104 protein-coding genes, 1 pseudogene and 1 other annotated feature (2 of these 106 running past the window's edge) are annotated in these 115,343 nt (G+C 46.6%); of the genes and pseudogenes, 68 read left to right on the plus strand and 37 right to left on the minus strand.

Translation table 11 applies throughout. From position 1 onward, the window contains the following. A protein-coding gene (locus ABIC15_RS06265; protein WP_214848327.1) for an ABC transporter permease crosses the window boundary here: on the minus strand, nt 1–991 show its 5' portion. 29 nt of this gene lie to the left of the window's left edge; only the first 991 of its 1,020 coding nucleotides appear in the window; it begins with the start codon at nt 989–991; its stop codon lies off the left edge, out of view. Then, complete coding sequence (locus ABIC15_RS06270) at nt 992–1,987, minus strand: siderophore ABC transporter substrate-binding protein (protein ID WP_214765296.1); 996 nt, start codon at nt 1,985–1,987, stop codon at nt 992–994. 144 nt (nt 1,988–2,131) lie between these two features. On the opposite strand from ABIC15_RS06270, the gene ABIC15_RS06275 reads away from it, so the two are divergent. The 15 genes from ABIC15_RS06275 (at nt 2,132) to nrdG (ending at nt 19,735) form a co-directional block, all read left to right on the plus strand. Beyond that, a complete protein-coding gene (locus ABIC15_RS06275; RefSeq protein WP_354020079.1) occupies nt 2,132–2,464 on the plus strand; it encodes a hypothetical protein in 333 nt (110 codons plus the stop codon). A gap of 62 nt (nt 2,465–2,526) precedes the next feature. Then, nucleotides 2,527–4,149 (plus strand): DUF3153 domain-containing protein, encoded by a 1,623-nt coding sequence (locus ABIC15_RS06280; RefSeq protein ID WP_354020081.1) that lies wholly within the window; start codon nt 2,527–2,529, stop codon nt 4,147–4,149. Then, nucleotides 4,146–5,603: a phytoene desaturase family protein gene (locus ABIC15_RS06285; RefSeq protein ID WP_354020082.1), complete on the plus strand. Its 1,458-nt coding sequence runs from the start codon at nt 4,146–4,148 to the stop codon at nt 5,601–5,603. The genes ABIC15_RS06280 and ABIC15_RS06285 overlap by 4 nt, the downstream gene beginning before the upstream one ends. A 129-nt stretch (nt 5,604–5,732) precedes the next feature. Beyond that, a complete protein-coding gene (locus ABIC15_RS06290; RefSeq protein ID WP_012369943.1) occupies nt 5,733–6,020 on the plus strand; it encodes a hypothetical protein in 288 nt (95 codons plus the stop codon). 117 nt (nt 6,021–6,137) lie between these two features. Continuing rightward, on the plus strand, nt 6,138–7,406 hold the full coding sequence (locus tag ABIC15_RS06295) for a DUF445 domain-containing protein (RefSeq protein ID WP_354020084.1): 1,269 nt from the start codon (nt 6,138–6,140) through the stop codon (nt 7,404–7,406). A gap of 12 nt (nt 7,407–7,418) precedes the next feature. Beyond that, nucleotides 7,419–8,240, plus strand: a complete 822-nt coding sequence (locus ABIC15_RS06300) for a DNA-3-methyladenine glycosylase family protein (RefSeq protein WP_354020086.1) — start codon at nt 7,419–7,421, stop codon at nt 8,238–8,240. Nucleotides 8,241–8,355: 115 nt separating this feature from the next. Beyond that, on the plus strand, nt 8,356–8,793 hold the full coding sequence (locus ABIC15_RS06305) for a YlbF/YmcA family competence regulator (protein WP_012369946.1): 438 nt from the start codon (nt 8,356–8,358) through the stop codon (nt 8,791–8,793). Nucleotides 8,794–8,859: 66 nt separating this feature from the next. Then, nucleotides 8,860–11,391: a DNA mismatch repair protein MutS gene (gene mutS / locus ABIC15_RS06310; protein ID WP_354020088.1), complete on the plus strand. Its 2,532-nt coding sequence runs from the start codon at nt 8,860–8,862 to the stop codon at nt 11,389–11,391. A gap of 14 nt (nt 11,392–11,405) precedes the next feature. Next, a complete protein-coding gene (gene mutL, locus ABIC15_RS06315; protein WP_354020090.1) occupies nt 11,406–13,229 on the plus strand; it encodes a DNA mismatch repair endonuclease MutL in 1,824 nt (607 codons plus the stop codon). 177 nt (nt 13,230–13,406) lie between these two features. Next, on the plus strand, nt 13,407–13,796 hold the full coding sequence (locus ABIC15_RS06320) for a CidA/LrgA family protein (protein ID WP_012369949.1): 390 nt from the start codon (nt 13,407–13,409) through the stop codon (nt 13,794–13,796). Next, a complete protein-coding gene (locus tag ABIC15_RS06325) occupies nt 13,789–14,469 on the plus strand; it encodes an LrgB family protein (protein ID WP_041261537.1) in 681 nt (226 codons plus the stop codon). Before ABIC15_RS06320 ends, ABIC15_RS06325 begins: the two co-directional genes overlap by 8 nt. Nucleotides 14,470–14,512: 43 nt before the next feature. After that, complete coding sequence (locus tag ABIC15_RS06330; RefSeq protein WP_214765280.1) at nt 14,513–15,088, plus strand: AAA family ATPase; 576 nt, start codon at nt 14,513–14,515, stop codon at nt 15,086–15,088. 63 nt (nt 15,089–15,151) lie between these two features. Continuing rightward, nucleotides 15,152–17,191 carry an ATP-binding protein gene (locus ABIC15_RS06335; RefSeq protein WP_012369952.1) on the plus strand — a complete coding sequence of 680 codons (2,040 nt, stop codon included), beginning with the start codon at nt 15,152–15,154 and terminating at the stop codon, nt 17,189–17,191. 269 nt (nt 17,192–17,460) lie between these two features. Further along, the gene (locus ABIC15_RS06340; RefSeq protein WP_214765279.1) at nt 17,461–19,302 is read left to right on the plus strand and encodes an anaerobic ribonucleoside triphosphate reductase; all 1,842 of its coding nucleotides are present in this window, start codon (nt 17,461–17,463) and stop codon (nt 19,300–19,302) included. Beyond that, nucleotides 19,277–19,735 (plus strand): anaerobic ribonucleoside-triphosphate reductase activating protein, encoded by a 459-nt coding sequence (gene nrdG / locus ABIC15_RS06345; protein ID WP_012369954.1) that lies wholly within the window; start codon nt 19,277–19,279, stop codon nt 19,733–19,735. The genes ABIC15_RS06340 and nrdG overlap by 26 nt, the downstream gene beginning before the upstream one ends. Nucleotides 19,736–19,788: 53 nt before the next feature. On the opposite strand, the gene ABIC15_RS06350 is transcribed toward nrdG, so the two are convergent. Continuing rightward, nucleotides 19,789–21,264 (minus strand): DHA2 family efflux MFS transporter permease subunit, encoded by a 1,476-nt coding sequence (locus ABIC15_RS06350; protein WP_354020093.1) that lies wholly within the window; start codon nt 21,262–21,264, stop codon nt 19,789–19,791. A 164-nt stretch (nt 21,265–21,428) separates the two neighbouring features. Here ABIC15_RS06350 and ABIC15_RS06355 point away from each other — a divergent pair, with 164 nt between their 5' ends. The 9 genes from ABIC15_RS06355 (at nt 21,429) to ABIC15_RS06395 (ending at nt 32,458) form a co-directional block, all read left to right on the plus strand. Continuing rightward, nucleotides 21,429–22,337, plus strand: coding sequence for a TetR/AcrR family transcriptional regulator (locus ABIC15_RS06355; RefSeq protein WP_012369956.1), 909 nt, complete (start codon nt 21,429–21,431; stop codon nt 22,335–22,337). 75 nt (nt 22,338–22,412) lie between these two features. After that, the gene (locus tag ABIC15_RS06360) at nt 22,413–23,858 is read left to right on the plus strand and encodes a SulP family inorganic anion transporter (protein ID WP_354020095.1); all 1,446 of its coding nucleotides are present in this window, start codon (nt 22,413–22,415) and stop codon (nt 23,856–23,858) included. Between the two features lie 99 nt (nt 23,859–23,957). Beyond that, nucleotides 23,958–24,791 (plus strand): fumarylacetoacetate hydrolase family protein, encoded by an 834-nt coding sequence (locus ABIC15_RS06365; protein ID WP_354020097.1) that lies wholly within the window; start codon nt 23,958–23,960, stop codon nt 24,789–24,791. Between the two features lie 224 nt (nt 24,792–25,015). Continuing rightward, nucleotides 25,016–25,762, plus strand: coding sequence for a DeoR/GlpR family DNA-binding transcription regulator (locus ABIC15_RS06370; protein WP_012369959.1), 747 nt, complete (start codon nt 25,016–25,018; stop codon nt 25,760–25,762). After that, entirely contained in the window at nt 25,759–26,679 is a 921-nt protein-coding gene (gene pfkB, locus ABIC15_RS06375) for a 1-phosphofructokinase (RefSeq protein WP_354020099.1), read from the plus strand. The genes ABIC15_RS06370 and pfkB overlap by 4 nt, the downstream gene beginning before the upstream one ends. A gap of 16 nt (nt 26,680–26,695) precedes the next feature. Next, nucleotides 26,696–28,630, plus strand: a complete 1,935-nt coding sequence (locus ABIC15_RS06380; RefSeq protein WP_114596213.1) for a PTS fructose transporter subunit IIABC — start codon at nt 26,696–26,698, stop codon at nt 28,628–28,630. 117 nt (nt 28,631–28,747) lie between these two features. Beyond that, nucleotides 28,748–29,893, plus strand: coding sequence for an FUSC family protein (locus ABIC15_RS06385; protein WP_354020101.1), 1,146 nt, complete (start codon nt 28,748–28,750; stop codon nt 29,891–29,893). 63 nt (nt 29,894–29,956) lie between these two features. Further along, nucleotides 29,957–30,160, plus strand: a binding site (T-box leader). A gap of 59 nt (nt 30,161–30,219) precedes the next feature. Continuing rightward, nucleotides 30,220–31,866: an aromatic amino acid hydroxylase gene (locus ABIC15_RS06390; protein WP_354020103.1), complete on the plus strand. Its 1,647-nt coding sequence runs from the start codon at nt 30,220–30,222 to the stop codon at nt 31,864–31,866. 79 nt (nt 31,867–31,945) lie between these two features. Continuing rightward, nucleotides 31,946–32,458 carry a pyrophosphohydrolase domain-containing protein gene (locus ABIC15_RS06395; protein WP_012369964.1) on the plus strand — a complete coding sequence of 171 codons (513 nt, stop codon included), beginning with the start codon at nt 31,946–31,948 and terminating at the stop codon, nt 32,456–32,458. Between the two features lie 42 nt (nt 32,459–32,500). Here the strand turns inward: ABIC15_RS06395 and ABIC15_RS06400 are convergent, their stop codons facing one another. The 3 genes from ABIC15_RS06400 to ABIC15_RS06410 all read right to left on the minus strand — a co-directional run bounded on the left by ABIC15_RS06400 (nt 32,501) and on the right by ABIC15_RS06410 (nt 34,370). Then, nucleotides 32,501–32,788 (minus strand): MGMT family protein, encoded by a 288-nt coding sequence (locus ABIC15_RS06400; protein ID WP_354020105.1) that lies wholly within the window; start codon nt 32,786–32,788, stop codon nt 32,501–32,503. Continuing rightward, entirely contained in the window at nt 32,785–33,756 is a 972-nt protein-coding gene (locus ABIC15_RS06405) for a cation diffusion facilitator family transporter (protein ID WP_354020106.1), read from the minus strand. The genes ABIC15_RS06400 and ABIC15_RS06405 overlap by 4 nt, the downstream gene beginning before the upstream one ends. 125 nt (nt 33,757–33,881) lie before the next feature. Further along, nucleotides 33,882–34,370: a pyridoxamine 5'-phosphate oxidase family protein gene (locus ABIC15_RS06410; RefSeq protein WP_214848349.1), complete on the minus strand. Its 489-nt coding sequence runs from the start codon at nt 34,368–34,370 to the stop codon at nt 33,882–33,884. A 167-nt stretch (nt 34,371–34,537) separates the two neighbouring features. Here ABIC15_RS06410 and ABIC15_RS06415 point away from each other — a divergent pair, with 167 nt between their 5' ends. Next, complete coding sequence (locus ABIC15_RS06415; protein WP_354020108.1) at nt 34,538–35,548, plus strand: LLM class flavin-dependent oxidoreductase; 1,011 nt, start codon at nt 34,538–34,540, stop codon at nt 35,546–35,548. A gap of 19 nt (nt 35,549–35,567) precedes the next feature. Here ABIC15_RS06415 and ABIC15_RS06420 read toward each other — a convergent pair whose 3' ends face one another. Continuing rightward, nucleotides 35,568–36,836 carry an MFS transporter gene (locus ABIC15_RS06420; protein WP_354020109.1) on the minus strand — a complete coding sequence of 423 codons (1,269 nt, stop codon included), beginning with the start codon at nt 36,834–36,836 and terminating at the stop codon, nt 35,568–35,570. Nucleotides 36,837–36,957: 121 nt separating this feature from the next. Here ABIC15_RS06420 and ABIC15_RS06425 point away from each other — a divergent pair, with 121 nt between their 5' ends. Then, on the plus strand, nt 36,958–38,145 hold the full coding sequence (locus ABIC15_RS06425) for a helix-turn-helix domain-containing protein (RefSeq protein WP_354020111.1): 1,188 nt from the start codon (nt 36,958–36,960) through the stop codon (nt 38,143–38,145). Nucleotides 38,146–38,189: 44 nt separating this feature from the next. Here ABIC15_RS06425 and ABIC15_RS06430 read toward each other — a convergent pair whose 3' ends face one another. After that, nucleotides 38,190–39,632: a C40 family peptidase gene (locus tag ABIC15_RS06430; RefSeq protein WP_012369971.1), complete on the minus strand. Its 1,443-nt coding sequence runs from the start codon at nt 39,630–39,632 to the stop codon at nt 38,190–38,192. 216 nt (nt 39,633–39,848) lie between these two features. Between ABIC15_RS06430 and ABIC15_RS06435 the strand changes: the two genes are divergently transcribed. Both ABIC15_RS06435 and ABIC15_RS06440 read left to right on the plus strand, forming a co-directional pair. Further along, a complete protein-coding gene (locus tag ABIC15_RS06435; RefSeq protein WP_354020113.1) occupies nt 39,849–41,561 on the plus strand; it encodes an ABC transporter ATP-binding protein in 1,713 nt (570 codons plus the stop codon). A 119-nt stretch (nt 41,562–41,680) separates the two neighbouring features. Next, the gene (locus ABIC15_RS06440; protein WP_012369973.1) at nt 41,681–42,541 is read left to right on the plus strand and encodes a DUF4003 family protein; all 861 of its coding nucleotides are present in this window, start codon (nt 41,681–41,683) and stop codon (nt 42,539–42,541) included. Nucleotides 42,542–42,601: 60 nt separating this feature from the next. Here ABIC15_RS06440 and ABIC15_RS06445 read toward each other — a convergent pair whose 3' ends face one another. Continuing rightward, nucleotides 42,602–43,852 carry a lysine N(6)-hydroxylase/L-ornithine N(5)-oxygenase family protein gene (locus ABIC15_RS06445; protein ID WP_012369974.1) on the minus strand — a complete coding sequence of 417 codons (1,251 nt, stop codon included), beginning with the start codon at nt 43,850–43,852 and terminating at the stop codon, nt 42,602–42,604. 78 nt (nt 43,853–43,930) lie between these two features. Continuing rightward, nucleotides 43,931–45,061 carry a S1C family serine protease gene (locus ABIC15_RS06450; RefSeq protein ID WP_214765250.1) on the minus strand — a complete coding sequence of 377 codons (1,131 nt, stop codon included), beginning with the start codon at nt 45,059–45,061 and terminating at the stop codon, nt 43,931–43,933. Between the two features lie 211 nt (nt 45,062–45,272). Here ABIC15_RS06450 and ABIC15_RS06455 point away from each other — a divergent pair, with 211 nt between their 5' ends. Further along, nucleotides 45,273–45,629, plus strand: coding sequence for a DoxX family protein (locus tag ABIC15_RS06455; RefSeq protein WP_012369976.1), 357 nt, complete (start codon nt 45,273–45,275; stop codon nt 45,627–45,629). A gap of 85 nt (nt 45,630–45,714) precedes the next feature. Here ABIC15_RS06455 and ABIC15_RS06460 read toward each other — a convergent pair whose 3' ends face one another. Beyond that, the gene (locus ABIC15_RS06460) at nt 45,715–46,479 is read right to left on the minus strand and encodes an SGNH/GDSL hydrolase family protein (protein ID WP_354020115.1); all 765 of its coding nucleotides are present in this window, start codon (nt 46,477–46,479) and stop codon (nt 45,715–45,717) included. 126 nt (nt 46,480–46,605) lie between these two features. Here ABIC15_RS06460 and ABIC15_RS06465 point away from each other — a divergent pair, with 126 nt between their 5' ends. From ABIC15_RS06465 to hfq, 4 genes are all read left to right on the plus strand, one after another. Then, nucleotides 46,606–47,526, plus strand: a complete 921-nt coding sequence (locus ABIC15_RS06465; RefSeq protein ID WP_012369978.1) for an ABC transporter ATP-binding protein — start codon at nt 46,606–46,608, stop codon at nt 47,524–47,526. Next, a complete protein-coding gene (locus ABIC15_RS06470; protein ID WP_354020117.1) occupies nt 47,519–48,517 on the plus strand; it encodes an ABC transporter permease in 999 nt (332 codons plus the stop codon). Before ABIC15_RS06465 ends, ABIC15_RS06470 begins: the two co-directional genes overlap by 8 nt. 454 nt (nt 48,518–48,971) lie before the next feature. Further along, a complete protein-coding gene (gene miaA / locus ABIC15_RS06475; RefSeq protein WP_012369980.1) occupies nt 48,972–49,910 on the plus strand; it encodes a tRNA (adenosine(37)-N6)-dimethylallyltransferase MiaA in 939 nt (312 codons plus the stop codon). A 43-nt stretch (nt 49,911–49,953) separates the two neighbouring features. Beyond that, the gene (gene hfq / locus ABIC15_RS06480) at nt 49,954–50,205 is read left to right on the plus strand and encodes an RNA chaperone Hfq (protein ID WP_012369981.1); all 252 of its coding nucleotides are present in this window, start codon (nt 49,954–49,956) and stop codon (nt 50,203–50,205) included. Nucleotides 50,206–50,267: 62 nt separating this feature from the next. Here hfq and ABIC15_RS06485 read toward each other — a convergent pair whose 3' ends face one another. Next, nucleotides 50,268–51,242: a tyrosine-type recombinase/integrase gene (locus tag ABIC15_RS06485; protein ID WP_012369982.1), complete on the minus strand. Its 975-nt coding sequence runs from the start codon at nt 51,240–51,242 to the stop codon at nt 50,268–50,270. 136 nt (nt 51,243–51,378) lie between these two features. Between ABIC15_RS06485 and hflX the strand changes: the two genes are divergently transcribed. The 6 genes from hflX (at nt 51,379) to ABIC15_RS06515 (ending at nt 56,402) form a co-directional block, all read left to right on the plus strand. Further along, complete coding sequence (gene hflX / locus ABIC15_RS06490; RefSeq protein ID WP_012369983.1) at nt 51,379–52,620, plus strand: GTPase HflX; 1,242 nt, start codon at nt 51,379–51,381, stop codon at nt 52,618–52,620. A 2-nt stretch (nt 52,621–52,622) separates the two neighbouring features. After that, nucleotides 52,623–53,900, plus strand: coding sequence for a methionine gamma-lyase family protein (locus ABIC15_RS06495; RefSeq protein ID WP_012369984.1), 1,278 nt, complete (start codon nt 52,623–52,625; stop codon nt 53,898–53,900). A gap of 140 nt (nt 53,901–54,040) precedes the next feature. Then, nucleotides 54,041–54,439, plus strand: coding sequence for a MerR family transcriptional regulator (locus tag ABIC15_RS06500; protein ID WP_012369985.1), 399 nt, complete (start codon nt 54,041–54,043; stop codon nt 54,437–54,439). Nucleotides 54,440–54,484: 45 nt separating this feature from the next. Next, complete coding sequence (gene glnA / locus ABIC15_RS06505; protein ID WP_012369986.1) at nt 54,485–55,831, plus strand: type I glutamate--ammonia ligase; 1,347 nt, start codon at nt 54,485–54,487, stop codon at nt 55,829–55,831. A gap of 104 nt (nt 55,832–55,935) precedes the next feature. Beyond that, on the plus strand, nt 55,936–56,133 hold the full coding sequence (locus ABIC15_RS06510) for a (4Fe-4S)-binding protein (RefSeq protein ID WP_354020121.1): 198 nt from the start codon (nt 55,936–55,938) through the stop codon (nt 56,131–56,133). Then, nucleotides 56,133–56,402: a GNAT family N-acetyltransferase gene (locus ABIC15_RS06515; RefSeq protein ID WP_012369987.1), complete on the plus strand. Its 270-nt coding sequence runs from the start codon at nt 56,133–56,135 to the stop codon at nt 56,400–56,402. The genes ABIC15_RS06510 and ABIC15_RS06515 overlap by 1 nt, the downstream gene beginning before the upstream one ends. Before the next feature lie 87 nt (nt 56,403–56,489). On the opposite strand, the gene ABIC15_RS06520 is transcribed toward ABIC15_RS06515, so the two are convergent. Both ABIC15_RS06520 and ABIC15_RS06525 read right to left on the minus strand, forming a co-directional pair. After that, complete coding sequence (locus tag ABIC15_RS06520; RefSeq protein ID WP_012369988.1) at nt 56,490–56,816, minus strand: AzlD domain-containing protein; 327 nt, start codon at nt 56,814–56,816, stop codon at nt 56,490–56,492. Beyond that, entirely contained in the window at nt 56,801–57,496 is a 696-nt protein-coding gene (locus ABIC15_RS06525; protein WP_012369989.1) for an AzlC family ABC transporter permease, read from the minus strand. The genes ABIC15_RS06520 and ABIC15_RS06525 overlap by 16 nt, the downstream gene beginning before the upstream one ends. A gap of 166 nt (nt 57,497–57,662) precedes the next feature. Between ABIC15_RS06525 and dhaK the strand changes: the two genes are divergently transcribed. From dhaK to dhaM, 3 genes are read left to right on the plus strand one after another with little or no spacing between them, the layout of a single operon-like run. After that, the gene (gene dhaK, locus ABIC15_RS06530; RefSeq protein WP_354020123.1) at nt 57,663–58,631 is read left to right on the plus strand and encodes a dihydroxyacetone kinase subunit DhaK; all 969 of its coding nucleotides are present in this window, start codon (nt 57,663–57,665) and stop codon (nt 58,629–58,631) included. Nucleotides 58,632–58,650: 19 nt separating this feature from the next. Further along, on the plus strand, nt 58,651–59,250 hold the full coding sequence (gene dhaL / locus ABIC15_RS06535) for a dihydroxyacetone kinase subunit DhaL (protein ID WP_012369991.1): 600 nt from the start codon (nt 58,651–58,653) through the stop codon (nt 59,248–59,250). Further along, complete coding sequence (dhaM, locus tag ABIC15_RS06540) at nt 59,247–59,612, plus strand: dihydroxyacetone kinase phosphoryl donor subunit DhaM (RefSeq protein ID WP_012369992.1); 366 nt, start codon at nt 59,247–59,249, stop codon at nt 59,610–59,612. The genes dhaL and dhaM overlap by 4 nt, the downstream gene beginning before the upstream one ends. A gap of 106 nt (nt 59,613–59,718) precedes the next feature. Here the strand turns inward: dhaM and glpK are convergent, their stop codons facing one another. From glpK to lexA, 4 genes are all read right to left on the minus strand, one after another. Then, nucleotides 59,719–61,236: a glycerol kinase GlpK gene (gene glpK / locus ABIC15_RS06545; protein WP_012369993.1), complete on the minus strand. Its 1,518-nt coding sequence runs from the start codon at nt 61,234–61,236 to the stop codon at nt 59,719–59,721. A gap of 37 nt (nt 61,237–61,273) precedes the next feature. Beyond that, the gene (locus tag ABIC15_RS06550) at nt 61,274–61,978 is read right to left on the minus strand and encodes an MIP/aquaporin family protein (RefSeq protein ID WP_012369994.1); all 705 of its coding nucleotides are present in this window, start codon (nt 61,976–61,978) and stop codon (nt 61,274–61,276) included. Nucleotides 61,979–62,165: 187 nt separating this feature from the next. After that, the gene (locus ABIC15_RS06555; RefSeq protein ID WP_012369995.1) at nt 62,166–62,636 is read right to left on the minus strand and encodes a metal-binding protein; all 471 of its coding nucleotides are present in this window, start codon (nt 62,634–62,636) and stop codon (nt 62,166–62,168) included. Nucleotides 62,637–62,666: 30 nt separating this feature from the next. Further along, nucleotides 62,667–63,281, minus strand: a complete 615-nt coding sequence (gene lexA / locus ABIC15_RS06560) for a transcriptional repressor LexA (RefSeq protein ID WP_354020126.1) — start codon at nt 63,279–63,281, stop codon at nt 62,667–62,669. Between the two features lie 208 nt (nt 63,282–63,489). On the opposite strand from lexA, the gene yneA reads away from it, so the two are divergent. The 7 genes from yneA (at nt 63,490) to ABIC15_RS06595 (ending at nt 70,982) form a co-directional block, all read left to right on the plus strand. Then, nucleotides 63,490–63,777, plus strand: a complete 288-nt coding sequence (gene yneA / locus ABIC15_RS06565) for a cell division suppressor protein YneA (RefSeq protein WP_318930255.1) — start codon at nt 63,490–63,492, stop codon at nt 63,775–63,777. A gap of 45 nt (nt 63,778–63,822) precedes the next feature. Beyond that, nucleotides 63,823–64,476: a YneB family resolvase-like protein gene (locus ABIC15_RS06570; RefSeq protein WP_354020128.1), complete on the plus strand. Its 654-nt coding sequence runs from the start codon at nt 63,823–63,825 to the stop codon at nt 64,474–64,476. Nucleotides 64,477–64,589: 113 nt separating this feature from the next. Then, on the plus strand, nt 64,590–64,826 hold the full coding sequence (locus tag ABIC15_RS06575) for a DUF896 domain-containing protein (protein WP_012369999.1): 237 nt from the start codon (nt 64,590–64,592) through the stop codon (nt 64,824–64,826). Nucleotides 64,827–65,039: 213 nt separating this feature from the next. Beyond that, nucleotides 65,040–67,010: a transketolase gene (tkt, locus tag ABIC15_RS06580; protein WP_234944583.1), complete on the plus strand. Its 1,971-nt coding sequence runs from the start codon at nt 65,040–65,042 to the stop codon at nt 67,008–67,010. A 108-nt stretch (nt 67,011–67,118) separates the two neighbouring features. Further along, on the plus strand, nt 67,119–67,349 hold the full coding sequence (locus tag ABIC15_RS06585; RefSeq protein WP_012370001.1) for a YneF family protein: 231 nt from the start codon (nt 67,119–67,121) through the stop codon (nt 67,347–67,349). Nucleotides 67,350–67,468: 119 nt separating this feature from the next. Next, on the plus strand, nt 67,469–69,226 hold the full coding sequence (locus ABIC15_RS06590; RefSeq protein ID WP_354020130.1) for an ABC transporter transmembrane domain-containing protein: 1,758 nt from the start codon (nt 67,469–67,471) through the stop codon (nt 69,224–69,226). Then, entirely contained in the window at nt 69,216–70,982 is a 1,767-nt protein-coding gene (locus tag ABIC15_RS06595) for an ABC transporter ATP-binding protein (protein WP_012370003.1), read from the plus strand. The genes ABIC15_RS06590 and ABIC15_RS06595 overlap by 11 nt, the downstream gene beginning before the upstream one ends. A 54-nt stretch (nt 70,983–71,036) precedes the next feature. Here ABIC15_RS06595 and ABIC15_RS06600 read toward each other — a convergent pair whose 3' ends face one another. Both ABIC15_RS06600 and ABIC15_RS06605 read right to left on the minus strand, forming a co-directional pair. Continuing rightward, entirely contained in the window at nt 71,037–71,942 is a 906-nt protein-coding gene (locus ABIC15_RS06600; RefSeq protein ID WP_354020132.1) for an SH3 domain-containing protein, read from the minus strand. Between the two features lie 406 nt (nt 71,943–72,348). After that, nucleotides 72,349–72,546, minus strand: coding sequence for an aspartyl-phosphate phosphatase Spo0E family protein (locus tag ABIC15_RS06605; protein WP_131502967.1), 198 nt, complete (start codon nt 72,544–72,546; stop codon nt 72,349–72,351). Between the two features lie 213 nt (nt 72,547–72,759). Between ABIC15_RS06605 and ABIC15_RS06610 the strand changes: the two genes are divergently transcribed. Both ABIC15_RS06610 and ABIC15_RS06615 read left to right on the plus strand, forming a co-directional pair. Beyond that, nucleotides 72,760–73,458 (plus strand): cytochrome c biogenesis CcdA family protein, encoded by a 699-nt coding sequence (locus ABIC15_RS06610; protein ID WP_012370006.1) that lies wholly within the window; start codon nt 72,760–72,762, stop codon nt 73,456–73,458. A 15-nt stretch (nt 73,459–73,473) separates the two neighbouring features. Further along, entirely contained in the window at nt 73,474–73,956 is a 483-nt protein-coding gene (locus ABIC15_RS06615; RefSeq protein ID WP_012370007.1) for a CcdC family protein, read from the plus strand. 32 nt (nt 73,957–73,988) lie between these two features. Here the strand turns inward: ABIC15_RS06615 and ABIC15_RS06620 are convergent, their stop codons facing one another. Beyond that, nucleotides 73,989–74,414 carry a DUF2621 family protein gene (locus ABIC15_RS06620; protein ID WP_012370008.1) on the minus strand — a complete coding sequence of 142 codons (426 nt, stop codon included), beginning with the start codon at nt 74,412–74,414 and terminating at the stop codon, nt 73,989–73,991. Nucleotides 74,415–74,506: 92 nt separating this feature from the next. Here ABIC15_RS06620 and ABIC15_RS06625 point away from each other — a divergent pair, with 92 nt between their 5' ends. Further along, complete coding sequence (locus ABIC15_RS06625; RefSeq protein WP_012370009.1) at nt 74,507–74,830, plus strand: hypothetical protein; 324 nt, start codon at nt 74,507–74,509, stop codon at nt 74,828–74,830. Nucleotides 74,831–74,867: 37 nt separating this feature from the next. On the opposite strand, the gene ABIC15_RS06630 is transcribed toward ABIC15_RS06625, so the two are convergent. The 3 genes from ABIC15_RS06630 to ABIC15_RS06640 form a co-directional block, all read right to left on the minus strand. Further along, entirely contained in the window at nt 74,868–76,169 is a 1,302-nt protein-coding gene (locus ABIC15_RS06630) for a VOC family protein (protein ID WP_354020135.1), read from the minus strand. 23 nt (nt 76,170–76,192) lie between these two features. Next, the gene (locus ABIC15_RS06635; RefSeq protein ID WP_214765202.1) at nt 76,193–77,206 is read right to left on the minus strand and encodes a hypothetical protein; all 1,014 of its coding nucleotides are present in this window, start codon (nt 77,204–77,206) and stop codon (nt 76,193–76,195) included. A gap of 91 nt (nt 77,207–77,297) precedes the next feature. Continuing rightward, complete coding sequence (locus ABIC15_RS06640; protein WP_214765200.1) at nt 77,298–77,738, minus strand: RrF2 family transcriptional regulator; 441 nt, start codon at nt 77,736–77,738, stop codon at nt 77,298–77,300. Nucleotides 77,739–77,878: 140 nt separating this feature from the next. On the opposite strand from ABIC15_RS06640, the gene ABIC15_RS06645 reads away from it, so the two are divergent. Together ABIC15_RS06645 and ABIC15_RS06650 are read left to right on the plus strand one after the other, a co-directional pair. After that, the gene (locus ABIC15_RS06645; protein WP_354020138.1) at nt 77,879–78,679 is read left to right on the plus strand and encodes a globin family protein; all 801 of its coding nucleotides are present in this window, start codon (nt 77,879–77,881) and stop codon (nt 78,677–78,679) included. Between the two features lie 106 nt (nt 78,680–78,785). Continuing rightward, nucleotides 78,786–79,412 (plus strand): histidine phosphatase family protein, encoded by a 627-nt coding sequence (locus ABIC15_RS06650; protein WP_354020139.1) that lies wholly within the window; start codon nt 78,786–78,788, stop codon nt 79,410–79,412. Nucleotides 79,413–79,494: 82 nt separating this feature from the next. On the opposite strand, the gene ABIC15_RS06655 is transcribed toward ABIC15_RS06650, so the two are convergent. Next, nucleotides 79,495–80,742, minus strand: a complete 1,248-nt coding sequence (locus tag ABIC15_RS06655; RefSeq protein ID WP_354020141.1) for an MDR family MFS transporter — start codon at nt 80,740–80,742, stop codon at nt 79,495–79,497. 398 nt (nt 80,743–81,140) lie between these two features. On the opposite strand from ABIC15_RS06655, the gene ABIC15_RS06660 reads away from it, so the two are divergent. From ABIC15_RS06660 to ABIC15_RS06675, 4 genes are all read left to right on the plus strand, one after another. After that, the gene (locus ABIC15_RS06660; protein ID WP_214848394.1) at nt 81,141–82,727 is read left to right on the plus strand and encodes a peptide chain release factor 3; all 1,587 of its coding nucleotides are present in this window, start codon (nt 81,141–81,143) and stop codon (nt 82,725–82,727) included. Nucleotides 82,728–82,847: 120 nt separating this feature from the next. Next, on the plus strand, nt 82,848–83,336 hold the full coding sequence (locus tag ABIC15_RS06665; RefSeq protein ID WP_354020143.1) for a hypothetical protein: 489 nt from the start codon (nt 82,848–82,850) through the stop codon (nt 83,334–83,336). A 121-nt stretch (nt 83,337–83,457) separates the two neighbouring features. After that, a complete protein-coding gene (locus ABIC15_RS06670) occupies nt 83,458–84,543 on the plus strand; it encodes an MBL fold metallo-hydrolase (RefSeq protein WP_354020145.1) in 1,086 nt (361 codons plus the stop codon). A gap of 244 nt (nt 84,544–84,787) precedes the next feature. Next, complete coding sequence (locus ABIC15_RS06675) at nt 84,788–85,441, plus strand: hypothetical protein (protein ID WP_354020146.1); 654 nt, start codon at nt 84,788–84,790, stop codon at nt 85,439–85,441. Nucleotides 85,442–85,549: 108 nt separating this feature from the next. Here ABIC15_RS06675 and ABIC15_RS06680 read toward each other — a convergent pair whose 3' ends face one another. Further along, nucleotides 85,550–86,788, minus strand: coding sequence for a purine/pyrimidine permease (locus ABIC15_RS06680; RefSeq protein ID WP_354020148.1), 1,239 nt, complete (start codon nt 86,786–86,788; stop codon nt 85,550–85,552). 106 nt (nt 86,789–86,894) lie between these two features. On the opposite strand from ABIC15_RS06680, the gene ABIC15_RS06685 reads away from it, so the two are divergent. After that, the gene (locus ABIC15_RS06685) at nt 86,895–87,707 is read left to right on the plus strand and encodes a LysR family transcriptional regulator (RefSeq protein WP_354020150.1); all 813 of its coding nucleotides are present in this window, start codon (nt 86,895–86,897) and stop codon (nt 87,705–87,707) included. Between the two features lie 71 nt (nt 87,708–87,778). Then, nucleotides 87,779–88,969, plus strand: coding sequence for an RtcB family protein (locus ABIC15_RS06690; RefSeq protein ID WP_354020151.1), 1,191 nt, complete (start codon nt 87,779–87,781; stop codon nt 88,967–88,969). Between the two features lie 23 nt (nt 88,970–88,992). On the opposite strand, the gene ABIC15_RS06695 is transcribed toward ABIC15_RS06690, so the two are convergent. Further along, entirely contained in the window at nt 88,993–89,484 is a 492-nt protein-coding gene (locus ABIC15_RS06695; RefSeq protein ID WP_354020153.1) for a GNAT family N-acetyltransferase, read from the minus strand. Nucleotides 89,485–89,596: 112 nt separating this feature from the next. On the opposite strand from ABIC15_RS06695, the gene ABIC15_RS06700 reads away from it, so the two are divergent. The 4 genes and pseudogenes from ABIC15_RS06700 (at nt 89,597) to ABIC15_RS06715 (ending at nt 98,129) form a co-directional block, all read left to right on the plus strand. Continuing rightward, nucleotides 89,597–89,788, plus strand: coding sequence for an isochorismatase family protein (locus ABIC15_RS06700; protein ID WP_354020154.1), 192 nt, complete (start codon nt 89,597–89,599; stop codon nt 89,786–89,788). A gap of 138 nt (nt 89,789–89,926) precedes the next feature. Continuing rightward, nucleotides 89,927–93,103, plus strand: a complete 3,177-nt coding sequence (locus ABIC15_RS06705; protein ID WP_354020156.1) for a helicase-related protein — start codon at nt 89,927–89,929, stop codon at nt 93,101–93,103. A gap of 2 nt (nt 93,104–93,105) precedes the next feature. Continuing rightward, nucleotides 93,106–96,645: an Eco57I restriction-modification methylase domain-containing protein gene (locus tag ABIC15_RS06710; RefSeq protein WP_354020157.1), complete on the plus strand. Its 3,540-nt coding sequence runs from the start codon at nt 93,106–93,108 to the stop codon at nt 96,643–96,645. A gap of 175 nt (nt 96,646–96,820) precedes the next feature. Beyond that, nucleotides 96,821–98,129: pseudogene (locus ABIC15_RS06715) on the plus strand (IS3 family transposase). Here the strand turns inward: ABIC15_RS06715 and ABIC15_RS06720 are convergent. From ABIC15_RS06720 to ABIC15_RS06740, 5 genes are all read right to left on the minus strand, one after another. Next, entirely contained in the window at nt 98,082–99,557 is a 1,476-nt protein-coding gene (locus ABIC15_RS06720) for an IS1182 family transposase (protein ID WP_354020159.1), read from the minus strand. The pseudogene ABIC15_RS06715 and the gene ABIC15_RS06720 overlap by 48 nt on opposite strands. Nucleotides 99,558–99,968: 411 nt before the next feature. Beyond that, nucleotides 99,969–100,511 (minus strand): NADPH-dependent FMN reductase, encoded by a 543-nt coding sequence (locus tag ABIC15_RS06725; protein WP_483298754.1) that lies wholly within the window; start codon nt 100,509–100,511, stop codon nt 99,969–99,971. A 78-nt stretch (nt 100,512–100,589) separates the two neighbouring features. Continuing rightward, the gene (locus ABIC15_RS06730; protein WP_354020162.1) at nt 100,590–101,573 is read right to left on the minus strand and encodes a ring-cleaving dioxygenase; all 984 of its coding nucleotides are present in this window, start codon (nt 101,571–101,573) and stop codon (nt 100,590–100,592) included. A gap of 57 nt (nt 101,574–101,630) precedes the next feature. After that, the gene (locus ABIC15_RS06735) at nt 101,631–102,065 is read right to left on the minus strand and encodes a MarR family winged helix-turn-helix transcriptional regulator (protein ID WP_354020164.1); all 435 of its coding nucleotides are present in this window, start codon (nt 102,063–102,065) and stop codon (nt 101,631–101,633) included. Nucleotides 102,066–102,236: 171 nt separating this feature from the next. Next, the gene (locus ABIC15_RS06740; protein ID WP_214848419.1) at nt 102,237–102,659 is read right to left on the minus strand and encodes an alpha/beta hydrolase; all 423 of its coding nucleotides are present in this window, start codon (nt 102,657–102,659) and stop codon (nt 102,237–102,239) included. Between the two features lie 160 nt (nt 102,660–102,819). Between ABIC15_RS06740 and tnpB the strand changes: the two genes are divergently transcribed. Next, a complete protein-coding gene (gene tnpB, locus ABIC15_RS06745) occupies nt 102,820–103,911 on the plus strand; it encodes an IS200/IS605 family element RNA-guided endonuclease TnpB (RefSeq protein WP_354020166.1) in 1,092 nt (363 codons plus the stop codon). 85 nt (nt 103,912–103,996) lie between these two features. Here tnpB and ABIC15_RS06750 read toward each other — a convergent pair whose 3' ends face one another. The 5 genes from ABIC15_RS06750 to ABIC15_RS06770 form a co-directional block, all read right to left on the minus strand. After that, entirely contained in the window at nt 103,997–104,329 is a 333-nt protein-coding gene (locus ABIC15_RS06750) for an alpha/beta hydrolase (RefSeq protein WP_214848424.1), read from the minus strand. A 36-nt stretch (nt 104,330–104,365) separates the two neighbouring features. Next, nucleotides 104,366–105,250 carry a lysozyme inhibitor LprI family protein gene (locus ABIC15_RS06755; protein ID WP_214848427.1) on the minus strand — a complete coding sequence of 295 codons (885 nt, stop codon included), beginning with the start codon at nt 105,248–105,250 and terminating at the stop codon, nt 104,366–104,368. A 594-nt stretch (nt 105,251–105,844) separates the two neighbouring features. Then, nucleotides 105,845–107,623: a DUF7017 domain-containing protein gene (locus ABIC15_RS06760; protein WP_214848429.1), complete on the minus strand. Its 1,779-nt coding sequence runs from the start codon at nt 107,621–107,623 to the stop codon at nt 105,845–105,847. Between the two features lie 12 nt (nt 107,624–107,635). After that, entirely contained in the window at nt 107,636–110,509 is a 2,874-nt protein-coding gene (locus tag ABIC15_RS06765; RefSeq protein WP_354020168.1) for an NERD domain-containing protein, read from the minus strand. Nucleotides 110,510–110,857: 348 nt separating this feature from the next. Further along, nucleotides 110,858–111,355 carry a hypothetical protein gene (locus ABIC15_RS06770; RefSeq protein WP_354020170.1) on the minus strand — a complete coding sequence of 166 codons (498 nt, stop codon included), beginning with the start codon at nt 111,353–111,355 and terminating at the stop codon, nt 110,858–110,860. A gap of 255 nt (nt 111,356–111,610) precedes the next feature. On the opposite strand from ABIC15_RS06770, the gene acnA reads away from it, so the two are divergent. From acnA to ABIC15_RS06785, 3 genes are all read left to right on the plus strand, one after another. Next, entirely contained in the window at nt 111,611–114,334 is a 2,724-nt protein-coding gene (gene acnA / locus ABIC15_RS06775) for an aconitate hydratase AcnA (protein ID WP_354020172.1), read from the plus strand. Between the two features lie 66 nt (nt 114,335–114,400). Continuing rightward, entirely contained in the window at nt 114,401–114,865 is a 465-nt protein-coding gene (locus tag ABIC15_RS06780) for a DUF3939 domain-containing protein (RefSeq protein WP_214848435.1), read from the plus strand. 208 nt (nt 114,866–115,073) lie between these two features. Then, nucleotides 115,074–115,343: the 5' portion of a hypothetical protein gene (locus tag ABIC15_RS06785; RefSeq protein WP_114596152.1), read on the plus strand. 438 nt of this gene lie beyond the right edge of the window; only the first 270 of its 708 coding nucleotides appear in the window; it begins with the start codon at nt 115,074–115,076; its stop codon lies off the right edge, out of view.

Here is a 115,343-nt window from a genome sequence, read left to right on the forward strand (position 1 = left end):
GCAACAGGATGAGAATGAAGACTGCTGCCCCGACTGTTCCAAGGATCAGTGAGACCGGCAGTTCAAAGGGGCGGATCAACGTCCGCGAAACCAAATCACTGATGAGAACCGTCCCCATCCCGATGACGCAGACCCATGGCAAGTTACTGCGCAAGTCATCTCCGCGCATCATCGAGACAAGGTTCGGCACGATCAGACCGAGAAACGGTAAATTTCCGATGACCGTCGCAACGATGCCGACGGACAAGGCAATCAGACCTGTTGCCATCATCATCAGACGATTGTAATGAACGCCGAGACTGGTCGCGATATCTTCACCGAGACCAACCAACGTTAAACGATTGGCGAGAAAAAAGATACAAAACGTGACCCCGACAATTATCCATAAGTATTCATAGCGACCGATCTGGACGGATGAAAACGATCCGACGAACCAGCCTTCCAGTGCCTGACTCGCCCGGAAGTATAAACCTAAGAAGGTGGAAATGGCCGAGATGACAGCGCCAAGCATCAGTCCGATGATCGGTACGATCAGCGAAGACCGAAGCTTGACCGAACGCAGGAACCAAAAGAACACCATCGTGCCGATAAAGGCAAACACAATGGCACCGGTCATCCGCATCATCAGTGTCGGTGCCGGAACAAGCAGATAAACGGTCAATAGTCCAAGTCCCGCCCATTCAATCGTACCGGTCGTCGTCGGTTCGACGAGCCGGTTCTGTGTAATCAGCTGCATGACGAGTCCCGCCATCGCCATCGCTGCACCTGTCAGCATCAGGGCGATTGTTCGCGGAACACGTGTAATCCAAAACATAGAAAAGTCATTCGCCGTGTTGTTGAGTTCATAGACTCCGGTCAACAGGGAAGTAACGGCAAGCAGACCGATGATCAGGAGAGCGATGATGAACGGCGGCGTCCAAACGACAGAAAAGGAAGGTCGGGCACTCGGCTCAACACTTCCATTCACTTGTTGCGGCTTGACCTGCTCCATTTACTTCACAAACGCTTTCGATACGCTTTGGAAAAATTCCGAATAGGTCTGGATCGATTCGTTTAAGTACATATCTTTAGGCGTATAGACGATCCGCTGTTCTTTGACGGCTGTTGTCTGTTGAAGCGCCGGTGCACGATCGATGACATCTTCCGCCGGAACAGCATCTTTGGCGTTTCCGAGAGGAGCGTCACGGTCTAAGACAAGTAACCGGTCCGGATTGCTTTGAGCGATGGCTTCGACGGACACCTCGTCTCCTTGATCGTTACCTGATTTTTGTTTGACTTCCAGGGCCGGTTTCCAGCCGAATATGTCATACATCGGTCCGAAGACCCGACCGCTCATCGGTGCGGAGAAACCGATATCGCCGCCCGAGACGATGACGGACATGACGCTGTCTGTTCCGTTATATGATTTTTTCACGTCCTGAATCGATTGTTCAAACGTCGTGACGAGTTGGTCGGCTTCTTTTTCCTTGGCAAAAATCTGTCCGAGCGTGTGTGTCGTATCCTCGAGTCCTTTGACTAGCAATTCACCGGGCGTACCGGATTGTTCCGGCAGTTCGATGTCGAGATCGATGACTGCGGCTTCCGGGACCAGTTTTTTAATATCATCGTAATAATCCGCAAAGCGTTGACCGACGATGACGACATCCGGATCAACTCCGGCAATTGCTTCAAGGTTCGGTTCGAAGTGCATTCCGACGTCGACGATATCCTTGTCCTTGGCGTAAGGTGATTCCGCCGGCAACAGTCCGACCGGAGCAGCCGCGAGTTTGACCTCCCAGTCAGCGAGTGTTTCAAATGTCCGGTTATCGAGTGCCACGACTTTCTTTGGTTTTACAGGTACCTTGACCGTACCGTGTGCGTCTGTAATGTCGATCGTTTTCGTGGCGGATTTCTTGCTGTCCGTCGTAGTCGTTTCGTTCGCTGTGCCGCACGCGGCGAGTAGGACGGCGAGTGAACTGATCACCATCGATGTTTTTACTGTGCCCATTCTCATTCATCTCCTTTTGATTTGGACAATGCCTCCCATCAATTCCGTGAATATGTAGGTGGATTAATTCCTCACAGAATTATTGATAATGATTATCATTGTCATCTTCAAACTGAATGATAGCAGACAAAAATTGGAGATGCAATGACAATTTCCATTTACCGGAGTTGTCGATTTTTTATTTCTATAAATTATATAAAAATAAAAAATGAAACGGTTACTCGAAAGTCATATGTTGCAGGAGCAGCCGATCACTTACTGATAACCGGCGAAAGACTTGCTATAATGGCAAAAACAATCGAATTAAATTATTCGCTGGAACCTGATCGATTTTTTATCAACCGATGGAATCAACAAATGTTTTTCTGGAAAAGTAGAAAGCACGGAATGAAAAAAGGATTTTTTGTCCTGCTTGATAAAACGATCCGTGCTTGTGGTCTGTTACATTTTGTTGGACAATCCTATTTTGAAGCATGAGGACTGACGAGTTAGGGAAAAGAAACAAGAACCGATAAAAGAGAGAAAGGGTGTGTGACAGTTTGATCAGCAAACAAAAAAAACTCATTGTGCTGTCGTTCGCCTTGATGGCGATGGTACTTGGGGGCTGTATCCGGATCCAGTACGATGCGACGGTCCATACCGACAAAAGCGTGACCTTAAAAACGACATATGCCGCAAAAGAGCACCCGGTGGCGCGACTACTTAACTTGAATCCGGACTGGAGTAAGTATGCCAAGCAGGCGGAGAAAAACGGTTATGCGGCAGAAACGTTTAAGACGCAGGATGATTATGAAGGCATCCGGATGGAAAAGAAATTTGCAAAATTCGAAGACTTGGCGACGATTAAAGATGAATGGAAAACGGGTATCGGCGGCATTCTGATTCCGCCGGATACGACGTATGAAGTCAAACAGGAAAAAGGATTTTGGTTTAATACGTACCGGTTGGACACGAACATTGATTTAAGTATCGATCGTTTGAATATCAAAGGGTATCAGCCGACCGGACAGGTCAAAAAATTAGCCGATCGTTATCTCCGGCAGGCGGATATCGAAATCAACCTGCATGGACCGAAAGTGATCGGTCTGCAAAACGGGGAAAAAATCGACTGGGCGAATCATAACAATGTCTCGTGGAAACTGTACGGGACGAAGGCCAACCAGTTACAACTGATTGCTTACGTTCCGAATCCGACCGGCTGGATCATTACCGGTGTCGTTCTGTTGATTGGTCTCTGTCTGCTCGTGTTCTGGATTGTGCATCACGTCCGGAAATTACGGCGCAAACAATTGCAGACGATTGGTATTTCGGTCTTTGTCTGTCTGCTTGTCGGAGGCAGTGCGTGGTGGTTCTTTGCCGACGAGACATCGAGTGCCCCACCGCCGACGAAACAGATTGTCACGCCGCAAGTCGGTGAAATCACACCGACCTTCATGGTCCATGGTTTGTTCGGGACCGAGCGGACGTTTCTGCCGATGATTGATAATTTTACGAAAAAAAAGCTCGCGGATGACGGCGGCAGATGTGACGTCTCACGGAACGGAAAAGTCGTGTGTGATGTTAAACCGTCCACGACCGGCTATCCGCTTGTCCGGATTGTTTTTGAAGACGATGAAGCCAGTCTTGCCAATCAACAAAAATGGCTCAGTGCAGCGATTGAACAGTATGACCGGAAACAACGGGCGACGTTCACCGACATCCAACTGGTCGGTCACAGTATGGGCGGAGTCGATGTCGTCGCCTATACGCTGAAAGAAGACATCCCGTATCATGTCCGAAAACTCGTGACACTTGATGCGCCGATCAGCGGTTCTGATTATGCGACGCTCGGGCTGACGCTTGCTCCGTTCGGAACGAATACAAACAGTCCGGCGATCCAGGATTTAGCCGAAAATTCAGCGGCGATGAAAAATCTGAAAGACCGGCTCGACACTTGGCCGCGTGATGTACTCGTCTATTCCTTTGGCGCGAAGGGCGGAGACTTCAATTTGATTCCGCTTAAAAGTTCGTTTGCACTCGATGCGTATACGGATAATATCCAAACGAAATCTTATAAATATGATCACTTTACGATTCATCGCCGCGAACCGGTGTTTAAGGAAGTCCGGAATTTCTTGTTTAAAGAAAATCTGGTGACAGAAACAGAGGAGGAATCGTCATGAAACGGATTGCCATCATCGGGGGCGGGATAGCCGGAGTCACCGCAGCCGCCTTACTTGCTCGACACGGACATGACGTCACCTTGTGCGAGGGGAGTCGCGAATGGGGCGGATCGGCGGGGAAGTTTACCCGGAAAGATTTCACTTACCCGGTCGGTGCAACGCTCGGAATGGGTTTTGAGTCGGGCGGCATTCATGAACGGGTGTTGCGGCACCTGCAAATCGACCAGCCTGTAGAACTGCTCGATACCGTCATGACCATTAAGCTTCCGGGGTACGAGATCCTCTATTACCGCGACCGTACACGGTTCATTCGTCATCTGAAGGAACAGTTCCGCAGCCAGGCAGACGCGATTCAAGACTTTTTTGACGAAGTGGACCGGATTCAGCGGCACGTCCGACCGTTGATGCAGGCCTTACCGGCGTTGCCGCTCAAGACATGGGATGATGCTCGGATGGTCGTCAAAGAAACGAAAGCAAGTCTGCCGCTGTTGCCTTATCTGACACGGACGATAGGTGACATGCTCCGGAAACATCAGTTGGACGGGACGATTTTTGCCCAATTGATTGACGGAATTTTACTAGACAGCATGCAGACGGGCAAGGAAGCATCGGCATTGCTTGGAGCCGTGGCGTTATCGATTTATCATGACGGCGCCTATTATGTTCCGGGTGGATTGTATCAGGTCGCCGAACGTCTGAAAGCGTCTGCTGAAGCGGACGGAGCGACCGTGTTACTGGGTCGGAAAATCACATCGGTGCGGAAAACGGCAGACGGCTTTTTGCTGGAAGACCGGCGGGGGCGACTCCTGCTTGCAGACGCCGTCATCGGTGCTCTTCCGCTCGAAGCGGTGCAGCAATTCGTCAGTCCGTCCTTGAAACCGGTCTTACGCCGGACATACAAGCGGCAAGCCGGTTTGTCGCAATGGGCGACCTTCACCTACTATGCAGCGATTCCCGAGACAATCATTCAAGACGATCAGGCATTTCGGCAAATTCACGATCCGATGTTGCCGTCCGGCCATGCGTTCATCTCGTTATCTCGACCGGGAGATCTCAACCGGGCACCAATCGGATGTCGGACATTGACGATGTCCTGTCATATTCCGATCGGCCGGTTCGCACGCGACGACCGTGCGCAATATGACCGGCAAGTTAAAGCCATGCAGGAAACATTCGAAACGATTTTGGAACGCGAATTTCCGGGTTTCAAAGATCAAGCGATCGAACGCCATCCCGGCGGACCGGGTGCCTGGGTCCGCTATACGTCACGCCCGGACGGCGGTGTTGGCGGCTATCCGCAGTTGCCGTCGACCAGTCTGTTTCAGGCAGCCTCGTTTCGGACGGGGGTGCCGGGACTTTATATCATCGGTGATACCGTATTTCCAGGTGCCGGGACAATCGGGGCGACGACATCGGCGATTCATGTCGCCCGCGAGTTTGGTGTGAAGATTTAAGCATGAATTTGGTAAATCGTGAAAGAAGCGGCCGGATGGTCGCTTTTTTTAGAGAACAGGATTATGATTGAGGCGAGACGGGAAGTACATAATCATGAGAGAAAAAAGAGAGAGAAGGAGTGAACGAGATTGAATCAGTTTGAGGACAAGTGTCAACATTTCATTCAAGAACGTCGCCCGGAAGTCGGGCCGTTGATTTTTACAAACGCCCGCACCTTCATCAATGCCCGGGGATTAAGCGTCTATGAACGAATTTATCAAGGAAAAGAAGAAGTCCGATTGGCATTCGTCGAACAGACAGCCGGTCATCAGATTGTTTCATTGATGGAAAATACGTTCGGAAACGGACTCGTCTACTTTGTGTCGACAGCGACTGCGACATGGGACGGCGAAAATTTCGGTGAATTTACGTTTTAACTACATAATGAGTCCCAGTCCGGTTGAGGCTGGGACTCTTTCATGTCGAAACTTGTATCCGTTTCAAAACGTATACGAAGTATGACAAAAAAAACGCAGCGAGAAGGAGGAACCATCTTGCAACAACAACTAAAACCCAAATCATCGACGCGGCGTCTTGCGACCGTGTCCCTGATTTTTATGGCAGTCGGCTTTATCGCCTCGTTGCCGTTTAAAGAAAACAACTGGGTGTTCTGGCTGCAAAGCGGCTTTGAAGCAGGTCTCGTCGGCGGAATTGCGGACTGGTTCGCCATCACGGCGTTATTCCGCAATCCGCTCGGACTGAAAATTCCCCATACGAACCTGTTGCCGAAAAACCGGGAACGCGTTATCGGGTCGATCGTCCAGATGCTCGAGAAAGATTTGCTCAATAAAGAAAGTATCGTCGAAAAGTTGCGGCATATGACACTCGCCGACCGTTTCATCAAATTATTGCGTTCGATTGTCCTGTTGCCGGCATTTCGTTCGACGGTGACGGAACTGCTGACGGGTACTTTACACAAACTGCCGAAAGAGGCGATTCTGAAAGTCGTCGATGACCGGATTTCCGATACGGTTAAAGCATATCCGTCGAAACGGTTGGCAGAACGGCTGATGGGATTAAACGAGGAACGGCGGCTCGATGAGCTGGCAATCGATCAATTGCTCGGATACGGACAACGCCTGCTTGAAGATCCGGTTATTCGGGATCAAATCGGTCGTCTGGCGTACCACGCGATGATTGATCAGGAAAAAAACACCTTTTTACGCGTTACGGCGAAAACCGTCCAAAAAGTCTACTCGGAAGAACGGTTGAGCCTTGTCATTCAATCGGTCCTGCTGAGTGTGATTGAAGATATGAAGCAGGTGCATCACCCGAACCGTCTGGCGATTCTTGATCATGTCCGCCGGAATTTGGCACAATTGACGCAAGATGAAGAGCGGCTTGCAAAAATTGATCAATGGAAAGCAACAGAAGTTGATCGTTTTGATTTGCAACCGGTCTTGAACCGGGCTTACACGGCAGGAATCGAGGAACTGAAGACGTATCTCGCATCCGACTCTTTCTGGGAAAACCGTGCTTTACCGTTGATGAACCAAGCGCTGAACGAGTGGGATCAGCATCCGACGTTCAAAGAAGAAAGTGACCGCTGGATGAAAGACCAGCTTGTTCGGTTCGTTGATCAAAACCATCAAAAAATCGGTGGCTTGGTCCGGGAAAACTTAAATCGATTTGATACGGAAACGTTGATTCATATGATTGAAGATAAAGTCGGAAATGATTTGCAATGGATTCGTGTCAACGGTGCGATCTGCGGCTTTTTCATCGGTCTGATTCTCGGTGGAATCAAACTATTCATTGGTTGAAGGAGCGATGGTATGTGGCAGAAGAACTTACGGTTAGAAGACGACTATGACTTTGCCGGAATCCGAAAGCGGCTTCGCGGTGACCGGCTACAAGTTGAACAGGACGGGCGGTTGTTCGTACCGGTTATGTTGCCGGAAGGGAACTTTATCGGTCAGGTGGAAGCAGTCGGTTCCCGCGAACTGCTCTTATCCGGAGAAGGTCCACAGGAACCGATGGTGCAACTGTTGCGCCGTCGGTTTCGTCTGGATACGACGAACCCAAGTCAGCACCTCTCAGAGACTTCGCTTTCAGAAGTCGTGTCAACGTTTGGTGCGGAGCGGCTGGTCCTGGATATTAATCCGTTTACGGCACTGATCCGGTCCATCATCCATCAACAGATTAATCTGGCATTTGCGCAAGTGCTGATGGAACGCTTCTGCCGGACGTTCGGCACGGAACAAAACGGTGTAATTTTCCCGCCGACGGCAGAGCAACTGGTGAATGTCGAACCGGAACAGCTTCGGGCATTGCAACTATCCGGCCGGAAAGTCGACTATTTGCTTGGTGCCGCACGGGCCGCAATCGATTTCGAGCGGCTGACGGAAGCGCCAGACGCCACGATTGCCGAGACGCTGATTGCCTTAAAAGGAGTCGGTCCCTGGACGGTGCAAAATGTCCTGATGTTCGGTTACGGACGGGAAGATCTGTTTCCGGCATCGGATATCGGTATTTTGCGAGCGTTTGAGCGGTTGCACGGTACACGCCCGAGTGTCGAGGAAGCGGTTCTGCTTGCGGAAGAATTTGCCCCGTATCGGAGTCATGCTGCGTATTTATTATGGCGGTCGATTGAATAAGGAACTATTCTTGTCACCCCTCAATGAGAACGGTATAATGAATGCGTTAAGAACGAGTCATCGTTCGCAGATACGATAAGCGTAGCGGAATCACCGCTTCCGATAGAGGGGACGAATGTATATGTACACAGATGAACAAATCATCGAAAAGGCCAATGAAATCGCGAAAATGATTTCCGAAACGTCAGAGGTGGAACGATTCAAAGCCGCTGAAGCCAACATCAACGGGAACGAAAAAGTTCAAAAGATGATGAAACAAATCAAGTTCCTGCAAAAAGAAGCCGTCAACTGCCAGCACTACGGCAAAACGGAAGCTTTGGCACGTGTCGAAGCAAAACTGGATAAATTATTCGCAGAACTCGATGAAATGCCGGTCGTCCAGCAATTCCAGGAATCACAGGAAGAAGTCAACGGACTCCTTCAATACGTGACGGTAACGATTTCAAACGGAATCACAGATCAAATTATCGAAGCGACAGACGGTGATGTCCTGGCGGGGAAAACAGGCAGCGGGATGGAAGCGGAAAATAAAAGCGGCGGTTGCGGCTATTAATCAATGAATTGAATGGGAAAAGCCGACGGATTCCCGTCGGCTTTTTACGCGAATGGGGTGAACAGCATGGAAGCAGTCCATAACACACCGATGATGAAACAATATTTTTCGATTAAGGCCGACTATCCGGATGCCTTTTTGTTTTATCGGTTAGGTGATTTTTACGAATTATTTTTTGAAGATGCCAAACAAGTGGCGCATGAACTGGAATTGACGCTGACAGCGAAAAACGGCAAGAATGCCGAACACCCGATTCCGATGTGCGGTGTACCGCACCATGCCGCAAACGGCTATATCGAACAATTGATCGAACGCGGTTATAAGGTGGCTTTATGTGATCAGGTCGAAGATCCGAAGCTGACGAAAGGTCTCGTTAAACGAGAAGTCGTCCAAGTCATTACACCGGGAACGCTGATGTCCTCGTTGACGGAAAAAGAAAACCGGTATCTCGTCGCCGTCGTCGAACAGGACGGACGATTCGGGATTGCCCGGGGCGACGTTTCGACCGGTGAAAGTGCCTTGACGAGTGTTGCGACACTTGATGCCGTGGCAAAAGAATTGAGTATCATCCTGCCGCGTGAAATTGTCGTCACGTCAAGTGAACACGAGGCGGCACTCAGCCACTTGCAGATTCCGTTGACACAAAGTACGCGCCGGGAAACCCATCCGCACGGCGACAGGGCGATTGATGCGGCACAAGCAGATGCCTTTGCTGTGCTCTATGCCTACATGCATGATACGCAAAAACGGTCGCTTGCCCATCTGCAACCGGCCATCGTTTACGAAGCGGCCGACTTCATGCAGCTCGAACCGAATACGGTCAAAAATCTGGAGCTGGTCCGGTCTGCTCGGACCGGCGATAAAAAAGGATCGTTACTGGGACTGCTTGACGTCACGGGTACGGCAATGGGTGGCCGGATGCTGAAGCGCTGGCTCGAAAAACCGTTGCTTTCGCAACACACGATTGCCGAGCGGCTGGATGCCGTCGAAGAATTGTTGGCTCATTATTTCGAGCGTCAACAGTTGAAGGATACGTTGCGGGAAGTCTATGATTTGGAACGATTGGTCGCAAAAGTCGGATACAGGACGGCTTCCGCCCGCGATCTCGTCCAGTTGAAGTCAACGCTGCGTCTGATTCCGCGGATTCAAGCGGCACTGGAAGAATTACTCAGTGACCGGCTCGGACAGCTGGCACTTGGACTTGATCCGCACGATGAATTAACCGATCTGCTCGACCGTGCTTTTGTCGAGGCTCCACCGATTTCGACGAAAGATGGCGGAATGATCCGGACCGGATTTGATCCGGCGCTCGACGAATTACTGGTGGCGTCAAAAGACGGGAAGACGTGGCTGGCAACGCTTGAAGCCAGTGAACGGCAAGCGACGGGGATTAAGACGTTGAAAATCGGCTACAACCGGGTCTTCGGTTATTACATTGAAGTATCGCGGGCCAATGCCAAACTGTTGCCGGAAGGGCGTTACGAACGGAAACAGACACTTGCGAATGCGGAACGGTATGTGACGCCGGAACTGAAAGAGAAGGAAGCACTGATTCTCGGAGCTGAGGAAAAAAGTATTACGCTGGAATACGAACTGTTTTGTCAGGTCCGCGATCAGGTGAAGACACACATCGAAAGTCTGCAACGGGTCAGCCGGCGGATTGCCGAACTTGATGTTCTCGTCGCTTTGGCGGAAACCGCTGAACGGCATGATTACGTCCGACCGGTGACCTTGACGGGTCGGAATGTAATGATTGAAAACGGGCGACATCCGGTCATCGAGACGGTATTGCCACGCGGGGAGTATGTTGCGAACGGCATCAATCTGAATGAAGACCGGGAAATGCTGTTAATCACAGGACCGAACATGTCCGGTAAATCGACGTATATGCGCCAGTTTGCTTTGATTGCCTTATTGCATCAAATCGGATCGTTTGTCCCGGCAAGCCGGGCCGAGTTACCGATCTTTGATCAGATTTTCACCCGGATCGGAGCAGCGGACGATTTAGTCAGCGGTCAATCGACCTTCATGGTCGAGATGGTCGAGACGCAGGAAGCGTTGACACGGGCAACGGACCGTTCGTTGATTCTCCTCGACGAAATTGGTCGCGGGACATCGACGTATGACGGGATGGCGCTCGCACAGGCCATCGTCGAGCACATCGCGGAGCACGTCGGGGCGAAGACTCTGTTCTCGACCCATTATCATGAGTTGACGGTCCTTGAGGACTCGATGCCGCGTCTCGCGAATGTCCATGTCCGGGCTGTCGAACAGGATGGACGGGTCGTCTTCTTACATGAAGTAAGGGACGGGAAAGCCGATCAATCATACGGAATCCACGTTGCCCGTCTGGCTGATTTACCGGATGCCCTGATTGCCCGGGCGGAAGTCCTGTTATCGGAATTCGAGCAAACAGAGGAACGGACCGTCGTATCACCGAAAGAGCCGGTCGTTCAGGCGGAACCGGTTGATCAACTCAGTCTTTTTGCGGAGACGGACCCGGTCCGGGAAACGGTCCAGACACTGGATTTAATCAATATGACACCACTTGAAGCATTAAACACGCTCTACCGTCTGCAGGCGGAAGCGAGAAAATAAGGAGGTCGTCCGGCATGGGAATCATTCGGGAACTGTCCGATTCGCTTGCGAACCGGATTGCGGCAGGTGAGGTCGTCGAACGGCCTGCCTCTGTCGTCAAGGAACTGGTGGAAAATGCACTCGATGCGGGAGCGACACAGGTTGATGTCGAACTCGAAGAAGCGGGAATGAAACGCATCACGATCCGTGACAACGGACACGGTTTTTATCCGGAAGACGCGGAACTGGCGTTTGTCCGGCACGCGACAAGCAAAATCAAGGATGAACACGATTTATTCCGCATCAAGACGCTTGGATTCCGTGGTGAAGCCTTGGCCTCGATTGCATCCGTCAGTAAAGTGACCTTAAAGACGAAACGGGAAGAGCAGGAAGGGATTCAGCTGATACTTGATTGCGGACGGCTGACGGATCGGTCGGCGATTGCGATGAATCGGGGGACAGAGCTGACGGTCGAACAATTATTCTTTAATACACCGGCCCGGCTGAAGTATCTCAAAACGACGCATACGGAACTGGCGGCCATCACGGACATTTTAAACCGGGTCGCTTTTGCCCATCCGGATGTCAAATTGTATGCGGTCCATGAAGGCAAAGTCTTGATTCAGACGAATGGTTCGGGGGATGTCCGGCAGGCTCTTGCCAGTGTCTACGGGCATCAGACGATTCAGGGGACACTTGTTTCAACCGGCACGACGGCCGATTATCAACTGACTTGTCATCTCGTGAAGCCGGAAGTGACCCGGGCATCGAAAAATTACATTACCTTGATCTTAAATGGGCGTTCGGTGAAAAACTTTGCCCTGACACAAGCCGTTTTAAACGGTTATCACACTTTGCTGCCAATCGGTCGTTTTCCGATTGCCGTCATTGAAGTGACGATGGATCCGTTGCTGATTGATGTTAATGTCCACCCGGCGAAGCGGGAGGTCCGTCTGTCGAAGGAAGCGGAACTTTGTCAACTGATTCAGGAGACGATCCGCTTAACACTCAGCCGGCAGACATTGATTCCGAAAGTGACACCGCAAAAACCTAAAAAAGATCCGAGTGCGCAGGAGAAGTTGGAATTTTCCTATGTGGCAGAGCCGGTTGAGGAACTGTCTTCGCGATCCGTTTGGAATTATCCGATTCCGAAACGGACGGAAGCGGGGAACGAACATGTCCCGTCAGCCAACCGGATTCAACCACCGGATCCATCGATCGATATGCCGGATGAGCCGGTACCGGAACAAACAGATGAGCCGGTCGCGACGGGTCCGAAATTTCCGCATCTTGATGTCATCGGTCAGCTTCATTCTTCGTATATCGTCTGTTCGGGTGCGGATGGAATGTATCTGATTGATCAGCATGCCGCCCAGGAACGGATTAAATATGAGACGTATAAGGTCATGTTCGGTCGTCCGCTCGAGCAGAAACAACAGCTGTTGCTACCGTATACGTTTGAGATTGCGAGTGACGACATGCGGCGGATGGACGAAGTATTGCCGCTCCTCCGCGATGTCGGGATTGAGCTCGAAGCCTTTGGTCCCCAAAGTTTCATCGTCCGGGAAGTTCCGACCTGGTTCCCGTCGCACCGGCAGGAGGAGACGATTCAGGAACTGATGGATGAAGCGTTGATGAAACGCAAGGTCGATCTTGAAACGTACCGGGAAGATGCGGCAATCATGATGGCGTGTAAAAAATCGATCAAAGCGAATCATCCACTGAATCATGAGATGATGCGGCAGTTGATCGTTGACCTCGCCAAAACCGAGATGCCGTTCACCTGTCCGCACGGTCGGCCGGTCATCATCGAATGGACGACGTATGAACTGGAAAAACTGTTTAAACGCGTCACGTAACGAAGAGAAGAGATGCCTGTCTTACGACAGGTGGCTCTTCTTTTTTTGTGCTAGAACAGAAAAAGGACAGAAACGGTGTGAGAACGGTTACTTGAACGAATCGGGGTTATTTCATTGATTGTTCACAAAGTGAGGAGGATAATAAGACCCGAATACGTTAAACAAGGGGAAATCAGAATGCGTTCAAAACTATTGTTAAGTGTAACGATTCTACTGCAGATCATCCTCATCTCCGGTTTCGCCATGCTCGGGGATATGGTGAGTAGAGGATTGCAGTTACCGTTACCGGGAAATATCATCGGATTGATCTTATTGTATCTGGCATTAAAAAGTCGTCTGCTTAAAGTTGATTACGTCGAGCGGGGAGGACGGTTGCTGTTGCTCGTCATGCCGTTATTTTTTGTTCCGGCTTTGTCCGGCATTATGGACTACACGGTGTTCATGCGTCAATCCGGTCTTCAAGTCCTGGTGATTTTAATCATCAGCAGTCTGTTGACATTAACGGGATCCGCGTTCCTCGTCGATCGATTGGCCCGACGCAAAGAGGGGATTGATGTCCATGAGTGAAGCACTGTTTTGGCTGGTGTTGACGACATTGCTGTTTGGCGGCGCGTTTTGGTTATACCGGACATTTCCGTTCGTCTGGACTTTACCGATTCTGACCGTAACGGCGGCCGTGATTGTCATTTTATCGATCAGCGGCACAACACATGCCGCCTATATGGCAGGCGGACAATATTTATCACGGATGCTCGGACCGGCGATTACGGCCTTTGCGATTCCGTTATATCAGGTCCGCCATCATGTCCGGAAGTTTTTACCTGAGATTACGCTTGGTGTCGGGATCGGAACGTTGATTGCCTTGACATCCGACCTGTTGCTTGGTCTGTTGCTGCATCTGGGCCGGGCGACCAACTTGGCATTATTGCCGAAATCGGTTACGTTACCCGTTGCCTTGGCGATTTCGGAACGGTCCGGCGGGACGCTGGCGTTGACAGCGACGTTCGTGCTTGTGACCGGGCTTGTCGGTTCGATTGTCGGGCCACGGTTGATGACCGGGCTCCGAATCCGGCACTTCGTCGGACGCGGTGTCGGACTGGCCTCGATTGCTCACGTCATGGGGGCAACGAAATCAATGAGTCTTGATCAACGCGAAGGCGCAGTCGGTCTGCTGACGATGGTTTTGACGGCTGTTCTTGCCAGTGTGCTTGCACCATGGATTATTCAAATTGTATATTAAATGAAACTCCTTCAGAGGAAAGATAAAGGTGTGAACCCTGACAATGATTATTTGGATCAATGGAACGTTTGGTGTCGGTAAAACAACGGCTGCACAAGGATTGCAGCAACGGATCAAAGGATCACATGTGTTTGATCCCGAATTGACAGGTCAACTGTTGCGTCAACAGCTTCCGCAAGCGGACCAGCCTGATGATTTTCAAGATGCGCCGCTTTGGCGCCGCTTAAATCTGCTCCTGCTTGAACAGCTGGATCAGGCATCTGCCGTCATCCTCGTACCGATGACGTTAACAAATAGTACGTATTTTGAAGAAATCATCGGTGCCTTAAGAAAAACCGGACATCAGGTGCATCACGTGACGTTGATGGCGAGTCCGAAAACCGTCAGACGCCGGTTGCGAAGCCGATTTGAACGCGGACAGTCCTGGGGCGGGAAACAAGCCGAGGACCGGTTGCGTGAGCTTTCCCATCCGCTCTTCTCGCATCATCTTCAGACGGACGCCATGTCGAAACAGCAAATCGTTGATGCCATCGGATTAGTCTGTAATCTTCGGTTATTGCCGCCACGGAGCGTAAGAGACAGGATTGAAACGGCAGGATTGAGGGAAATAAAGGTGTGATGCGGAACTGTTGTTTCGTATCACACCTTTATTTTTGTAGTTTTAGTAGGAGGCTTTAGCAATATGAAACAATGGATGACTGAAAAACTGGGGAGACAGCTGATGGCCGTTTTTTACAGCGTGTTTGTCTGGAGTGTACTCACATCTGTCGCTAGTTATCTTTATATCGACAATTCGGCTGGTCAGACGAAGGAACAAGTACTTGCTCAACTGCAACAAACCCAGTGGTTCTGGTTTTTGAACTTATTGATTTTTCTTTTATGCTTATTATTCATCGTCCGACCGTTGATTGGCCGGCTGACGATGCAGTTACATGAACTGAATATCAAAAGTCAGCGACTTGCGGAAGGAAAATCAATTTCGCTCGAACACGATGTACTGGTGGAGAACGAAGTCGGGCAACTGACGGAATCCTTTTATCGGATGGCCCGTTCAATCTCCTCGCAACACACGGAGCTGTCACGAAAAAATCAGTTGATGGAACAGAATCAAGAAGCCCTTAAAAGTAAACAAACGGAACTGGAACAGGCACTCGAAGTCACACGTTCGAACGAATTGCATCTGCAGGACCGTAATGAACTGATTGAAACACTTGCTTCGAAGGAAAGTTTGTTTGATTATTCCTCGGTCATCAGTACGATTGTCCGTTTGACGAAAACCGAGTTTGGAGCCCTGTTATTGATTAAAAACAATGAGATCTCCTCGGTCGTTCCAAAAGAAATGACGGAAGAACAGCAGGAGAGCCTAAAAACCGAATCGTTACTGCTCAAACGGGTTATGATTTCGAAAGAACGTGCCAATTCTTCGAAAAAAGTCGCCAATGACAGTTTGATTGGTTTCCCATACTACATTTATGAAGCCGTCATCCCCATCATGGATCAGGCGAAAGATGAACTGATTGCCTGCCTCTATCTGGCACGGTTCGATCAACCCTTCAACACAAAAGAATTGAATGAACTGGAATCGTTCTCGAAACAGATTGCGATTTCCTTGATGCGGATGTCACTGTATGAACAAATGGAATACGAACGAAAAGAGACAGCCCAACTGCTGAATTCAGTCCGGGAAGCCATCCTCTATATCAAACATGACGAAAAAACGATTCTTGGGAATCAGGCGTTATTTGATATCTTCGAATCGTTACAGATCGAAGAAGACAACGATTCGATGACATTCCTCGAAGTGCGGCCGGAGACGATGTTTGAACAGGTCGATCAAAAAGAGGCATTTGAAGCATATTTTGAAGAAGTCTTATCTGGTCAGATTCCGGAGGGGATGTTTTCGTTATCGATTGACCAAGGGGAATATTTCATTCAGGTCTATGCGGAAGAAATCATGCTCAGTGAACAGGCAAAAGGAACGATTCTTGTATTCCGGGACGTGACGGCGGAAACGGAAGTCGACCGGATGAAGTCGGAACTTGTCTCGACCGTCTCGCACGAACTGCGGACACCGCTTTCTTCCATTTACGGGTTCACGGAACTGATGCTCAAACGCAAACTGGATCCGGAACGGAACAAACGCTACCTGCAGACGATTCATGATGAATCGAAACGATTGACGGATCTTGTCAGCGATTTCTTAAATGTTCAACGGATGGAGTCCGGGAAACATTCCTACGATAAAGAAGTGTTTGATCTGATTGATACGGTCCGGGAACAGACACGTTTTTATCAGGCGTCAACCGAACAACATCGTCTGCAGCTGGATGTCGATGAAAATCATGAGTTTTTGATTCATGCGGATAAAAACAGCATGAAACAACTGCTCGGTAATTTACTTCATAATGCAATCAAATATTCACCGGACGGCGGCGATGTTGTCATCTCGCTGACGCATCACCACAATCAGATTGAGTTAAGTGTCCGTGACTTTGGATTAGGGATTCCAAGCAGTGCGATGCCGCATCTGTTCAGCAAATTTTACCGGGTCGACAATTCCGACAGCCGTAAAATCGGTGGAACGGGCTTAGGTCTCTCGATTTGTAAAGAAATTGTCCGGGCACATGACGGCAATATTGATGTCGAATCGATTTTAGGGGAAGGTACCGTGTTTAAGGTATTGTTACCAAGTGTCTCCGATACATTGATTGAAATGAATTAAATCAAATAGGACAGGGCAGGAAGTGCGGAAAAGAATCATCCGTGTATCCTGTCCTGTTTTTTCGTGAACAGTGAGGTTTCTCATACCGGGAGAGGATAGAAGAAAAGTGGATGAGAGCAAATTCCATACGATTTTCTGAAAACATTTCGTGACGAAACACCCGTTTTCCTTGCAAATCATTTGAGATATGCAGGGATTGCCGGTCTCGGAAAGCTCTCGCTATAGTGGGGATACAGACAGAAACCACATGAATTTAGGGAGAGATGAAGATGGACGTACAGACACTATACGAACAAATCGTGGAGCATCCGTCAACGGATGAGATGCAGGAAAATGCCAATGTCGACGGAAAATCGCCGCTCGGCAAGCTGAACCGCCTTGCAGCTGTCACTGCAAAACAGATGATGCAGGATATGCTGCTGTCAACGGAAGCGAAACAGGCGCTTGCTGAAAACATCATCTACATCCATGATGCCGACTATTACGTGACCGGGACGACGACCTGTGTCCAACTGCCGCTCGGCCGGTTGTTACAAGATGGATTTACCATGGCCCATGGATCCATACGTCCGGCACAGGATATCCGGTCGGCGTTAGCACTCGCCGCCATTATCATGCAGGCGAATCAGAATATGCAACACGGCGGGCAATCCTATCCGATGTTCGATTTTGATCTAGCTCCGTTTGTCGAAAAAACCTTTCAACGTCAATTGAAGAAAATTCATGACGTGGTCCCGAAATGGTCAAATCGGCGCAAGCGAGCCTACGCAATGTCAGAAACGTACGAAATGACCTATCAAGCCTGTGAAGCGTTTATTCATAACACGAATTCGATGCATTCACGCGGCGGCGGTCAAGTTCCCTTTATCTCGATTAATTACGGAACGGATACGTCGATGTTTGGCCGGATGTTGATTCGCGCCCTACTTGAAGCGACACGGGCGGGACTTGGAAAAGGCGAAACCCCGATTTTTCCGATTCAAATTTTTAAAATCAAGGCCGGGGTGACACTAAATGCAACGGATCCCAATTACGATCTATTTCAATTGGCGACCGAAGTGACAGGAAAACGGTTATTTCCGAACTTCGCATTTCTCGATGCCCCGTTCAATCAATCAGCGGATGATACGCCGGACACAGAAGTGGCGTACATGGGTTGCCGGACGCGAGTTCTTGAGAACCGGCAAGGCCGGGCGTCCGTCGTCGGGCGGGGAAACCTGTCGTTTACGAGTCTGAATCTCGTCCGTCTCGCTTTGATGACACAAAGTCTGGACCGGATGTTTGAAGCCGTTACCACGTACACGACTTTGATTTGTGAACAATTGTTGGAACGTTATCACTATCAAGCCAATCGGACGGCCGATGAGTTTACTTTTTTGTACCGGCATATCTGGCGCGGCGGAGAGACGCTTGCTGGATCCGACCGGGTCGAACCCGTCTTACGGCAAGGAACGTTGTCTGTCGGGTTCATCGGTTTGGCGGAAGCCTTAATTGTCCTGACGGGGCAACATCACGGGGAATCGGAACTTGCTCACGGAATCGGTCAAGCCTTGATTCGATTGATACGGACGATCGCCGATCAGTACGGGGAGAAAACCGGTCTGAATTTTTCCGTCCTGGCGACACCGGCAGAAGGATTATCCGGTAAATTCACGGTTGCAGATAAAGAACAATTCGGTGTCATTGAACGTGTGACCGATAAGCCGTATTATACGAACTCGTTTCATCTGCCGGTCGGGACGAACGTGACCATCCGGGAAAAAATCCGGCTCGAAGCACCGTTTCATGCCTTATGTAACGGCGGACACATCACGTATGTCGAGACGGACGGGGCACTCGCTGAAAATCCGGAAGCCATCGAAGATATCGTCCGGCTGATGGCGGAATCGGGCATCGGGTACGGTTCGATTAATCATCCGATTGACCGATGTTTGACGTGCCGGACGGAACAGACAATGGAACAGGCATGTCCGGTGTGCGGCGGGGAAGAGATTGAACGGATTCGCCGGATTACCGGTTATCTGGTCGGAACGATGGACCGATGGAATCCTGCCAAGCGGGCGGAAGAACAGGACCGGGTGAAACATGCGGCTGCTTCAGATTCTCGCTGATTCTGTCGTCGACGGTCCGGGTCTGCGAACGGTCGTCTTTTTTGCCGGTTGCCCCCACCATTGTCCCGGGTGCCATAATCCGGATTCCTGGGCGGTTGAAGGCGGAGAGGACTGTAGCGTGGAGCAAGTCATTGAACAGATTCAACAGATGGGTTCGTACCGGGTGACGATTTCCGGCGGAGAACCATTTTTGCAACAGCAGGCGTTATCCGAACTGGTCCACGCATTGACCGGCTATGACATCTATCTGTTTACCGGTTATCGGCTCGAACAGTTGCTTGATGATACACAGGCCCGACAAATCCTGTCACAGGTGGACTGTTTAATTGATGGTCGGTATATCCAGAGACTTCACGATCACTCTTTAGCCATTCGCGGCAGTACCAATCAACGGATTTTCAATCGGGAACAGCTTCAACTCATTCTCGAATAAAAAACAGGTCGTTTCCTCTCACTCGACATGAGAAGAAACGACCTGTTTGGTGATTATGCGTATTTTTTTTCACGTGCTTCTTCGATGTGAACGACGTCTTGCTCGACTTTCCGTTTCTTAATGAAGAACGATAATCCTAAAGCCAGTAAGGCGAGCAACGTGGCGATGAAGAACGTATCATTGATGCCTTCGACCATCGATTGCGTGATGATCGTTTGCGGATTCGTCCCGGGCGTTGCATTTGCTGTCAGTTCTTTGGCATAGTCAGCGGTCCGTGATGTCATGACCGTAACGAGCAGTCCTGAACCAATCGCACCGGATACTTGCGACAACGTATTGTTGAGCGCCGTTCCGTGTGGTGTCAAATGTTGCGGGATATGATTCAATCCGTTTGTCATAACCGGCATCATGACCATCGAGATACCGAGGAAGCGTAACGTGTACATGATGACGAGGAACGAATACGCCGTATCTGCCGTCAGACGACTGAAGAAGAAAGTTGTCAAGACGGTCAAAGACAGACCGATCATGGCAAGGACCCGGGCACCAAAGCGGTCAAACAGACGACCGGTGATTGGTGACATGAATGCCATGACGAGTGCACCTGGCAACATCAAGAGACCGGAATGGAACGGTGAAATACCGCGAATCGTCTGGACGTAAATCGGCATCAGGATCATGGCCGAGAACATCGACATGTTCAAGACCATTGAAATGCCTTGCGATAGAGCGAACATCGGGTATTTAAAGATGCGGAACTCAAGCATCGGTTCATCGAGCCGGAATTGGCGTATAATGAACGAAGCGAGACTGATCACACCAATGGCGAGAGCACCAATGACGGTCCACGATCCCCAACCGGCAGAACCGGCAGAACTGAAGCCGTACAGTAATCCGCCGAAGCCGAAGCTTGATAAGACGAGTGAAAGTTTTTCAAGACGCAGTGTACTCGTGACGACTTCTTTTTTTAATAAGAAGAATCCGATGACGAGAACCAGCAGGGAAATCGGTGTAACGATATGGAACAGCATCCGCCATTCATAATGTTCAAGCACCCAACCGGATAATGTCGGACCGATGGCGGGTGCGAACGTGATGACTAGACCGAAAATCCCCATGGCTTGTCCGCGTTTTTCGATCGGGAAGCCGTTTAACAAAACGTTCATTAACAGCGGCATCATGATGGCGGAACCGGATGCCTGTAACATCCGCGAGCCGAGCAGGACCGGAAACAGATCGGCTTGACCGGCGACAATTGTGCCGATCGAGAACAATCCCATTGCCGTCAAGAACAACTGGCGCGTCGAAAACTTTTGAACGAGAAAAGCCGACGTCGGAATCATGATTCCGTTGACCAGCATATAGCCGGTTGTCAGCCATTGCGCCGTACTGGCTTCAATGTTGAATGATTTCATGATCGATGGTAAAGCGATATTTAACAGCGTCGAGTTCAGGACGGCGACGAAGGCGCCGGCCATCAAGACCGCTAAGATTAAATAAAGACGAGATGATTGCTTCGTTGATTGCATTTCGTTATGCTCCTTTTGTACAGTAAGTCTATTTTGTTATACACTGATTCTACGACCTAGCTATCTTACCGTCTGAAGAAAAACATTACAAATTATTTGCTTTATACACTAAAGTATATAGATGATTTTTGAAAAACAGATCATTTAAAGAAAAGGATAATGACATGAACCCGAAAAAGAAACAGCTCCTTGATGCTGCCTACCAACTGTTCGTCGAAAAAGGATACCAGTCAACCTCGATCCAGGACATTTTAGATCAAAGTGTCGTCTCCAAAGGAACATTCTATAATTATTTTTCGTCGAAAAACGAACTGTTCATTGATGTCTTCAACACCGTCTTCGAAAAGATGCGTAACGCCCGAAAAGAAATCCTGGTCGGACGCGACGTCTCGGATTACGAGACATTCATTCAGCAAGGGAACTGCTACCTCGAACTGATGCAGAAGTACAAACTGTATACGTTGTTTGAAGAAGCGATTGCTTCGAATGAAAAAGAATTAAAAGCGTTCATGGAAAATAACCGGCTGCTCGAAATCGAATGGACCTATCACCGGTTGCGCGATTTGTTCGGAGAAGCGAAAACACCGTATCTGCTCGATTTAGCAGTCATTTATACCGGCATGCTGCAATATGCGATGTACTTCTTCCGGCAATCGGAACGGAATACGCAACCGGAGCGGGTCGTCCGCTATGTCTTCAACCGGTTGACGCATCTCGTCGAAGATGTCAGCCGGACGGAAGAACAATTGATTCCGCCACGCTTCCTGTCGGTCTGGCTCGACCGTCCGCAAGATGAGGTCGTCATCCGGAAAGATTTATTCGAGAAGACGAATGCTCATATGAAGCAATTGATCACACTGTCCGTCATTTCAGAGGAATCAAAAGAAGCCCATGACGAGGTGCTTGATTTCATTTACGAAGAATTATTGGAACGGAAAAAACCGAAAATCCATCTGTTGAAGCGGGCACTCGAAACGTTGGCGGAAGATCCGATCTTCACCGGTCAGGAAATCATGGTCCGTTATCAGGAGATGGTCGATGAAATCGTCCGGATCCGGACGCGTCTTCAGTAAAGAAGGACTTGTTGTTTCAGGCAAAACCTCTTACTATAAAACGATGTATGTTAAACACAAGAAATGAGGAATTAGATGTTTTCACAATGGAGAAAAGAATGGGTTCTGCAACCGAAAGCAGATTTGTTATCCGGTATCGTCGTTGCCTTGGCACTGGTTCCGGAAGCGATTGCCTTTTCCTTAATCGCCGGAGTCAATCCGATGGTCGGCTTATATGCGTCCGTCATCATTGCCATCATCATCTCGATTGCCGGCGGCCGCCCGGGGATGATCTCGGCAGCAACCGGAGCGATGGCGCTTGTCGTGGTCCAGCTCGTTAAAGATCATGGCGTCGATTATTTACTGGCGGCTGGTATCCTCGCAGGGATCTTCCAGATTATTTTAGGTCTTGCCGGCGTCGCGAAATTATTACGTTTTATTCCCCGGGCCGTCATGGTCGGGTTCGTCAATGCCTTGGCCATCTTGATTTTTTCGGCGCAGCTGCCGCAGTTTGAAGGACAGAACTGGATCATGTACTCGATGGTCGCGGCGTCCCTTGCGATCATCCTGATCTTCCCGCGGTTTACGAAAGTCATCCCGGCACCACTCGTCGCGATTACAATCATGACCATCCTGACGGTCGCCTTTTCGCTCGATACACGTGTCATCGGCGACATGGGTCAGATTTCAGCTTCGCTGCCGAACTTCTTCCTGCCAAATGTCCCGTTTTCACTGGAAACACTGCAAATCATTTTCCCGTATGCGTTGTCGCTTGCGTTCGTCGGTCTGATCGAGTCGTTGTTGACGGCGCGGATTGTCGATGAGATGACGAATACGACATCGAATAAAGCAATCGAATCCCGTGGACAAGGAATCGCCAACATCGTGGCCGGATTCTTTGGCGGTATGCCGGGCTGTGCGATGATCGGTCAATCGGTCATCAATGTCACATCCGGCGGTCGCGGTCGCTTGTCGACTTTCACAGCCGGAGCGTTTCTGATGCTTTTGATGGTGACGATGAACGATTTATTGATGACGATTCCGATGGGCGCCCTCGTCGGTGTCATGTTCTTTGTGTCGTACGCGACATTTGACTGGGGATCGTTTAAAATGCTGAAAAATTCGCCGAAAAGTGATTCTGCCGTCATGCTGGCAACGGTCCTCGTGACCGTCCTGACACATGATTTGTCAATGGGCGTACTGGTCGGGATTCTGCTTGCTGCGATTCTGTTCGCATCGAAGATTTCACGGATTGATGTGAAACGACATGCCGAAGGGACAAACGTCGTCTACCGGATCAACGGTCCGATCTTCTTTGCGTCGACGACGGCGTTCGTCGAACAATTCGATTTGCCGGCAGACAACGATTTCGAACGGATTACGCTTGATTTCACACAAGCCCACTTGTTTGATGATTCGGCGACGGAAGCGATTGAAACGGTTGTCTTGAAATATCAGGCAGCCGGTCTGTCAGTCGATTTGGTTTCATTAAATGAAGAATCACAGGCACTTGTCGACCGTTTAGCCCGTCGCATTGCCTGAAGAAGAACCGTCCGAGACGTATTTCGGGCGGTTCTTTTTTCGTGAAAGCAGACGGTTGGAGAAACTTTTCGGTATACTGGAAAAAAAGGGGGAATAGTCATGAAATGGTTTCGGTTTGAGCAAGAAGGAGAGTCACGGATTGGGGTCGAGGAAGCAGGTTACCGGTATGACGTGACAACGCAGGTCTATACGGATTCGTTGCTTGAAGTCATCGCACGGGGCTTCGAGATGGATCTTGATTTGGATGTCGCACCGCGGCTGAACGATGAGATCCGGTTACTCGCACCGTACATACCGCCTCGTAATGTTATTTGTGTCGGGAAGAACTATGCCGATCACATCAAGGAGATGGATACGGCAGGTGCCGGGAAATTCGTTTTATTTACGAAAGCACCGAGTTCCATCGTCGGTCCGTTTGAAGCAATCGAACGGCATGCTGATCTGACACAGCAACTCGACTACGAAGGTGAGCTCGCAATCATCATCGGGACGTCCGGTCGTGACCTGACGCCGGAAAATGCACTGGATCATGTCTTCGGCTACAGTATCGTCAATGATGTGACGGCACGGGATTTGCAAAAAGAGCATGTCCAGTTCTTCCGCGGCAAATCACTCGACGGGTTTTGCCCGTTCGGTCCGGTCATTGTGACGGAAGACAACTTTGATCCGACGGATGTATTGGTTGAGACGCGCGTCAACGGTCAACTGCGTCAATCGGGTTCGACGAAGCGGATGCTCCGGGATGTCGTGACGATTTTAACAGAAGTTTCCCGCGGGATGACCCTTGAAGCAGGGGATATCATCGCAACAGGAACACCGGCCGGCGTCGGACACGGGATGAAGCCGCCGACGTATCTTCAGGATGGGGATGTCGTAGATATTTCGATTGAAGGAATCGGTCATCTGCAAAATCACGTCAAAGCCTATAAATGAATAATCAATGACCGTCTTGTTTAAAACCGCTCAGAGAATGAGCGGTTTTTTTACGTAAACGGTCATGGTATGACCGTTTTTGATGTATAATAGACGTATAACAGGATGTTATTGTCGAATAAAATCGTATTTTGAAGGTTTTTTAACGGAAAACATAAAAAATGAATGTTTTTGATTGATTTTTGGATGTAAACGCTTTATATTAAGGATGTGGAGGGAAACTCATGTTAACGAAAAAACGCCATCAACTGATTCTCGAGCTGCTCGCCCGGGAAGAAGTCGTCAAAATGCAAACCATTGTTGATCAGACGGGAGCCAGTGAATCAACGATTCGCCGCGACTTATCACAACTTGAATCGGCTGGTCACCTACGGCGGGTTCACGGCGGGGCAACCGCCAACCATATGCAGATTGATGAACCGAGTTATTTCGAGAAAAGTGACCGTTTCGTGGAAGAGAAGGACCGGATCGCGAAAGCAGCGGCCGACCTGATCGAAGACGGAATGTACGTGTATCTCGATGCAGGAACGACGACGCTAGCCATCGTCCCTTATCTCGAACAAAAGGCGATTACAGTCGTGACGAACAGTCTTCCTCTAGCGAACACGTTACTCTATCACCGTATCCCGACGTTCGTCGTCGGAGGGCAACTCAAGCATTCGACCCAAGCACTTGTTGGTTACAATGCGCGTGAAGGAATGTTGATTTACCATTTTGATGTCGCTTTCCTTGGGATGAACGGTGTTCATCCGACTCAAGGTTTCACGACACCAGATCCGGAAGAGGCACTCGTTAAGAAGACCGCGATTGAGTTAGCGAAAAAGTCTTATGTATTAGTCGATGAGACGAAACTGGATGACATCAGTTTCAGCCGGGTCGCGTCACTGCGGGCGGCAACGATTATCACGATGACATCCAGTGAACAGGAAGCGAAATACAGTCAATATACAGAGGTGGTGAACGCGAAATGATTTATACACTGACACTCAACCCATCAATCGATTATTACGTCACGTTGCCGGTATTTGAGGCCGGACAAGTCAATCGTGTGGAACAAGCGGAAAAAGTAGCAGGTGGAAAAGGAATCAATGTCTCACTCGTCTTAAGAAACTACGACGTCGAGACGGAAGCTCTTGGATTTTTAGGTGGCAGTACGGGGCAATTCATTCGTAACGAACTGGAAAAACAAGGTGTCCTGACCGCATTCACACCGATTACCGATGAAACGCGGATCAACGTTAAGATCCGTGCCGATCAGGAATCGGAACTTAATGCGGCAGGTCCTCAAATCAAGGATGAAGAATTACAGGCGTTACTGGCTGCGTTCGAAACGATGCAGCCGGGTGACATCGTCGTCTTCGCCGGCAGCATTCCAAGCAGTCTGCCGCAGGATTTGTATCGGAAGATTGCACAAGTCCTGACGGAACGAGGCGTCAAATTCGCCGTCGATACGACGAAGGAAGCGATGCTTGAAGTTTTACCGCTCGGTCCGTTCATGATCAAGCCGAACCATCATGAACTCGGTGAAATTTTTGATGTCGATATCACGTCAAAAGAAATGGCTGTCCCGTATGCGCAACAACTTGTTGAACGCGGCGCGGAAAATGTCATCATCTCTTTTGCGGGTGACGGAGCGTTACTCGTCAACAAGCAGGGGGCCTACACGGCGAACACACCAGCCGGTAAGCTGATCAACTCAGTCGGTGCCGGAGATTCACTCGTCGCAGGATTCGTCGCCAGTTACGCGCTCGGACGGCCGCCGGAAGAAGCGTTCCGGTACGCAGTCACGACAGGCAGTGCGTCCGCTTACTCGTTTGGATTATGTACAAAAGAAGATATTGACCGTTTACTGACCGATGTCCAAGTCGTTGAACTCATTCAATCCTAAAAGGAGTGACAAACTCATGAAAATTACAGATCTGTTAACACGTGATACGATCCAACTCGATTTACGTTCGTCGAATAAAGCAGCTGTCATCGATGAACTCGTCGATGTACTCGATCGTGCCGGAAAATTAAATGACCGCTCGGCTTACCGCGAAGCCATCCTGGCCCGGGAAGCACAAAGTACGACCGGACTCGGTGAAGGAATCGCGATTCCGCATGCGAAGACGGCAGCCGTTAAATCACCGGCCATCGCTTTTGGACGTTCGACAGGAATCGATTACGAAGCACTTGACGGACAACCAAGCCGCTTGTTCTTCATGATTGCTGCCGGCGAAAATGCCGACAACGCGCACCTTGAAACATTATCAAAACTGTCTGTCTACCTGATGGACATGAAGTTCCGTGATACGATTCTTTCCGCTCGTTCGGAAGATGAAGTCATCGCTGCGATCGAAGCAAAAGAACGGGAAGAAGAAGGTCCGGTCGACGTCTCGTCGTCAAGTGTCGCACAGGACGCACCATATATTCTTGCCGTCACAGCATGTCCGACCGGTATTGCCCATACGTATATGGCAGCAGATGCCCTCCGTCAAAAAGCGGAAGAAATGGGTGTCCGCATCAAAGTCGAGACAAACGGTTCGACCGGCGTGAAAAACGGTCTGACAAGTCAAGATATTCAAGAAGCGACAGCAATCATCGTCGCTGCGGATAAAGCCGTCGAGATGGATCGTTTCAACGGGAAACACGTTGTCGAAGTTCCGGTCGCTCAAGGAATCCGTAAACCAAAAGAACTGATTGACCGTGCCGTTAAACAGGATGCACCGGTGTATAAAGGCAGTGGATCAAGCGACAGCTCGAAACCGGCCCGCGGCGGCTTCTACAAACACCTGATGAGCGGGGTTTCCGCCATGTTGCCACTCGTTGTTGCCGGCGGACTCTTAATCGCAATCAGCTTCTTCTGGGGCATCAACTCAGCGAATCCGGAAGATCCGTCATATAACGAATTTGCCGCTCAATTGATGTCGATTGGTAAAGCAGCCTTTGGTCTCTTAATTCCGATTCTTGCCGGATTCATCGCGATGTCGATTGCCGATAAACCGGGTCTCGCACCAGGTTTGATTGCCGGGTTCCTCGCAAGCCAAGGGAACGCTGGATTCCTCGGCGGATTGATTGCCGGTTTCCTTGCCGGTTATGTCGTTCTCTTACTGATCAAAGTCTTACAAGGTCTTCCGAAAGCTCTTGAAGGGATCAAACCAGTCTTGCTTTACCCGCTGTTCGGTTCATTCATCACAGGTATGATCATGTTGCTTGTCATCAACGAACCGATCGCTGCTTTCATGACATGGTTGACAGATTCACTCAACGGTCTCAGTGGCGGTAACGCGATCCTGCTCGGTATGCTCGTCGCAGCAATGATGGCGATCGATATGGGTGGTCCAATCAACAAAACGGCTTATGTCTTCGGAACAGCCGCTTTAACAGCAGGAAACACGGAAGTCATGGCAGCCGTCATGGCGGGTGGTATGGTTCCACCACTTCTCGTCGCATTCTCGTCTACATTGTTCGCACGTAAGAAATTTACACCGCAAGAACGCGAAGCCGGTATCGCTGCTTACGCAATGGGTGCTTCATTCGTCACAGAAGGTGCGATTCCATTCGCAGCAGCCGATCCACTTCGTGTCATCCCGTCAAGCGTCATCGGTTCAGCAATCGCCGGTGCATTGACAATCGTCTTCGGTGTGTTGCTTCCGGCACCACACGGCGGTGTGTTCGTCTTCCCATTACTTGACGGACCATCAGGCACATTAATGGCCGTTCTTAGCTACGCTGGTGCGATCTTAATCGGAGCACTTGTCGGAGCTGCCATCCTCTCGATCTTGAAAAAACCGCTCGTCGATCAAGAAGTTGCGAAAAAAGAAATGACTTCTGGCACGGGAACAAAAGCTTCATAAGAAAAAATTATTCGATAAAATCACTCCAAGGCGACTTGGAGTGATTTTTTAATTGCCTTTTTCGGGTATTAGAGCAAGAATAGGGGGCGTATCCCCACTATAAAAGGAGGTTTGTATATGGGCGGTCAGTCTTTACAAATCGGACCACGTACCATCAAGACCGGACTTGCGGTCATTTTGGCGCTGATTATCAGCAACCTGTTTAATCTGAGCCCGATCCTACCTGCGATTTCGGCAGCGACAACGTTATTACCGTCCGTTTATCAGACATGGAAACAATTCCTCGAGGAAGCGGAAGCTAACCTGATCGGAGCCTTCCTGACGCTTGTCTCGTTATGGATTCTAGGTGACAACCCGGCTAATCCACTGGCAATCGGAATCGTCATCATGGCCGCCATCTCAATTTTACTAGCATTTGGTTTCGGCCGGACGATTCCCCACGTCGTCTTGATGATCATCGTCATCCTGGAAAGTGTTGAAGGGGCGACGGATCCGTTGTGGCAAATCGTCCTGATCCGTTACTTTCTCGTCATGCTCGGAATCGGGTGTGCACTTGGTGTCAACGCGTTGATTTTCCCGCCGCGTTACGGAAATGTCTATTATCAAAAAGCTTCGAAACTGTTCGAAAAATTACTCGTCGTGACCCGGGCGATTGCCTTTGAAGGGAAAGTCACGCCGTACCGGTCAGCAATCGACAAAATGGGCCGCTTGATGCTCGAGACGAAGACGCTGTTCAACTTACACCGCGAAGAAATTCGCGGATCCCGGCAGCGGCATGTCTCGTTACTGCGGAACCTGATCATTCTGCAACATATGCAGTCGTGTCTCGAACGGGGTGTTGCGACGGCAGAACGGTTCCGGGAGCGGGAGAAGGCGTTGAATTCAATTGCTGATGAGTTGCGGAGCGAGTTGTTTTATCACCTGATGCATATCGCTCAGCGGCAGGAAAAAGTCTTGTTGACGTACGACCTGTTATTGACGGAAGAACCGCTGGCGATGGAAGATCTCGTCAAAGAAAACATCGCCTTCGTCAAACACTCGTTCCTCGACCGGGACGAACTAGAAGAGGAAATCATCATGGAAATCCTGCCAATCGTCGTCGCGATGAACGAGTGGATTCAGGAACTGGAATTGTTTGAAAAACGGCTGAACGGAGCGCTTCGTCGCCATGTCACATCGCTGTCGATCGAACAAAAATCAGTCCGGGACAAAACCTTTAACCGATTTAAACGAAAAAAAGCGATTGACGAGAGCCAAAAGTAAGCGTATAGTCCTCCTTAACAACACTTTAGTTGCTAACAGCATAACAGCATAACAGAATGAAAGATATGGACAAAGACGAAACCGAAGTAGAAACAATCTCCCTGTTTCAGAGAGCACGTGGCGCTGCGAACGTGTACACAGATTGAATCGAATTACAGTTTCCGAGTCTCTTGCCACGCAAGCGGAGAAAACCGTTATCCCGTAATGAAGCGATCTATGTCTACGTAGATTATCAGGGTGGTACCGCGGCCTTTTGTCGTCCCTGTCGAACATCTTTGTTCGGCAGGGACTTTTTGTTGTTCATCTACTTTCAAGGGGGAATTCATATGTCTACACCAATCATTCCAAGTCACTTACAACCACACGTCGCACCACAGCACTACGACGATTACACGTCGACGGATCACGCGGTCTGGCGTTACGTCATGCGACTGAATTTAAAGACGTTACAAGACACGGCCCATCCGGCATACCTCGAAGGACTCGCTGCGTCCGGTATCAGTCCGGAACGGATTCCGGATGTCCGGGAGATGACGGCCAATTTGAGCCGGGGCGGCTGGGGAACAGTTGCCGTTGACGGCCTGATACCGGGTGTCGCATTCTTTGACTTCCAAGGACACGGTTTGTTACCGATCGCAACGGATATCCGAAAGGTCGACAATATTCTCTACACACCGGCACCGGACATCTTGCACGAAGCAGCGGGACATGCACCAATCCTGATGAATCCGACGTACGCGGAATTCGTTCGCCGGTTCGGTGAGATTGGTGCCCATGCCTTTAACCATAAAGCGGAGCACGACGTCTTCAAAGCGTTGAAAAAATTGACGATTGTCAAAGAAAGTCCGTTTTCGACACCGGCTGACATCGAGCAGGCGGAAATTGCCCTTGCTGAAACCCGGACCCATGTGACGGGAATCTCGGAAGCGAATGAAATTTCACGTCTGTTCTGGTGGACGGTTGAGTTTGGTCTCATCGGTGATCTCGACAATCCGCAAATCTACGGAGCCGGTCTTCTTTCGTCCGTCGGTGAAAGCCGTCACTGTCTGACAGACGCGGTCGTCAAACATCCGTTTTCACTTGCGAAAGCACTGGCGACGAAACATGACGTCACGAGCATGCAAAAAGAACTGTTTGTCTGCGAATCATTCGAACAGCTCCGGGAAGCCCTGGAGGAGTTCGCGCAGACGATGTCATACGTCCGCGGCGGTATCCACGGATTGACGAAAGCCGTCGAGTCAGGCAACCTTTCGACGCTTGTCTTTGACAGCGGCGTCTCGCTCGTCGGTGTACCGGCAACACAGGAAATCCATGAAACCCTACACATCGTCAAGCTGACCGGTCCAACGGCACTCGCTGCGAAAGGTGAAGTTATGACAGGACAAGGGCTTGCCGATCATCCGGAAGGTTTTACACTTCTTCACGGACCGGAGCTGAATGAAGTCCTGCTCCAGGTCAAGGTCGGGGAGCAACTTGACTGGACAGAAGGTACAGTTCACCTCACGGGACAAATTTCAGCGATTCAAAACGTCAACGGTCACCGGGCACTCGTCGTCCTGGAAGAAGCTCAATTGACGAACGACGGTCAAACGACGGCAATGGACCGGATGGAGTTAGTCGTCGGAGACATCACGTCGGCTTTCCCGGGAACAGAAGTCGAAGCGTTAAAACCAATTCCGGAGACAGTCGAATTCGAACGGATCGAACGTCCGTTGACAGCAGCCGACCCGATTTTTGAAGCCATTCGGGAAATGCGGGAAGGACGGACCGACCGTCAACTGTTGCCGCAACTGATTGACCGGACGTTGACTCAATTACCGGATGCCTGGTTGTTGCGTCTTGAATTACTGGAACTGGCGGATGAAGTCGACCAGCCGCGACTAATGGCTGATCTCGACCGTCTGAAGCAGACGTCGGTCGAACGGGAAGAACTGATTACACGCGGTATGCGTCTGCTGGATCTCGTCCGGTAAGCGGACGGTCGAGAAATCCCTTGAAACCTGTTAGAATGGAAACCGTGTGAAAGTGAAACGGAACAGGGGAGTGACCGATATGAAACAACCGAACTACTATCAGGACGTCAAACAATTCCATCAGACGTTCCATCATCCGGGGGCGGATCAACCGACAGCGATTCCGCTCGACCGCGGTGTCAAACGGGCGACCTGGACAGCAGAAGAAGCAGTCGTCGAGTTCCTGCATCAGTCGTCGCAAAACGAAACGGAGTTTTTAGCTGCCATCGAGACGTTTAAGGCAGGACTCGATCAGGCCGTTAAAAAATCACTGAAGGAAACCTATCCGGTGACGGAAGTCGAACGGCTCGTCGGTCAAGGCGATGCCTTGACGGATGCCCTGTACTTCATCATGGGCAGTTTTGTTGAAGCCGGTCTTGAGCCGGGGCCGTTGTTCGAAATCGTCCAACAGGCCAACATGGCGAAACTCGGTCCGGACGGCCAACCGATTTTCCGGGAATCGGATCAGAAGGTCATGAAGCCGGACGGCTGGTTGCCGCCGGAGCCGCAACTCGAAGCAGAAGTAGTGCGCCAAATGAAAGAAAAAGCATGAAAAAAGGAAGTAAGCCGCACAAGCGGTTTACTTCCTTTTTGTTCAGACCTGATAACGGGACAACGACAACTTCCCGGGACGTTCAAAGACGATGCCTTCCGCCTCGAGTGCCAATTGCTGTTCATCACCGTCGAGTGAAATCTCACCTTTCGCATTCAAGACACGGTACCAGGGCAACTGTTCCGTCCGGCTCAGGCTGTGAAGAATCCGGGCGACTTGCCGGGCGGCCCTAGGATTTCCGGCAAGCCGGGCCACTTGACCGTACGTCATGACACGTCCTGCCGGAATTGAACGAATGACGTCAACGACTTCTTGTGTGAACGGAATCAAGGGGTTTCGTTGGTCGAGACGATGTATTGTTGAATCTTGTCATCTTCGTCAAATCCAATCGTGACATCAGTGATTCCCTGTTGAAGCCGGATTTTCAGTTCGAGCCGGTCTTTGATGTCATCGGCCTGGGCAATCGTCAACGCCGGATCGACTTCAATCTCGACTTCGACATGGAAATGATCGCCTTCCTTGATGACTTCAAGTTTGCTGATGTCCCGGACATCGGCATCTTGCATGATAAGCCCGCCGAGCCGTGCGGCCATCGTTTCGTCGGCTTCTCCGAGGGCGCCGGCTGCATTTTGTAAAAAGACGTTGCCGACGACATAAAACATCATCAGTCCGATGATGATCGAGGCAATGCCTTCCGCCTGATGAAACGGTGTCAGATGCGAGATGATGACGGCGATCATTGCGACAAGTCCGCCGGCCGTTGCGACCAAATCCTCGAGAAAGACAAGGCGTGTCGCCGGTTTTGCATGCTTTAAGGCACGAAAACTGTCGAGAATCAATTTCGGACCTTTTGTCGTGATACGGGCATCATGTGCGATTTCCTGCATCGCTTTATAAAAGACACCACTTTCGAGGACGACACCGACGAATAAGACGGACAGAGTGATCCAGAAACCGGTTGATTCGGTCGGTTGGATGATGTGGGCAATCCCTTCATGAATCGTTTCGTAGGCCATGATGCCAACGAATAAAATCGCACCGAGCAACACGAGGTTGACAAGACGGCCAAATCCGTTCGGGAACCGTTTCGTCGGCGCCTTCTTACTGAGGGCGGAACCGATGAAGACGAAAAACTGGTTGGCGGCATCGCCGAACGTGTGCATCATCTCGGCGAACATGGCAACGTTTCCTGTTAAGACGTAAGCGACCGCTTTGATGACGGCAATGATCGAGTTAACGATTCCGGCGGTCAAGGCGGAGCGGTTACCGCGTTTTAATAATGTAATGAATTCTCCCATGATGCGTCTCCTTTAGCTAATAAACTTGATTACTAATAGTAGTATGTTACACCAGATGGCTTGCTTAAAACCAATTCAAACAAAAAAAGACCAAATCGCTACAAGGCGATTCGGTCCAAAAAAGCTTATTTTAAATCTACTTTTTTGTTGATTTCATTCGAGTCGTCGTTACCGACGGCTTTTTTCAACAGCTGTTTGACGGATTTCGTCGTGTTTCCAGTTTCCCAGTATTCTGCGCCTTCCGTATTGACCTTGATCAGGACGACTTTCGGATCTTCATACGTCGTTCCGAGGTACGCTTCATAACGTGGGCTCCATAATTCTTTTTTACGGGCTACGTCTTCGACGAATTCAGCTTTCCCGCGGATCGAGACGTACGATTTGTCGACATAGGCGACGTTGACGTTCGGATTTTTAAGGATTTCATTATATTTGCCTGTATCTTTTGATGTAAGGAACCAGAGATCGCCATCGAACTCGATATCCTGAGTTTGCATCGGACGGGAGACAAGACCTTCATCTGAGATCGTCGTCAGCATCGCTGTTTCGATTTTATCGATTAATTTTTTGACCGTTTCAACGGCTTCTTGATTTGATGTATGGTTCGTTGACATGAAAAACACCTCATCCTCTAAGTTTTAATTGCGGCTACTTTAAGAATGTTCCCTGAATTTCAAATTGAAAACGTCGCCATCCGGTAAACAGGCAGTTTAATTGCATTCGGTTATTGGACAGGCGTACAGTTTAGACATGAAGTCAACACCATAGGGAGAGATTATAGATGAAATTAAGTATTTTAGACCAATCGCCGGTCTCAAAAGGACAGACCCCGTCAGAAGCTTTACAGGAAACGGTAGACCTTGCGAAGATTGCTGATGAACTCGGATATACACGGTTATGGGTATCAGAACACCATTTTGCGAAAACACTTGCCGGATCAAGTCCGGAAGTCTTGATTGCTTACATGGCAGCCGTTACGAAACAGATCCGTCTCGGTTCAGGAGGCGTCATGTTACCGCATTACAGTCCGTATAAAGTCGCGGAGAACTTCCGTGTCCTCGAGGGACTTGCACCAAACCGGATCGATTTAGGTCTCGGTCGGGCACCGGGTGGCATGCCGCTCGCAACCCGCGCCCTTCAGGAAGGATCGTCCCCACGATTCGGCGGAGCCGATTACGGCGCACAACTCGATGATCTCGTCGATTATTTAAAAGACGGGGCCCCGGCTGATCACCGGTTTGCAGGACTTGTTGCGACACCGGAAGTCGATACGACACCGGAAGCCTGGTTGCTCGGGTCAAGCGGCGGCAGTGCCTTGAATGCGGCGCAGCGCGGATTTGGTTTCGCGTTTGCCCACTTCATCAACGGACAGGGTGGTCAAGAAGTGATGGATTATTACCGTCATAACTTCATGGCGACGTCGTTTAATGAGACGCCGCAGACACTCGTCTCGATTTTCGTGACATGTGCCGAGACAACGGAAGAAGCGGAACGATTGGCTTCGAGTCTTGATTTGTCATTGCTCCTGCTTGAGAAAGGTGTCTCGTCAACAGGCACGCCGACTCCGGAAGAAGCGGCGGCTTACCAGTACTCGTTCCAAGATCAGTTCCGGATCGCCGAAAACCGGAAACGGATGATTGTCGGAAATCCGGAAGACGTCGCGCGTCAGTTGCAAAACCTCGCCGATTCATATGGAACAGATGAAGTGATGATTGCTTCGATGATTGCCGACAAGGATGCGAAACAACAATCACTCCGTCTGATTATGGATGCAGTCAAAGCAACGGTTTAAGTCTATCAAAACGTTCATCTCAGCTCGCTGAGGTGGACGTTTTTTCTGTTTCAAGCTGGTTTTCCGGTAAGCGTTCGATTTTGATATCGTGCCGCAAGTGAAAGAATCCGATACTGACGGTCACGAGTAAACCGAATGAACTGATCCCGAGAATCAGAGTGAGGGAAACGTGATCACTTAAGAAGCCGAATAACAACATACCGAGTGGAATGATGCCCATCGCAAGGGATTCCATGACACCGATGACCCGTCCTAAGTAAGCAGGGTCTGTTTGACGCTGGACGAGGAGTTGAATCGGAATGTTTGCCCGGAGGAGGATAAATCCGACGATGAAAGAGAAAACGAAAAAATAACCGAACGTCCAGTTTGATGGAATAAGGTCGAGTAACGGTAATACTGGTGAAAGAAACAGCATACCGACTAAAGCAATCGACTGAAACAATGTCACCAACGGACGCTTGATCGTAAAACGAGGCAGAGCAAGCATCAGGGAGCTGAGCAACAGACCCGTACCTAAAGCGGCTTCAATTGTTCCGAATTGGAAGGCGGTGAAGGTAAGGCGATCGAGCAGGATGATCGGATAGATGACTTCCAATGCAATGAAAAAGAAATTCAAGACAAGTGCCATCAAGATGAGTATCGTCAGGACACGTTGTTTGAATAAATAGCGGTAACCTGATTGAAAGTCTGTCCAAAATGAAGGTGAGCTTTCTTCACCGGCAGAAGGAATTACCCGGAACGTCAGCCGCATGTTCCAAAGTGCGGCGAGTGAAAACAAGCTAAACGGTAAGAGGGTGAAGAGGTGGATCGGTGCAAAGGCTAACAGGAAACCAGCGAGCATCGGAGCAACGATTGAGGAAAGGGAACTGATACTTGAAATGAGGGAATTACCACGTTGTAGTTCCGCATCATCAAGCAATCGTGTCAACGAACTCATCAAAGTGACGGAAAGGAAGGTTGAAAGAGCAGTCAACAGGGCGCTGACAATCATGTAATGCATCGTCTGGACAGGAAAAAAGGTCGCGTAACCTGCAAATACGGCAAGTATGAAGGCACTTGATGCTTCGGTCGTGACGATGATTTTTTTCCGGTTCAAGCGATCAGACAGAACACCGGCAACAGGGGATAACAGAATCCGCGGCAGTGTCCCGGCGAGTAAGACAAGTGCGAATTGAAGCCCGGATGAAGTTTCCCGTAAAACGGTCAGACCGGCGACGAACGTAAACAGACTGGCGGCGAATAATGAACAAAACTTACCGAATAACAACCGTTGTAAATTTTTCGACATCATAATTCCTCCTTTTTGTTCAATTTAATTGAACTTTCCTTTATACTAGAGGAGCAGGGAAGAATTGTAAATGTAAAAGTTAAATTTAATTGAACTTACTTGATAGAGAGAGGTACTAACGATGCTGGGACAACGCATTAAAAGTTTACGGAAAGCGAAAAAATTAACACAGTCGGATGTCGCAGACGGCATCATGACGAAGTCGATGCTCAGTATGATCGAGAACGAAAAGGCGACACCGTCTTTACCGGCGTTACAATCGATTGCCCATCGTCTACATGTCTCCATCGACGCGTTATTGATTGATCCGCGTGCCGTCGAAATGAAGCAAATGATTGAAAAAATCAATTCGACCGCAAGCGGTTATTATGCGGAAGGACAAATTGCGACGATGCTTGAGCCGTATTTAGAGCCCGCCATCAATTCTTACTGGCAAGGGCAAATTTATTACGAATACGGAAGTGCTTTACGTTTTTCGGATACGGAAAAAGGCTTACATTACTTCGATTTGGCGGAGGATGTATTCCAACAACTCGGATTACGGGATGAACAGATTAAAGTACAGATTTCAAAAGTTTATTTTTTGTTTTTTCTGCGCCGTTATGAAGAAGCCTACCGAAAGATTGACGGGATGATGATTTTTCAGGATGTCCCGCTCGCGCATGAAACGTTTTTGGACTATCAAATGTTACAGGCGATTCGTGTCAGTGTGATCAATGATAACTGGAGTCAATCGATTGTTTTCTTGCGGGAAGGGATCCGCTATATGCGGGAAAAGGGTGTCTACAGTGATGTCAGTAACTACCACCGGCTCCTCGCCTTGTTTTTAAGTTTAGAAGAGGACTATGAAGCGGCGGAATTCGAACTCGAAAAATTACGGCATTTCTTTTTATTCACGGAAGCGACAGCACTTGATCAAATTCTTGTAGACTTGACGAAAGGATCCATCGCCGTCCACCGTGAGGATTATGCAGGGATTCGTGAGGCACGGGAACGGCTGATTGAAGTCGAGATTGAAGCCTGTCTTCATTACATCGGGTATTTCGAAGTCTACCTTTGTTTATGGAATGATTCAAAAGAGGAATTGACCTTTGACCTGCCAAGCGCCGTTTCTAAAATTTGGAGAAATGCCCACTTATGGCGGACCGGTGGTGAGTACGATCACGCGATGATGTTATATGCGCTCGCGTTTGCGATGCAAGCCGGAGTTGGATTGGACCGTCAAGCAGAAGTGGAAGAATTGACAACACAATTATCACCGGGTCATTTTAAACAAAAAATTGAGCAAACCTTAGCGAGATTAACGTAAAAAAACAGGACCAACCGGGTATCATCCCGATTGGTCCTGTTGGATTAAAGTGCTTTAAAACCAAGTAATTTTTGTGTCCAGTAACGCTCAGACAGACGACTGATCCCGAGTGACGGTGTATTGGCATGAATGAACTGATCGTTGTTCAACATGATGCCAATGTGAGTCGGACCAGCTGCATACGTATTTTCGAAGAAAATGATGTCGCCACGGACCGGTTGGTGTAATTTCGATAACTTTTGACCAAGGTAGCCATCATTGTTCCAGTAACCGTTGACGTTCGTCCGGGCCACTTTGTAGCCGGCCGTATTCAACGCATAGTTGATGAAGCCGGAGCAATCAAAACCACCGTTGACGGGACTGCTTGAACCCCAGACGTACGGAGTGCCGAGATACTGTTGTCCGATTGAGATCGCTTTTTCCATGATGCCGGATGCCGGAATCGTCGTCGTTGGCGGCGTGACCGGTGGTGTTACCGGAGCCGTGACGGAGCCGGTCGTGATGTAGCTTTTCGCAACGTAGTAATAAGTGGTCCCGATTTTAATCTGGTACCAACCAGCAGACGTTCCTGTTGTTTCACCAGAAACCTGAACGGTAGATCCGTGTGCCAGTTGCGTAAAGACCGTTGACGTCGTACTTGGAGCTGTCCGGACATTTAAGCCGGTTGGTGCATTGACCTTATAGGCTTTCGACTGGTCGACCGGTGTGACAGAGACACCCGGTGTCGAAGGTGTAGGCGGTGGTGCATCCTTAGCCGTCGCTAAAACATAACTCGAGGCGACGTAAAGGTCTTTTCCATCAAGCTGGATTTGATACCATTTATCAAGCGATCCAGTTACTTTTAAGACCGTTTTGTGTGGTAACGTCTTGTAAATCTTAGCGGTCGTTGACGCGGACAGACGGGCATTCAATCCTTCTTTTGCATTGACTTCATATTGTTTGGACGAATCGACTGCTTTGACGGCAGTGGAAACAGGCGGTGTAACCGGCTTAGTGACCGGAGGTTTTGATCCTGTCGTCACTGTCGATGTTTTAGCTGTGACGAGTGTCGTATGGACATAAGCGGACTTATTTTTGTAATTGATTTCGTACCATTCACCGGTTTTCTTTTTAACGGAAAGACTGACATTCTTCGCAAGTTTACCAAGCGATTTCGAAGTGGTCGTTGCTTTCTCGCGCACGTTGACGGATGAGGTGTTCGTTATGTAGGTCGTGGTTGTCGGTGCTTTTGCTGGAACGGTTTTGACGTAAGCGGCTGTAATGAAAGCTTTTTTCGATTGATGACGAATTTCGTACCAGGATCCGGTCTTCTTCACTGCAGTGACCGTTGTTCCTTTTTTAAGTGTGGTGATGACAGGAGCGGAAGTAGTGGCAGCAGTCCGGATGTTGACGTTGTCTGTCAAGATGAGTGTCGTTGATGCGGCTTCGACGCCGGTGGCTGAGCTGATCAGCGCAAGTGTCGTCAAAGTGAGAAAAGTCTTTTTCACGTAGTGTGGCTCCCTTCCAAAATAGTGAGTCTTGTTCGATGGTACATCGAATCATTGTTACCATTTTGTCATAAGGAGATAGGGATTCACCTTATTTTAAAATATATTTTTTGAGAAAGAAATTCGAGTTATTTTCAAAAAAAGAAGAAGAAATTGTAAACAAGAATTATTTTCAGTAATCCTGTACACTAAAGATAATTTGGAAGGAGGACTCGCATGTTAAAACGATTTTATCACTATTACATACCGCACAAACGATTGTTTTGGCTGGATTTTTCGTCCGCCTTGTTCGTCGGTCTGCTTGAGCTCGCTTTTCCGCTTGCTGTCAAATGGTTTATCGATTCACTGTTACCGGACGGTGAGTTAAACTGGATCATTCTCGTCAGTGTCGGATTACTCGGCTTGTATGTCATCAGTACGCTGATGCAGTTCGTCGTCAACTACTTCGGGCATAAGCTCGGTATCAACATCGAGACGGATATGCGGCGGCAATTATTTGGTCATGTTCAAAAACAGTCGTTTCGTTTTTTTGACAATACGAAAACCGGGCATATCATGAGCCGGATTACGAACGATTTGTTTGATATCGGTGAACTGGCTCACCATGGCCCGGAAGATGCCTTCATTGCCGTCATGACACTGCTCGGTGCTTTTTCGATCATGATGACGATCAATGTACCGCTCGCACTGGTGACAATCATTGCCGTTCCATTCCTGATCTGGTTGATCAGTTATGCAAACGTCCGGATGAACCGGTCGTGGGACCGGATGTACGGCAACATTGCCGAGGTTAATTCCCGGGTTGAGGACAGTGTCTCCGGCATTCGCGTCGTTCAATCGTTTACGAATGAAGCCCATGAGGTCGCACGGTTCGAAAAAGATAATGCGACGTTCCGACAGTCGAAGATCAATGCTTACAAAGTGATGAGTACAAGTTTATCCGGAATCTATCTGACGACCCGGTTGATGACGCTTGCGGTGCTCGTCGTCGGTGCCTATCTCAGTTATCAGAATAAACTCAGTTACGGCGAACTGGTCGGATTCATTCTTTATATGAATATCCTGCTGAAGCCGATTGATAAAATTACGGCACTTTTGGAACTTTATCCAAAAGGAATGGCCGGCTTCAAACGTTTTCTCGAAATGATTGATCATGACGAAGAACTGAAGGATGCGCCGGATGCCATTCACGTGTCGGCATTACGTGGGGCGATCCGGTTTGATGACGTCAGCTTCGGTTATGAAGCCGAACGGTTGATTTTAAAAGACATTAGCCTGTCCGTGGAACCGGGACAGACGATTGCCTTCGTCGGGACGTCGGGTGCCGGGAAGACGACGATTTGTTCGTTGATTCCGCGGTTTTATGACGTCACGGACGGTGCCATTACGATTGACGGGATCGATATCCGACAGATGACGAAAGCATCGCTCCGGCAACAAATCGGCATCGTGCAACAGGATGTCTTCCTGTTTTCGGGGACGATTGCTGACAATATTGCGTACGGCGATTTGTCAGCCGATCGTGCTGACATCGTGGAAGCGGCGGAACGGGCGCACCTCGGACAGATGATTGCCGATTTACCGGACGGATACGATACGGAAATCGGGGAGCGGGGACTGAAGCTGTCCGGCGGGCAGAAACAACGGCTGGCGATTGCACGGATGTTCCTCAAAAATCCACCAATCCTGATTTTGGATGAAGCGACGTCGGCCCTCGATACCGAGACGGAAGCCATCATCCAGGAATCGCTTGCTGAATTATCGAAAAACCGGACAACGCTGATCATCGCGCACCGTCTGGCGACGATTCGCCAAGCAGACCGTATTCTGGTCGTGACGAAAGACGGAATCGTCGAAGACGGGACACATGAAGAACTGGTCGAAAACGGAGGATATTTCGCACGACTCCTTGACCGGCAACGCGTCTGATAAACCGGAAGTCAACTCATCTTCAAGATGAGCATGGCTTCCGGTTTTTTTATTGAAGGAAGAAAGTCTGAATGATTTTATGGGAACCGGGAACATATAAGAGAAGGGAGGACGGGGACATGTACGGTTTGTTTTGTGAAAACTATAATGAAACCTATTCGACGTTACACGGGGAATCCTCACATGATTTTCATCGCTTTTTTGCCTTGTCATATACGATTCATAATACGGTTTTCGACAAAGCGGCGTATGATCGGATGATGCAAATCGTCAAACAGAAGACGACCCGGTTTTCAGCTCTACGCAGCCGGTATACGCCGCTCTTGATCTCACATATCCAGTTAAACAGTCCTGAACCGGAGCGATTGCTCGAACGGGTCATTGAGGCGGAGCGCCACATCAAACGACGCTTTATTAAAGAAAAGGCAGTCCGACCGTTCTTTGCACTCGGTGAAGTCTTAAACCGTGAACAGGGAATCGACGCCTTTCCGATCGTAGAACAACTGCGACAGACACGTCCTGTCCTCAATCTGGCGAAGCAATATGTGGTGACATCGACGCTCATGGAAGGGGAAAACCTTCCGGAACGATTCATCGAAACGGTCGAACAAGCCGAACGGTGGTTGGAACGATGGATGAAACCTTCAAGCGAACGGTTGATGACGGCCCAGATTTTAGCCGCATCGAAATCGATCGATAGTCAAAAAAAGCGGATTCAAGCCTGGTGCGAAATGATGGAAGAACGGGAATTGCGGATTTGGGATCGGATTTTTCCGTTACTGGCATTGCTTGAGACGACCGAACGGGTCGATATGATTTATGTGACGCGTGTCGTCGACCGGGAGCGGTCCCGCAACCGCTTTTCAGATGAGGTCAATTGGTTGATTGCGTTTCATCTGTTGCTCGCGAAAAGCGGCAAAAGTCGTCTGCAGTCGGCCTTACTGATTTTAGCGACGCTCGAGCTGACGAAAAAACCGTAAGAAAACAAACGAAAGAGATCCTCAGCCAAGTTGCCAAGGATCTCTTGTTTTGTCCGATGATCAGTCAAACGTCGTGAAGGTGGCATGCTGTTCGACCGGATACAATTCTTTACCGGCGACATCATTTAAAATGAGTTGGTTGCGTGAAACGGACATGCCGAGGTTATCGGCTGCCGGACCGTGTGACAGTTCGAGGTTCGTCGTCGCATACAAATGATGATTCGCCGAAACAGTTCGGCTGATCCGGTAGTTGGCATCGACCTTCCATGCCTGCTGTTCGCCTTCAAACTCGATATCGAGCCGATTGATGAAGCGGGGGAGAGACGGGACGAACCCGGTCGCAGCGACGACGGCACCGGTTTTGGAAGTCCGTTGTTCATTCAGTTCGGTATGCCGCATCGTGATCGTAAAGTCAGAATCGTATGAAATCTGATCGACTTCCAAGTTGGCCCGGATTTTGACCCGTTGTTGTTCTTCCGGTGATAAATCATAGAGGTGTTCATAAATGGCTTGCAGTGTTTCGGGACTAATCCCGTTTTGGGACCGCGTGAATTTGGCGACTGCTTCCTGTCTGGTAGCAAGCGGCAGACTGTTGAAGTAACGGACGTAACTCGGAGAAAAGATTTCTTCACCCAGTTTGCCGGTCTCAAGCGTCTCGAAAATAGTCGAGCGGGAAATCCATTCGAGTTCAAAGGTTTCCGGACGGTCGCTCGTCAGTAAATCGAGGAAAATTTCAGCCGCACTTTGACCGGAACCGACAATGCTGACTTTATCCTGTTGCAGGATGGCTTCTTTTTCCATGACGTATTGGGTGTTATGGATGACATTTTTATCAAAACTCCCCGGAATCGAAGGTTTCGAACCGGTTCCGAGCACGACGTTTCGTGTTTCGTATGTCGTCCGTTTACCGGTCGCGACTTCTTCGACCAAGACTTCATAACTGTCACCCGTATCTTGAATATCGATGACGCGGGTCGAAAAATGTAAATCGTCGAGCTGAGTCGAGACCCATTTCAAGTAAGCATTATATTCTTGTCGCGAAATAAGTAGTTTTTCGTAAAAATAAAACGTATGCAAACGGTTGAGAGATCGTAAATAGTTCAAATACGTAAACGGGCTTGTCGGATCGGCAAGTGTGACAAGATCGGAAATGAAGCTTGTCTGCATCATCGAATCCTTGATCATCATCCCGGGATGCCAAGAGAATTGTTCGCTTTCGTCAAAAAATAGTGTCCGTAAAGGTGTCGGATGGGCCAGAGCACTTAACCCCAGATTCATCGGTCCGATTCCTACGCCAATCAAATCATACATAAAAAAAGCCTCCCAATCGATATTGTTATAAAACAATACCCGATATAGGAGGGGGTTGAAACGTATCTTGTCAGTTCTTTACAGTTGATCGGTCGTTGTTGTTTTAGTCGAGACCGTCATTTGTTTTCCGTCACGGATGATATTCAACGTGACGTTGCCGTCCGATTTAATCAACGCGGTTTTAATGTCGACAAAACTTTTGATTTCCTCATTATTGATTTTCGTGATGACATCACCGGTTTTCAATTTTGCAGAAGCGGCGGGACTGTTCGGTTCGACGGACATGACGACGACGCCTGTTTTTTGTGATTCCGGCAATTTGACTTGGTCCAGCAGGTAACCGGCAGGGAAGGCCGAGACATCCTGCAGTGCGACACCGAGTGTCGGATGTTTGACTTCACCGTTCGTTTCGAGCTGTTTTAAAATCGGCAGTGCGTCATCGATCGGAATGCTGAAACCGACGCCTTCGACGCCTGTTTCGGCAATCTTCATCGAGTTGATGCCGACCAGTTGTCCTTGTTCATTGATCAAGGCCCCACCGGAGTTCCCCGGATTGATGGCGGCATCCGTTTGGATCACCGTCGTATTGAAGTCGTCCTGTCCATCCTTGTTCGTATCAACGGGAACCGTCCGGTCGTTTGAGCTGACGATACCTCGGGTGACCGAGTTTTGGAACTCACCGAGCGGGTTACCGATGGCGAGCACGGTTTGACCGGCTTTTAAGTCAGCCGATTTTCCGAGTGTGATAACGGACGGAACATCACTGGCGTTGACTTCCAGTACGGCTAAATCGTACGTTTCGTCACTGCCCAGTAATTTGGCGCTGAGTGTTTTGCCGTTGTTCAACGTGACCTCGAGTTTCGAGGCTCCGTCGACGACGTGGTGGTTCGTAATGATGTAGGCTTTACCATCTGTTTTTTTATAAATGACACCTGAGCCGGAACCCGCTGCTGCCTCTTCCTGACTCATCGAATTCCCCGATTGATAGTTCGTGACCGTGACGACGGATTTTTGAGCCGTTGCGACAGCGTTTGTTACGGGATCGCTTGTCGTCGTCGAAATTTGTTTTGGCATGCCGTTTGAGAGTGGTGTATCGGCGACTTGCTGTTCTTGATCCATCAAAATCGGAAAGGCGACTGTTGCGGTAAGTACAGCACCGATGATGCCTCCAGTAAGTCCGGGTAAGAGTTGTCTTGTTTTTCCTGCCATCGAAATCCATCCCTTCATGTAGTGTTTTTTCTAAGATTAATGTATCAAATTTAATCGGCCGGAATGAAATTACGGTGGTTTTTCCAAAATGCCTCATCATTCCCCATAATTCGACAACAATCTCAAACAGTTGAGTCGCGTCGGCCAGTTCGGTACACTGAGTGTGTTTCGTACTTAAGTAACCGACTTAGTCACAAAGGGAGAGATTCAGATGAAGTATGTACTGCGTGTTTTGTACGGTGCCGGCCTGTTGTTTGCCGGAATCGGTCATTTTCGAAATGAAAAGGGGTTCGTTAAGATTATGCCCGCTTTCATCCCGTTCAAACGTTTTTTCGTCCAGGTGACGGGTGTGATCGAAATCCTGTACGGCTTGATGCTGCTGTCCGGACGTGGTGTTGACCTCGTCCGGAAGACATTACCGGCATTTTTATATGCCGTCTTACCGGCAAATATCAATATGGCGGTCAATCCGAAACCGGTTAACGGGAAAACATTGCCGGCTTGGGGACTATGGGGCCGTTTGCCGTTGCAGTGGGTCTTGATTGCGTTTGCTAAACGTTTGAAATAAGGACTGCATTAAATTGTCAGGACAAAACAAAAGGGTGACCGGAAAGCAATCAGTTGCTTTTCCGGTTACCCTTTTCATTATTCAATTAAAAACGTTTTTCGACGGCGAGGATGGCTGCGTTGGCAATGTCTTCGTATGTCGAATCGTTCGGATGGAACTGGTCGCTTGAAAGATCACGTTTGACGTCACGGACGAGATTAAACGTATCGATGATTTCGATATCGTATTTCAGACCGAGTGTCCGTGATTTCGCATTCCATTCCTGGACGATGGCGTCAAACGCCTGTCCATTTTCACTGGCGCGGAACGGATTGTAGAGTCCGACGTAAAAGATGACGGCATCCGGATTTTCTTTACGCAGGATCTTGAATGTCTTGGCGAGGTTGGTTTGAGCCGTTGCAATCGTGGCGGCTGTCTTCTTCGCATTGAAGTTTGCGACACCTTCACCGCGGTTGAATAAATCGTTTCCGCCAATCGTCACCGAGATGACTTTTGCTTGGGACAACGTGCGGCGGACTTCCTTTTGTTTCAACTGTTTTAAGAGATCTTCCGTCCGGGCACCGCTGACGGCGAGATTTTGGAAACGTTCAACGCGGTCCTTTTTGACAAGCTCGCGACCGACGATGGCGGCGTAACTGTTTCCGTTCGAGGCACCGACGCCGCGTGTCAGGGAATCACCGAGCGCGACATAAGTTCCGCCTTTTTTGACCAGTTCTTCCTTGGTCGGCGTCAAGACGGCCCGTTTCGGGGGATTGACGACATCGTTATAGGCACTGGCAAAGCCGTACCCGAAGACTGCCGTTAAAATAAGAGAAACTATTAAAAAAAGTGGCCAAAGATATCGTTTCATGAACCGTTCCTCCTTTTGCTGTTACTATGATTGTAGCAAACCTTTTTGGAATGTGCGGTTTTGAAGTGTTCCAATAAGGTAAATCATTCATTATTCCGCTAGAATGGATACTAAGAGGTGAGAGACGTGAAACCAACCGTAAAATTAGAATCAGTCACAAAAGTCATTGGAAAGAAAACGATCATCGATAATATTTCATTTGAAATCTTCCCCGGTGAAGTGTTCGGATTCCTCGGACCCAATGGTGCCGGAAAGACGACGACGATCCGTATGCTCGTCGGATTAATCAAACCGACATCCGGTAATATCACGGTCTGCGACTTTGATGTCCGGAAACAGTTTGTTCAAGCGATGCAACGAATCGGCTCGATCGTTGAAAATCCCGAACTGTATAAATATCTGACGGGGCGTGAAAATTTACAAGTCTTCTCACGGATGCTGCCGAATGTCGACGATGCCCGGATCCAGGAAGTCATTGACCTGGTCGATTTGACGGCACGCGTTGACGATCAAGTCCGGACCTATTCGCTCGGGATGCGTCAGCGTCTCGGGATTGCCCAAGCGTTGCTCGGACGGCCCGATGTCCTGATACTGGACGAACCGACAAACGGACTCGATCCGATGGGAATCCGTGATTTACGTCAATTCATCCGGAAACTGGTCGATGAGACCGGTTTGTCGGTCCTCGTGTCGAGTCATATCCTGGCGGAAATCGAGATGCTGGCGGATCGTGTCGCCATCATGAGTTACGGAAAAATCGTGCAGGTCGGAACGGTCAAGGAACTGGTCGAATCGCTTGCACCGGGAGTCGACTGGCGTGTCGATGACGCGTTTAAAGCAAACGAGATCCTGTCCGCGTCGCCTGACGTTCAGGTCTCGGAAATCGTGGATGCCAACACGGTCCATACCCTGATGGATGCAAGCAAGACACCATCCTTGAATAAACAGCTGTTCGAAGCGGGTGTCGAAGTATGGACGATCGAACGGAAAGTCCAGACGCTCGAAGATCTCTTCATTACATTGACAGGAGGAGATCATATTGCGTAATCCGAACATGCTCGGTTTGATTCAAAACGAAGTCATGAAGATTGCTTCGAAAAAACGTTTTGCCGTCGTTGCCATCATCTTAGTGGTCCTCGTCTCGATGTTCACGTATGCGCAGTACCGTGACATCCAGGAACAGATCAAGAAACAGGGAACGCTCGATTGGCGGGTCGAGTTGCAACAGGATATCGTCGATACTCAAAACCGTCTGGCTTCGAGCAGTATCCAGGACGAATTTCGCCAGTTTTTAGAATTTGATTTAAAGCAAAATCAATATTATCTCGATAACGACATCAATCCGAATTATCCGGGGGCGCCGACCTTCATCCGGATCTTCTTCTCTCAAGGATTGACGTTAATCCTGCCGCTCTTCATCATCGTCATCATGGCGGATATCGTCAGCGGGGAGCAGAATGACGGAACAATCAAGACGTTGCTGTCCCGTCCTGTAAGGCGCTGGAAGATCCTGATGGCGAAATGGTTGACGGTCCTGCTCTATACGTCGATGCTGATGGCGTTGACTGCCGCCGTCTGTTATGCGATTTCCGGTATCGTCCTCGGATATGACGGCTGGACCGCACCAATCCTAACCGGGTTCCAGGCGTCGCCGAGCGGAACGTTCTCGACCGAATTCGTGCATACGATACCGATGTGGGAGTATCTGCTGATGGCGATTGGTCTCGCCTGGATCGTCACGGCTGTGGTCGCGACGATTGCCTTAATGGTGTCCGTGCTTGTCAAAAACACGGCAACCGGTATCGGTATAATGATGGCTGTCCTGATTTCCGGAACTTTGCTGACAACGCTTGGTTCAAGCTGGACGAGTTCAAAATATCTCGTCAACGTCAACTTTGGTTTAATCAACTACCTCGACGGACAAGCACCGCCGATCGAAGGAATGACGTTACCGTTTTCGCTCGCCGTTCTGCTCTGCTGGACGATCGTCGCGTTGGTTGTCGCATTCTGGAATTTCACACAGAAAGATATGTACTGATACGTACAGTCCAAACAAAAAAAGTCCCTTCTCCGTAATGGAAAAGGGACTTTTTGCAGATGTCGGGCATCTGCATGGAATCAAGAGGGGAATCCCTCTGAAAAGAAGCCGATGCAGGTCAGCTTCTGCGCTATGTAACAATCGTACTTTTATCATAGCGATTCCAGTAATTGGTGTCAAACCTGTTTGAAAGGGTTTACGAAGTCCCGGTTTTGTCAAAAGGTATTTAAAGACAACGAGGAGGTGCCGAAATGGCTGATTGGGGAATTATGCTAACAGGTTTAGTCATTTGTGGATGGTGTGTATTTAGTGCGGTATACGATGACTTCATCCGCCGTGTGTAACAGAACTCATTGAACCGTCTTCTTTTATGAGAAGACGGTTTTTTTGTCGTGTCTGCGACTTGTACGGATATGATACACTGACTACAAAAATGTATGAACTAGGAATGGTGATGTCATTGAGTAAACAGCCCGTCATTGTCATCGTTGGACCGACCGCTGTCGGAAAAACGAAGACAGGAATTGAATTAGCAAAAAAATTAAACGGTGAAATCATTTCCGGTGATTCCGTTCAGGTCTATAAACAGATGGATATCGGATCCGCCAAAGTGACACAGGAAGAGATGGAAGGAATCCCGCACCATCTGCTTGATCTCGTCGATCCGGATGACGAGATGAGCGTCGCGCGTTTTCAAACGCTGGCCCGGACAGCAATCGATGAGATTGCCGCCAAAGGCAAGCTGCCGATCATCGTCGGCGGAACCGGACTCTATATCCGGGCGATTCTGTATGATTATCAATTTACCGTCCAGGCGGAAAATAAAGTCTTGCGCGAGGAACTGGAACAGTTCGCCCAAGCGGAAGGAGCAACGGCTCTGCATGACCGTCTGCGCCAGCTGGATGCCAAACGGGCGGACGAAATTCACCCGAACAATATTCAACGGGTCGTCCGGGCGATTGAAGTCGCGATGAGCGGACAGACGCAAGTCTCCGGCAGTGAACCGAGTTTGTATGACAGTCTGTTGTTCGTCTTACATATGGAAGACCGGGAACAGCTGTACGACCGGATTGATCAGCGGGTCGACTTAATGATTGAACAGGGATTGGTTGCGGAAGTCGATCGATTGGTTGCAGCCGGCTATCGGGACACGAAAGCGATGCAGGCAATCGGCTATAAGGAAATCGTTCCGGTTCTCGAAGGGGCACCGCTCGAACCGGCTGTCGAGCAGCTGAAACGGAACACCCGTCGTTTCGCCAAACGGCAACTGACGTGGTTCCGCCATCAATTTGACGGAAATTGGATTGAAATGGGAAGGCTTTCATTTGAAGAAAACTTCAAAATTATCTATGATAGAACAGTAGGGTTTCTGAAAGCGGTTAAATCGGAGTAGCCTGAAAGAAAAACAGATAAAAATAGAGGGGGCACGGGGGCTTATGAAGGCAACGTACAACATTCAAGACTATTTCTTAAATCAATTACGAAAAGATTCGGTTCCGACGACAGTGTTTTTAATCAGCGGGTATCAGTTACGGGGATTGATCAAGTCGTTTGACAACTTCACCGTCATTTTAGAATCGGAAGGCAAACAGCAATTGATTTACAAACACGCCATCTCGACGTTCGCACCGGCACGTAATGTGACGTTGTATGAACAGGAAACGGAAACGGAAGAAGTCACGCGTTAAAAAAAGACGGCCGGGGGGCCGCCTACTTGTTGGAGCAACGCCATGGCGTTGCTCCTTTTTTGTTATAACAAACCCTTCAGTTCGTCGAACGCTTCCGCATAACGCCGGAGTGAAACCTCTTTATAAAGACACGTCTTCGTCAGCCGTTCCTCTTTCGTCAGTTCTTCGAGATACGTACCGAGAATGAAACTGTTCCGCAGCATCGACGGCGTAATGATCCGTTTATTGTCCGACCGTTCGTTTAACTGCCGCATCATCTTCGTGATCATGACGATCGACAATTGTTTCGGAGCATTTTTACTGTATACCCAGCGGAAGGTCATCCGTGAGAAATCAAAGGCGACGAAAAACGGGTCGGTCGAGTGGTACCGCGGACGGACCGGTTCCGGGATCGTCTTTAAATAACCAAGCATCAAATCCTGGTCGTCCCGTTCGAGGTGGAGCAGGTAGGCATTCCCAAGCCGGTCGTGAACCGTCATCTCGCGTTGCGCAAAATTCAAATCCTGCATCTTCAGACCGATGATGTGGTGGACGCGGAGACCGTAGCGGTAAAAGAGCCGTAAAATCAGTTCGTTCCGGTCGATCAGATACGGCCGCGCAACGAGCTGGTGGTCCGTCAAGCCCCGGTCGGACCGGTTCGTCCGGATCAGTTGCTCGTATTCGGCCAGTGACGCGATATGCTGCGGCGTCAGTTCGTGGGTCGGTTGGGCATATTCGATCAGCTTCGATTTCGTCTGCCGGATCTGGTAATTGATTTGGTTGAGGACAGTGACAATTCGGGCGACCGTTGCCTGTTGATACAATTTTTCTTCGATCAAATACTCATTAATGAACGTTTTCCAGGTTTCGAGCGGAATCGCTTTGAAATCCTCGATCGTCTCGAGCGGCTGATCCACTTCGGTCATATAACGGTGAATTTCAATCAGATCGTACCGGTAACGCCGGATCGTCGAGTCCTGTCTGCCGCTTGCGCTGAGGAAAAACAGATACCGTTCGATGAATTCCGGCAAAGTGTAGTCAAGCCGTTCGCGTGCCATAACAGACCTCCTGTTTGAGATACTTTTCTTTATCATAAACCGAACGGATGTTTCCTGTCCAAAAATGTTCAGACAAGAGGTCCATGTGGTATGATTAGGGGCGCAGAAGGTTTGTTATTTTGAAAGGAATGATTATATGTCAGAACGCGTCATCGTCGTCGGTTGTCAGCTCCCCGGTGTACCGGATCATATTTATGAAGAATCGGTCGCGGAGCTCGAAGCACTCGTTACGACCGCGCACGCCGTCGTCGTGGGACGACTCGATCAAAAGCGTCAATCGATCGACCGCCGTACGTTTATCGGAAAAGGGAAGGTCGAGGAACTGGTCGCATTAGCACAGGAACTCGAACCGGATTTGATTATTTTTAATGCCGAAGTCACGCCGGGTCAGATGAAAAATATCCGGATTGCTCTCGAAGATCCGGAATCGATCAAACTGATTGACCGGACACAATTGATTCTCGATATCTTTGCCGGTCGTGCCCAGTCCCGGGAAGGGAAACTGCAAGTCGAACTCGCTCAGATGAGTTACCTGTTGCCGCGCTTGAGCGGGCAGGGAACCCAATTGTCACGTCTTGGAGGCGGAATCGGGACACGTGGTCCCGGGGAATCGAAACTTGAGACCGACCGCCGGCATATCCGCCGCCGTGTCGACGAAATCAAGAAACAGTTGGAAACGTCCGTTGCCCACCGTGCCCGTTACCGGGAACGTCGGAAAGAAAACCAGACGTTCCAAATCGCACTCGTCGGATACACAAACGCCGGGAAATCAACGATTTTCAACCGGTTGACCAATGCCGACACGTATGAAAAAAACGAATTATTTGCGACGCTCGATCCGTTGACGCGTCAGCTCGACCTGCCGGAAGGCGGACAGATTCTGTTGACGGATACCGTCGGGTTCATTCAGGATCTGCCGACGAAATTGATTGCGGCGTTCCGGTCGACACTCGAAGAAGTGCTCGAGGCGGATCTGATTCTTCACGTCATCGATGCCTCAAGCGAACATTATCTGAATCAGATGCAGACGACGAATGATGTCCTCGATGAACTCGGTGCCGGAGACATCCCGCAACTCGAGGTCTTCAATAAAAAAGACCAGTTAACGCATTTATTCAGCGGTGGAAAACTGTTGATTTCGGCTCTTGATCCGGCAGACATCGATCGTTTGACCGTCGAAATCGAAAAAGCGATCAGTGACATTCTCGAGTATCTCGAGATCCGGATTCCGGTCCATGCGTTTGCGCATTACAATCCGGCGAAGGAAGTCATGATGAATTTAACAGAACAATATGAAGAGGACGGATCCGTGACCTTAAAAGGCTATTTGCGTAAGGATACGCGGCTGTACTCGACATTGAAACAATACGAGGTGTAAGCATGTTTACAGAGTTAACGCATTATGAAACGATCCGTCCGTTCGTCGAGCAGGCGGAAGAAAAAATCGCGCCGGGAATCCGTAAGGCGCAACAAATTGCGGAACAGAACCAGTTTCGTGTCCTGAACGCTTTCCGGGAACATAAAGTGAGTGACTTTCACTTCATGCCATCGACCGGTTACGGTTACAACGATGAAGGGCGCGACAATCTCGAGCGGATTTACGCGTCGGTCTTCGGTGCGGAAGCCGGACTGTGCCGGGCACAGATCATCAGCGGGACGCATGCAATCGGGATTGCGTTGTTCGGTTTATTGCTGCCGGGCGATGAATTGCTGTATATCACCGGTAAACCGTACGATACGTTAGAGGAAATCGTCGGCATCCGCGGTGACGGACGCGGCTCCCTGAAAGAGCTTGGTGTCACCTATGACGTCGTCGAGATGAAACAGGCTGAAACGATTGATCTTGAAGCGGTCCTCGCCCGGATCACGGACAAGACAAAAGTCGTCGGTATTCAGCGTTCGAAAGGCTATGTGACCCGCCGGAGCTTACCGGTTACTGAGATCGGCGAAGCGATTGCCGCGATCAAAGAACAACATCCGCACGTGATTGTGTTCGTCGACAACTGTTACGGGGAATTCGTCGAAACGATCGAACCGACTCATGTTGGAGCGGATCTGATGGCCGGATCACTGATTAAAAATCCGGGCGGCGGTCTTGCGAAAACAGGCGGGTATCTCGTCGGACGCCGCGATTTGATTGAACGGGCATCGTTCCGGATGACGACACCTGGAATCGGTGCCGAGGCCGGTCCGTCACTTTATTCGCTGCAGGACATGTACCAGGGGTTCTTCATGGCTCCGCATACGGTCAGTCAGGCGCTGATGGGGGCGATGTTTACTTCAAGCATGATGGAACAGTTCGGATTCGATACGGCACCGCATTATGCGGCGGAACGGACGGACTTGATTCAATCGGTCTCCTTCCATGCCCCGGAACCGATGATTGCTTTTTGTCAGGCGATTCAAGCGGCCTCTCCGGTCAATGCGCAAGCTTTGCCGATTCCGGACTATATGCCGGGATACGCCGATGATGTCATCATGGCTGCCGGAACCTTCATCCAAGGATCGTCAATCGAATTATCGGCAGACGGTCCGATCCGGGCACCGTATACAGCGTACGTTCAAGGCGGATTGACCTACAGTCACGTCAAAATCGCGATTGTTTCGGCTGTCAATCAACTGATGGAACAACAATTGATTCAACCACAACAGGTTTAAAAAAATAGCTTGATGTGAAAAGACCTCTGTTACGCAGGACGTCTGACTTGTAAGAAAGTCATGTTAACTTTCCTTACATCTCTTGACAACTTACCTTACAGAGGTTTATTCTCATGAAGTAAGGAAAAAGGAGGAACGAAATGGCAGACTTATCACGACAGTCCAAGCCACTATTCCCCATCGGAGTCGTTCAAGAGTTGACCGCGTTATCTGCCCGACAAATCCGATATTACGAAGAACAAGGATTGATCAAGCCGGAGCGGACAGAGACGAAACGTCGCCTCTATTCGTTCAACGATGTCGATCGCTTGTTGTCGATCAAGGAATATCTGGACCAGGGATTAAATATCGCAGGGATCAAAATGATTTTTGATAATGATCTTGTCAAACGGGAACGAGTTGCGGAGAAGGTCGTTACGGCCCGTCCGGAATTATCGGATGGCGAATTGTATAAACTCCTGAAAAACGAATTGCAGGAAGCAGGGCGACATGGAAAAACGTCACTCATTCAAGGTGAGCTCGGACGATTTTTCAAGTAAGCACCTGTTACCATATAAAAAAGAGCCGGAGAGGGGATTTGTCACATGACACGTCGCAACATTACACGAGAAGACATTATGAAAATCGCTAAAGCTGAGGATGTACGTTTTATTCGTTTACAGTTCACAGATATCCTCGGTACAATCAAGAACGTTGAAATTCCAGTCAGCCAATTGGAAAAAGCACTTGATAACAAAATGATGTTCGATGGTTCGTCAATCGAAGGATTCGTCCGCATTGAAGAATCAGATATGTATCTCTTCCCAGACCTCAACACATGGGTCGTATTCCCATGGACAGAAGACGGAACGGGTAAAGTCGCACGTCTCATCTGTGACATCTACAATCCAGATGGCACACCGTTTGCTGGAGATCCGCGTGGTCAACTCAAACGTGTACTTAAAGAAATGGAAGAACTTGGCTTCACTTCATTCAACGTCGGTCCAGAACCGGAATTCTTCTTGTTCAAGAAGGATGCGAACGGCCGTCCGACACTTGAACTGAATGATCAAGGTGGTTACTTCGACCTCGCACCAGTCGATCTCGGTGAAAACTGCCGTAAGGAAATCGTCATCGAGCTTGAAAACATGGGCTTTGAAATCGAAGCATCTCACCACGAAGTCGCACCGGGACAACACGAAATCGACTTCAAATACGCTGATGCGATCACAACGGCGGATAACATCCAAACGTTTAAGCTCGTTGTTAAGACGATTGCAGCAAAACATAACTTACACGCGACATTCATGCCAAAACCGCTTTACGGCGTTAACGGTTCAGGAATGCACGCCAATATGTCGCTCTTTAAAGGCAACGAAAACGTCTTCTTTGACGAAGAGAACAGCAATATGCAATTGTCTGATGATGCCCGTGCCTTCACGGCAGGTATCCTGAAGCACGCGCGTGCCTTCACAGCTGTCTGTAACCCGACAGTCAACTCGTACAAACGTCTTGTGCCTGGTTATGAAGCACCTTGCTACGTCGCATGGTCAGCCCGTAACCGTTCACCACTCGTTCGTGTACCGGCAGCCCGCGGTCTCTCAACACGGATCGAAGTCCGTTCAGTCGACCCGGCAGCTAACCCGTACTTGGCACTTGCGACATTGCTCGCTTCAGGTCTTGACGGAATCAAAAATAATCTCCAAGCACCGGCTCCGATCGACCGTAACATCTACGTGATGGACAAACCGGAACGTGTGGCAAACGGCATTGACGATCTTCCGTCAACACTCAGCCACGCACTCGAAGTACTGAAAGCGGATGACGTCGTCATGCACGCACTCGGCGAGCACATCGCAGAGCACTTCGTTGAACTGAAAGAAATCGAATGGGATATGTTCCGGACGCAAGTCACGGAATGGGAACGCGATCAGTACATGGTCTTGTTCTAATCTCTTGAAACGTCCGAACTTGGTTCGGGCGTTTTTTTGTAGAGGAATCGGAAGCAGAAACAGCGAACTCTGTAGCAAGGAGGCGCTTCAAATGAAAAAGGCGTATGAAGGGAAAGACATCATTGTTTATTTTGATGCAGAAGTGTGTGCATTCCGGTCATTGTGTCAAGAGTCTGCCGACCGTCTTTGATGTTAAAAAACGTCCATGGATCGAAGCGGACGGTGCACCAGTCGAAGATGTCATGCGGGTCGTCGACGGCTGTCCGAGCGGTGCCTTATCATATGAACGGAGGGAAGCCTGATGGAATTGAAACGAGCGGATCAAAAGATTGAAGCTTATCAGGAGGGGCAAGCTGTCGGGGAAATCACATACAGTGATACGAAAGGCGGCAAGTGGATCATTGATCATACGTATGTCGACCCGAATCACCGGAATCAACAAATCGGCGAACAACTGGTCAAAGCCATTGTCGAGTGGGCACGGGAAGAACAGGTCAAACTATTGCCGCTCTGTCCGTTTGCGAAAAAAGAGTTTGAGCAGACGCCGGACTATGCAGATGTATCGGCGTAACTGAGAAATAATGTAATAAAAAAAAGACGAGAAATAACAGAACAACACCCGTTTTTTCTCGTCTTTTTTAGGAAGAAGGAGCAATTCTCATTGGAAAAACCGAAGCAATGCCATCGACAGGACACCGGTGATGACGGTGTAGGAAAGACTTTTACTGCTGACGGCGACAAGGACGGTCGGAATGGATGCTGTGAGGTGGAGAAGCGACAACGTTGGATAACCTCCGCTTTGTGCCACTAATAAATTTTGAAAGAATAACGCACTTAACAAACAAACCGGGATAAACGACAACCAATCGGTCAGCAGGCGGGGTAACGTCAGACCATGCATCAACAAAAACGGCAATATCCGCGGAATCAACGTCACGAGACCGCAGGCAGCAAAAAGGACGAATAGTTCTAAGCGGATTTCCATCGTGAGATTACAACTCCTATACTGGCAGCTATCATCGTCGCGAATAAAACGGCGAGTTCCGGTGACAGATAGCGCATTGATATGTACAACAACAGGAAAACAAGGACGAGCAACAGACCATTTAGAGCGATGCGGGACCGCTCACTTTCAAACTGCAGGTACAATAACCCGATGAACATCGCTGTTAAAGCAAAATCCAGTCCGAATCGTTCCGGATCCGGGAACCAACTGCCAACGAGTGCTCCAAGGACGGTCGAGGCAATCCAGCTCAGATAAGCGGTTATGTTCAATCCATGCATGAATGGTGCATCAAGCGGCCGTTTTAAGGAAGTATTCATGGCGACGGCAAATGACTCATCCGTTAAGAGAGCGCCGATTCCAAACCGGTCTAAATGATGCCGGCTTTTAACACGCGGTGCGAGCGTCATACTCATCAGTAAATGACGGGAGTTGACGATGAATGTCGTCAAGATGATGGCAGAGAACGGACTGTTTAACAGCAACAGACTGGTGATGATGAACTGGGCCGCTCCGGCGTAAATCAGAAGAGACATCAGACCGATTTCAAGCGGACTGAGTCCGGCGGCGCGTCCGACGATGCCGGCAGAAAATCCGATGCCGAGATAACCGAGGACGGTCGGCAGACAGGCTTTGATACCTGCTTGAAACGAAGCGTTCATAGAAGGGGACTCCTCTCGTGATGATGTGTTATCAGCATAGCATCATCAAAACGGATTGGAAATGAACTGGTCAATATTTTCATATGTTTCCTTGACATAAGTCGTCTCGATTTGTGGTAAAGAGTAAGTGGTACGGCAAAATTCGTTAGACAAGGGAGCGTTCAAGATGGATAAATTAATGCAAGATGCGAATCGGTTTGTCTCGGATATGGTCGATGGTCTCGTTTTAGCACATCCCGATCTTTACGCAAAAGTCGACGGAGTCAATGTCATCAAACGAAAAGAACCGTTAAACGGAAAAGTGGCCCTCGTATCCGGTGGGGGAAGCGGGCATGAGCCGGCCCATGCCGGATTTATTGGGGACGGTATGCTCGCAGCCGCTGTCTGTGGCGAAGTCTTTACTTCTCCGACACCGGATATGGTGCTTGAGGGAATCAAGGCAGCAGACGGGGGAAAAGGGGTTCTGCTCGTCGTTAAAAACTATTCCGGGGATGTCATGAACTTTGATATGGCGAAAGAGTTGGCCGAACTCGAAGACATCAAAGTCGAGACGGTCATCGTCCGGGATGATATCGCCATTAAAAAAGAAGAAGACCGTCGCGGTGTCGCAGGAACGATTTTTGTCCATAAAATCGCCGGTGCTGCGGCAGCAGAAGGCAAATCACTTGCTGAAGTCAAAGCAGTCGCTGAGAAAGTCATTGCCGGCGTCCGGTCAATCGGAATGGCATTGTCACCTTGTTATATGCCGGAAAGCGGTAAACCCGGTTTTGATTTGCACGAGGATGAGATGGAAATCGGAATCGGGATTCACGGTGAAAAAGGTCTGGAGCGGAAACCGATTGCTTCCGTCGAAGCCATCGTGACGGAATTACTCGATCGATTGACAGCGGAAGTAACCGATAAAAAAGTAGCGGTCATGGTCAACGGAATGGGCGGAACGCCTGAATCGGAATTGTACATCACCTATAAATATGTCGCGGAACAATTGCAGGCAAAAGGATACGAGATCGTTCGTCCGTTCGTCGGCAACTATATGACATCACTCGAAATGCACGGTTTCTCAATTACGCTGCTTCCGGTTGACGATGAACTGGTCGGCTACTTGGATGCCAAAACGAACGCAATCGGATTCTAATTAAAAGAGGGTGAGATAGATGAAGTTATCGACTGAAGAATTCCGCAAAGCATTGCTTAAAGCGGCTGCCGAGCTCGAACAACATAAAGATGAATTGACGGATCTTGACCGGGAAATCGGTGACGGCGACCACGGCATCAATATGTCGCGCGGTTTCCAGGCTGTACAAAAAGAACTTGAGGCGCAAGAAGAGTATGAAGATTTAGGTGCCTTGTCAAAACAAGTCGGAATGACCTTGATTAAAACCGTCGGTGGTGCATCGGGTCCGCTTTACGGGACAGCATTCGTTAAATTTGCCGGAGCGTTTAAAGGGAAAACAGAAGTCGAAGGACAGGAACTCGCGGCAGCCTTCAAAGAAGCGACGGATGGGATCAAAATGCGCGGGAAATCAGAGTTTGGACAAAAAACGATGGTCGATATTTGGACACCGTTTTATGAAGCGCTGGAACAAGAGAGTGATTTGAACGCAACACTCGATCAAGCATTGGCAGATACAAAAGAGCGTGTGGCGACAAAAGGACGGGCTTCTTATTTTGGGGATGCAACAGTTGGTGTCCAGGATCCCGGCGCATTATCAAGTTCACTGTTATTACGTTCGATTGTGGAGGTCTTGTCATGATTAATTTGATTTTAGTCTCCCATAGTGAAAAGCTTGCGACCGGACTAAAGGAACTATTGGCTGAAATGGCTCCGGATACACCGATTTTACTTGCCGCAGGGCTGGCGGATGGCAGTATCGGAACCGATGCGTCCCGAATTGAAGAGACGATGAATGAGTTGAACGATGACGGCTTAATTTTGACGGATATCGGATCGGCGACGATGAACGCGGAACTGGCCTTAGAATTATACAGTGGGGACCGGAACGTTCAGTTCGTCGAAGCACCGCTGGTAGAGGGCGCTTTTTTGGCAGCGGTCTTAAGTGGTCAATCAAAATCGCTGGATGATATCGTAACAGGCATCAAAGCAGAATTTTCGTAAGACAAGTGGTCTGATCTAACAGGTTCGTTTCCGAAGAGGAAGCGAACCTGTTTTTTTAGGGAAAACAAAAAAACTGGTATTCCGCGAAGGAATACCAGTAAAGAAATCAGGCGTTGACTTCTTTTTTGTTTGGTTTAAACGCCATGGTTGCTTCGACCGCTTTTTGCCATCCGGCATAACGCTGTTCGCGATCGTCTTCTTTCATTTCTGGTTTAAACTGATGGTTCAGTTTCCATTGTTGTTTGATTTCTGCTTTGTCTTTCCAGTAACCGACTGCGAGACCGGCGAGATAGGCAGCACCGAGAGCTGTTGTCTCATTGATTTCCGGACGGTCAACCGGTACACCTAAGATATCCGACTGGAACTGCATCAAGAAGTCGTTTGAAACCGCACCACCGTCAACGCGCAACGTTTTCAATTCGATTCCTGAATCTTTTTCCATCGCCGTCAAGACATCACGTGTCTGGTAAGCAAGGGATTCAAGAGTCGCACGGACGAAATGTTCTTTCTCCGTTCCGCGTGTTAAGCCGAAGATTGCGCCGCGAACGTCACTATCCCAGTACGGGGCACCGAGTCCGACGAAGGCAGGAACGACGTAAACGCCTTCTGTCGAATCGACTTTCAAGGCATAGCCTTCTGAGTCTTTCGCATTTTTCAACATCCGTAAACCGTCACGTAACCACTGAATCGCTGATCCGGCAACGAAAATCGATCCTTCGAGTGCATATTCGACTTTTCCGTCGACACCCCAGGCGATTGTCGTCAGCAGACCGTGGTCAGACGAAACGGCTTTTTCACCAGTGTTCATGAGCATGAAGCAACCTGTACCATACGTGTTCTTTCCTTCACCCGGTTCGAAACATGTTTGACCAAAGAGGGCTGCTTGCTGGTCACCGGCGATTCCGGCAATCGGAACTTCAAAACCGAAGAAATGATACGGAACTGTGTTGTCATACACTTCACTTGATTGACGGACTTCCGGTAACATTGATTTTGGAACTGTCAGGATTTCAAGTAACTCATCATCCCATTTTTGTTCGTAAATGTTGTACATCAATGTCCGGGAGGCGTTTGTATAGTCTGTGATATGCGTTTTTCCGCCAGACAGCTTCCAGACGAGCCATGTGTCGATTGTTCCGAAGAGAAGTTCTCCGTTTTCTGCCTGCTCCCGTGCGCCTTCGACGTTATCCAAAATCCACTTCACTTTTGTCCCTGAGAAGTAGGCGTCAATCAGAAGACCTGTTTTATCACGGAATGTTTGGTTCAGACCCTGTGCATTCAGCTCATCACAGATACCGGATGTTTGACGGGATTGCCAGACAAGCGCGTGATAGACAGGTTTACCTGTTTCTTTGTTCCAGACGACCGTCGTCTCACGTTGGTTCGTAATTCCGATACTTGCGATTTGGCTCGGTTTGATATCAGCCGTTCCGAGAGAATCCGCCATGACAGCGAGGATTGATCCCCAAATTTCATTGGCATCATGCTCGACCCAGCCCGGTTGCGGGAAGTATTGTTTGAATTCACGTTGCGCAGAGTTCACGATTTGACCATCGTGGTCAAAAATAATGGCGCGTGAGCTTGTTGTTCCTTGGTCGAGTGCTAAGATGTACTTGTTTTCCATGCTGAAATCCCCCTTGAGATGTAGGTGTCAAACAAAATCAGTTTTGCAGCAGTTGATACAGCAAGACGGCTACTCCACCACCGATGATTGGACCAACGATTGGAATCCACGAGTAACTCCAGTCAGATGAACCTTTTCCTTTAATCGGTAAGATAGCGTGTGCAATCCGTGGACCAAGGTCACGGGCTGGATTGATGGCATACCCTGTTGTACCACCGAGCGAGAGACCGATGACGACGACAAGAAGACCGACGATGAATGGTTTCAGTCCGTCACCAAATGTTGTCAGACCAAATGACAGAATTCCGAATACCAGGACAAACGTCCCGATGATCTCTGAAATCAGATTTGACGGTGTATGGCGAATCGCCGGACCTGTTGCGAATACACCCAGTTTTGCTGCTTGATCATCAGTCGCTTCAAAGTGTTTCATATAATGAAGCCAAACGAGTACTGCACCGATGAATGCTCCGATTAATTGACCGGCGATATAGACAGGTACGTCTGCCCACGGTAAATCGGAATTCATGGCAAGCGCCAATGTCAATGCAGGATTGAGATGCGCACCACTCGAGGCAGCAATGTATGCTCCCGTCATGACGGCGAGACCCCAAGCGAATGTAATGACAATCCAGCCGCCGTTCTCAGATTTCGTCTTTCTCAAGACAACCCCTGCAACGACTCCGTCCCCGAGCAAAATCAGAATCATTGTTCCAATCAGCTCACTTGTAAAGTTACTCATGCAAAAACCCTCCCTTTGGATTAAAGCAAATAATGGCCTTTCCATTTAAACCTACATCTAATTGAGAACGTTTTCAATACAATTAATTCAAATCTTCGAATTAAAATTTCCTTAATTTATGTTTAAAAAAATGAATAATGGATATTAAAAAAATCCTTTGCTCATTTTTACAATGAACAAAGGATTTTTAACGACGCTTTTTTCGCTTCTTTTTGGTGCGGAAGAAGCTGCTGGAGTGATCAAGAACGATATGTATCGTACTGGCGACCATAACGCCGATGATAAAAGCAGGCATGGACGCAAACCAGGAATCGACCGTACTTGATTCGACAAGTTTCAGATACAGCGCCAAAAATAAAAGCGGAATCAGAAAAGCGGCGCTGTACATCAGACGAATGAGATCGCCGATGATCAAACCATGCGACCAGATGGAGCGGTGGGGCATGATTTTGACATACGGCATCCAAAGGACCCGTAAAGGACCGTGCCGGTAGTAAGGTTCGGACTTCAAGTCGAGGTCTGGTGAAAGCCAAAGGGTGCCGACGGCGATGCCGACAGCGGTTGGAAGCCAATCCGTCTGCTGAGTTGCGACCGAATACGCAACATAGCCGGTTAAAGCAACGGTATTGACAGTATCGTGTACATTTCCAGAAGGCATGAAAAAAGACCAGCTGAGCTGGTCCCTCGCTTAGTGGATCGTCCGATATACGCCGATGACCTTGCCAAGAATCGAGACGTTATCGAAATACATCGGGTCCATCGAATCATTTTCTGGTTGGAGACGTACTTGTTGATCTTCTAAGAAGAACCGTTTGACGGTCGCTTCGCTATCTTCGGTCATAGCCACGACGATTTCACCATTCTCTGCTGTGTTTTGCTGACGAACGATGACCCGGTCACCGTCTAGAATGCCTGCGTTAATCATCGACTCACCGTCAATCGTCAACATGAAAACATTTTCGTTCCCGACGTAATGGGCAGGAAGCGGGAAATGTTCTTCGATATTTTCGATGGCTGTGATGGGAAAACCGGCCGTTACTTTCCCGATGACAGGGATGTGTACGATGGCTTCATGATCTTCTTCAGGTTTATCAAGCAATATCTCAATCGCACGTGGTTTTGTTGGGTCACGGCGAATCAGTCTGCGTTTTTCTAGACGATCCAAATGACCGTGTACCGTTGAGCTTGAAGCAAGACCAACAGCCTCACCGATTTCACGAACTGAAGGTGGATACCCTTTCAGTTTCACTTGAGCAACGATGTAGTCAAGGATTTCTTGTTGTCGTTTCGACATTTTCCGCATATGAATTGCCACCTCTTTCCGGATTGGTTTTTGAAGGTTATAGGAATACATGTTTCTAAAATCACTATAACATAGAACAAATGAGCGTACAAACAATTGTTCGACATTTTATATTGACCGAACACTGGTTCCTGGTTTAAGATGAGTTATGCGAACAATTGTTCCGCGAACGTTTATTCTAAAACATTTTAAATTGGAGGGATTCATCATGATGCATTCAATCCGTACCCATGCCTTTTCCATTGTTTTTTATACGCTCAGCTTTGCCTTCATTCTTTTTCTCTTAACACCTCGCCCGGATGAAAAGGTTGAACAGCTGTTAACAACTTCCGTTACAGTAGACCAGAACGCGACCGTCGAACAGGTGGCGGAAGTATACAACGACGGTTCAATGACGGACCAAGAATATGTCGAATGGTTGATTGAGAATAATGAATTAAAGACGACACATGTCATTTCGAAAAACAAAATCGTTGTACCAATCGCGCAACAATGACAAACTGTAAAAGTTGTCAATGAACGAACAGGGGTGTGAAGTACGATGAAAGTAGTAATCTACTGTCGCGTCTCGACGGAAAAAGAAGCACAGGATAGCTCGCTTGAGCGGCAAAGATCAGAACTGTCGGGACTCGCTGCAACAAAAGGATTTGAAGTCGTGGAGATCATCACGGAAAAAGAAAGTGGTTACGACGTTGACCGGGAAGGGATGTTATCCGTTCTTGATTACGTCACACGTCAAGCGGTGGACGCCGTTCTTGTGACGGATGATACGCGGATCGGACGCGGGAATGCCAAAATCGCCATTTTACATACGTTCCAAAAACATCAGGTTCAACTGATGACGATGGAATCGGATGGCGAGTATAAACTGGCGGACGCCGAAGCGATGGTGCTTGAGATCGTATCGCTCGTCGAAGAGTATCAACGGAAACTGCATAATGCGAAGATTGCCCGCGGGATGCGGCGAGCTGTTGAAAACGGCTTCCGTCCCGAACAAAATCTCAATCGGCAAGGCGAGAACGCCGGACGGAGCCGAAAAGAAGTTCCAATCGAAGAAATCGTCCGGTTACGTGAGTTAGGACTGACATTTGCCGACATCGCGGTGACATTAAGAGGGATGGGACACGACATTTCGAAAGCGACCGTCAACCGGCGTTATCTGGAATATAAAGAAGTTATCAGTACGTACGAATAAGGAAGTAAGTTTGATGCGTCAGTGGCGCATCAAACTTGCTTTTTTTTAGTGGGTCTTTTACAGTAAGGTTACTATTGAAAACTTATATTTGAGTCAACAGAAAGAGGGATATCATGTTATCACAAGAACAATTAGACCGGATTAATGAACTGGCAAATAAATCAAAAGTCGAACCGCTGACAGATGCGGAAACGGCGGAACAAAAAGAATTACGGACGGCCTACCTGGAAGCATTCCGCGGTTCGTTTAAAAATCAGATGATGGGCATTAAGATCGTCGATGAAGAAGGAACGGACGTAACACCTGAGAAATTGAAGCAGGCACAAGAAGAAGAACGGAACAAACAATAAGGACAAAAGCTATGTCACTCAATGGGATGAGTGGCGTAGCTTTTTTTGATGAAAAGTTCGTAATGTGTATCATGAAAGTGGCAAGAAAACGGCAATAGATAGCGCATTCATTTTAATGTGACATACTATTTAGAAAAGTTGTATCACATTTGCGGGTATGCTAAAATGAGAAGGAATTTGTGAAAAAGAGAGAGGATGATTGTTTTGACGAACATGACAACAGTAGAATTATTAGCAGTAAATACGATTCGTACCTTATCAATTGATGCAGTACAAAAAGCGAACTCGGGTCACCCGGGAATGCCGATGGGTGCAGCACCGATGGCATTTACATTATGGGCGGATCATATGAACCACAACCCTAAAAATCCAGAATGGTTCAACCGTGACCGTTTTGTACTTTCAGCAGGACACGGTTCAATGCTTCTCTACTCACTCCTCCATTTATCAGGATACGATCTCGCGATGGATGACTTGAAGTCATTCCGTCAATGGAACTCAAAAACACCGGGTCACCCGGAATACCGTCACACAGCAGGTGTCGATGCGACGACTGGTCCACTCGGGCAAGGCATCGCGATGGCTGTCGGTATGGCGATGGCAGAGCGTCACCTCGAAGCGAAATACAACCGTGACGACTTAAATGTCGTCGATCACTTCACATACGGGATTTGCGGAGACGGTGATTTAATGGAAGGTGTTTCAGCAGAAGCGGCTTCACTCGCAGGACATTTAGGTCTTGGTAAACTCGTCGTTCTGTATGATTCAAACGATATCTCGCTTGACGGTGACCTTGATAAATCGTTCTCGGAAAACGTTCAACAACGTTTTGAAGCGTATAACTGGCAAGTCATCCGTGTCGAAGACGGAACAGATCTCGATTCGATTTCAAAAGCAATCGAAGCAGCGAAAGCGGAAACAACAAAACCGACATTGATCGAAGTCAAAACGGTCATTGGATTCGGTTCGCCAAACAAATCAGGGAAATCAGCTTCACACGGTGCACCACTCGGCGACGCGGAAATCAAGTTGACGAAAGCAAGCTACGTTTGGGATCACGAAGAGTTCTATGTGCCGGACGAAGTCAAAGACTTGTTCGAAGAGCGCATCGAAAAACGTGGTGCTGATACAGAAGCAGCATGGACAGAAAAAATGGAACAATACAAAGCGGCACATCCGGAATTGCACGCTGAGCTTGTTCAAGCAATCAACAACGAATTGCCAAGCAACTGGGAAGCTGACCTTCCGACTTACGATCTGACATCGAAAAAAGCAACACGTCAGACAAGTGGTGAAGTTCTCAATGCCATCGCGAAAAACGTCCCGACAATCTTCGGTGGATCAGCTGACTTGGCAGGATCAAACAACACGATGCTCAAAGGCGAAGCTGACTTTGACATCGATCCGAGCGGCCGTAACATCTGGTTTGGTGTCCGTGAGTTCGCCATGGCAGCAGCTGTCAACGGTATGGCGTTACACGGTGGTGTCATTCCTTATGGTGCGACATTCTTCGTCTTCTCGGATTACCTCCGTCCTGCAGTCCGTTTAGCAGCATTGATGGGTATCCAGTCAATCTTCGTCCTGACACATGACTCGATTGCAGTCGGTGAAGATGGTCCGACACACGAGCCGGTTGAACACTTGATGAGCTTCCGTGCGATGCCGAACCTGACAGTTTACCGTCCGGCAGATGGAAAAGAAACGATTGCCGCATGGAAAACAGCCGTTCAATCAACAAACAAACCGACACTTCTCGTCATGACACGTCAAGGATTACCTGAACTTGAAGGTACGACGGTCGAAGGCGCTGAAAAAGGCGGATATGTCATCGCGGGTGACATTGAAAAAGCGGATACAATCTTAATGGGAACAGGTTCTGAAGTGCACTTGCTCGTCGAAGCACAAAAAGAACTCGGCGAAACGGCAGCTGTCGTCTCACTTCCATCATGGGAATTGTTTGAAGCGCAATCAGCTGAATACAAAGAATCGGTCTTGCCAAAACGCATCACGAAGCGTCTTGCAATTGAAGCCGGAGCTTCGCTCGGTTGGTATAAATATGTAGGAACAGAAGGTCAAGTCATCGGAATCGATCGCTTCGGTGCTTCTGCTCCTGGAGATCTTCTGTTAAAAGAGTACGGCATGTCTGTCGAAAATGTCTTAAATACAGTCAAGCAACTCGGTTAATGAAGAAAGGTGCGCAAACGCGCGCACCTTTTTTTTGCATTATCTATGCAAAGGCTTTAAATTATAGTATAGTAAAAAGCGACGTTTGAAGTTAGAGGAGGAAGCAACTTGGCTACATGGATTTGGATTTTAATTGCCCTTCTTTGCTTGGTAGCTGGTGTCGCCCTTGGTTTCTATATCGCTCGCCGATACATGATGAACTATTTGGAGCAAAACCCACCAATCAACGAAGATATGATTAAGACATTGATGATGCAAATGGGTCAAAAGCCATCACAAAAGAAAGTCAACCAAGTGATGCGTTCAATGAGTGGTTCAATGAAATCACCGAAAAAATAATGACTTGTAAAAGGAGACCAATTTGGTCTCCTTTTGTTTGCTATTTTTTAGGAAGATGGCTAATCTGAAATGTGAGACTATTAGAAATACTCAATCGAATTTAAAAAGGGGGGACTTGTATGGGAGTCTTCAGGAAACTGAGTTGGTTTTTCCGACTCGAATGGAAAGCATACAGTTTAGGGATCATTGCTTTAATTTTTGTTGCCGGACTGGAACTGATTCCGCCGAAAGTGATCGGCTCGACGGTCAACGGACTGAGCGAAGGCAGTTTGACGAAAAATGATTTGTGGAAACTAGTTGGCACACTGGTGTTGATCGGGGTATCGACCTATGTGATTCGTTATTTTTGGCGGTTCTTCATCTTCGGTGCATCAATCCGGCTCGGGCGGTTGTTACGAAGTCAGTTATACGGTCATTTTTCTGACTTGGATCAATCGTTTTATAAAAAGTACCGTAGCGGGGATTTAATGGCTCATGCGACAAACGATGTGCAAGCGGTTTCGATGACGGCTGGAGCCGGTATTTTGACACTCGTCGATTCCGTGACGATGGGGAGTTTTGTCATCATCACGATGATTACGACAATCAGTTGGAAGCTGACGCTTGTTTCCCTGTTACCGATGCCGTTGATGGTGTATTTGACATCACGTTACGGCAAGATGCTGCACTCGCGGTTTCATGATGCACAAGAAGCCTTTTCCGATTTAAATGATAAAGTCGCAGAAAGCGTCAGCGGGGTCCGGGTCTTAAAAGCCACCGGGGAAGTCGAGTCGGATGTCGGTACGTTTACATCGCTGTCAGACGATGTCGTACAAAAAAACCGCCGGGTCGCAAAAATCGATGCCTTATTTGATCCGACGATTTTCGGATTGGTCGGTTTGTCTTATATCATTGCCGTTGGATACGGCGCCTATTTATTGCAGCAAGGCGAAATTCGGATTGGGGACATCGTATCTTTCACTACATACCTGGGTTTATTGACGTGGCCGATGCTCGCGTTCGGCTGGTTGTTTAATATCGTTGAACGGGGACGTGCCTCGTACGACCGGATCGAACGGATGCTTGCGATCGAGCCGGAAATCAAGGATGCGAAAGAAGCGGCGACGACGGTTGCATCCGCTGATTTACAAGTCGCGATTGATCGGTTTGTATATGAGACACAACCTGTGCTCGAAAATATCCATGTGACATTGACACCCGGTCGGACACTTGGAATCGTCGGTCGGACCGGTGCCGGGAAATCGACATTCGTCCGCCTGTTATCACGCGAATACGATGCCAAATACGGTTCGATTGCGATTGGCGGACAAGACGTCAAACAATTGACGCGGGAAACGGTCCGCAAGCAGGTCGCCATCGTACCGCAGGATCATTTCCTGTTCTCTGCTTCGATTTCCGATAATATTGCCTTTGCCAAACCGGATGCTTCGATGGAAGAAATCATGGAAGCCGCACGGATTGCTGCCGTACATGAGGATATTCTCGGCTTTACGGAAGGGTACGCGACGATGGTCGGGGAGCGCGGCGTCACGTTATCCGGCGGTCAAAAGCAGCGGATTTCGATTGCCCGGGCATTGCTTGCAGATTGTCCGATTCTGGTACTCGATGATGCGTTGTCGGCGGTTGACGCGAAGACGGAAGAAGCGATCATCGAACATTTCCGGACAGCGGATAATGAACAGTCGCAAATCATCGTTGCCCACCGTCTGTCAGCCGTTTCGCATACGGATGAAATCATCGTTCTCGATGCGGGACGAATCATTGAACGGGGAACACACGACGAATTGCTTGCGCGGAACGGTTGGTATAAAGAAACATACGACCGCCAGCAACTGGAATCACTCGTCGAACAGGGAGGTGGAACGCTTGAATCATGATATTAATGAAAAAGCGGTCTTGCGACGATTGCTTGGCTTCGTCAAACCGTTTAAAAAACAGGTGTTAGTCGCCTTCTTACTGTTACTGGTGACGACCGGAGCAAAGCTCGGGGGACCTTATCTCGTCAAAATCTTTATCGATAATTATGTGGCCGTCGGGAACTATCCGGTCCAGGAAGTTGCGTTATTGTTTGGTGTCTACTTGCTGTTGCATACGACCGGTATCGTCGTCGATTATTTGCAGGCATTTGAGTTCCAAAAAATTGCCCTGAAAGTCATTCAACGGCTCCGGATTGATGTGTTCCGTCACGTCATGCATCTTCGGCTCGGTTACTTCGACCGGACACCGGCCGGAGTGCTCGTTTCACGGATTACGAATGATACGGAAGCAATCAAAGAGCTGTACATCGGCGTTTTGTCGACATTCGTCCAAAGCGGGGTCCAATTGATTGGAACGTATATCTTCCTGTATCTGCTTGAACCGCGCCTGGCGACGATTGCGTTAGTCTTATTGCCGCTGTTTTATTTCATCATCTGGATTTACCGTCGTTACTCGACGAAATACTATGCAGAAGTCCGGGATTTATTATCGAAGATTAACGGACAATTAAATGAGTCGATCAACGGAATGGCCATCATCCAACAATTTCGGCAGGAAAAACGGCTGATGGCGGAGTTCGAAGAAACGAACATCGCCCATCAAAACGGCCGTTACAAGAACCTGAAACTTGACAGTTGGCTGTTGCGTCCGATCATTGAACTGATGCTTGCACTGACGATTGCGTCCCTGATTACGTACTTCGGTGTCCTGTCCTTTTCGCAAACGGTGCAAGTCGGGGTCGTCTATGCTTTTATCAGTTACATGGAACGGATTTTTCAACCGGTCCAGCAAATCATGCAACGCTTGTCTGAATTCCAACAGGCTATCGTTTCGGCGGACCGGGTCTTTAAAGTGCTCGATACGGATGAGCCGGAACCCGCGAAGACGATTGCAGGTGATGCTGACATCACAGAAGGACATATCATCTTTGATAACGTCCGCTTCAGTTACGACGGGGAAAAGGAAGTCTTAAAAGGGATTTCGTTTGAAGCGAAAAAAGGGCAGACGGTTGCCCTGGTCGGTCAGACCGGCAGCGGAAAAAGTTCAATCATCAATATTTTGATGCGCTTTTATTCCTATCAGTCGGGTCGGATCCTGATTGATGGACAGCCGCTCGAACAATTGCCGGAAGACGAATTGCGGCGTCATGTCGGACTGGTCTTACAGGATTCATTCCTGTTTACAGGCAGTGTCGCCGATAACATCCGGTTGTTTGATCCGTCCATTCCATTCAAAAAAGTGGAGGAAGCGGCTCGCTTTGTTCAAGCAGACGGGTTCATCAATCAGCTCGACGAACAATATGACAGTCCGGTTGCGGAGCGGGGAGCTACCTTCTCTGCCGGAGAACGTCAACTCGTTTCGTTTGCCCGGACGATGGCACGTGACCCGAAAGTCTTGATTCTCGACGAAGCGACAAGTTCAATCGATACGGAAACGGAAGAAAAAGTGCAGGTCGCCTTAAAACGGATGCGGCAGGGACGAACAACGATTGCGATTGCCCACCGGTTGTCGACAATCCAGGATGCGGATCTGATTTTAGTCCTGCATCAAGGGGAAGTCGTCGAACAAGGGAACCATCAGACACTGATTGAAAAGAACGGATTATATAAAAAGATGTATGAACTGCAATCCGGTCACGTTTCGTCGGTATCATAAGACACAAAAAAGCCTGCCAGGCGATCTCGCCCGGCAGGTTGTTTGTGTTTAAAATTAGTAGACAGTTACAGTGACGTTTTGACGTCCCCAGTTGAGTGCTTCTTGTTGTGAACCAACGAGAAGGTCAAGTTTGTTACCTTGGATTGCGCCGCCACGGTCAAGTACGATGGCTTCACCGATACCTGAGATGTGCATGCGTGTACCAATTGGGTATTGAGCTGATGCTGCAACGATACGCATACCATTGTACGTGATCGTATTTGTGACATCATAACCGCTAGCAGTCAATGCACGGCCATTGTATAGGCGGCTACCATTGTTTGATGGATCAGTTGTGTACGCAGAAACATTCATTGTTACTTTCGTACCTGATTTAGCTGCTGTAGTTTGTTTTGTTGCTACAGCTGGTTTAGCTGCTGCTTTTGGAGCTGCTTTCGCAACTGGTGCTGCCGGTTTAGCTGCTGGAGCTTTGACCGCTGGTGCTTTTGCTGTTGAACCTGCTAAAGTTGTATAAGCGCTGTGTACGTAACGAGTTTTTCCGTCGATTGTTGTTTTAATCCAAGCACCGACTTTGCTTTCTACGTTAACGGATTGACCTTTATACAAGTTGCCCACGTCTTTAGAGTTTGTAGTAGGTTGCGTACGAACGTTTAGTACTGCCGTAGTGACTGTAGCTTTTTTAAAGTCGAATGAAGAACCGGCTGAAGTGTAAGCGCCGTGTACATAACGTTTTTGGCCATTGATGTTTGTTTGAATCCATGCGCCAGAACGTCCCTCGACATTTAATTTTTGACCTTTATATACGTTACCTACGTCTGCTGATGCTGTTGTAGGCGCTGTGCGTACATTTAATACCGCTGTATTTACTGTTACCGTCTCTGAGGCAGCCTCTGTCTCTTGGGCGAATCCTACTGATAGAGCCGTTGCTGCAAGACCTGCAGCGAAAACTGCTTTTTTCATTATTGATGTCCTCCTGACATATGCTGTGTTTACTGTTCCTACTTTACACGGCAATTCAGGGTTGTGCGTTTACAGGTCAGAGTCATTCAAGTTACAAACCGGGCTAGTATGACAAACAGATTGCAAAAATGCATGTTTTGTCATGTCTAGGTCATAATGCTTGGAAAATTAAAGGGGAAGTAGGACTTTAGGCATGGTGAAGAGGAAATATTCTAACTATTTGCCTAACTAAAGACTCAAAAAAGGATCAAAACAAGAAAGTAAAGATTTTCTTAAAAAATTGAAAATAAAAGTCGCGTTATATAGAAGGAACATGAAAAAGCCGCTGACGGATACCATACGTCAACGACTTTTATATCAAGCTATATGGGTGACTGTTGTGTTGTTGCGACTACAAAACAGTGTTTTATCCTAAAACAGATTCGTTCGTACGCGAAGGATACGTATACTTCTGAACGAAACGGGAGTATTCCAGTAATAATAAATCGAGTTCATGACTCAGTTTCAAAACATGAGGGGATGTGAAACTAGACCGATCCGCTTGATGATACAGTTCACTTCGTTTTGCCTCGATTGCTAAAGTCAGTAGATGCTGGCTTGTCATAGAATCCTCCCTTACATTGGTGTCATATCCATATTCTAGCAAGTGGTTTCTGGCAGTGCAACGACATTTCATCTGTTTTGAGGAAATGTAATTTTTTTGTAATTTCAATTGTCACGAATCTTTTTTGTCTTTCGGAAGATAATAGGTGCTAAATGTCGATTAGTTTGGCAAAATAGAGAAGGAACTTCTTCTTATTAGAAAGGAGCTGCTGAAATGGAGCTCTCGCTTTGGTTAGCGTTTGGTGCAGGGTTGTTGTCATTTGTCTCACCTTGTACGCTTCCGTTATATCCGGTATTCCTCTCTTATATTACCGGTGTTTCTGTAACGGACTTGAAAGAAAAAGGGGTCAGAGAAAAACGGTCGTTGTTGCATACTGTAGCCTTTTTGGTTGGATTTGCGATGGTGTTTGCCGTTCTTGGTCTATCGACTTCGCTGTTGGCGGATGTCTTCATCACCTACCGTGACACGTTACGGATGGTCGGCGCACTTGTCATTTTTGTTTTCGGCGTAGTGTTGCTTGGATTATGGCAACCGAAATTCCTGATGCGTGAGAAAAAACTGAACTTAGGTGAACGAAAGGGCGGATACATCGGTACCATCCTTGTCGGAATCGGTTTTGCTGCTGGATGGACACCGTGTACGGGTCCGATTTTGGCAGGCGTCATCGGGCTTGCAGCGACGAATCCAAGTCAAGGTATGTTGTATATGCTGTTTTATGTACTCGGATTCTCGATTCCATTTTTACTGATGGCCTTTTTCGTCGGTCGTTCGAGATTGTTCGTGCAGTACAGCTTGAAGTTAACAAAATTCGGCGGCGCATTGATGATGTTGTTCGGAATCGTCCTTTATTTTGACGGACTCAGTGCATTTGCCGCATGGATGAGTGATATCGTAGGATTCACTGGATTTTAACAAGGAAGTGATGGGATGATTTGGGTATCAACAGGGGTTGCGCTCGTCATGGGTTTACTGATCAGCTTCATTCGTGTCAAAGCTTCAGCTAAACCGACGAACGCTAAAAAAATCTTAATCCCGCCCTTCGCCATGTCGACCGGAATGCTACAGTTTTTATATCCGGCATCCCGCCTGACATGGACGGAAGTGGCAGAAGCATTGCTAGTTGGTGCGATCTTCAGTATTTTTTTAATCAAGACGTCCAATTTCTACGAAGCCGAAGGGCAAATTTATCTGCAACGATCGAAAGCCTTTTTCATCGTCCTGTTCGGGATTTTAATTGTCCGGACAGTGGCAAAGTTTGTCATCGGCGGTCAAATCGATATCTTTGAGACCGGCGGAATTTTTTATCTCGTGGCGTTCGGGATGATTGCGCCTTGGCGGATTGCGATGTATCTGAAGTATAAGCAGGTCAAGTCGGGTATCGTCCCGGTTAAACATTTACCGCAAAACTAAAAGGAAGGATTCTCATCTGAGAGTCCTTCCTTTTAGTTTTGGAAATACAGTTCGTATTCCCGCCAATCGATGGCGTGTTCGCGTAACGCTTTTTTTAAGAATTTATGGTCCCGTTTCGGTGTCGCTGAAATATATCCTTTGACGACCAATTCGGACGTCATCTCGGTTGCCCGTTCTTCCAGTGCAAACTGCCCGATCCGTCCCGCGATTTTCCGACGTGCGACATCCCGAAAAGCAGCCGGGACAGGCATGACGAGTGCGTTTAATAAATCAAGTGTTTCATCCGTCCATAAATGGCGGGTCTGGTCGATGTATTCATCTTCCCAGTCCATCATCGATTTGCCGTCTTCTTTCGGAAGTTTCTTAAGGAACTTCCGGAACATGAAGAAACCGCCAATCGCCATCAATGTGATCATGATAAAGCCCCAGAGCAAAATTCCGTTCATGAACCATGCCATCCGTGACTCATCCCCCTTTCAACATCACTTATACATTAGCATAATTTTTTTTGTCGTGCTATGATAAATGACGGAGAAAGTGAGGCGGAACGATGTTACAACCTTATGTACAACTTGACGAGTCCGGACGGCCTCAAAAAGGGCTCTTGCCGGAGACGGCGGACGGACGTGTCGTCGAATTTTATTATGATACGAACGGAGCGGACATCACGGTTGTCTTCGTGACGATTCCTGCTCAGGACGCAAGCCGCAAGCGGGCATTCACGGTCGGAAAAACGTTTAAGACGATTTCGACGCTCGAAGACTTCACGTTGGTCCGATACGATTTGACCGATCATAAAATCCTCGCGACACTAGAGATGTTCGCAGATGGATCGAAGCGTCAAATTGATGCTTCGAGATTGCTCGACTATTAAAAAAGAAGGAGACGCGGATCGCCGCGACTCCTTCTTTTTAATGTTGAATGGAAATTCTGTCGTCCTCGATCGAGGCGGTCCCGCCAATCGGGAAAGTGAACAGCGGCATCGTATGGCCGAAGTCCGCGCCGGAAATGACCGGAATCGACGCGAGGGCAGGGTACAGCCTGACCAGATAACGGAGGTGTTCGTCCGTCATCTGTGTCGCAAGCTGAAAACGACCGAACACGATCCCGCGGATTTGATCGGCTCCCGGTTGCGCCATCAAGGAGGCGAAGTCACGGGCAAAAGTTGCCGGATGGACCTCGTAATCATCTTCAAGGAACAGAATACTGTCGCGTAAATCCGGGAAGTATGTTGTTCCTTGCAGAAGGTTCAACGTACAAAGATTCCCGCCGAGCAGACGTCCGTTGCCGGAGCCTTTTGAGAGAATGACGGGTCCGGGGTTCGGAAGCGTTACCTCTTTTCCTTCGTGCTGATCATGCCAATTGACACTCGGCTGGACCTGAGTCGTTCCGCTTTCGAACAACACCTGTTCGAATGACTGTAATGTATAGGCATCGCGGGAGGCAAGGGCACGTAACATCGGTCCCGAGTAGGTGACGAGTCCGCTTTTCGTCAAAAGGGCATGACTGAGCGCTGTAATATCGGAAAAACCGCAGAGAATCTTCGGATTATTCCGGATTAAATCGTAATCCAGTCCGTCGAGCAATTCATTGGAACTGAACCCGCCGCGGACACATAAAATTGCATCGATCGACGGATCGGCGAATGCAGTATGGAGATCATCCAGTCGGCATGCCGGATCACTCGAACCGAACGGATTCAATGCCCGGGCATGCTGACTGATCGAGACCCGTAAGCCAAACGATTCCAAAACCGTGATCGCCTGATCAAGAATCCTTGACTCGACCGTAGCAAGACTTGACGCCGGTGCGAGCAGACGAACATGCGAACCGTTCGCCAGACGCTTCGGGACAATGACGGGGATTTGCTGTTCGATGCATTCAATCCGGTTGCCGAACGGATCATTTGTGAAAAACCGGCGGCGTGGTGCCAGGCGGTCATCAAACTGAACCGGGTATCCGGCAGTCTGCAAGCGATTTGCCAAGTCATCCAGATGCGAAAAGGTCAGACCGGGATGTGCTTTTGCCGCCGGTTGAAACGGCTCCTCGATTCCGAGGTGGAGGGCAGTGCCATCCGATTCAAAACAGACACCGCCGCTTGCTTTGACACCCGGCGGTTTTTCAACTTCTTTCATATGTAAAAGCCCGGCATAAAAAGCCCGAGCCTGTTCTTCCGAGTTTCTTGGGGAAGCTAACTGTATGTGATCTAACATTCTGACACGTCCTCTCAAGAAAATTAAACGATGAATTCGGTCACCCGTTTAAGTTCGCGTTCGACGAAGTTCAAGTAAAAGTGTCCGTCGATCCGTCGATCCAGTTCCTGGGCGACTTCATAAATATTGGAGCGCAGGACTCCGAGATAGGCCACTTCGGCATGCCGGGCAGCCCGGTAAGACGCTGCATAGTGAGCCAGTAAGAACTGCAGGTAACCACGGTCCGTCAACAACGGAATCAACTGTTTTTTCTCTTCCATCGACCAGACGTACTTGTCGTCGTAATACATCGCGGCATAGAGGTGATACGGTTCATCGCCGCCTGTGAAGAGCGGTTTGACGCGTTTGACTTCTTGAATCAACTGTTCCGTCCAGTCGAACCGGTCTTTTTTCCGGCTGATGAACAACGGAAGAATGAACGGATGGGCCTGGTCGGGCATCCGCGAACAACCGCGTTCGTGACGGATGGCAGCGTACAGTAACAAGGCCCGGTCTTCGTAACCGCGTTCGATGGCATACGTCATCCGGCTGAAGCCTTCGCAAGACGGGCAGTCACTTAATTCGTCGGACGGAGCGTCGACCCATTTGGAAAGGTAATGATCGGCCTGTTCTTCGTCACCGAGCTTGCTGTAAATCATGAAGCCGATGTAGTCGCGTGTCCGGGCAAAGCCATGGGCGTCACAAAAATCAACGAACCGGTCGAAATCTTCTTCGAGTAAAGCAACAGGCATATCTTCCTGTTCGGCTGCATAAATTAAATAGGATTTATAATTCCAGTACAGATCGAGTTCTTGTTTAGGCGTTAAAGTCAATTCATCTTTCCGGACCCAATCCATTAATAAAGAAAAGGAAACTAAAAAAGAGCGGAAGTGACCCAAATCAAATTGGTTTTGAGAAAATGTCCACAAGGCAAGGGGACGGAGTGTCGCGTCGGTCGTATCCTCAAAGATGGTCCAAAGTGATTCACCACGTTCGAGTGACGGATCTGCCTCTTTTAAGCGGAGATATAAACTGTTGAGTTCTTCGTGAGGGTTCATCTGTACCCCTCCTTTCTTATATAAGTATACCACGCACGGATTCAGAAGGCGTCCCGGATGTCGCTGAACAAAAAAATGATTCCGCCCACGATTAGTCGCGGCTCGGAATCATTTCAAGGATTTGTCGATGGGTGGAACTTGTTGGATGAAGCAAATCATTTATCGTGTAACTGTTCAAGACTTGATGAAACGCAGCAATCGCGTCATCAAAGGCTTCGCGTGCAGGGTCTAAAGAAGGGAGTTCAGATGTCCCTTCGAGTGGATCTAGAAAGTGAGTTGTTGGTTCAAACAGTTGCACTACGTCACCGATATAAATTTCATCCGGCGGGCTTGCCAAACGGAATCCGCCACCTCGACCTCGAACAGAATGAATCAATCCATTTTGTCCTAAACGATAGACGACTTTCATCAGATGATTTTTAGAAATGTCGTAACAGTCCGCTACTTCCTGGATTCGGACTAATCGATCAGAGTGTGCCCCGGCAAATAACAGGGATCTGATTGCATAATCCGTATAACGTGTCATGCGCATTTTCATCACCTGCTTAACTACACATGTTAGAGAAGATTAATAGGAAGTACAAGTTTGAATGTGCATATCTAAAGATGCATTTTGGAGATTGAATTTAGGGAAAGATTTTGCCATAATAAGCGGGGAAGGTAGGTCATGTCATGCATTTTGATCAGGCATTATATCTGTTGCAAACAGTTGAGTGGGAGATGGAACAGAAGAGTTTTCGGATTGCGAGTCGTTTTTATAAACAATTGGAAGATAAGTATAGCGTATTATTAGAAGAAATAGAAAGTCAAACGACTACAGCACAAACGTTAGAGTTACGGATTCTTCGACTCGGACAACTGTTAAAACACGTGACGAAGCAACAAGAGTCGAGTGAGTTGTTCAAATTGATTTTATTAAACGAAATCAATCAGTCAAAATCCTTTCTTATGACGTATCCGGAAATCGTCAGCGAAGAATTGCTCGATGCTATCCGGTCGGAACTCGGGCTCGAAGCAACCGCTCGGGTCATGGTTGCCTGGGAAATCGTCCATCATCAACTTGTTGAGACGTGCCGTCATTTTTATAAGTACAAAAGTCACGGCGACTGGGCACGGCTGGATGTCTTGTTGATTGCCGAACAACATCATTTAGGGGCAATCATCGACGAAGCCCGTTATGCGTTAATGAGCGGTCGTCAAACAACAATTTTGCATGTCAGAAACCAAAAACCGTCGGCCGAAAAATTGATGACGACGTTAAATGATCTAACGAAACAAGGACTGGTTTTCCACAGCATGCAGACGGAAGAGTGGGACGAGCAACTCGAACAGTTCCTGAAACTGATTTCGATGGGGGATCCAATCACCTTTGCGAGCGGGTCAAGTCGCTTTATAGCAGACGTCCAACGAACGCTTGAACCGTTGCCGGTCATATTCAGTCCGTTCATCGCGGACGGTGTTCTTCCGTCCTGACTTGAATTTGATAGTGAAATGGCTTCAGAGAAATCCTGAAGTCATTTTTGGTGTCTTCTTTTATGGAATGGTAAAATAAAGAAAAAATATGAAAAGAGGGTCATAGATGCCGACTATTTATCTGACGCGTCACGGTGAGACGGAATGGAATCTCGAGGACAGGCTGCAAGGGTGGCGAGATTCCCCGTTGACCGCCAAAGGACGTTCTCACGCCGAAAAATTGGGGCGGCGTCTGCAAGACATCCCGTTTCAAGCTGTCTATTCCAGTCCGAGCGAACGTGCCTACCAAACGGCCCAATTGATTTGTGACGGATGGTCAACACCGATTGAGACAGATGACCGATTAAAGGAAATACATATGAGCGAATGGGAAGGGCAGACGCGGGAAACGATTGAACAACATGATTTAGAAGGCTATTCCTCGTTTTGGAAAACACCTCATCTGTATAGATCGAAAACAGGAGAAAACTTTGGTGTGCTGAAAAATCGGCTGCTGGCGTGTTTTAACGACATGCAACTGAAGCATCAAGAAGAAACGGTTTTAATCGTGACGCACGGTATTGCGATCAACGTGCTGTTAGCTCATTTTAAGGGGAATGGACTGGAACAGTTGTGGATGTCTTCTCCGTTCATTCACGGAACGAGCCTGACAATCATCGAATCGACGGAACAGGGATATTCCATCGTACTTGAAGGAGATATGAAGCACATCGACCGAGAATCGGTATTGTAACGACTACATAAAAACACTCTGGACCAGGCACTGATTAAACAGTGTCCGGTTCAGGGTGTTTTGGTCATTTAAATGACGTTCATCAGGCCGACTGTGATAACCGTTTCGCGCGCTGGATCGAGCGGTCAAGGGCAAGATAGACGAGGCCGGACAAACAACAGGCGACACCGACACCGGCAAGCGCGTATTGTCCGTTTCCGGAGTCAAGGAACAAGGAACCGAGTAACGGCGCCGTGACTCCGCCGATCAGCCACTGGATACTGGCGGCACCGTTATACGTTCCGCGCAGATGTTCCGGGGCAATTAAGGCAATGAATGTCATCTGGACCGGCGACATGATCATCTCGCCGAGCGTATACAGCGCGTAGATGACGAGTAAAATCGTCACGAGCACGATGTAGCCGGTTCCGAGCGAGAACAGATATGACGGGATGAAGGCGAGTAAAATCATCCCCAGTCCGAAAATCGATGCCCCGAGCAACATGACTTTACCGAATGCTTTACCGGACAAGCGGGCGGCGACCGGGAACTGGAACAAGACGACCATAAAGCCGTTTAATCCCATCAGGTACGGGAACGGATTTTTATCGTTCGGCAGTCCCGGCAAGGCTTCCTTCAGGAAAACCGGCAACATGCTTTCAACCAGGGCGAAGCCCATCGAGATGAAGACGCCGGCAGCAATGAACACCAGGAAGACGTGATCCTTACGCAGGACGGTGAAAGCCGACAGCTTTGGTTCGTCGTGCGTATGTTCGATCTGATCCGGTTTGGTTTCCTGGATGAACAGCAGTAAAACCAGGGCATACAGGAAAAAGACAGCGGCAGCAGCGTAAAAAATCAGCGACCGGTCGATGAACAGGACGGCACTTCCGATCAAAGGTCCGAACGCGGCTCCGACATTATGTCCCATCCGGAGCAACCCGAATGATTCATTAAGCCGTTCCGGCGGTGTGACATCGGCGACCATGGCGCTTGCTGCCGGGTGGAACAAGGAATTCGTCAGACCGAGCAAGGCATTCATCAATAGTAACGGCCAGAATGAATCAGCGAATGAAAAGCCGATTAAAGCAATGACATCCCCGACGATCGAGATGACCATCAACGGTTTGCGGCCGTACAGATCGGCCAGGTGTCCGCCGAGGAAAGACCCGAACAGTGACATGATCGGGCCGGTCGCCATGATCAGACCGACCAAAAAATACGAATCGAGCTGTTCCGAATAATATAGAACAAGAAATGGTGCAATCATGAACATCATGACTCCGGTAATCGTTTCCCCGACGAACCGGATCCAGATGTTACGGTCAAGCTGTTTTAACGCAGTAAACATAAACAAAACCCCTTATATTTCCGTTTTTAGACCATAGAAAAGACGGATACGCACAAATATGGGCATACCCGTCCTGATATAAGAGGGCAGCATGTACGTATACGCATACGTACACCCTGCTTAATTGAAAATTAAACGATTGGGTGACGTACAGTTGTAGCCAATACGTGAATCGGTTGTTGCTGATCAAATGATTGTGACATTGTACGTCTCCTCCTTCTTGTAATAGTGACTTCCTCGTCATCGTATAGAAGATGGAGCGGGGTTGTCAAGATAAATTCTGAAAATTGGGTCAACAAAGTGAAATGGACGAGACTGCGAAAATTCGGTATGATAGACTAGTTGCGAAAAAGTATCTGTATCGAGGTTGAATATATAGGTGAAAGGAATTACCACACATGACAAAATTACTTCAAACCGAAGTCGAGAAACGCCGGATCTTCGGTATCATCTCCCACCCGGATGCCGGGAAAACGACGTTAACCGAAAAATTCCTGCTCCACGGTGGAGCAATCCGGGAAGCCGGATCCGTCAAAGCACGGAAAAACTCAAAATTTGCGAAATCCGACTGGATGGAGATCGAAAAACAACGGGGAATCTCTGTTACCTCTTCCGTCATGCAGTTCGAATATGACAAAAAAATCGTTTCGATCATGGATACACCGGGTCACTCCGATTTCGGGGAAGACACGTACCGGATCCTGACAGCCGTCGACTCGGCAATCATGGTCATCGATGCGGCGAAAGGGATCGAGTCCCAAACGAAAAAACTGTTCCAGGTCTGCCGGATGCGCGGGATTCCAATCTTTACGTTCATCAACAAGATGGACCGTCAAGCACGTGACCCGCTCGAATTGATGGAAGAGCTTGAAGAAGTCCTCGGGATTCCGTCGGTTGCTGTTACATGGCCTGCAGGATCAGGACAACAGTTCGAAGGTGTCTACGACCGTGTCAACGAGAAGTTCCACTGCTTTAAAAACGATCGTCTGACGATTGATCTCGGCGAAGAAGGACTCGCAAACGATCAGTTGGCTTCAACGATCAACAATGAAATGTATGACACGTTAGTCGACGAAGTTGATTTACTCGACGGAGCCGGCAATGAATACAATGAAGAATTGATTGCGAAAGGTGAATTGACACCGGTCTTCTTCGGTTCTGCCTTGGTTGATTTCGGGATTACACCGTTGCTTGAGCATTACCTCAACTTGTCACCGTCACCGACTCCGCGTGAGTCGAACAAAGGACAAATCGAGCCGGCACAAGATTTCTTCAGCGGTTTTGTCTTCAAAATCCAAGCAAACATGAACCCGAATCACCGTGACCGGATCGCGTTCGTCCGGATTTGTACCGGGAAATTCGATCGCGGAATGGAAGTTGTCCTGACGCGGACCGGTAAAAAGATGAAGCTGTCGCAATCGACGCAGTTCATGGCTGACGAGCGGGAAACGGTCAACGAAGCGTTTGCCGGTGATGTCATCGGTCTGTACGATTCCGGCAACTATCAAATCGGCGATACAATCACGAACGGTGACCCGAGTCTGCAGTACGAAGCTTTGCCGACATTCGCACCGGAACTGTTCCTGAAAGTCTTCACGAAAAACGCCCTGAAATCAAAACAATTCCAAAAAGGCGTCGAACAGCTTGCGCAAGAGGGAGCGATTCAGGTCTACAAGACGGAATACAACGAGATCATCCTCGGAGCGATTGGTCAACTTCAATTCGAAGTCTTCGAACACCGCCTCAAAGGGGAATACGGCGTTGATATCCTAAAAGATGCAGCGAACTTCCAAGTCGCGAAGTGGGTCAAAGTGACAGAAATCAGTGAAGTCAAGAAATTGACAGATTCACGGACTGTCCTCGTCTACGACCGCTGGGAAAACCCGGTTCTCTTGTTTGCAAATGATTTCGTCTACGAACGATTCGTTCAGAAAAATGAGGGTGTCATCACACTCGTTGACTCACCACAAATGCTCAAAGATTAATATCATGAACGTATCTTCCGATTCACTGGAAGATACGTTTTTTTCGTTTTGAGATCCGGAAAGAAGGGTAAAAATTTGAGTCTGTAAATTCATATCTCTGTGAGAGGAATGGTGTTGACGATGGCGAAAAAATTTATCGGCATTTTTCATGATGAATCGAGTTTACATCAAAGAATGCAAGCGTTAAAACAGCAAGGACATAAAGATTCTGATTTCTCAGTAGTGGGACGGGACGATGCAGCAGATGAGACATCGGGTGCGTCCTGGATCGATCAAGTCAAATCGAAGTTCAGCCATGAGCCACCGCTTCGGGAAACGTTAAAACGTGTCGGGCATTCCGATCATGAAGCGGAACGCCATTACCAGGAAGTCGAGCGGGGAGGAATTGCATTGTTCGCAAAAGACCGGCACGATGACCATGAGCATGCACACGATCATGACCATCACCACGACCATGATCACGACCATACACATGATCATTTAAATGATGAGAATGACCGTCACGGTGGAAAAGTTGCAAATCCGGGCATCAACGATTATGAATCAGAGCATTCGGATGATCACGACAAGAGCGACCGTTCAAAATGGAAAGCCGATGATGTAGATTAATAAACCGGGACGCCAAGCTGAGTTTTTCAGTTTGGCGTCTTTTTTTGAGAAGTGAAGTTTGTTCATTACCGCTTTGAAAATCGCCGGTGCTATACTGAACGTACTAAAGAGGTGAAGAAAAATGAAAAAAACAGTCGCAACACTCGCCGGTCTAGGAGTTCTCGGAGCGGTCTTCATGACCCGTTATCCGCTATTCGGCCGCCGACCATCGAAGTCGGATCAACAGCGTTATGCCCGTTCGGCTCAGTTTTTGAACGGAAAGTTTCAAAATGAACTGCCGTTCCAATTAAAGATGGAATGGGACACAATGAAAAGTATCTTAAAAGATTACGGACGGGAGCTGCCGTCGTTAAAACCGGTCAAACCGTTACCGGTTGTTCCGTTTGAACGACGGACGGACGGAACGGAACCGCGCGTGACCTGGTTCGGTCACTCGGCGTTCCTGCTTGAACTGGATCATCAGACGATTTTCTTTGATCCGATGCTCGGACGTGCTCCGTCACCGTTCCCGAAAATCGGGGGTGGACGGTTCCAGACGACGGAACCGGTCGATCTTGATGCCTTACCGCCGATTGATCTCGTCATCTATTCACATGACCATTATGACCACTTGGATTATCATTCGGTTCTGGCGTTAAAAGACCGGGTCGGTCAATTCATCGTTCCGCTCGGTGTCGCGAGCCGCCTGAAAGGCTGGGGTGTCGATCCGGCCCGGATTACCGAACTCGATTGGCATGAATCGGTCGAGACGAACGGTCTCCGCCTGACGGCAACACCGGCCCGTCACTACTCGGGGCGAAACGGACTCGATCAATTTTCGACGCTTTGGGCGTCATGGGTGATTGAGGGCTCGAAGAAGGTCTTCTTCAGCGGTGACAGTGGTTACGGTCCCCATTTCAAGGCAATCGGGGAACAATACGGTCCGTTTGACTTAACGATCATGGAATGCGGACAATACGACACACGTTGGTCGAGTTCGCATATGTTACCGGAGCAGACGCTCGCGGCGCATCTCGATGTCAAAGGGGATGTAATGATTCCCGTTCACTGGTCGGCGTTTACGCTGGCATTCCACCCGTGGTTCGAACCGGTCGAACGGGTGTTGAAGGAAGCGGAAAAACACGGCGTACCGGTCGTAACACCAATGATTGGCGAGAGTGTCACGACTGCCAGTCAGATACGTAAATGGTGGCGCGAGGTACGGTGAAGTTAAGTGAAACTCGTTTTCTTTTCCCGTACTTTCCTCAGGCGAGACACGAGCCGCGGCTTCTGTTCTTTCGGACGAGGAGCCGGGTCTTGTTTGTCTCTGACAGCGCGAAAAGCACGCGCTTTTTCCTGGAGGAGTCACGGGAAGAAGACGAGTTTAACAAAATTTTGTAAGACGGGAATGATTTTTAATCGTTCTCGTTTTTTGTTAGATATACTCATCTTTTTGAAAGGGGAGATTAGTTTTGAAAGAACAATTGAGTTTGTTAGATGACTTGTCTCAATATAGAAATGCTGAGGAAATGTCGACATATTATAAGTTCATAATTGATCACGCTAAAAAAGATTCTGCAGTTTTAAGGCTGTTAAGATTAAAAAAAGGACGCTTTAAAGAATTTTGTGAAGAGTTTACGCCAGCCTATATTTTTTCAATGTCGACATTCTTTCCAAAAAACGCACAAATAAAAGTTGTTTTAGGAAACCAAGGATACGATTTTTTAATGAAAAGATCTGACGGAACAATTGAGAAATTTGAAATAAGTTCGTACATAGACGGGCAAGAAGATACAAAAATCTCACAGAAATTAAATGAAGTTGGAAGATGGCAATCACGTTTAAGCAGTCTAGAATCTCTAGAGGAGAAAAGAAATATCTTTCTTGAAAAGACAAAACAGAATATCATCAAAAAATCTCAAAAAAATTATGACGATGTAACACTGATTTTTTCTACGACGATATTTACGTTAGAGCACTTTCTCGAAGATCACGAGTACTTGCTTCAGGAAAAAATAATCGAATATATAAAAGAAACAACCTTTCATGCTAAAGGAGTTTACTTGATAACAGATGAAGGACATTCAATTGAACACAGTGCTGCACATATGCTTCAGATTAAATAGATTATGGTTAAAGTTTTAAATCACTGTGCTTGAATTAATTCGATACAAAAAACATCCCCGTTCTTTCGCTTATTGCGAGAGAACGGGGATGTTGTGTTTTTAGATACGTCAGCCGGCCAGCCGTTCTGATTGAGCATCACGTCGTGAACGCAAACGTTCGATGACTTCAAACCCGAGGACAAGCATGGTGCCGATCAGTAAGCCGTTACTGAAGAACGGACGTAACGTCAGCGGCAAGATTTCCGCAAGCACCGTCGATTGCAGGAGGATGCTGATCCCGATAACGGCGCAAATCGCAAAAGCGTGTTTACGGCGGCTCGTCGTCATGCTGCTTTCAGCCGACTGCCAGGCAATCAGGAACATATGCGGTAACGTCGCAAGCAAAGCGGCGCTGGCGACACTGCGCGGCAACGTAGCGATGATGCCGATGATACTCGGGAAAAACCCAACCAGGGCGATGACAAGTGAAGCAATCAAAAACGGACGGCGTTCCTTACTTCCCGTCTGGGCGATGAAACCACTTGTGATCGGCAACGGAACCGGGACGAGCGTCGAGAACGTCGCCGCGATCAAGTGAATGATTCCTTCGACCGTCAGTCCCTGATTCAAAGCCCCTTTTTTCTGAATCGTCGCTTCGACGGCGCTTAACGCAGCAATCAGGTTGACGATTAAAAGAATCGCAAACGGAATCGCGACGAGAAACGCACTGCCGTCAAATTGCGGCATCCCGAACGGTAAAGCGGTCGGAAAGGCGAAGACACCGGACGCTTCCGGCAGCGACGGACGGCTGACCAGCCAACCGACGACAATACCGATCATCAAAGCGAACGGCCGTAAGCGCGTCGGACCGAATTGACTGAGTCCGAGCACAAGCAGGAAGGTCAGAATTCCGGCGAGACGTGTCGCCTCAACAGCAAGGACGGCACCAAGCATGACGCCGGTCAGTTGAATACATAATAAAAGCAAAAACGTTCCGCTGACGAGTGGCGTAAAGACCGGTAATAAAAAGTGGGTCCAACCCGTCAATCCAAGGAAAATCAGGACAACGCCGGCGATGACGACAGCGGCCATCGCAATCGTGAAGGCTGTCTTTGAATCGACCGGTAACGCGGCGATGACAACAAAAATACTGACCCATGAACCAGCCGGACCGGACACGATTGGTAAGCGGTGACCGAAGACACCATGGAGAAAACAGGCAATCCCGCCGACGAAGAAGGACCGTTGCACAAGCGCGGCTGTTTCGACACTTGAGAGGTCGAACAGGCTAGCGACGACGATGGGCAAGGCAATCGTATTGGCTAATAAGAAAATGATCCACTGGATCGTGGACGTCGTACGTTTCACAAAAATCGTCTCCTTTAAAAATCGCTGATTTCAGCATCATATCATATGTTTGATGTTATGATTCATACATATTTATGACTGAAAACATATGAAAGAGATGATGAAGATGGATTTACGCCAATATCGGTATTTTTGCGCAGTTGTCGAAGAACAATCGGTGACGCGGGCGGCTGAACGCTTGCGAATGGCACAACCCGCTTTAACACAACAGATTCGGAAAATGGAAGAACTGCTTGGGGTGCGGTTGATTGAACGGGCGGGACGCGGCATCCGGATCACGGCAAGTGGTGAGCGGTTGTATGAACGCGCCGTCTCATTATTGCGGTATGAAGCGGAAACGCGGATTGAAGTCAGTGACATCAAGGAGGGACGGGCCGGCATCTTACGGATCGGAGTCAATACATTATCTGCCGGTCGCCTGACCGGCTGGGTTCAAGAGATGAAACGCCGGTATCCCCGGATCACGTTGCAAATTCATCAGGGCGAGTCGGGTGTGTTGATTGACCGCCTGAAGGATCATGCAATTGACGTGGCACTCGTCCGGCTGCCGATCGAGGCCCAGGGCGTGACAATTGAATGGATGGAGGAAGAACCGTTTTATCGCGTCCATCATCCGGAATATGCGGACGCCGACGTCATCATTCCGAGTCAGGAAGGACTGGGTGTCTTTCAAACGCTCAGCCAGCAGTTTGGGGTCGTCTCACAGGAAACCTGTTCCGACGTCTTGACTTTGATTGGACTTGTCCGCAGTGGACAGGCGGTGACACTGTTACCGGAAAGTACGCTCCGCGAGCTCGACATGACGGGACTGGTGCGGGAACGGTTACCGGACGCGACGAGTACGACGGCTCTTGTCTGGTTGACGGAAGACGGTCAATCGGCGCTGACCCAACAATGGGTCTCGATTGTCCACGAGTAAGAACGAATTGTTAAAAAAGGGATTTTATAGGATACTAGAATAAGAAACAGGAAGGTAAGGGGGAGGATGAAATGAAGACGATTCGCGGAAAGTACGGCGAAGCGAAGATTTTTACACACAATGTCGATGACATGACGATTGAGCAGGTGACGGGGATGCTGAACGAAAACATTGCTGTCGGCGGCAATGTCCGCATCATGCCCGATTGTCACGCCGGCAAGGGCTCGGTCATCGGCACGACGATGCGGATTCACGATAAAGTGGTTCCGAATCTCGTTGGTGTCGACATTGGCTGCGGCATGTTATGTACACAAATCAATCGTGAAGGAACAGCCGGCGTTGAGTATGAGAAGTTGGATGCTGCGATTCAGGCACTGGTTCCGAGCGGCATGTCCGTCCGTAATCAGCCGCACCGGTTATCGGAACAGATTCCGTTTGATCAAGTATTGGCACCGTTTAACGAAACACGCGCCCGATTGTCGATCGGCACGTTAGGCGGCGGGAATCATTTCATCGAGCTGAATACAGACGAGGAAGACAATCTCTACCTCGTGATTCATTCCGGCAGCCGAAATCTCGGAAAAACGATTGCCGAGCATTATCAAAAGTTGGCGGAAGCGTCACAATTCACCGTCGATACCAAGGCGATCGTCGCCTCGCTGAAAGAACAGGGACGGGAGCAGGACATCCAATCGACTCTGGTCGAGCTGAAGAGTCAATTCAATGAAACCAATAAAGAATTAGCGTACGTGTCCGGTTCCGATATGGACAACTACCTGCATGACTTAAAGATCGCCCAACGCTACGCGGCACTGAACCGTCAAGCGATGACGGAGGTCATTGTTGAAGCGATGGGCTGGTCGGTCACGGAACAGTTCGATACGATCCATAACTACATCGATCTCGAGCAGATGATTCTCCGGAAAGGTGCGATTTCAGCGCAAGCCGGTGAAGTCGCCATTATTCCGATGAATATGCGCGACGGTTCACTGATCGTCAAAGGAAAAGGCAATCCGGACTGGAACTATTCCGCACCACACGGGGCAGGGCGGATTATGTCCCGCTCGAAAGCCTTTAAATCAGTAGACTTGAAGGAATTTGAGGAGACGATGCAGGACGTCTGGTCGAGTTCAGTCGTCGAATCGACACGCGATGAGTCGCCGTTTGTCTATAAGCCGATGGAGGAAATCATCCGGAACACAGAGGACACGGTCGAGTTACTCCAAGTCATTAGACCACTTTATAACTTTAAGGCAAAATGATGGGCGAAAATCCGGCGTCCTGCTCACTGACAGATGAACTGGTGGCTGTCTTGATCGCCACTACCTGTCGTGAAGCCAGCTGTTAAGAGAACGGACTGCGAGGCCCGGTTGTCGGGTGCGGTATAGGCACAAACCTGTTTGACTTGCATGTCCTGCAGTCCAAACCGGGTAACCGTTTTGACAGCTTCCGTCATGTAGCCGTGGCCGCGGAAGTCCGCTTTGAGGACATAACCAATTTCGGCGATGTTGTTTTGGTAGCCTCTGCAAAAACAGCAATTGCCGATGAATTCACCGGTTGATTTTAAATACAGTCCCCACGTTATGCCATCACCGCTGAGGTAATCAAGAGCAATTTGACTCAAGATCCGGACGACGTCGTGACTGTTTTCTGCCTGTTGCCCGTCATAGACCGTAATTTCAATCATTTGATTCGCTTCGCTTAAGCGGATTTCCCTTAACAGAAGCCGTTCGCTCGTCAGTTCAGGAAAGACGTCAAAATAGTATTTTTCTTTCACGCGGCATGTCTCCTTTTATTTTACTTCTTCATTTCAAGTGTACGTGATTCGATTGGAACCGGAAACATTCATCAGAAAGAAAAATCCGTTTATTCATTGAGGAGGAGTTTACATGCAACAGAAAGCCTTGGTCGTCATCGATATTCAAAATGACACGACAAAAAACTACAAAGAAGTCATCGGGACGATCAATCAGTCAATTGATTGGGCGGTCGAACAGAACATGCATGTGGTCTATATCCGGCACGAAGTTAAAATGCAATCTTTTAGCAAATGTCCATCATTTAGTTCACTAAAATATTGAGATATACAACAAATAATTAACTATGATTATTGAAATTGTATAAATGATATAATTAGTCTATAAGATTAGCAAATCGTTAACATTAAATACCTATAAAGCCAGTCAATTCTATATAGAGAAAGAAAGGATTACTAATTTATGAAGCATAATGACTTAACTTTTTTTACGAATGAGCCTGAAAGAAACTTGCATAATCGATTTGATAGTATTCTTTCTAGTAACACGCAGTATTTCGACGTTCTTGTGGGATATTTTAGAACTAGTGGATTTCACTTATTATATCCTTCATTAGAAAAAGTAGAAAAAATACGTATTTTAGTTGGACTTAATGTTGATTCTAAAACTATTCAGATAATTGAACAAAGTAAAAATGAGCAATTAAGTTTGAACCTTTCAAGTAAGCAAGTGAAAAGTTCTTTTAAAGAAGATGTAATTCAAGAAATAAAAAATTCTGAAGATACTCATAGTGTGGAACAAGGAATACATACCTTTATCAAATGGCTTCAAAGTGGAAAGCTGGAAATGAGAATTTATCCAGAGGCTTCAATACATGCAAAAGTTTATATCATGAGAAAAAATCCTGATAAAGTTCCTGATCAATATGGAAGTGTTATTACTGGTTCTAGTAATTTTAGTAAATCGGGATTATTGAATAATTTGGAGTTTAATGTGGAATTAAAAGACAGTCGAGATGTTGATTTTGCATTGGAAAGATTTGAAGATTTATGGGTTGAAGGAATAGATATATCGAGTGAATATATTGATATAATAAAAGAGAATACATGGTTAAACGATGAAATCACTCCATATCAAATGTATTTAAAAACTCTTTATGAATATTTTTATGAAGAGTTGAATGCTGATTTAAATACATCTTGGGTAGAGGTATTACCAGACAAATATATGCGACTTCAATATCAAATAGATGCAGTTGTACAGGCAAAAAAAACATTAGATTCTTATGGCGGTGTTTTTATTTCAGATGTTGTTGGTTTAGGGAAGACATATATATCTGCAATGTTGGCTCGCCAATTACACGGGAAAAAACTATTCATTTGTCCACCTGTTCTTAAAGAATATTGGGAAAAGGTATTGTTAGAGTTCAATGTAGCAGCAAAAGTAGAATCGCTTGGAAAATTAGATCAGATACTTGAATCAGGAATTGAAAAGTACGAATTTGTGTTTATTGATGAAGCTCACCGATTTAGAAACGAAAATACAGAAAATTTTCGTAAATTGCACGAAATTTGCTATAACAAAAAAGTGATATTAATTAGTGCCACCCCCCAAAATAACTATTCAACAGATATTGGAAACCAAATTTATTTATTTCAACCTAAACACAAAAGTACAATTATTCCTGGAAATAAAAATCTTGAAAAGTTCTTTCTTACTCTTGAAGGCCGTTTGAAAAAAAATAAAAAAGGTTCTGAAGAGTATAATTTACAACTTAAAGAGAATTCAGAAGAAATTAGAAATAAAGTTCTTCGCAATATTATGATTCGAAGAACACGAAGAGAAATAGAAGAAGTTTATAAAGATGACTTGCAAAGACAAGGCCTTTCTTTTCCGAGATTAAATCAACCAATGAAAATTATATACGAATTTACCAATGAAATAGATAAAGTTTTCACAGATACAATAAGTGTTATTCAAAGATTGGATTATACACGATATAAACCACTAACATATTTAATGGAAATGGATGGACAATTAGCTTCAATGATGACATCCCAAAAAAATATGGGCGGATTCATGAAGTCCATTTTAGTAAAAAGACTAGAGAGTAGTTTTGTAGCTTTTAAGAAAACGCTAAGAAGATTTATTGTGTCCTATGAGAAATTCATTGGAATGGCTATGAAGGGAAAAGTCTACATTGGCAAAAAGGTAGACATATATGACCTTTTAGATAATGGTGATGACGAAAGATTAATGGATATGGTCGAAGAAGATCAAATTCAATCGTATTCAATCGATAAATTTAATGAAAATTTTCTTATTTCCTTAAATAGAGATTTAATATTACTAAAAAAATTAGAAAAGTCATGGGAAGAAGTTAAAAATGATCCTAAGAAAGATCAATTTCTGAATGAACTAGAAAAAAATTCTTTTTTAAAAAATAATAAGATTATTATTTTTACTGAGTCAAAAGAAACTGCAGACTATATTGCTAATTATTTAGAAGAAGAACATCCGGGAAAAGTAATATCTTTTAGCGGACAAGGTACTACTCACATCAGAAAAGTGATAGAGGCCAATTATAATCCGACATTTGAAGGAAACCAAAAGGATGATATAAAATTTCTAGTTACAACAGATGTTTTAGCCGAGGGAATAAACCTACATCGATCAAATGTAATCATTAATTACGATTTGCCATGGAACCCAACAAAAGTAATGCAGCGTGTTGGAAGGATTAACCGTGTCGGAACTCAACATAAAGAAATTTATGTATTTAATTTTTTTCCAACTGCACAGGCTAGTAAACATTTAACACTTGAAGAAAATATCATTTCAAAGATTCAATCTTTTCATGATACCTTGGGAGAGGACTTTAAGTATTTATCTATAGAAGAGGACGTAAACTCCCATAAATTGTATAAAATTTTAAATAGTGAAAACATTTATGAAAATGAAAATCAAGAAGGAGTTTCTGATCAAATTTATTTAAAATACCTTCGTGAGATTCGTGATAGTCAACCAGAACTATTTGCTAGAATAAAAAAAATCCCAGGTAAAGCTAGAACTGGGAAGTTAGTAAAAAATATGAATAGCAATGTTACCGTATCTTTTTTACGCAAAGGATCTTTAAAAAAGTTTTTCCTTAGTGATGGTGTAACTACTCTAGAAAGAACATTTAGTCAGGCTATTAAACTAATTGAGTGTGAAGAAATGACAGAGAGAGTAAAACCAGAAATTGAATATTATGAGCACTTACAAAGTAATAAAAAGTATTTTAATCAATCTTTTCTTATAGAAGATGAAATTATAATTGAAAAATATAAAAAAACAGGAAACGATAAAACTATAATTAAATACTTAAAAGCAATGTCGAGCTTGCAAATATATAATTTGGAACAAAAGAATAATATAAAAAAATTGTTGAAATTATGGGAAGACGGTAATATTCCAGCTTCTGTATCAAAAGAAGTGATAGTAAAAACTAAAGGGTTATCAAATCCTCAACAAATATATTCATTAATAGAAAGTACTGTTCCAAAAAGTTATTTGAAAGTTGATAGGGAAGTTAATCCATCTATCAATGTAGATGGGGTTACAGAAGTTATTTTATCTGCTTATTTAAAGGGGAAATAGATGTGGAAACGCAAAAAGAAAGAAAATTAGCTGAAGTATTAGATTACGAATTCGATTTGAATAAATATGCGAAATTTTCCTCAGAGCTATTTAATAAAATTGAAGTAGATTCCGCTTTTAGACGTACCAGCATATGGAAAGAGTATGAAAAGCACATTGCTGCTTATTATAGAGTAGGTAGCTATATTGATGAACAACAAAAGAAAATTTTGATATTGGCAGTGGAAATAAAAAAAGAAAAAAGTGTTGAAAGAGCTAGAACAATGCAAAGAAATTTTATTTCGAGGTTGTTATCTGAATCAAATAATTTTGACAGTGCATTTGTTGCATTCTATTCTCCAGAGGAAACGAATTGGAGACTATCTTTTGTAAGGTTAGACTATACCTTCGGAGAAGCTGGATTAGAGCTGGATTTAACTCCAGCCCGAAGATACTCCTATCTAATTGGAGAAGGAGAACCAAGTCACACAGCTAAGACACAGCTTCTACCGATATTCGAAAACGATCGAAAAAATCCCACTATTGAAGAACTTGAAAATGCATTCAGTGTAGAAAAGGTAACAAAAGACTTTTTCGATCAATATAAACTTAAATATTTACAATTAAAAGAATATCTTGAGCAAGATTTTGATTTTATTAATGAGACGAAAAAGTTAGGTTTTGAAGTCCCAGTCTTTGCAGAACAATTTTCAAAAAAATTAATGGGTCAACTTGCATTTTTATATTTTCTTCAGAAAAAAGGATGGCTAGGGGTCAAAATTGTTCCAAGAAAAGTGTCACAGAATGTTTTTAAAGAAATTTGTAACTTAGTAAATCAACCCGAAAAAGAAATTTTAAAGAAAGTATATCAGTTATCTGAAGAAAATAGATATAACTTAAATACTTCTTTAATAGCTTCAAATAAATTTAGTGATTATGAAGCTGAAATGTTAACAAATATTTTTGTTAACAAGTCCTCTGATAAGGAATGGGGGACTGGATATAAACGTTTTATTTACGATATCCTTTGGAGACATTGTGAGGAGAATGATGGGAACTTCTTCGATGATTATTTGGAACCTTTTTTCTATGAAGCATTGAATAAAAAAAGGGCAAATCATTACTTTAAAAAATTTAATTGTAAGATACCTTTTTTAAATGGTGGATTATTTGAACCATTAGAAGGATACAATTGGAAAGGTTTGAATTTCAATATTCCAAATGAACTATTTTCTAACAAGAGCAAAAAAGGAAAAAAATCTGACGGTATATTAGATATTTTTGAAAGATTTAATTTCACAATAAATGAAGATGAGCCTTTAGAAAAAGAAGTAGCAGTAGATCCCGAAATGCTAGGTAAAATTTTTGAAAATTTACTTGAAGTTAAGGATAGAAAATCAAAAGGGGCATTTTATACACCACGTGAAATTGTTCACTACATATGTCAAGAATCCTTAATAAATTATTTAGTTAACAAAGTTTTAGTTCCCTATGAAGATATGAAAGAATTTGTTTTATATAGTGATCTCATTAGGGATACTGATAGCCGCAGTGGAGTAGGTTTCAGTAAAAACCTGAAAATTAAAGATATCATTTATAAAAATATGATTAATATAGACCAAGCACTTAAAAAAGTGAAAATTGCTGATCCAGCGGTAGGATCAGGTGCATTCTCTTTAGGAATGTTAAGTGAAATAGTTAGGCTTCGAAATAATATTACTGACTATCTAGTTAAATTGGATAATCAGGGAGAACTTGGTCGTAGATACGGTGAAATTCAATTAAGAAAGAAGCGATCCTTGTACGATTTGAAAATTTATACGATACAGCATTCTATTTTTGCAGTCGATGTAGATAATAGTGCAGTTGATATCACTAAACTACGTTTGTGGTTATCGGTTGTTGTAGACGAAGTTATAACAGAAGAAACACCTTTTCCGCAACCTTTACCTAATCTAGAAATGAATATAATGGTAGGTGATAGTTTAGTTGATGAATACGAAGGGATTAAGTTATTTGATGAAACTGTTCTTCATAAAAATAAGCAAATTATCAATAGCTCTGATTTTAATTATCATGGAGAATTTCGAAAACAAATTGAATTATTTGTTGATCAATCAGATGAAATGTTAGAAGAGATGTTTAAATTGCAGGACCGATATTTCGATGAAGAAGATTCAGAGAAAAAAGTTGTATTAAAGAAAAGAATTGAAAACGTAAGAGAACAATTAATTGAATACAAATTAAACCGTGAGGGAAATCAAAAGGGATATGAGAGTTATCAAACCTTGAAAAAGGATAAAAAAGCTCCATATTTCTTATGGTATTTGGAATTCGCTAAAGTATTTAAAGATAATGGTGGTTTTGACATCGTCATAGGAAATCCTCCATATGTAGGCTTTCATAAAGTTCCGAATAAACTCTACTTTAAAGAAAAGTATTTATCAGCAAGAGGAAAATATGATTTTTATGTATTATTTATTGAACGTGGTCTAAATTTATTAAATAACAAGGGCATCCTGTCTTATATTTGCCCCTCTTACTTCTATAAAAGAAATTACGGGAAAAATATTCGGAATTTATTGTTAGAAGAAACGAAAATTAATTTTATTTGCGATTTTCAAGATGTTCAAATATTTGATAGTGCTTTAACATATACATGTATATTTTCAATTGAGAAAAACAAAGATAATCAAAACCATAACATCCGAGTAATTACTAATAATTTATACGGAGAAGAACATCTCTTAAATCAGAATACTTTAAAAGAACCTGCATGGTCTTTAGAAAATGATCAATACCAAGAAATCATAAAAAAAGTTAAAATGAAATGTCAAAAAGAATTAGGAAGTATTACGAAATCAATTTCGCAAGGTATAGTAACCGGTAATAATGATATCTTTATTCAAAATGAAAATTTTATTAAAGAAAATAATATGAACTTCGATTTTTTTGTAGAGATATTCAAAGGCCGGGACATCCGTAATGGAAAGTTAATTAGCCAGGGTAACTATTTATTTTACCCTTATCGGACAAACGAAAATGGTGAAAATGTCCTTATCCTTGAAGATGAAATTAGAGAAAAAAATCCAAATTTATATGAATATTTACTTTCAAAAAAGTCCAAACTATTATCAAGAGGTTACTTTTTAAAAAGTAATAAAAAATGGTACGAGTTATGGAACCCTAGAAATAAAAGTCATTTCGAGAGTGAAAAGTATGTCTTTTCAGAAATTAATGATCGAAATGACTTTGTATTAACAGATGCATGTTATTATTCTGACAGTGCCTGTGGTATGGAGTTAAAGGATGATTTTGTAGATTATAAAATTTATTTACAAAGATATTTAAACTCGGATATTATCACTGCGCTTTATAAGAAACTTTCGGTACCTAAAGCGAATGGTTATTTAATTTTTAAAAATGCATTTTTAAAAGGCTTGCCCGTATATTTACCGGATAACTATGAGGAAATTGTAATCAATGAAAAAAACTTTGATAAGTATTTAATAAAAATTTTTGGATTGTCTGAAGAAGAAGTACAACGTTTATTAAAGGGTTGAAGATCTATATAGTTCTTTCAAAAAAATGATTTACAAGAGCTGGAGAAAAAGGATTTAATGAACTGAACCTTGAATGGTGGACACTTATTAAAAGTCCCCATTCGGTTTTTTTTGTGTATAAAGATATCGATATACTGCATACTGCACCTATTCAATTTAGACGGTAGAACTATTCATGAACAGATGCAGCACTTTCAATCCAGATCAAATCAGACAACTTGAAACGAATCTTCACATAGCCTCGGCATCAGATTATACGATTCAATACAAAGGAAAATTTAAGATTCACGCTGTACGTGAGAATTTAGCTGGTAAGCGACCGTTACAAATCTTTGAAGAAAGCGTCTTTGACCTGGATATAATCGATAAGCAAAAAACGAACGAAGCGTTAAAACGATGACGGAAGACTTATCGCATTTATGGGGAAGAAGAACTCCTGAATGAGAGAAGTGGAAAATCAAATCTTGGAGGTCGACCGAAAAAAATGATTCCGTCGAACGACGCCTTGCGAAAGCTGAAGCACGAATTAAGTACCTCACAGCGGAAAAAGAATTACTAAAAAAGCTCGAAACTTTCAAAAAAAGGCGAAGTACCGAAACTAACGGCATCTGATCGCTATCAGGCAATCAATACTGTCTTATTGAAACAATCATCGGGTCAGTTCTTGACCGATCTATGTAAGCTAGCTTAAGTGAGCCGCAGTGGTTATTACGTCTGGCAAGTACGGACGGGTAGTGTTTCCTTTCTGGAAGAACGCGACTATGCGGACTACCTCCTTCTGAAGCGTGTTCATAATCGTCATAAAGGGAAAATCGGCTATCGTGGTCTTTACATGGAGATGCTTGATCTTATTGGGGAACCGATGAATCATAAACGTATTTTGCGTATCATGAGGAAGTTTGGAATCGTGACGAAAATCCGTAGGCAGAACGCTTACCGTAAAATCGCTAAAGCGACATATGGACATAGGACTGTACCAAACCATTTGAACCGTTGGTTTGATCAAGAAGAGCCTGGTAAGGTATTCGTTACAGACATCACTTATCTTCGCATTGGATCTGGACAAACTGTTTATCTCTCCTGTGTAAACGATATCGCTACAGGTGAAATTATGGCACATCATATATCTACAAGCCTCCATATGTAACTTGTACTTCATACAACGAATAAATTTGCAGAACGACTTCAAGGGAATGTACACTCGGACATGATACATTCCGATCAAGGATTCCATTACACGCATCCGAGAGATGGGAATGCTTCAATCCATGTCTCCATGTCTCATAGAGAAAACTGCTTGGATAATGCCCGATAGAATCGTTCTTTGGGTACTTTAAATATTACGTCGATTATAAATTAGAATATGAACTCGATGAGATCTATGTCACGGTCGATGCTTACATTGATTATACAATAGCGAACGAAGACAATTGAAACTACAAAAGATGGCTTCGGTACAATACCGAAGCCATCTCAGATTGTAGACAAACCCTCATTTCAACGTTGAAATGAGGGTTTGTCTTATGTAGTCGTATAAAATAGTGTGAAAAACAAGGATTCCCACCGGAATCCCATGACCAGTTCGCCAATTTTTTGAGGTTCAAGGCACTAAAAGTAAGCATCGCTTGTAGCGTTGTTTTTTTCAGACCACGATATCGGGCCCAACGCATGCCATGCTTTTCTTTTGCATCTGCGAAGACACGTTCGATGGTCTCCTGTCGTTTTTGATACAATGCCCGATTCACAGGAGTATGCCGTAAATGCTCCACCTCATCCATTGCCTCCTGCCAAATATGACGTAGAATCATTTTTTTATTCTCTTGGCTCTTCGTGCACTCTGAAAGAAAAGAGCACGACGCACAGATGGTTGAATCAGAGACATATTCCCGGTAGCCTTCCCGAGTGGTCGTCTGATAACGAAGAACTTGATTCTTGGGACACAGATAACAGTCATAGTATTCGTCGTAATAGAAGTCTTTCGTTTTGAACATTCCTTTCACCCCTCTGGGGCGTGTATAAGGAAAAACAGGTAAGATGTTTCGTTGAAGGAGATGACGTGCGAGTTGGACGGTCTTGTAGGCAGAGTCAGCTACGACAGCGGATGACTGACCAAAACGATGACTGACGGACTCAAGAAGAGGTTCAAGCATTTTACTATCATGTACATTGCCAGGTGTGAGGATCATTCCAAGTACGAAGCCATTTCGATCACAGGCTGTATGGCAAGAATAAGCGAATAGTCGTTCACGTTCCCCCTTCACGTAATAACCACTCTCGGGATCTGTCGTACTTTCCTTGATTTCCCTTGTTTCAAGACGGCTCTCCTTGGGGGTGAAGGGCTTTTTTCCATGAAGTACCCGATCCTCGTTGATTTCCAGGTCGAGTTCTTCTTTATACTGTTGGATAGCGCGACGGACAATCTTTTTCTTCTTGAACTTCCGTTTGTTCGCGTTCGCCTTAATGTGTGTGGAATCCATGAATAGGACCGAAGGGTCCACGAACCCAGCATCGACAGCTTGTGAGAGAATACGATAAAAGATAGTTTCAAACACATCCGTGTCCTGAAAACGCCGGACGTAATTTTTTCCAAAAGTAGAGAAGTGCGGTACTTTCTCATCCAGCCGGATTCCGAGAAACCACCGATACGCGACGTTCGTCTCAATTTCCTTGATGGTCCGACGCATCGATGGAATACTAAACAGGTACTGGAGAAGTGCCATCTTAATCAATAGAACAGGATTGATACTAGGTCTTCCGTTATTTTCACAATACAGTTTCTCTACTAAAGGATAGACGAATTCAAAGTCCATGACCTGGTCCACTTTTCGGACGAGATGGTCCTGCGGGACCAATTGTTCCAATGTGATGGTGATGTTCTCAGAACGATGATGTTGGTCTCTTTTTCCCATCATAATGAGTCCTCCTCTTTCGAATGTCTATGCTAGTTTTATACCCGGAAGTATGAAAGAAAAAGCGTTTGTTCGCTCGAAATCGCTTCCTAGGGAAAAACAAGCAGGAGCGACCCAGCAGCGAAGCGATGCGGCGCGATGCTTGTCCCAGGAAAACGATTCGAAGCGAACAAAAAAGCGGTTCTTCTCGATCAAGAGAAAAACCACTACTTTGTCTTCAGTCTGAGATGGCTTCGGTACAATACCGAAGCCATCTCATAGCAGCTTAATACGTTAAGGGTGCTTTTATTAAACTGTCCAAACTCTAGGGCTCAGTTCAAAGAAGATATATCGATGTTTTTTATAGTCCGACAGTTTAATTTTTTTAAATCTCTATTCAAACACTCTTCAGTATCATCAGACGCGATTGAATGATCAACGAATCGTTTTTAAAGCACTGGCCCAAGGAATGACCTGGTCGAGCATTTGGTTGACGGAGTCTGCTTGAACGGGAGCTGCTTTTAACACCGCTCCATTCTCAAAGTCAGTGAACAGTGAAAGAGCAGGGTGGACCCGGACGTCGGCAATCAACAATTCGCCTAAAATCCCGCGTAAATGTTCTGCTGCCCGGGCACCGCCGACCGAACCATACGAGACGATACCGGCAGCTTTGTTGTTCCACTCAACACGAAGGTAATCGAGGGCATTTTTTAAGGCAGCGGCAATTGAATGGTTGTATTCCTGTGTGATGAACACAAAACCGTCTTGTGCAGCAATGGCTTCAGACCAGGCGGCGGCACCGGAAGCATCGCCGTCTTTTTCACCGAGCAACGGTAATTTGTAGTCAGTAATGTCAATGATCGTATAGTTGGCGTCCCCACGTTTGTCCGCCAGTTCTTTGACCCAGTTTCCGACCTGCGGGCTTAAGCGGCCTTCACGTGTGGATCCCAGGATAATCCCGATGTTTAATGGTGTCATGTTCGTTTCCTCCTCTAATGGTGGTGTTTCCTTTGAACCAAATAGTTTACTGAATAGATTCAAGATGATCCCTCCGGATTACAAATATTCTTTTTCGATCTTGCGTGTGCTGCGGACGGTATCGATCGGGCGGACCATTTGCTCGATTTGTTGACGTTGTGGTTCGAGGAATGGGGGTAACGATAATTTTTCGCCGACCGTTTCATACGGCTCGTCTCCCATGAAACCGGGACCGTCTGTTGCCCATTCGAACAGGACGCCGCGCGCGACACGTGCATACAAGGATTCGAAGAAGAAACGATCGACGTAGCCCGATGTATTGAATTGTAAGTTTTGCATCCGTTCGATCCATTCATTTAAAGCGGCTGTATCTTCGACCCGGAACGCCACGTGATGGACGGTTCCGAATCCTTGGCGTCCGCTCGGAAGGAGAAGGTTATGTTCGACGATGACTTGCGCACCGTTGCCGCCTTCGCCCATTTCAAACAGATGCAGGGATCCGGATTTGTCGATTTCCCGCATCAGCATCGCTTTTTCCAGGACGTCTTTTAACCGGTCAAATTCGGCAATCCGGATGTGGATCGGACCTAAGCCGGTGATGGCGAATTCCAGTGGAACGGGACCGTTTTGCCACGGCGTTCCGGAAGCGATGCCTGCGTTATGCTCATCTGAAATCAGCATGTACTGCTGGTCATCGAAATCAACGAACGAGAGGGTTTTCTTTCCGAATTGTTCTTTGATGCCGCGATGTTTGACGTCATATTTATCAAACCGTTTGATCCAGTAGTTAAGTGCATCGTCCGTCGGTACGCGGAAAGCGGTTTTGTAAATTTCGTTTGTGCCGTGTGTTCCTTGTGGGATGCCCGGAAAATCAAAGAAAGTCATATCAGTGCCGGCTGATCCTTTATCGTCGGCGAAGAATAAATGATAGGTCTGAATATCGTCCTGGTTAACAGTTTTCTTGACCAAACGCATGCCTAAGACGTTTGTGAAGAACTCATAGTTTTTCTCGGCACTGCTTGTGATGGCCGTGACGTGGTGGATTCCTTTTAATTCATTCATCTAAATCGCTCCCTTAATCGTTATTATCTCGAATTCGAGATATATAGTTGAAAAATTTTAATGATTTTGTGCTTGATAGCCTATTTTTTTAGCGGTCTTAATAAAAGATTCGATTTCTGCTTGATCAATCCCTTGGAAAACCTGATTAATGGCTTGTTCATGTTCCGGGAAAATCGTGTCCATCAAGTTTTGACCGTTTGGGGTGAGTTCCGCAAATGTCACACGCCGATCCTCCGGACAGTCTTTACGGGCGACATAGTTCTTTTTTTCAAGCTTATCAATCACGTAGGTGATGCTGCCACTCGTAATCAATACTTTTTTCCCGATCAGCTGTATCGGCTGCCTTCCTTTATGATACAGCAACTCGAGTACTGAAAAATCTGTCGGATTTAAACCGGACTTCGCGACATCCTGTTTGATGACTTCATGAAGCGCATCGACGGCACGGACCATGACCGTCAGTGCTTTTAAGTTCGGATTCGGCTGTTCCATTTCGTTCACCTCTTTTTATCTTCAATTCATATATCTTTAATTCAAGGTAAATATACCATCTGTTTTCTATAGCGTCAATTGTTTTGATTGGTGTCTGATTACAGATCTAGACAGCAGGACAAAAAGAGACAGCCCGTTGAGTGCGGACTGCCTTTAAAAGGGATGAATACATCACCAGTTCAGTTTATTTAAAAACGCAAGAATGTCTTGATTGACTGCGTTCATATCTTTTCCTAACGTCATTAAATGTTTTGAATTCGCAAATCCTTTAATCGTTTTTTGATCCGAAGCTACGCTTTCGAAAATCGTTTCGGCACTCGTCTTGTATGAGGGATCATCCAATTCCCCATACAGGACGCAAACAGGAGAGACGATCGAGGTTAAATGGTCCCGCGTCCGGTTAATGAGTTGTTCGAAGTCAGTCAGCGATTCAAAAGGAAGGTGATCCAGTTCAGCCATTTCAGAGGCAATCTGCTGATCCTCTTTTCCTTCGAGTTGTTTATAGCGCTTGGCATAATAAACGATTCGTTTCTTTAGGACGGCTGCTTCCTTATCCATCGGTACGGACAGGGTGACTACCCCGTTGCTCTGCAACTCCTGTGCCGTTTTTAACTAAATTTAGCGAGAATTCTCCCATCTCTAAGCGTCTCAGGGCGAAGCCCAGCATAGGTGGGAGATGAATCGGCCTGTTTTTCAATATTGAGATTGTTTGATAAAATCAGTGTAACGAATCAAAAGGAAAGGTGTGATTGCGTTGCTGAAGGCGTACAAGTTTCGACTCTATCCGACGAAACCCCAACAAGAATATTTCGTGAAGACGTTCGGTTGTGTCCGTTTCGTCTACAATAAGATGCTCGAAGAGCGGATCCGATTGTATGAAGATTCGAAACTGAACCCTAACGCGAAACAGAAGCTCCCAACCCCGGCGAAGTATAAGCCCGAATTCCCTTTCCTCAAAGAAGTCGACAGCCTGTCTCTGTCGAACGCTCAGATGGACTTGAACAAAGCGTATAACAACTTTTTTCGAGATCCGTCTGTCGGGTTTCCGAAGTTCAAATCGAAGCACAACGCCCGTGCCTCTTACACGACAAATAATCTGAAGGGGAGCATACGCATCGAAGATCGTAAGGTGAAGATTCCTAAAATCGGTTTTGTGAAGTTGAAGCAACATCGTTCGTTCGATGGTGTGATCAAGTCCGCTACGGTCTCGATGACGAAGACCTCAAAATTCTTCATCTCCATTCTTGTCGATCAATCCGAAGAGCAATGGGTTCCCGCTAAGAATAAAGTAGGAATTGATCTTGGTCTGGAACACTTCGCCATCATGACAAACGACGAGTGGACTTCTGAGAAAGTTGAAAATCCTCGTTTCCTTCGAAAGTCCGAAGAGAAGATCAAGAGGGCACAACGTGCCCTGTCCCGCAAAAAAAGGGGGAGTAAGAACCGAGACAAGGCGAGGATCATCCTCGCCAAGAAGCATGAGAAGATTGTAAATCAACGTCAAGATTTTCTTCATAAGCTGTCGAAACGGATGGTTGACGATAACCAAGTCATCGTCGTCGAGACATTGAAGTCCAAGAACATGATGAAGAACCATACGATCGCCAAATCGATCGGAGACGTCAGTTGGTATGAGTTCGTTCGGCAATTGGCATATAAATGCACATTCTACGGACGAACACTGATCAAAGCGGACCAATGGTACGCCTCAACGCAAATCTGTTCTTCTTGTGGAACGAAAGGCGAGAAGAAAACGTTGGATGTGCGCGAGTGGACATGCCCTTGCGGGGCGCATCATGATCGAGATATCAACGCAAGTATCAACTTGTTGCTGTTAGCAGACTGAGAACCCTTCAGGGTGGGAACCACCCGATGAGCTTGGTCAATAACCGTAGCTCGTAAAAGTACGGTCTTCCCAAGAAGCTCCCACTTCAATTTGCGAAGCAAATAAGTGGTGAGTAGTTCACAGCAAGAACACCACCCAGTGAGAGGCCGACAACTGCTATTTGTTCAAATCCTTTGTCTTGCAACAGCTGATAACCGTCGAGAACATCCTGCGACCAGTCGGCTGGTCCGTAGTTCAGAAGTTCTTCTGCCGGTAAAACGTGTCCACTCAGTGTCGGAGCATAGCAGGAGTAATGATTTTGTTGCAGGTAGCGGCTAAGCTTTTTCATGTCGTTCGGATTGCTGGTGAAAGAGTGTAAAAGCAGAACAGCTCGTTCACCGCCTTCGTAATAAAAGGGCTTCGGGGGTAATAATTTCATGAAAAGAAATGCCTCGTGTCATCTTTTTTCTCGTATTCACTTCAAGTGATTTTCAATCAAGAAATAGACCCTGTTTTTTGTCTCGAACGTTAGAAAATCCATTCCCCGGGCTCTTTCAGAAGCCGGTTCATCCGGAATTTCAGAAAAACCCTTCTCTTTTTGATCAATCCAGTTGCTTTGATCTTGTCTTAGAAGCTCGAATTCAGCTGCAGATTTTTGTGTCTTGATTTCCGCCCACATATCATTCAACAGGTTATCCCATTCTTTGTAATACTGTCCATAAAAACCGGTCTGTAAATCTTGTTCGTACAGCTTTTTTCCTTCAGCAAGTATCTTTTCATCAAGAGCATCTGCTCTTTGCAAGTACTTTGTTTTTTCCGTCGGCTCCATATTACTTTCATCATTTTGTTCTTGTTCTTCTTCTTGAAGTGTAGACTCATTTTCCTCTTGTCGTGCCGCTTCTTCCTCTTTGGCAAGTTGCTCCTCTTTTGCTTGCTGTTTCCTCTTTTCTTTCTCATCTCGAATCGCTTGTTTTTTCATTTCTTCAGAGATGCTGTCCACTCGAATCAATACGCTTTTTGTATCACGTCCGTTTGAGTTTCTCAGCAACGAAATTTTATCATCGTTCTCGAAGTGACCTTCAAACAAAAATTCATTTGATCCGTTTTCTGGATTAATTACATCAAAGATAAACGAATCGTCTTCGGTTTCAGTTATGATGTAATCAGCCGTTCGCGGATCTTCATCACCTGTGCGGATGGTATATCTCTCTTTACTTACTTCAATGTAAGACAGCGTTTTATTTTCGGATACTACTTTCCAGCTGCCAATCATATTATTTTCAGCTGAATCGTTGCAAGCTGCCAAAAGAAGGGCAGTGAGCATCATTCCAAACAAAGAGATTATTTTTTTTAAAGACATAATTGTTTCCTCCATTTAGTACATATAGATTTGTTCGGTCGCTATATTCATTTTTTTATAGAAATTTTTCCATATTTTTTCATTTATTTTGATTTTTAACTTATCGATTTCGAACAATACAGTGTTTTATCGCAAATTCTTAGAAATCAGGGGTGGAGCGGAGCAAAGTCTTTTTGTGAAAAATACAGTAACGGTGGAGCGTAAAGTAAAAGGGGCTTTTGTCTGCAATATTCAAATAGACCGGATTGAACTGAATAACCAATGTGGAGGGGGAGAAAACGTGCAGATTTCTACACGACTTGGCACCGATGAAGCCCGCTATATTATTAATCAAACAAGTAGACTGCATGAATTGTCCAATTTAATGTTGAAAATAAAGACTGATATGCATATCAGGAGAGGCGGACAATGGTAAAATATATCGCGAGAGAGCGATTTTTACCGGCCCTGAAGCCGATATACCTGTTGACTGAAGAAACTTTACACAGCCTTTCTCCTTTTATAACGAGCAGGGCGTTTCAAACTCTTAAAAAAAACGAACCAAGTCTCGATTTGCACGTTGGTTCGTCAAACTTATGAAGATATATTCAGGTTCTATTTCTCTACAGAAGTTATCTCATCCACCGACCAACCCCATGTATTTTTCTTTTTATTAAACCTCATTTTTTTTACAAACTTGATTAAATCTTCATCTTCCAACTTATGTTGATCTACCAAGATTGGAGAAATGAAAACATCATTGACAAAAGCAAATGCATTCTCATTATTTTTTTCTATATATCCGACGTCGGATTGAATGAAGTTCGAACGAAAGTCTTCGTCACCTTGTGTAACTTCATGTATCGAATAAAAATTCGGTCTACTGTGATGTTTGAACAGTTTTACCTTAAATATTTCGTCACCTTTCCAATTATGATTCCCTTCAATTGAATCACTGTGGAAGTAACCGCTTCTCACGGATTTGTTGTTCAACAGGAAGTTAAAATTGACAATGCTTTTCTCTTCGTTGACGGAGGTGACAAATATATCGGTAAGCGGGAGTGTTCGATAAAGAATGTCTTTCGCTTTTTGCGCATAATCAGCTAGTTGTTCTCTTGTGTCAACGTTCTCTGTTTCCTTGTACCAATTCTCTTTTTTCCAACCTTCTAGTTTTGGTGAAACGCTCTTCCGGTTTGCTTGTTGAGATTTGATTAACGTATCTAGCTCTCGCTTAGCATGCGAATACATCTCACGTTGTACCAATAACGGGATGATTTTTTCTTGCAGTCCCACAATCATTTCCGGTTTTGTCTTGCAAAGTAAACCTGCACATAGGCAGTTAAACCGATCTTCCTCTTCAACTAGTTCACTTATAAGATTCCATACCCAAAACTCATTACTTTTTGTTCTTCCGAAGGAAGAAATGACGCTCAACGCCTCTTCTTTTCGATTCAATTTTAATAACAATCGTCCTTGGTGATAAGGGAGCCAAACAAACGAAGTATTTGCAGCAATGCTTCTCTCCAAAACAGATAAGAAAGTGGTAACGCGTTGCTCTGTCACAATTTGAATGTCCATTTTTAATATTCTTTTTGAATAATGATTTAATACTGATTCCTTCAAAGGTGGTATTTTTTTTTGATCTCCATCTTCAGTCTGAAAATGAGTTTCTCTCGCATCACTTGAATCGAACCAATCAAATCCGATAGTATCCATAAACTTGAGGTAGTTATAATCATTTAAATGACTCATCATGTCTTTGATAAGTGAACGCATGGCAGAACGTGCATTCGGATCATATCTTGTCTCAATAAAATTAGAGTCATTTCTATAAAATCTTAAAAACTCAGGAAGTACTTTATCGGCGTATGAATCATCTTTTGAGATGACTCTCCGAATAGACCATAATATAGAATCTACCAATGTTCTTTTTATGTCGTTTGCTGGCCATCTATTCAATGTAATGGTCGCATTATCGTTCAATATTCTGAAATTATTAAGATATCGATCAATCTCATTCTCAGAGATTTTCAGAAAATCATACATGATCCACCCAAACGTGATTAAAGTATCATCATCATTTGGATTATTCCTTAAGGTAGGCAAAATTTTTACATATGCCTCTTTAAACTTATTTGCTTTTCTTAGGTGTTTTGCTTCTTCGACCGGATCGGGGTCTAGGTTGCCACCATTTAAGCGAACTTTTTCAGATATGGCTCTTAAATCATCAAAAATCTGTTTAATCTCGCTATCTTCCTTCTTTAGCTTTAACTGCGCGATAAAGTCATTTTGACTAACTCGTCGTTCCGTAAAATCTAATAACAACTTATATTTCACGAAGCGAGTTTTCGTAATTTGATACAAATCATCTTTATAATCTTTTGTCGTATACATTCTATCCCTCCATTACGTTAACGTATATCTTTTTTGAATGAGTTCCACTACCTGTTTATAGAGATCTGCATCTCCATCTAAATAATCGAATGTACTCACCATTCCTTTCCCGTTGTAATATGTTTGGACTTCCACATATTCTTGATGGTTATGGAAGTGTAAAATCAGTTTCCAATCCTGAGCGTCAATCACACGCAATTGAATGTCAGCACGCTGAAGGTATTGACTCAGTTCTTCAAAGATGGGGCTCATGACTCCAAGATCGTTTACCAAATCCTGATCTCCAGAAGCTAAAAGTGAAAGTAACTTCTCATATCCTGCTGCACTCCCTGATTTGAATTTTGGGCTTCGGATCTCTCTCTTCCCTGTGTAGTTAAAGTGCACTTCAACGTCTTCTGAATCTATGTTTAAAGTGACCATTTCCAGATATGGTCTTGAGACGATTGTTTTGACTGCACCTACACCAGACAATCGTTCGTTTATATATGTTCTTAAATGTTCCGCTGGCAGGAGTTGATCGTCTGCAAAGGAAAAAATGTTCTTAGGTTTCTTCTTATAACTTGTAACTTCTGGAGCGTCCGAGAAGTTGATCTTCATGAATGGCGAGATAGGTTTCCAATTGATTAAGTACACCTTGTTCAAAGCTGTCGAGATTCCCGTATAGAGCCATCTGAAATATTCTTTATTCGTCCGTCCTCGATTCTCCTCGTCTGTAATAAAGAACACCTCATTAAATGTATAAACCATGGCTTTATTTACTGTCATAGCCCATCCAAATTTTACCTTCGCTGCGTTTAAAATTTTGAAATATTCAAAGTCGGGATCATTTAACTCTTTTAGGATGCGGTGTCGATATGCTTTTTCAAAGCTAGTTAATTTTCGACTATCTGATGAATCTCGATAAAGTATTTTTCCAGCGCGCTCGATTTTTGCGTATGTTTCAGGTTGTCTAATCATTTCCTCAAACTCAGGACTTTTTGAAAAGGGCGACTTTTCTTGTGCGTTTGCTTCTAGTTTTGCCAAGACCCTGTGGTATGCGATTTGTTCATTTAGCTCAAGCTCATTTTTATCGGCATTTAAAAAATTCTCAAACACAAACGTTTCAATCACGATTCCATTTCTAAGCCTAATAACACAAGGAACAAAGCGTAAGACGATATTTTTGTCGTCCACCATTTCGTTTTTTTCTATCGTTTCTGAATAAGAAATTCGTAATACTTCTCCAAACATGCCGTTATGTACCTGTCTGACTTCTGAAAAGACAAAATGCTCATTTTGAGATACACCACTATCATCATGTGTTTCTTGTTCAGCAAGAGAAGGGGAGTTGAAAATCAGCAAATCTCCCGGTCCAATTTTTGCCCCGTTTTTAAGGAAGTGTTGTTTAATCCACTGATTAATCTTCATCGCTACTTTATTCGTATACACTATTATCTTTTTTTCATGCGGATGTTGAAACGCTGCTTCCATCACTTTTGCCTTATTTTCCACTTCATTTACAGACATCTCGTTATGCGATGATAGGACCAAGCTATTGAATTGATCTTGTTTAATCTGAGATGAAATTTGATTACAAGCCTCAATGATCTCATTTCCGGTTTTATTGTCAGGCAATTCAATGTGAGCTATATCTGAAATAAGATCTCGTTGTTTTAAAAGGGCTTGAAGGTAATTCACTTGTAGTGCGTCTTCCATATCTGATCCAAAACTCAGTTTGTTCACATCACCTACAAAAATAATCTTTGTATCTGGGTGACCTTCTAAATTGATATGATCCAACACATCATTTAATAGGTGACCAGAACCATATTGGATATCATCGGAATGAAGCTTCGAATTTGTGATCAATTGACTGTCATCAATGATGTATAGAATCTTGTCTTGTACAGCAATCTCAGCTCCATTTGAATTTTCTTCTGTGGAGAGGGGACGAGATATTTTCAAAGGAATAACTTTTTTATAATTTTCGTCCCTGTCTTCTGTACGAAAATCAAATATTGAACTGAATAAAGATTCAACCTCTTCTAGGTTCGGATGGCTTTGTAGCATCTTTTGTTTCAACCGATTCGAGTAAGCTAAGACTGGGACATGTGTATAATTTGCATCGAATGCCAAGTCGCGTATATGTGGGATCAACGCCGTCTTTCCACTTTTCGTATTTCCTGTCACAGTCATGATTTTCTGATCAGAACATAAAAAGTCATGTATTTCCTTCATTTGATGCTTTCGATCATTCGAGGTTTGCAGTTTAGGTTCTGATATCACTACGTCTATGGCCTCGTTAAAGTTATACGAATTGGCTTGAAATACGGTTTGAGTAAACACACGTTTAGCCGAATCTGATAAATAGTTCAAATTCCTATGACCCATCACATCAAGAATGTCAACGATTTTATTGAGATAATTGTTTGGATCAGCGATTGAGAACCCTAATTGGAATTGGTGTGGGATTTCACCAATCGTTTCGATCGCATCTTGAAAACATACCATCGTCGAGACTGTACTTTTATCAAACGATTGGATTCGGGACTGTAGCTCTTGAATCAATCGAGCGCGCTGTCTTTGTAACTGAGCGTAAGGATTGGGAGCACTGCCACCTTTAACGGTAACATCTTTATTTAGCACCCATCTGCCATATTTGAAGTTCAAAGGAGAGGGGAGGTTCAACACTCCTCTATAGTTTTTGAAGTCAATTACAATCATTTGATTCTGAGTGAGCAGCAGACAGTCAATTTGTAAACCCTCTTTTGTCACACACTCCGGCATGCCAATCAACATGCCGTGCCAAGATTTTCGCTCAAACAATTCAAAAAGTTCAGCGGAGATTTTTCTGAAAAACTCATTTTCATAGGTCTTGACTGATTTTCCTTTTAAAATTTCTAACACGTTTCTTCCTCCTTTAAGGTGATTTTCGTCTAATTTAAAGCCAAACTGAAGAGGCAACCCTCTCTGTAACATTTATATTCCATCGTTTTACCATGCGTTCACTCATTCAATCTCCTCTAAGTCATGAGATGGTTTTAACAGCAATTTTGAATCCCAACAAATATATATATATTTCTAAAATTTAATGGATAAAAGTAATAAGTGATCCATATAATTCTATCATACTTGAAAATACAGTAAGTATTCGTTGGGAGTTCAGAAGTTTATTTATTTTTATTTATCAAATTAAAGACACTAAAAAAAGCCCCCGAAACAACGGGGACGAAATGTATATCTTGTATGGTTAGTTCACACCGTCTCATCCGTAAACGTTTCACCGGTCCGGCGTACGGTTGCTCCGAGTTCAGCTGCCAGCGCATTGATCGCTTCCGAGTCTTCGTTGACTTCGCTGATGATGATGACACCGTAGTGGTCGGGATTGATCTGGTTGAGTGTCCGGTTAAACAGATCAAACGAATCGCGTTCGTTTTTTTCGTCCCGGTTCGCCCCGATCAGGTATCCGGCGACGGAACCGACGAGCATACCGAATGGTCCACCGACGACGCCGATTGCCATTCCAATTAATGACCCTTTGAACGATTGATCCTGTTGCGTGAAGTCGATCGCATCGATGAACGAGAAGCCGTCCGTTTCGTTACGCTCGGCGAGTACCATCTGTTCCATCTCAATCTCTTTGATTGCTTCGAGATCCTTGATCATCTCAAAACCGGTTTTGGCTTTTTCCAAATCGTTGAAAATAATCGTCGTGACGACGTGCGTTGCCTCGTTATTTTTATATTGTGCCATAATTTCCGCCTCCAGAAAGTTCTGATGTCGTTCTACAATTTACTTGTACCCGTAACGGAACCATTAAAAACTAGAAACGGTGTGCCGTTATAAGCATATGATTGATATAGCTTCTCAATTAGGAGATAAGTAAAACTTATTGAAGGTCTTTTGTTCTTTCAAATTGTAACGGGGCTCATATTATACTATGATAGAGCTGTACAAGTAAGCGGTATCAGGGGCTTGATGTCGTCAACACTTAAAGGGGGAATCAGCATGAAGCAAACGCAACCATCGCAAGACGTGTTTGGTGCACGCCGTTCGTTTGAAGCAAACGGTAAAAATTACAACTATTACAGCATTGAAAAATTGGAAGAACTCGGTCTGACGGAAGTCAAACGTCTTCCGTATTCCATCCGTGTGCTGCTTGAATCCGTCCTTCGTCAACAAGACGGTCGTTCGATTACACAAGAGCATGTCGAAAACTTGGCGAAATGGGGAACTGCCCAAGTATCGAATGATATCGATGTGCCGTTCAAGCCGTCACGCGTCATCTTACAGGATTTCACAGGCGTTCCGACTGTCGTCGACCTCGCTTCACTCCGTAAAGCGATGCAGGACCTCGGTGGAGATCCATCAGTCATCAACCCGGAAGTTCCTGTTGATCTCGTCGTTGACCACTCGGTTCAAGTCGATTCTTACGGATTTGCCGGCGCACTCGCTGAAAACATGGATCTTGAGTTCGAACGTAACGAAGAGCGTTACAAATTGTTACGCTGGGCCACAACAGCATTCGATAACTACCGTGCTGTACCGCCTGCAACAGGAATCGTCCACCAAGTTAACCTCGAGTACTTGGCATCTGTCGTTCTTGAAAAAGAAACAGCAGACGGTTCGGTTGATGTTTATCCGGATACACTCGTCGGAACAGATTCGCATACAACGATGATCAACGGACTCGGTGTCCTTGGTTGGGGTGTCGGTGGAATCGAAGCAGAAGCAGGAATGCTCGGACAACCGTCATTCTTCCCGGTTCCTGAAGTTATCGGTGTCCGCATCACAGGTGAAATGCACCCTGGAACAACAGCGACAGACGTTGCTCTTCGCGTGACGGAAATGTTGCGTCAGCAAAACGTTGTCGGTAAATTCGTCGAGTTCTTCGGACCGTCACTTCACTTGATGTCATTATCTGACCGCGCGACAATCGCCAACATGGCACCTGAGTACGGCGCAACTTGCGGATTTTTCCCGGTGGATACGGAAACATTGACGTACCTCCGTCTGACAGGCCGTGACGAAGACTTGATCGAAAAAGTCGAGAACTACTCAAAAGCAAACGGCTTGTTCTACACGCCGCAAAACGAAGATCCAACGTTCACGAAGACGGTTGAACTTGATCTGTCGACAATCGTCCCTGCCCTTGCCGGACCAAAACGTCCACAAGACCGGATCGATTTGACGGACGTGCACACGTCATTCCAAAAAGCGTTGACAGCACCACAAGGAAACGCCGGTTTTGGTCTTGCTGAAGAAGAAGCAAGCAAAGTCGCTGTCGTTCAATTTAAAGACGAAGCGGTTGAGATGCGTACGGGAGACCTCGCGATTGCAGCAATCACGAGCTGTACGAACACATCGAACCCGTACGTCATGATCGGTGCCGGACTCGTTGCGAAAAAAGCAATCGATCTTGGATTGACGGTTCCGAAATACGTCAAGACATCACTTGCTCCTGGATCAAAAGTCGTTACGGATTACCTTGAGAAATCAGGACTTCAACCGTACCTCGATCAACTCGGCTTCAACACAGTCGGTTACGGGTGTACGACATGTATCGGAAACTCGGGTCCACTTGACCTTGCCGTCGAAAACGCGATCCTCGGATCAGACCTGCTTGTCTCGTCTGTCCTCTCAGGAAACCGGAACTTCGAAGGACGGGTTCACCCGCTCGTGAAAGCCAACTACTTGGCATCACCACCACTCGTCGTCGCGTACGCGATTGCCGGAACGGTTGACGTGGACATCATGAACGCGTCACTCGGAACAGGCAAAGACGGACAAGAAGTCTTCTTCGCGGACATCTGGCCGTCACGTGACGAGATTCAAACGATCATCAACACGGTCGTCACACCGGAAAGCTTCCGTGCCGAGTACGATTCGGTATTCACAGGAAACGAACGTTGGAACAACCTGGACGTGCCGACAGGCGATCAGTATGACTTCGACGAAGAATCGACATACATCCAAAATCCGCCGTTCTTCGAGAATTTGGCGAAAGAAGCCGGTCATGTCGAAGCATTAAACGACCTCCGTGTCTTCGGTAAGTTTGCGGATTCTGTCACGACAGACCACATCTCACCAGCCGGTTCATTCTCGAAAACGACACCAGCGGGACAATACCTTGTCAGCAAAGGTGTCGCACCAAAAGACTTCAACTCATACGGTTCACGCCGTGGTAACCACGAGATCATGATGCGCGGAACATTCGCGAACATCCGGATCCGTAACCAGGTCGCTCCGGGTACAGAAGGCGGCTTCACGACGTACTGGCCGACAGGCGAAACGATGGCGATGTACGACGCTGCGATGAAGTACAAAGAAGATGGTACAGGTCTTGTCATCCTCGCCGGTAAAGATTACGGGATGGGTTCATCACGTGACTGGGCAGCGAAAGGGACAAACCTTCTTGGTGTCAAAGCCGTCATCGCAGAGAGCTTTGAGCGGATTCACCGTTCCAACCTCGTCATGATGGGTGTCCTGCCGCTTCAATACGCAGCCGGCACATCAGCTGAATCGCTTGGCTTAACAGGCGAAGAATCAATCAGTATCGCGATCGACGAGTCGGTTCGTCCGCGTGACGTCGTCGAAGTTACAGCGACAGCTGCAGACGGAAAAGTCACGAAGTTCGAAGCAATCGCTCGTTTTGATTCGGAAGTCGATATCGATTACTACCGTCACGGCGGAATCTTACCAATGGTTCTCCGCGAACGCTTGCAAAACTAAACCGTTTACATTAACGTTTGAGGTGGGGGAAACCCCACCTTTTTTGATGCAGAAAGGGGCGAGACCGTGAACCGATTCAAGAAATGGTTTCAAGCAAAAGAAGAACTCGAGCTGCCGGTTCGCGACGTCACGCTCGATGAAGTCAAACGGGCGACGCACGATTTTGAACTGGCGTTGCCGAAAGGGACGAACCGGACGATTCTGCTCGATGAAGAACAACGGATTGATTTAACGCAACTTGCGCCCTATCTCGGTGCCCGCTCGACGCAGGTCTTCTATATGTCACGGGAAACGTTTACGATCATGGAAGCGAAAGATCATTTGACGGTCTATGAAATGGATCATGTTCAGGTCGCGGTCGACCGGTATTTTGACAAAGAACGGAAATTACCCCTCAAACCGTACTCGAAGACGTTCCAGGTCGATTGTGCGAAGCTGTTTGAGCAAGGCTATTTACGGGAGTTGCCCCATCAAACGTATTACCTCGTCGATGAGTCGATGATTGTCTCACTCGAACCGAAAACAGATTAAATCAAGGTGGACTGCCGGATCGACGGGCAGTTCACCTTTTGTGTTTCGTCAAGGAAGAGATCAGAACGATTCGAAACAGAATCAATTGTTCAAAAGTCTGACGTATTTCTTCAGAAATGCGTGAATCTTGGACAAACCCTTTGTATTCTAAGCCTAAAACCGATACCATTAACATGAAACGAGACAAATTTAGGATGGTGTACATGGCATGACGAAACGAACGAGCACATGGATTGCAGTCGCAATCGTGGCAATGGCGATACTCCTTGCCTATAATTTTTACCTTTTGAATAAGACACAGACCGCTAATGAAGATAAAGCTGCTCCGGTCAAACCGTTTTACACGATGTCGCGGATTCAGTACGTCGAAAAGAAACTGTCGACGACGGAAGACGCTCTCGAGACGCGGACATATGAAGTCGTTTTTGATGACAAAGGCCACTTCCGGACAGAAGTCATCGACGGACCATCGAAAGGA

This window comes from Exiguobacterium sp. PvP048 (assembly GCF_040549175.1).
Classification (GTDB): domain Bacteria; phylum Bacillota; class Bacilli; order Exiguobacteriales; family Exiguobacteriaceae; genus Exiguobacterium_A; species Exiguobacterium_A artemiae.

Coding starts and splice junctions, on each gene's coding strand:
- ABIC15_RS06655 (WP_354020141.1), bottom strand. CDS start 80,742: ATGTTTACTGCGTTAAAACAGCTTGACCGTAACATCTGGATCCGGTTC.
- tkt (WP_234944583.1), top strand. CDS start 65,040: ATGACAACAGTAGAATTATTAGCAGTAAATACGATTCGTACCTTATCA.
- ABIC15_RS06365 (WP_354020097.1), top strand. CDS start 23,958: ATGAAATGGTTTCGGTTTGAGCAAGAAGGAGAGTCACGGATTGGGGTC.
- ABIC15_RS06700 (WP_354020154.1), top strand. CDS start 89,597: ATGCAACAGAAAGCCTTGGTCGTCATCGATATTCAAAATGACACGACA.
- ABIC15_RS06760 (WP_214848429.1), bottom strand. CDS start 107,623: ATGTATACGACAAAAGATTATAAAGATGATTTGTATCAAATTACGAAA.
- ABIC15_RS06395 (WP_012369964.1), top strand. CDS start 31,946: ATGAAACAACCGAACTACTATCAGGACGTCAAACAATTCCATCAGACG.
- ABIC15_RS06305 (WP_012369946.1), top strand. CDS start 8,356: ATGTATATGTACACAGATGAACAAATCATCGAAAAGGCCAATGAAATC.
- ABIC15_RS06440 (WP_012369973.1), top strand. CDS start 41,681: ATGTACGGTTTGTTTTGTGAAAACTATAATGAAACCTATTCGACGTTA.
- ABIC15_RS06285 (WP_354020082.1), top strand. CDS start 4,146: ATGAAACGGATTGCCATCATCGGGGGCGGGATAGCCGGAGTCACCGCA.
- ABIC15_RS06520 (WP_012369988.1), bottom strand. CDS start 56,816: ATGGAAATCCGCTTAGAACTATTCGTCCTTTTTGCTGCCTGCGGTCTC.
- ABIC15_RS06335 (WP_012369952.1), top strand. CDS start 15,152: ATGAAACAATGGATGACTGAAAAACTGGGGAGACAGCTGATGGCCGTT.
- ABIC15_RS06460 (WP_354020115.1), bottom strand. CDS start 46,479: ATGAAACGATATCTTTGGCCACTTTTTTTAATAGTTTCTCTTATTTTA.
- ABIC15_RS06685 (WP_354020150.1), top strand. CDS start 86,895: ATGGATTTACGCCAATATCGGTATTTTTGCGCAGTTGTCGAAGAACAA.
- ABIC15_RS06325 (WP_041261537.1), top strand. CDS start 13,789: ATGAGTGAAGCACTGTTTTGGCTGGTGTTGACGACATTGCTGTTTGGC.
- ABIC15_RS06420 (WP_354020109.1), bottom strand. CDS start 36,836: ATGTCGAAAAATTTACAACGGTTGTTATTCGGTAAGTTTTGTTCATTA.
- ABIC15_RS06570 (WP_354020128.1), top strand. CDS start 63,823: ATGAAAGTAGTAATCTACTGTCGCGTCTCGACGGAAAAAGAAGCACAG.
- ABIC15_RS06730 (WP_354020162.1), bottom strand. CDS start 101,573: ATGAATGAATTAAAAGGAATCCACCACGTCACGGCCATCACAAGCAGT.
- ABIC15_RS06555 (WP_012369995.1), bottom strand. CDS start 62,636: ATGCCTTCTGGAAATGTACACGATACTGTCAATACCGTTGCTTTAACC.
- ABIC15_RS06600 (WP_354020132.1), bottom strand. CDS start 71,942: ATGAAAAAAGCAGTTTTCGCTGCAGGTCTTGCAGCAACGGCTCTATCA.
- ABIC15_RS06605 (WP_131502967.1), bottom strand. CDS start 72,546: ATGACAAGCCAGCATCTACTGACTTTAGCAATCGAGGCAAAACGAAGT.
- ABIC15_RS06525 (WP_012369989.1), bottom strand. CDS start 57,496: ATGAACGCTTCGTTTCAAGCAGGTATCAAAGCCTGTCTGCCGACCGTC.
- ABIC15_RS06620 (WP_012370008.1), bottom strand. CDS start 74,414: ATGGCATGGTTCATGAACGGAATTTTGCTCTGGGGCTTTATCATGATC.
- glnA (WP_012369986.1), top strand. CDS start 54,485: ATGACACGTCGCAACATTACACGAGAAGACATTATGAAAATCGCTAAA.
- ABIC15_RS06500 (WP_012369985.1), top strand. CDS start 54,041: ATGGCAGACTTATCACGACAGTCCAAGCCACTATTCCCCATCGGAGTC.
- mutL (WP_354020090.1), top strand. CDS start 11,406: ATGGGAATCATTCGGGAACTGTCCGATTCGCTTGCGAACCGGATTGCG.
- dhaK (WP_354020123.1), top strand. CDS start 57,663: ATGGATAAATTAATGCAAGATGCGAATCGGTTTGTCTCGGATATGGTC.
- ABIC15_RS06690 (WP_354020151.1), top strand. CDS start 87,779: ATGAAGACGATTCGCGGAAAGTACGGCGAAGCGAAGATTTTTACACAC.
- ABIC15_RS06270 (WP_214765296.1), bottom strand. CDS start 1,987: ATGGGCACAGTAAAAACATCGATGGTGATCAGTTCACTCGCCGTCCTA.
- ABIC15_RS06650 (WP_354020139.1), top strand. CDS start 78,786: ATGCCGACTATTTATCTGACGCGTCACGGTGAGACGGAATGGAATCTC.
- pfkB (WP_354020099.1), top strand. CDS start 25,759: ATGATTTATACACTGACACTCAACCCATCAATCGATTATTACGTCACG.
- ABIC15_RS06320 (WP_012369949.1), top strand. CDS start 13,407: ATGCGTTCAAAACTATTGTTAAGTGTAACGATTCTACTGCAGATCATC.
- ABIC15_RS06660 (WP_214848394.1), top strand. CDS start 81,141: ATGACAAAATTACTTCAAACCGAAGTCGAGAAACGCCGGATCTTCGGT.
- ABIC15_RS06705 (WP_354020156.1), top strand. CDS start 89,927: ATGAAGCATAATGACTTAACTTTTTTTACGAATGAGCCTGAAAGAAAC.
- ABIC15_RS06455 (WP_012369976.1), top strand. CDS start 45,273: ATGAAGTATGTACTGCGTGTTTTGTACGGTGCCGGCCTGTTGTTTGCC.
- ABIC15_RS06360 (WP_354020095.1), top strand. CDS start 22,413: ATGTTTTCACAATGGAGAAAAGAATGGGTTCTGCAACCGAAAGCAGAT.
- ABIC15_RS06340 (WP_214765279.1), top strand. CDS start 17,461: ATGGACGTACAGACACTATACGAACAAATCGTGGAGCATCCGTCAACG.
- ABIC15_RS06410 (WP_214848349.1), bottom strand. CDS start 34,370: ATGTCAACGAACCATACATCAAATCAAGAAGCCGTTGAAACGGTCAAA.
- ABIC15_RS06415 (WP_354020108.1), top strand. CDS start 34,538: ATGAAATTAAGTATTTTAGACCAATCGCCGGTCTCAAAAGGACAGACC.
- ABIC15_RS06665 (WP_354020143.1), top strand. CDS start 82,848: ATGGCGAAAAAATTTATCGGCATTTTTCATGATGAATCGAGTTTACAT.
- ABIC15_RS06625 (WP_012370009.1), top strand. CDS start 74,507: ATGTTACAACCTTATGTACAACTTGACGAGTCCGGACGGCCTCAAAAA.
- ABIC15_RS06770 (WP_354020170.1), bottom strand. CDS start 111,355: ATGGCACAATATAAAAATAACGAGGCAACGCACGTCGTCACGACGATT.
- ABIC15_RS06735 (WP_354020164.1), bottom strand. CDS start 102,065: ATGGAACAGCCGAATCCGAACTTAAAAGCACTGACGGTCATGGTCCGT.
- ABIC15_RS06405 (WP_354020106.1), bottom strand. CDS start 33,756: ATGGGAGAATTCATTACATTATTAAAACGCGGTAACCGCTCCGCCTTG.
- ABIC15_RS06720 (WP_354020159.1), bottom strand. CDS start 99,557: ATGATGGGAAAAAGAGACCAACATCATCGTTCTGAGAACATCACCATC.
- ABIC15_RS06645 (WP_354020138.1), top strand. CDS start 77,879: ATGCATTTTGATCAGGCATTATATCTGTTGCAAACAGTTGAGTGGGAG.
- ABIC15_RS06275 (WP_354020079.1), top strand. CDS start 2,132: ATGACAATTTCCATTTACCGGAGTTGTCGATTTTTTATTTCTATAAAT.
- ABIC15_RS06435 (WP_354020113.1), top strand. CDS start 39,849: ATGTTAAAACGATTTTATCACTATTACATACCGCACAAACGATTGTTT.
- ABIC15_RS06385 (WP_354020101.1), top strand. CDS start 28,748: ATGGGCGGTCAGTCTTTACAAATCGGACCACGTACCATCAAGACCGGA.
- ABIC15_RS06510 (WP_354020121.1), top strand. CDS start 55,936: ATGAAGGGAAAGACATCATTGTTTATTTTGATGCAGAAGTGTGTGCAT.
- ABIC15_RS06330 (WP_214765280.1), top strand. CDS start 14,513: ATGATTATTTGGATCAATGGAACGTTTGGTGTCGGTAAAACAACGGCT.
- miaA (WP_012369980.1), top strand. CDS start 48,972: ATGTCATTGAGTAAACAGCCCGTCATTGTCATCGTTGGACCGACCGCT.
- ABIC15_RS06670 (WP_354020145.1), top strand. CDS start 83,458: ATGAAAAAAACAGTCGCAACACTCGCCGGTCTAGGAGTTCTCGGAGCG.
- ABIC15_RS06725 (WP_483298754.1), bottom strand. CDS start 100,511: ATGACACCATTAAACATCGGGATTATCCTGGGATCCACACGTGAAGGC.
- ABIC15_RS06485 (WP_012369982.1), bottom strand. CDS start 51,242: ATGGCACGCGAACGGCTTGACTACACTTTGCCGGAATTCATCGAACGG.
- lexA (WP_354020126.1), bottom strand. CDS start 63,281: ATGCGGAAAATGTCGAAACGACAACAAGAAATCCTTGACTACATCGTT.
- yneA (WP_318930255.1), top strand. CDS start 63,490: ATGATGCATTCAATCCGTACCCATGCCTTTTCCATTGTTTTTTATACG.
- ABIC15_RS06355 (WP_012369956.1), top strand. CDS start 21,429: ATGAACCCGAAAAAGAAACAGCTCCTTGATGCTGCCTACCAACTGTTC.
- ABIC15_RS06575 (WP_012369999.1), top strand. CDS start 64,590: ATGTTATCACAAGAACAATTAGACCGGATTAATGAACTGGCAAATAAA.
- glpK (WP_012369993.1), bottom strand. CDS start 61,236: ATGGAAAACAAGTACATCTTAGCACTCGACCAAGGAACAACAAGCTCA.
- ABIC15_RS06445 (WP_012369974.1), bottom strand. CDS start 43,852: ATGTATGATTTGATTGGCGTAGGAATCGGACCGATGAATCTGGGGTTA.
- ABIC15_RS06450 (WP_214765250.1), bottom strand. CDS start 45,061: ATGGCAGGAAAAACAAGACAACTCTTACCCGGACTTACTGGAGGCATC.
- ABIC15_RS06610 (WP_012370006.1), top strand. CDS start 72,760: ATGGAGCTCTCGCTTTGGTTAGCGTTTGGTGCAGGGTTGTTGTCATTT.
- hflX (WP_012369983.1), top strand. CDS start 51,379: ATGTCAGAACGCGTCATCGTCGTCGGTTGTCAGCTCCCCGGTGTACCG.
- dhaL (WP_012369991.1), top strand. CDS start 58,651: ATGAAGTTATCGACTGAAGAATTCCGCAAAGCATTGCTTAAAGCGGCT.
- ABIC15_RS06615 (WP_012370007.1), top strand. CDS start 73,474: ATGATTTGGGTATCAACAGGGGTTGCGCTCGTCATGGGTTTACTGATC.
- hfq (WP_012369981.1), top strand. CDS start 49,954: ATGAAGGCAACGTACAACATTCAAGACTATTTCTTAAATCAATTACGA.
- dhaM (WP_012369992.1), top strand. CDS start 59,247: ATGATTAATTTGATTTTAGTCTCCCATAGTGAAAAGCTTGCGACCGGA.
- ABIC15_RS06380 (WP_114596213.1), top strand. CDS start 26,696: ATGAAAATTACAGATCTGTTAACACGTGATACGATCCAACTCGATTTA.
- ABIC15_RS06635 (WP_214765202.1), bottom strand. CDS start 77,206: ATGAACCCTCACGAAGAACTCAACAGTTTATATCTCCGCTTAAAAGAG.
- ABIC15_RS06755 (WP_214848427.1), bottom strand. CDS start 105,250: ATGTCTTTAAAAAAAATAATCTCTTTGTTTGGAATGATGCTCACTGCC.
- ABIC15_RS06370 (WP_012369959.1), top strand. CDS start 25,016: ATGTTAACGAAAAAACGCCATCAACTGATTCTCGAGCTGCTCGCCCGG.
- ABIC15_RS06495 (WP_012369984.1), top strand. CDS start 52,623: ATGTTTACAGAGTTAACGCATTATGAAACGATCCGTCCGTTCGTCGAG.
- ABIC15_RS06640 (WP_214765200.1), bottom strand. CDS start 77,738: ATGCGCATGACACGTTATACGGATTATGCAATCAGATCCCTGTTATTT.
- ABIC15_RS06550 (WP_012369994.1), bottom strand. CDS start 61,978: ATGAGTAACTTTACAAGTGAGCTGATTGGAACAATGATTCTGATTTTG.
- nrdG (WP_012369954.1), top strand. CDS start 19,277: ATGCGGCTGCTTCAGATTCTCGCTGATTCTGTCGTCGACGGTCCGGGT.
- mutS (WP_354020088.1), top strand. CDS start 8,860: ATGGAAGCAGTCCATAACACACCGATGATGAAACAATATTTTTCGATT.
- ABIC15_RS06750 (WP_214848424.1), bottom strand. CDS start 104,329: ATGAAATTATTACCCCCGAAGCCCTTTTATTACGAAGGCGGTGAACGA.
- ABIC15_RS06425 (WP_354020111.1), top strand. CDS start 36,958: ATGCTGGGACAACGCATTAAAAGTTTACGGAAAGCGAAAAAATTAACA.
- ABIC15_RS06590 (WP_354020130.1), top strand. CDS start 67,469: ATGGGAGTCTTCAGGAAACTGAGTTGGTTTTTCCGACTCGAATGGAAA.
- acnA (WP_354020172.1), top strand. CDS start 111,611: ATGAAGCAAACGCAACCATCGCAAGACGTGTTTGGTGCACGCCGTTCG.
- ABIC15_RS06630 (WP_354020135.1), bottom strand. CDS start 76,169: ATGTTAGATCACATACAGTTAGCTTCCCCAAGAAACTCGGAAGAACAG.
- ABIC15_RS06390 (WP_354020103.1), top strand. CDS start 30,220: ATGTCTACACCAATCATTCCAAGTCACTTACAACCACACGTCGCACCA.
- ABIC15_RS06515 (WP_012369987.1), top strand. CDS start 56,133: ATGGAATTGAAACGAGCGGATCAAAAGATTGAAGCTTATCAGGAGGGG.
- ABIC15_RS06350 (WP_354020093.1), bottom strand. CDS start 21,264: ATGCAATCAACGAAGCAATCATCTCGTCTTTATTTAATCTTAGCGGTC.
- ABIC15_RS06300 (WP_354020086.1), top strand. CDS start 7,419: ATGTGGCAGAAGAACTTACGGTTAGAAGACGACTATGACTTTGCCGGA.